This window comes from Sphingomonas sp. R-74633 (genome assembly GCF_013416555.1).
GTDB lineage: Bacteria > Pseudomonadota > Alphaproteobacteria > Sphingomonadales > Sphingomonadaceae > Sphingomonas.
Map to the genome: position 1 here is coordinate 219,234 of NZ_JACCFG010000002.1, position 111,756 is coordinate 330,989.

Sequence of the window (111,756 nt, forward strand, 5' to 3'; positions counted from 1 at the left end):
GCGCGCCGCCCTCTTCGGCCAGCGCCACCTTCATCGCCAGGATGAAGCGCGACAGCTCGCCGCCCGACGCGATCTTGACCAAGGGCGCGAAGGGCGCGCCGGGGTTGGTCGACACTTCGAACTCGACCCGGTCCATGCCGAAGCTCGACCAGTTGGCCTCCGCCTGCGGCTCGACCACCGTGCGGAAGCGCGCCGCGTCTAGCTTGAGCGGCTTGAGTTCCCCCGCCACCGCCGCATCGAGCCGCGCCGCGGCCATGGTGCGATTGGCGGAGAGCGTCTTGGCGGCCTCGGCATAGACGCTGTGCGAAGTCGTGACCGCGGCTTCGAGCTTGGCGATCCCCGCCCCGCCGCTCGCGACCCGCTCGAGCTTGGCCGATAGCTCCTCGAGCAGCCCGGGCAGATCATCCGGCTGCACCCGATGCTTGCGCGCGAGCCCGCGCAGATCGAACAGCCGCGCCTCGTCGGCCTCCAGCGCGGCGGGATCGAAGGCCAGCGCCTCGGCGGCGGCATCGACCCGCTCCTGCGCCTCGGCCGCTTCGTTGATCGCACGGTCGATCGCTTCGAGCGCTTCGGCCAGCGCCGCATGATCCCCGGCGATCCGCTCGAGCACCCGCGCCGCCTGGCGCAGCTGGCTGAGGCCGCCATCGGACCCGTCGAGCAGCTCGGCGATACCCTGCAGGTCGCCCGCAATCTTCTCGCCGCGCTGCATCGAGGCGCGGCGCTCGGCCAGCGTCTCCTCCTCGCCCGCCTCCGGCGCCAGTGCGCGTAGTTCGGCGACGGCATGTTCGAGCCATTCGCGATCGCGCTCGGCGACATCCTGCTCAGCACGCGCCACCGCCAGCGCCGCCTCGGCGTCGCGCCACGCCTTGTGTGCGATCGCCACCGGCCCCGGATCGCAGCGCCCGAAGGCATCGAGCAGCGCCCGGTGCCCGCGCGCATTCAGCATGCCGCGGTCGTCATGCTGGCCATGGATCTCGACGAGATGCGGCGCCAGCTCGCGCAGCAGCCCCGCCGATGCCGGCTGGTCGTTGAGAAACGCCCGGCTGCCGCCATCGGCCTTGACGATGCGCCGCACGATCAGCGGTTCGCCCGGCTCGAGCTCGAGCCCGTTCTGGTGGAAGAGATTGGCGACTTCGCCGTCGCGCGCCGGCGGCTCGAAGCTCGCGGTCACCACGGCTTGCGCCGCGCCATTCCGGACCAGCCCGGTCTCGCCGCGCGCGCCCAGCGCCAGCCCCAGCGCATCGAGCAGGATCGACTTGCCCGCGCCGGTCTCGCCGGTAAGCACGCCGAGCCCCGCGCCGAACTCAAGGTCCAGCGCTTCGATCAGCACGACATCGCGTATGGCCAGCGCAGTCAGCATGCGCCCGTCCTATCGCAGGAACTTAACGGGAACAAAAGCCCCGAGCATCAGCTCGCGGGCTTGGTCGCCGCCTGCGCCGCCTGCACCTTGTCCTGGTTCGACTGCATCAGCTTGTAGGCATGCTCATACCAGTCGGTGCCCGGATAGTTGGCGCCGAGCACCGCCGTCGCCTTCTGCGCTTCCTCGGGCATGCCGAGCGCGAGATAGGCTTCGGTCAGGCGCATCAGCGCTTCGGGCGTGTGCGTGGTCATCTGATACTGATCGACCACGGTGCGGAAGCGCAACGTCGCCGAGAGCCACTGGCCGCGCGTCTCGTAGAAGCGCCCGATCTCCATTTCCTTGCCGGCGAGGTGATCGCGGACAAGGTCCATCTTCAGGCGGGCATCGGCGGCGTATTTGGTGTTCGGATAGCGGCGGGTGAGCTCGCCCAGCGAATCGAGTGCCTGCTGGGTGATCTTCTGGTCGCGCTGCACGTCGCTGATCTGCTCGTAATAGCACAGGCTGATCAGGTAATAGGCATAGGGCGCGTCGCGGTTGCCCGGGTGGACCGCCAGGAAGCGCTGCGCCGACGAGATGGATTCGGTGTAGTCGCGGTTCAGATAATAGCTGAACGCGCCCATCAGCTGCGCGCGGCGCGCCCAGACCGAATAGGGATGCTGGCGCTCGACTTCGTCGAACAGCGCGGCGGCCAGCTTATACTGGTGCGCATCGAGCTTCTGCTTTGCGGTGGAATAGAGCGTGCCGACGTCGCGCGCGACATAGGGCAGGTCCTTGTTGCCGCTCTTCTTGGCGCAACCGGCCATCGAAAGTGCCAGAACCGGGAGAAGGGCGAGCGCCAGGGCGCGGGTCGTGGGAGTACGCATGGATGGGGGTCTTAGACCGGTCCCGTGGCTTCAAACAATCCTTTTCGCGGCCTCTTTGTGTCAGAGCCGCACCGGCCCGCTCCCCCACCCGGCCACCCACAGAGTATCGTGCCGTTGGGTGGCCGGGTGGGGGAGCGGGCCGGTGCCGCCAAACAATGTTACGGCGGGAGCCGAGACAGGTTCCGCGCGTTGCGCTAGCGAACCATTCTCTGGGAGGGAATTGACCCGTGACCGCTACCCTGCTTGCCACCCACCGCGTCGAGAAGCCCTGGGGCCGACATCACCTCTGGCCGGGCTTCTCCGACCCCGCGAAGGATGGCGATCCGGTCGGCGAAATCTGGTTCCAGACGCCGGGCAATTCGACCCCCGATCTGCTGATCAAATATCTCTTCACCAGCGAGAAGCTGTCGGTCCAGGTCCATCCGAACGACGAGCAGGCGCATGCTGCCGGGCTGCCGCGCGGCAAGGACGAGTGCTGGGTGATCCTCGCCGCCGAACCCGATTCGACGATCGCGCTGGGCACGAAGCAGCCCGTCGACCGCGAGACGCTGCGCGCCGCCGCGCTCGACGGCTCGATCGAGGAGTTGCTCGACTGGAAGCCGGTAAAGGCCGGCGACTTCTTCTATTCGGGCTCGGGCACGATCCACGCGATCGGTGCCGGCATCACCCTAGTCGAGGTCCAGCAGAACAGCGAGACCACCTATCGCCTCTATGATTATGGCCGCCCGCGCGAGCTTCATCTCGATGCGGGCGTCGCGGTCGCGGAGCCGGTGCCCTACACGCCCAACCCGATGCCCGGCCCCGTCGCCGACGACCGGGTGATCCTGGTCGAAGGGCCCAAATTCGTGCTCGAGCGCTGGGAAGGCGGCCGCCGCCAAGTCAGCCTGCCTGACGGTGTGACGGGCTGGCTGATTCCGCTGCGCGGCGAAGGCGTGGTCGATGGCGTGGCGTTCCAGGCTGGCGAATGCCTGACGCTCGAGGGCCATGCCGATCTCCACGCCGAAGCCGGCAGCGACCTGCTCTTCGCTTATCCGGGCACGACCCGGATCTGACGCATGGCCTTGATATGAACGGGAGGTAGTTTCCCGTTCACGCAACCCGTCCCGCTCCGGCACGTTCAAAGGGCGGGGAATGACAAAAACGGAGAGAATCCATGCGTATCCTTTTCGCAGCCGCAATTGCCGCTGCCGCCATCGCGACGCCTGCCGCCGCGCAGGGCCATAACGAACGTGCTGCCCGTCAGGATTGCCGCCACGACCTGCGCAATTCGGACAGCCGTGGCGAATATCGCCGCGAGGCCCGCGATTGCCGCAACGACATCGCCAGTGCCCAGCGCCAGGATCGTCGCGAGTGGCAGCGCGATTATCGCCGCTATCGCAACTACGACTATAACCGCCTGCCGCCGGGCGAGCGCTACTACAACCCGGCCGATTATTACCGCGACGGCCGCTATTATCGCGAAACCCGCCTGACGCGGAACGACCGCGTCTATCGCGGTAACGACGGCCGCTATTATTGCCGCCGTTCGGACGGCACGACCGGCCTGATCATCGGCGGCGTCGCCGGCGGCCTGTTCGGCAACGCGCTCTCGAACGGTCGCAACGCCACCATCGGCACGCTGCTCGGCGCGGCTGCAGGTGCGGCGATCGGTTCGTCGGTTGACCGCGGGAACGTGCGCTGCCGCTAACGGCTAGTGCCAGAGCTTGCCACGCAGGCAGAGAGGGGTCCGGTGGAAACGCCGGGCCCTTTTTCTATCGGCTCAGGTGAGAGGCCTCAGATCAGGCCCCAGGTGAGGAACAGGCGCGCGCCGCTGACCAGGCAGACCAGCAGGTTGAGATTGCGCCCCGAATTGCTGCTGGACAGCGCGCCGACTGCGGCGCCGATGATCGCGATCGGCAGCGCGATCCAGTTGATCAGGGGCAGCAGCGGGATCGGCAGGACGCCGATCAGCGCGAGCAGCAATGCGATGATGCCGATGAGGATCGAGAGCAGGTTCAACATGGTTAAACCATAGCCGATCCCAAGTGTGTTAGCAATATACTACAGTTACGCCGCGAGCGGGATCAGCACTTCGGTGCGCCGCAGCGGCGCGGGGGTGAAGGGCGAATTGTAAAAGGCATGCTCGACGGGCCCCGCGGGGCTGAGGCCGTTCGCGCCAATCCAGGCGCGCAGCTCCGCCTCATGCGCGTCGAGCGCGCCTTCGCTGTCCTGTCCGGCAAAGCGCAGTGCCGCGATCCGCCGCGCGGGCAGTGTGCGCAGCCGCACGCCGTCCTCGGTCTCGCCCGGCGCCTCGATCGCCGCATCGGCGGGGAGCAGGAAGCGGGTGCGCCAGCCGCGCCCGTCCTCGTCGCCGTCGGCGAACACCGGCACCGGCAAGCGCTTTCCCCCGCGCCCGCGCCCGAACACATAGTCGGCGAGCCGGGTGAAGCCGACCGAGAGCGCCGCCTGGCGCAGCCCCGGCACCACGACTTCGGCGACTCGCAGCCCCGGATAATCGCGCACGCTGAACGCGCCGTCGCGCGTCACGGTGCTGAACGCGGCTTCGTCATCGGGCTTGGAAAGCAGGATATATCCGACAGTTGCAGCAACAGCGGCGGCCACGCCGGCGCCGATCATCCTCGCGTTGATCTGCATGCATACCCCTTTGGTCGTTCGGCCAAATACGCACACGATCCGTCCGGGGTTCCGCTTATGGTTAACAAAACTGTCATCGAAAATCCAGCGTGCCCAAGCCTTCCTTAACCCTCCCGCGGCATAAGAATGCGCTCAAAGGAGCGTAAAATGGCCCGTAGCCACGGTTATCTGCTGATGCTTGCCCTGCCCCTGGCGCTTGCCGGGTGCGGCAGCCGTGGCAGCCTGGGCGACACTTCGGACACGGAGAGCGGCAACGCCGCCGATCCGGCGCTGGCCAGCGCGCTCCAGGACCAGATCATGGTCGATCCCCAGCTTGGCCGCCAGGCGAATGGCGACGCGGTGCGCCCGCCGGGCCAGCCCTATTCGGGCGGCGTGCCGAATGACAATGTCGCGGCGAACGGCGGCAAGATCGACAATGGCCAGCTTCTGAAGACCCCGGCCCCGACCCAGGCGACCAAGGAGTGCACCCAGTGCGCCGCGGCGCGCGAGTCGGTCACGCTCGGCGGCCTCGCCGCGCGCCAGAAGGACGGCAAGACCAACCAGTGCGCCTCCTCGCTGCAATATGCCGCGGGCTGGGCGCAGCGCCTGCCGCGCGACCTGCCGCTCTATCCGCAGGCGCGGGTGAGCGAGGCCGCGGGCAGCACCGCCGGCCAGTGCCAGCTGCGCGTAGTCAGCTTCTCCTCGCCCCAGCCGATGCAGGTGATGCTCGACTGGTATTACACCAGGGCGATCCGCGGCGGCTATTCGAGCGAGCACCAGATCGACGGCCAGGAGCACATCCTTGGCGGCACCCGCGACAAGGATGGCGGCGCGTACGTGCTGTTCCTGACCAACCGGCCCGACGGCGGGACGGACATCGACATGGTCGCCAATAACGGGATCTGATCCGGGCGCGGAACCAGCCTGGGTTTCCCTCTCCGCCATTCCGCGCTAACGGCTGCGGATGCCAGCCCTATTCCTCGTCATGCTCGGCGGTGCCCTCGGCGCCGCGGCGCGCTTCCTGACAGGCAAGCTCACGCTCGTCTGGTTCGGGCCGGACTACCCCTGGGGTACGCTCGCGGTGAACCTGATCGGCGGCTTCCTGATGGGGCTGCTCGCCGGGACGCTCGCGCGGCTCGGCCAGGGCGGCGAGCAGTGGCGCCTGCTTCTCGGCGTCGGCGTGCTCGGCGGCTTCACCACCTTTTCGGCCTTCACCCTCGACCTGATGAACATGGTCGAGCGCGGCGACTGGGGCATGGGCCTTGCCTATGTCCTCGCCTCGGTGCTCGGCTCGGCGCTCGCGCTGTTCGCGGGCCTCAGCATTACAAGGGTCATCGCATGACCGACGCAGTCCGCCAGTTCACCGTGAAGCCCGATGACGACGGCATCCGCCTCGATCGCTGGTTCAAGCGGCATTTGCCCGACACGAGCTTCAACCTGGTCTCGCGCTGGGCGCGCACCGGCCAGCTGCGCGTCGACGGCGCGCGCGCCAAGCCGGGCGACCATGTGACCGAAGGCCAGGTCATCCGCGTGCCCCCGGCCGAGGCGCCTACGCCCGACAAGCCCGGTCGGCCCAAGCGCGTCCGCGTCGTCAACCTGAGCGAGGAGCAGATCGAGTTCGCCCGCGCGATGGTGATTCACCAGGACGACGCCGCCTTCGTGCTCAACAAGCCGCCAGGCCTCGCCACGCAGGGCGGCACCAAGACCAATGAGCATGTCGACGAGCTACTCGACGCGCTCCAGTACGACATGGAGACCCGCCCCAAGCTGGTCCACCGGCTCGACAAGGACACGTCGGGCGCGCTGCTCGTCGCCCGTACCGCCCGCGCGGCGGCGGCCTTCTCGAAGAGCTTCTCCAGCCGCACCGCCCGGAAAGTCTATTGGGCGCTGGTCGTCGGCGTGCCGAGCATCCAGGACGGCATGATCGAGCTGCCGATCGGCAAGCAGCCGGGCACCGGCGGCGAGAAGATGCAGGTCGACGAGAAGGAAGGCCAGGCCGCCCGCACGCGCTACCGCGTGATCGGCCGCGCCGGCAACCGCGCCGCCTGGGTCGAACTCCAACCCTTTACCGGGCGCACCCACCAGCTGCGCGTCCACATGGCTGCAATCGGCTTCCCGATCGTCGGCGACGGCAAGTACGGCGGACCTGAGGCGTTCCTGACCGGCGGCATCAGCCGGAAGATGCACCTCCACGCCCGCCGCCTCCGCGTCGATCATCCCGATGGCGAGCGGATCGACGTGCGCGCCGCGCTGCCGCACCATTTCGCCGAATCGCTGCACACGCTCGGCTTCGAGGAAGCGGAAGGCGACGCGCTCGTCCTCGACGACGGTCCGCCGCCGATGACCAAGGAGCAGCTCAAGGCCAATGCCCGCGCCCACGCCAAGTCGGTGCGCAAGGAGCGCCGCGGTGAGCGTCGCGGCCGCGGCGAAGGCCCGGTCGGCGACAAGCCGGCGCCCCGCAGCGGCGGCAAGCCCAGCACCCGCAAGCCGCCCGCGCCTGCAAAGCCCGGTGCCAAGCCCGGCGCGCGCAAGCCCGGCGGCGCAGGGCCGAGGCCCGGTGGCGCCGCAGGCCCCAAGCCCGGCCCGCGCAGTGGTCCGCGCACCGGCAGCAGCCCCGGCACCCGGCCCAGCCCGCGCAGCGGCGGCCCCAAGCCGGGCGGCAGCCGGAGCCGCTGATGCACCCGCATCCGGCCTTCCGCTGGGAAGACCGCCCGGCAATTCGCGAACTTGTCCGCGACATCGGCTTCGGCGCGCTGTTTGCGGCGACGCCCGACGGCCCGCGCGTCGCGCATGTGCCGGTGGTGTGGCTCGATGACGAGACGCTCGGCTTCCACCTGGCGCGCGGCAACGGGCTCGTCCGCCACCTCGACGGCGCCACCGGCCTGTTCAACCTCCAGGGACCCGACGCCTATATCAGCCCCGACTGGTACGGCATCGGCCCCGATCAGGTGCCGACCTGGAACTATGTCGCCGTCGAACTCGAAGGCCGCGTCACCCGCACCGACGACGACGGCCTGGTCGCGATCCTCGATGCCATCAGCAACGAGCAGGAGCGCCGCCTAGCCCCCAAGCCCGAATGGACGCGCGGCAAGATGGACCCGGCGCTCTTCTCGAAGATGACCAGCGCGATCATCGGCTACCGGCTGGAGGTCCAGGCCTGGCGCGGCACGCTCAAGCTCGGCCAGAACAAGCCCGACGCCGCCCGCCTAGCCGCCGCCGACGCGCTCGAAGCGCAGGGCCGCCGCGCCGTCGCCGCGCTGATGCGGAGCGCAAAATGACCAACCGCCTCGCCGTGTTCGACTGCGACGGCACGCTCGTCGATTCGCAGGCCAATATCTGCCGCGCGATGGAAGCGACCTTCGAGGCGCACCGGCTTCCCCCGCCCGACCGCGCTGCGATTCGCGGCATCGTCGGGCTCAGTCTCGCCCCCGCCATCGCGCGGCTGCTGCCCGAAGCGGACGACGGCCTGCACCTCGCCATGGCCGAGGAATATAAGCGCGCCTTCCACGCGATGCGCGCCAGTGCCGCGCTCGATCCCGAGCCGCTCTATGACGGCATCATCGAGACTATCGACGCGCTTGATGCCGCCGGCTGGCTGCTCGGCGTCGCCACCGGCAAGTCCGATCGTGGGCTGAAGCTGATCCTCGAGCATCACGGCCTGCAGGACCGCTTCGTCACGCTGCAGACCGCCGATCGCCACCCCTCCAAGCCGCATCCGGCGATGCTCGAGCTTGCCATCGCTGAGGCCGGCGCGACCCCAGAGACCACGGCGATGATTGGCGACACCAGCTATGACATGGCAATGGCGCGTGCCGCTGGCGCGCACGCCGTTGGTGTGCTATGGGGATACCACACGTCCGGGGAGTTGCTCGGCGCCGGCGCGCAGGTGATCGCCGACCACGCCAGCCAGCTTCCCGCGCATCTGGAGAGGCTATGACAGACGCCGAACGCCTGGCGATGAAGCGCTATTATGTGATCGTCGGAGTCAACATTATCGGCACCGCGGGTGCCGTGCTCGGCCTGCTGATCGCCGGCCGCGCGCACGAATATCAGATGACGCTGTTCGGCGGGACGATCATCATGTCCTCGCTCTACATCATGGCGGTGGTGCCCCGGAGCCTGGCCCGCCGCTGGAAGACCCCCGTCGAGGCACCGCCCGAGGCATGAAGCGTTTCTGGAAGGACGTCAGCGTCGAGAACGGCCAGGTGGCGCTCGACGGCAAGCCGGTGCGCACCCCCGGCCGCGCGCCGCTCGCGCTGCCCACCCCCGCGCTCGCCGAGGCGGTGGCCGACGAATGGCGCACTGTCGGCGAGACGATCGATCCGCGCGCGATGCCGCTCACCGGGCTCGCCAATGCCGCGATCGACCGGATCGCGCCCGACCCTGCCCCCTTCGCCGCCGGCCTCGCCGCCTATGGCGAGAGTGACCTCCTCTATTACCGCGCCGAGGATCCCGAGCCGCTGGTCGCGCGGCAAGCGGCGAGCTGGGACCCGCTGCTCGACTGGGCGCGCAGCCGCTACGACGTGCATTTCGAGACAACCTCGGGCGTGATGCACAAGGCCCAGCCCGAGGCGACCGTCACGCGGCTCGCCGAGGCAGTCGGCGCGCTCGACGGCTTTCGCCTCGCCGGCCTCTCCCCGCTGGTCACGGTCAGCGGCTCGCTGGTCGGCGCGCTGGCATTGCTCGAGGGTGCCGTGGATGCCGAGACGCTGTGGCAGGCCGCGCTGATCGACGAGCTATGGCAGGCCGAGCAATGGGGCGAGGACGTGCTCGCCGTCCAGGCCCGCGACGCCCACCGCGCAGACTTCGACGCCGGCGCGCGCTTCCTGTCGCTGCTGGGCTAGTCCAACCGCCCCTACCCGTCTCCCCGGCCTTGTGCCGGGGTCCACCGGGAGGCGAGTCATGGACAAGCGGCTCTGAGCACAACACGAGAGGCTTAGTGGTCCCCGGCACAAGGCCGGGGTGACGAAGAGGGGCCTTTCTTCCCCCGCCTCAAAGCTCCCGGAAACACCCCAGGATCAGCCGCTTCGGATCGAAGGGAATCTCCCCCTCGAAATCGAGACTGCCGTCCGAATGCATCCGCTCCTCGGCGGCATCGAGCGTCGCCTTGTCGGGCCAGACCTGCCAGGAGATGACGATCTTCTCCCCCGGCTTCGCCGCCACCGCCTTGCGGAAATCGGTGACCGAGCCATCGGGCACGAAATCCTCCCAGGCCTCGGTGATCTCCAGGCAGCCATTGGCCTTGAAGATCACCGCGCCCCGCTCGGCCCAGCGCCGATAAAGGTCTTCCTTGTCCGCCGGCACCGGGATCACCAGCGCGCAGATATACATCAGCCGCCCGCCACTATTACCGCCGGCCGCGGCAGCGCCCAGGCAAGCACCGCACCCGCAGCGATCCAGCTCAGCGCGTCGCTGATCCAGAGATAGAGGAAATAGCCGAGCGGTGCGTGGTTGAAGATCGGCTGGCCGAGATCCGAATAGGCAGTGACCGCGACTGCGACGACCGCCACCAGCTTTAGCCGGGTCCGGAAATCAAAGCCCGCCGCCACACGCATCAGCGCAAGCCCGGCGATCAGCACGCACAGGATCGCCAGCACCAGCCCGCCGATCAGCGAGGCGCTGTCGGGCATCGCGAAGCCATTGGTGTTGAACAGCACCATCGCCGTCGGCCCCTGCCCGTAAAGCTGGGTACCCTGCGGCGTGCCCGGCCACGGAATCGGATAGGCACCGCTGCCGAGCGGCCCCAGATGCTGGGCCAGCGTGGCCTGCACTGCGGCGGTCGTCGCTGCGTCGGTCTTGGAAAGTGCGAGCAGGCTGAGGGGTGTCCCCCAGAAGATGAAGCCCACCAGCCACATGGCGAGCCCACCGAGCGCGCCGCCTAGGAACAACCTTGCCATGAGAACCTCCCCCTGTTGGGAGGTTACTTCATCAACCCGCGGATGAATCCGATCAAGCCCGTCTGGCGCGAGCGCTTGAGCCGCTCGGCGTTCAGGATCGTGTGGACCGAGCGATAGCATTGGTCGACATCGTCGTTGACCAGCACATAGTCATAGCCGTCCCAGTGGCTGACTTCAGCGGCGGCGCGCGCCATGCGGGCGTCGATCACTTCGATCGAGTCGGTCGCGCGGTTGACCAGCCGCTGGCGCAGCTCGACGAACGACGGCGGCAGGATGAACACGCGGACCACGTCGCCGCCGGCGAGCTGGAACAGCTGCTGGGCGCCCTGCCAGTCGATGTCGAACAGCACGTCGCGGCCCGAATCGAGGATCTCCTCAACCGTGGTGCGCAGCGTGCCGTAGCGATGGTTGAACACGTGCGCCCATTCCAGGAATTCGTGATTGTTCGCGATCTCGCGGAAGCGCTCGAGGTCGACGAAATTATAGTCGACACCGTCCACTTCGCCCGGGCGCATCGGCCGGGTGGTGTAGGAGACGGACATCTGGAGATGGTCGTCGGCGGCAAGCAGCTTGCGGGCGATCGTGGACTTGCCGGCACCCGAGGGCGAAGACAGCACGAACAGCACGCCTCTGCGCTTGAATCCGTGCGGGTCGGTCTCGGTACTATGAGGCATGGGTGCCTTTGGCGTGGGAGTCGGCTCCGCGTCAAGCCGTGGTGTGCGTCCTATTGGCGGACGTACCGTACCTTGCGCCTGGGAAAGATCAGCCGCCAGACGAAGCGCAGCACCAGGAAAAGCGCCGCCAGCACCCAGCCGATCGTTCCCATTCGCGTCAGCAGCCGCTCGACGCCGAGACCGATCAGCGCACCTTTCACGCCGCCCTTGCCGTCGGTGCGGTCGATCCGGTTGCCGATAAAGGCGCCGAGCAGCTTGCCGAACATCAGACTTCCTGACGGCTTCGGACGAAGTGGTGATACGCATAGGCCGCGCCGCCGACGACCAGCGCCGCAGGCACGATCTTCTTCGCTGCCTTCCAGCTCAGCACCCCGGCGAGCGCGCCAAGCGTGCCGCCCTCACCGTCCCGGCGATCGATGCGGTTGCCGATCCAGCCTGCGATTGCGTCCCCGATCATGGTTGCTCCTGCGTAAGTGGTTACGGGGAGCAAGCGATTGAAACGGCTTCAAGTTCCCCTCCCTGCAAGGGAGGGGCTAGGGGTGGGTGGCGTGCTCGCGAGACGGAAAGGCCTGGCAATACGGCATCCGTATCGCCAGGCCTCTACCCACCCCTCGATCCCCTCCCTTCCAGGGAGGGGAAGCAGAATTACCGCCCGATCATCGTCTCGGGACGCACATACTGGTCGAACGTCGCCTCATCAACGAGGCCCAGCGCCAGCCCGCTCTCCTTGAGCGTCAGGCCCTTCTCATGCGCGTTCTTGGCGATCTTGGCGGAATTGTCGTAGCCGATCGCCGGCGCCAGCGCCGTCACCAGCATCAGCGAGCGGTCGACCAGCGCCTTGATCTGTGCCTCGTTCGCCTCGATCCCGTCGACGCAGCGCTCGGCGAAGCTGGTCATGCCGGTGGAGAGCAAAGCGATCGAGCGCAGCACGTTCGCGCCGATCAGCGGCATGAACACGTTGAGCTCGAAATGGCCCTGCATGCCGCCGACGGTGACTGCCTGGTTGTTGCCGATCACCTGCGCCGCGACCATCGTCAGCGATTCGCACTGGGTCGGGTTGACCTTGCCCGGCATGATCGAACTGCCCGGCTCGTTCGCCGGCAGCGACAGCTCGCCGAGACCCGAGCGCGGGCCCGAGCCGAGGAAGCGGATGTCGTTGGCGATCTTGTTGAGCGCTACCGCCAGCGTGTTGAGCGCGCCCGAGAAGAAGACCAGCCCGTCCTTGGCCGCCAGCTGCTCGAACTTGTTCGGCGCCGGCTCGAACTGGGTGCCGGCGATGTCGGTGATCGCCGCCGACATGTCCTCGGCCCAGCCCTCGGGCGCGTTGAGCCCGGTGCCGACCGCGGTGCCGCCGATAGCGAGCTTGCGCAGATTGCCGTTGAGCGAACCCTCGATCCGCGCCTTGCAGCTGATCAGCTGGGCGGCATAGCCGGAGAATTCCTGGCCGAGCGTGAGCGGCGTCGCGTCCTGGGTGTGGGTGCGGCCGATCTTGATGATGTGATCCCAGGCCTCGGCCTTGGTGGTCAGCGAGGCGGTCAGCTGGTCGAGCGCGGGGATGAGCTTGTCGCGCGTCGCCAGGACGGCGGCAACGTGCAGCGCGGTCGGGAAGCTGTCGTTCGACGACTGGCTCATGTTGACATGATCATTGGGGTGCACCGGCGACTTGCCGCCCTTGGTGCCGGCGAGCACGAAATTGGCGCGGCCCGCGATCACTTCGTTGACGTTCATGTTGGTCTGCGTGCCCGAACCGGTCTGCCAGATCACCAGCGGGAACTGGTCGTCCAGGTCGCCCGCAACGATTTCCTGCGCGGCCGACTCGATCGCGTCGGCGATCTTGGCGTCCATGCCGTGCTTGCGGTTCACTCGCGCCGCGGCCTGCTTCACGATCGCCTGGGCGTGGACGATGCCGAGCGGCATCCGCTCCATCTCGCCGAACGGGAAATTCTCGATCGAACGCTGGGTCTGCGCGCCCCAATAGGCGTCGGCGGGAACTTCGATCGCGCCGATCGAATCGGTTTCGGTACGGGTGGTCACGCTGGCTTTTCCTTCATTCCGCTGGCGGAGTCGGGCGGGCTCTACCCCCTTGGCGGCGGCGATTCCAGCATCGCGCTTATGCGATTGGACAAACACGGAATTTGCGCGTCGTTAACCAGCGCTGTGCTCTTACAGGGCCAGAACCATGATGCACGCCGCTGCCCCTCTGCTTTCTGCCCGCGGAATGAAAGAACGCCCGCCGCGCAAGAACCTGCTGCTCGCCGCCTCGATCGAGGCGGAGGGGCTGAAGGTGCAGGTGCGCATCCGCAACCTCTCCGAAAACGGCGCGATGCTCGACGGCTCGGCGCTGCCCCGCCCGGGCACGACCATGACGCTGCGCCGCACCGAGATCGAGGTCGGCGCCCGCGTCGTCTGGCAATCCGAGGGGCGCTGCGGTGTCGCCTTCGATGCCAGCGCGATCACGGTCGAGGAATGGGTCTCGGGCAAGCGCTCGGCGAACTTCAACGGGTTCAGCGGCCAGGCGCGCGTCGATGCGATCCAGGAAGCCGTGCGCAGCGGCGCGGTCTTCGCGCCCGAACCGCCCGCCCCGAGCGCCGCCCCCGACCTCGCCAATCTCGGCACGCGGCTTGTCGAAGAAATCCATCACGTCCGCGCGCTGCTCGATTCGCTGGGCGAACGGCTGATCGATGATCCGCATGTGATCACCGAGCATATGGCCTCGCTGCAGAATCTCGACCGCGCCAGCCAGATCCTCGATCATCTCGGCACGATCCTCGGCGCCGACGACCCCGCCGCCGCGGCCGACGCCGTGGCGATGCAGGACCTGCGCGCGCGCCTGATGCGCTGACGCTCCGGCGTTATTTCTTCCGCTTGAAATCCACCGAGACGACGTTCGAGCCGTCCTCGACCGGCTTGGTCGCCGGGCCGTCATTCTCCGCTTCCTCGTGCTGCGGCTCGACATCGTCGCCGCCATCGGCCGCCTGGAAGCGCAGCTCGAAGTTTACCGCCGGATCGTGGAAGCCCGTGATCGCCGAGAAGGGGATGAACAGCATCGCCGGCACCTGGTTAAAGCTCAGGCCGACCGAGAATTTCTCGCCGTCCACCTTCAGGTCCCAGAATCGGTGCTGCATGACGATGGTCATCTCGTCCGGGAAGCGTTCGATCAGCCGCTGCGGGATGTCGACTCCCGGCGCGTGCGTCTTGAAGGTGATGTAGAAATGATGGCCACCGGGCAGATTGCCCGTCTCGGCAACCGAGCCGAGCACGCGGCCGACCACGGCGCGCAGGGCTTCCTGCACGATCTCATCATAGGGAATCAAGCTATCGGGCACGGTGCCAGTCATGCCCCTTGGGTAGCGCATGCACCCGCACGGTCAAGATTGCATGCGCGGCAACCATCGTTATGTGGGGCCCATGCGCACCGCCACCGTGAGCCGCAAGACGAGCGAGACCGCCGTCGATGTCACCGTCAACCTGGACGGCACCGGCGCCTATGCCGTGTCGACAGGCATCGGTTTCTTCGACCATATGCTCGAGCAGCTTAGCCGCCATTCGCTGATCGATCTCGACGTGAAGACGGTGGGCGACCTCCATATCGACCAGCACCACACGGTGGAGGATACCGGCCTGGCGATCGGCGAGGCCATCGCCCAGGCGCTCGGCGACAAGAAGGGCATCCGGCGGTACGCGGATGCCTTGTCGCCGATGGACGAGACGCTGACCCGCGTCGCGATCGACATTTCGGGCCGTCCCTTCCTCGTCTGGAAGACCGAATTCTCGCAAAAGCGCCTCGGCGAGATGGACACCGAGATGTTCGAACACTGGTTCCACAGCTTCGCGCAGACCGCGGGCGTAACGCTCCATGTCGAGACGCTCTACGGCAGCAACAACCACCATATCGCCGAAGCCGCGTTCAAGGGACTGGCCCGCGCGCTGCGTGAAGCGGTCGAGATCGACCCGCGCAAGGCGGACGTGATCCCCTCCACCAAGGGCGTGCTGTGAGCGCGATTGCGCTGATCGACTACGGCGCGGGCAATCTCCACTCGGTCCACAACGCGCTGAAGGCGGCGGGCGCGGCGGACATCGCCGTCACTGCCGATCCCGAGGCGGTGCTGAAGGCGGACCGAATCGTCCTCCCCGGCGTCGGCGCTTTCGGGGCCTGCGCGGCGGGCCTGCGCGTCATCCCCGGCATGGTCGAGGCGCTCAACACCCGCGTCCGCCAGCAGGGCGCGCCGTTCCTCGGCGTCTGTGTCGGCATGCAGCTGATGGCCGATGCCGGCGAGGAGATGGGCACCCATCCCGGCCTCGGCTGGATCCCGGGCACCGTCCGCACGCTCCTGCCCGCCCCCGGCGTGCATGTGCCGCATATGGGCTGGAACGACGTCGTCCCCGCCCAGCCGCACCCGCTGATCGAGCCGGGCGAGGCCTATTTCCTCCACAGCTTCGCCTTTACCGGCGAGCATGTGCTGGCCACCACCGATCATGGCGGCCCGGTCACTGCGGCGATCGGCCGCGACAACATGATCGGCGTCCAGTTCCACCCCGAAAAGAGCCAGCGCTACGGCATCGCGCTGGTCGAAAGGTTCCTCCAGTGGCGTCCGTAGACAATGGCCTGATCATCTTCCCCGCGATCGACCTCAAGGCCGGCCAGGTCGTCCGCCTCGCGGAGGGCGATATGGACCGCGCCACCGTCTATGGCGACAACCCCGCCGCTCAGGCCGAACTCTTCGCCCAGGCCGGCGCAGAATGGCTGCACGTGGTCGACCTAGACGGCGCCTTTGCCGGCGAATCGGTCAATGGCGCCGCAGTGTCCGCGATTCTCGAGAGCGGCTTCGGCGGCCATATCCAGCTCGGCGGCGGCATCCGTAACCGCGAATCGATCGAGCGCTGGCTCGACCTCGGCGTGAAGCGCGTCGTGATCGGCACCGCCGCGCTCGAGAACCCCGACCTCGTCCGCGAAGCCGCGCGCGACAATCCCGGCCGCATCGTCGTCGCCGTCGACGCGCGCGACGGCCTCGTCGCCACTCGCGGCTGGGCGGATGTCTCCGACGTGAGCGTCGTCGATCTCGCCCGCCGCTTCGAGGATGCCGGCGTCGCTGCGCTCCTCTTCACCGATGTCGGCCGCGACGGGCTGCTCAAGGGCTGCAATGTCGAGGCGACCGTCGCGCTCGCCCGCGCCGTCTCGATCCCCGTCATCGCCAGCGGCGGCGTCACCGACATCGCCGACATCCATGCGCTGCGCCCGCACGTCGCCGACGGCGTCGAGGGCGTGATCACCGGCCGCGCGCTCTATGACGGCCGGCTCGACCTCAAATGGGCGATCGAGGTCGGCAAGGCATGACCGTCCGCGCCCGCGTCATCCCCTGCCTCGACGTCGCCAATGGCCGCGTCGTCAAGGGCGTCAACTTCGTCGACCTGATCGACGCCGGCGACCCCGTCGAACAGGCCCGCGCCTATGACGCCGCCGGCGCCGACGAGCTCTGCTTCCTCGACATCACCGCCAGCCACGAGGCGCGCGGCACGATCCTCGACGTCGTCCGCCGCACCGCCGAAGTGTGCTTCATGCCCCTCACCGTCGGCGGCGGCGTGCGCAGCGTCGAAGATGCGCGCGCACTCCTGCTCGCCGGCGCGGACAAGGTCGCGGTCAACTCCGCCGCCGTCTCGCGCCCCGAAGTCGTGGCGGAAATCGCCGAGAAGATGGGCAGCCAGTGCGTCGTCGCCTCGGTCGATGCCCGCCGTACCGCCGAGGGCCGCTGGGAGGTCTTCACCCATGGCGGCCGCAAGCCGACCGGTATCGACGCAGTCACCCACGCACTCGCCCTCGCCCATCTCGGCGCCGGCGAACTGCTGATCACGTCGATGGACCGCGACGGCACCCGCGACGGCTATGACCTCGAGCTGATCCGCACGATCGCCGACCAGGTCACCGTGCCCGTGGTCGCAAGCGGCGGTGTAGGCAATCTCCAGCATCTGGTCGACGGCGTCACCAAGGGCCATGCCAGCGCCGTCCTCGCCGCCTCGATCTTCCATTTCGGCGAGGCCAGCATCGCCGACGCACATGCGGCGTTGGCGGCCGCGGGGATTCCGGTGCGCAGCTAATCGTCATCCCGGCGAAAGCCGGGATCTCAGGCGAAGGCGCGGGACAAGAGCCGCATGAGACCCCGGCTTTCGCCGGGGTGACGATTCCGGCTTAACCCTTCCCCAACCCGCACGCGCTAAACCCGCCAAATGCTCCGCATCGCCCTCCCGCTGCTCCTTCTCGCCGCGCCGGCCCTCGCCGCCGATGAGCCGCCGCATACCGGCCGCGCCGGCAGCCGCTCGATGCCCGAGCTGTCGGACCTCGCGCTGGCGGCCTGCGCCGCCGGCGGCATCTGGTTCGTCCGCCGCCAGTTGCGCGCGCGCTTCCGCAAGGCAGCACCCAAGGATTGACACCAGCCCCCGGCTCCTACAGCCGGGGAAGATGGCCGATACGCTCGACACCCTCGAACAGACCATCCGCGCCCGCCGCACCGCGAGCCCGGACAGCTCCTATGTCGCGAAGCTCACCGCCCGCGGCCGCGCCAAGATCGCGCAGAAGCTCGGCGAGGAAGCCACCGAGACGGTGATCGCCGCGATCCAGGACGATCGCGAGGAGCTGACCAAGGAAGCAGCCGACCTGATCTTCCACCTGATCGTCCTGCTCGCCGATGCCGGCCTCAGCCTGGACGACGTCCGCGCCGAACTCGCCCGCCGCGAGGGCGTGTCGGGCATCGAGGAAAAGGCCTCGCGCCCGGCATGAGCCGGCAGCACGCGAGTCCTGTTCTACTCGCGCCGGGCAAACCCGCACGTGCGCTGCGACCACTCCCGCTCGGCGCTGGTCGAGATCAAATCAGTGAAGCCGATCTGCAGATTCTAATCCACGAACATCCTGCTTGCTTGCCGATCGCCGAGATCGATTCGTTGTTTGCAGCGCCGATTCCGATCTGCATGGAACTAAACACCCCTGCCGGCCCGATCGACAATTTCATGGTGACAGCGTCCGGCCTGCCCGTCCTTGTCGAGTGCAAGCTGTGGCGTAATCCGGAAGGCCGCCGCGAGGTCGTCGGACAGATACTCGACTATGCCAAGGAGTTAAGCCGTTGGTCGGCGTCGGACCTGCAACGTGAAGTTTCTCGCCGCGTCGAGCGCGAGGGAAATCCGATCCTCGCTCTGCTGCGCGAGGCCGACTACGACGTGGACGAGATCACCTTCAACGATGCGCTGACCCACAATCTGCGCCGGGGCCGCTTCCTGCTCCTGATCGTGGGCGACGGCATCCGCGAAGGTGTCGAAGCGATCGCAGAATATCTCCAGGCCCATGCCGGCCTCCACTTCTCGTTCGGCCTGATCGAGATGCCGATCTATCTGACGGAGGATGGTGCCCGGCTCGTGCTGCCGCGCGTGCTGGCCCGCACCCAATTGATAACGCGTACCGTAGTGGCGACACCGGACGGTCAGGCGGTACTCGACGATGAAACCGTGGTGGAGGCAGCGCATGAGGAGAATGATCCGCTCAGCCGGATCAATTTCTGGAACGAGTTTGTCGCGACCCTCGAATTGAATGACCCGGAACAGCGCAAGCCGCGCGCCGGCAGGCAGGGTTATGTCTCCCTGTCGCTTCCTGTGCCCGGAGGCAGCACCTGGCTGACGGTCTATCGCAGCGAGGCGCGATGGGAGGTTGGCGTCTATCTCTCCTATACCCGCGACAGCATTGGCGAGCGGATATGCCAGCGCCTCGTGGGAGATTGGCCGACGATCCATCCGGAACTCGGCGGCACCGCCTCGGTATCCCTAGACAAGCTCGGACGCTCACTCATCGAGGATCATCTGCAAACGGGCCCATGGACCAAGCCCGCTGAGAAGGAAGCCGCGCTTAGCTGGCTTCGGGCACGAACCAACGACTTCGTAAATGTGCTTCGCCCCCGCATCAGGGCAGCGCTGGCCGATCTGCAAGGAGAATCCTGATGCCCATCGACGCCACCCAGCCCTATGACGACCAGAACATCTTCGCGAAGATCCTGCGCGGCGAGATCCCGTCGAAGAAGGTGTTCGAGGATACGCACGCGCTCGCCTTTCACGACATCAACCCGCAGGCGCCGCACCACATCCTGGTGATCCCCAGGGGCGCCTATGTGTCGTGGGACGATTTCTCGGCGCGCGGCAGCGAGGCGGAGATCGCCGGCTTCGTCCGTGCCGTCGGCCAGGTGGCGCGCGAGGCGGGGTTCGTCGAGCCCGGCTACCGGCTGCTCGCCAACACCGGCATGGATGCGCACCAGGAAGTGCCGCATCTCCACGTCCATATCTTCGCCGGCAAGCCGCTCGGCCCGATGCTGACGCGCTGATTTTCTTCGCCGGGAGCGCAATTTCCCGCAAGCCCATCCACACGACTCACCGCTTTCGGCCGCCTAAAGCCACGCTTGGGGACACTAAAGCATTGCCTCCCCCGGTTTTGCGGCTAGGCTCCGCCCTTTCATTCTCACGGGGGCGGCGGAGTTCCGCCGCAAAGGGGACCATTCAATGATCTTCGGGCGGGTAAAATCACTCGACGCCATTCTGGCCACAGCGGAAAAGAAATCGCTGCATCGCTCGCTGGGCGCGTTCCAGCTCACCATGCTGGGCATCGGCGCCGTCATCGGCACCGGTATCTTCGTGCTGACCGCGGAAGCGGCGCAGAAGGCCGGCCCGGGCATGATGCTCTCGTTCGTGATCGCCGGCTTCGTCTGCGCGGTCGCGGCGCTCTGCTACGCCGAAATGGCGGCGATGGTCCCGGTCTCGGGCTCGGCCTACACCTATAGCTATGCCGTGATGGGCGAGCTGGTCGCTTGGATGGTCGGCTGGGCGCTGATCCTCGAATATGCGATCGCCGCCGGCGCGGTGTCGGTCGGCTGGTCGGGCTATTTCATCGGCTGGCTCAATTCGAGTTTCCATATCAGCGTGCCCCTTGATCTGGTCCGCGGACCGTTTGACGGCGGCATGATCAACCTGCCGGCGATGGTGATCGCGGCACTGGTCACCGCGCTGCTGATCAAGGGCACCAAGGAGAGCGCGACGGTCAACGCCGTGCTCGTCGGCGTGAAGATCCTCGCGCTCGCGATGTTCGTGATCCTCACCATCCCGGTGATCAAGACCGGCCAGTTCACGCCGTTCGCCCCGCTCGGCTTTGCCGGCATCTCGGGCGCCGCCGCCTCGATCTTCTTCGCCTATGTCGGCTTCGACGCAGTCTCGACCGCGGCCGAGGAGACCAAGAACCCGCAGCGCAACATGCCGATCGGCCTGATCGGCTCGCTCGCCATCTGCACCATCTTCTACCTGCTCGTTGCAGCGGGCGTGATCGGCACCGTCGGCGCGCAGCCGATGTTCGGCGCCGGCGGCGAGCATCTCTCGCCCGGCACCCCGGGTCTCTCGGCCGCCTGCCAGGCGATCCAGGAGAACGCCGTGGTCTGCTCGAAGGAAGCGCTGGCCTGGACGCTCAAGCAGGTCGGTCATCCGTTCATCGGCTGGCTGGTCGGTGCCGCCGCGATCATCGCGCTGCCTTCGGTCATCCTGATGATGATGTTCGGCCAGACCCGCATCTTCTTCGTGATGAGCCGCGACGGCCTGCTGCCCGAGCTGTTCTCGCGCGTGCATCCGAAGTTCCACACGCCGCACGTGATCACCATGCTCACCGGCCTGTTCGTCACGCTGTTCGCCGCCTTCTTCCCGGTCGGCCTGCTTGCCGACGTGTCGAATTCGGGCACGCTTTTCGCCTTCGCGGCAGTGTCGATCGCAGTGCTGGTGCTGCGCCGCACCGATCCGAACCGCGCGCGTCCCTTCCGCACCCCGGCGATCATGATCACGGCACCGATCGCGATCATCGGCTGCATCTACCTGTTCTTCAGCCTGTCGCAGGCGACGATCCTGCTGTTCGTCGGCTGGGCGGTGGTCGGCCTGATCGTCTACTTCGCCTATAGCCGCTCGCGCAGCCATGTCGGCCTCGGCCGCGACGAAGTGCATGAGCCCGAGGCCTATGACGACCTCGAGCCGCCGGTGCCCGGCACGCGCTGAGGCTCCGGCCTTCCAGGCAAAAGAAAAGGGCCGGAGGAGCGATCCTCCGGCCCTTCTTCTTTGTCCCCGAGGGGAAGAGGCTTCCAGCGTTAGCCCAGCTTCTCTTCCGCCAGCGCCTTAAGGTCCTTCTCGGCCCGCGCGCCATAATGCTGGATGATCTCCGCCGCGCAGATCGCGCCCAGCCGCAGCGAATCCTGCACCGAACGGCCCTGGGCCTGGCCGTGGAGGAAGCCCGCAGCGAACATGTCGCCCGCGCCGGTGGTGTCGACCAGCTTGGCGATCGGCTCGGCCGGCACTTCGACGCGGTCGTTGCCGACCAGCGCCATCGCGCCCTGCTCGCTGCGCGTGACGACCAGCACCGGCACCTGGCCGTGGACATGCTGCACCGCCGCCTCGAAATCATCCTTGCCGCACAGCGCGAGCAGCTCGCTCTCATTGGCGAACAGGATGTCGATCAGGCCGTCCGCGATCAGCTTGCGGAAATCGTCGCCGTGGCGCGAGATGCAGAACACGTCGGAGAGCGTGAAGGCGACCTTGCGGCCATTGGCGCGGGCGATGTCGATCGCCTTGCGCATCGCGGCGCGCGGCTCTTCGGGATCCCAGAGATAGCCCTCGAGATACAGGATCGCGCCGTTGGCGATCAGCGTCTCGTCCAGCGCCGAGGCCGGCAGGAACTGCGAGGCGCCGAGGAAGGTGTTCATCGTGCGCTGGCCGTCCGGCGTCACGAAGATCAGGCAGCGCGCCGTGGTCGGCTGGCCGGCGCGGACGTCGGTGTCGAAATGGACGCCGGCGGCGCGCAGGTCGTGCGCGAAGACCGCGCCGAGCTGGTCGTCAGCGACCTGGCCGATAAAGGCTGCCTTGCTGCCGAGCGCGGCGAGGCCGGCGACGGTGTTGCTCGCCGAGCCGCCCGAAACCTCGCGGCCAGGGCCCATCTTGTCGTAGAGCGCGTCCGCCTCTTCGGGCGAGAACATGAGCTGCATCGAGCCCTTGGCCACGCCGATCTCTTCGATGAAGCTGTCCTCGGCCTGGGCGAGGATATCGACGATCGCGTTGCCGATGGCGACGACGTCATAAGTCGGGCTGGTCAAACTGGGTGCTCCAAATAGATTGCGCCGACGCCCTAATGACGGGCAAGGGATAGCGCAATGATTCACGCCTTCTTCCTGTCTCTCGGGCAATTGTTCGATCGACCGATCCTGGCGGTATTCGTCAAGTCGATCCTGGTCACCTTGGTGCTGTTCGCCGCGGTAAGCGTCGGCATGTGGTTCGGGATGCACGCGCTGGCCGACGGGATCGCCGCCTGGCTCGGCGGCTGGAGCGGATCGGACACCTTTGCCGACATCACCACGATCGTGCTGGTGATCTTCGCGCATTGGCTGATGTTCCGCGCGATCGCCGTCGGCGTGGTCGGCGTGTTTGCCGATGAGGTCGTCGCGGCGGTCGAGAAGAAACATTATCCCGGTGCCCATGCCCAGGCGCACGACGTGCCGTTCGGCCGTTCGGTGGCGATGGGCCTCGGCTCGGCGCTGCGGCTGATCGGAATCAATCTGCTCTTCTCGCCGCTCTATCTGATCCTGCTGGTCACCGGCGTCGGCACGGCGGTGGCGTTCTTCCTGGTCAACTCCTGGCTGCTCGGCCGCGATCTCGGCGACATGGTCGCGGCCCGCCACATGCGCAAAGGCGAGCTGCCCAAATGGCGCCAGCGCACCAATATCAGCCGCTTCGCGCTGGGCGCGGTCGGCACCGGCCTGTTCCTCGTCCCGATTTTGAACCTGATCGCCCCGGTTCTCGGAGCCGCGATGGCGACTCACGCATTTCACCGCGGAAGGCGGGCATCTTGAAGAAACTCATCCTGATTGGCGCACTGGCGCTCGGCGCCTGTGGCGACGCAATTCCGGCGCCGCGCGCGGGCTATTTGCCAGTGCCGAGCGCACGCCCGGCGCCCAGCGCACCGCTGCCGGCCAACCTCGCCGCGATCCACGGCGCCACCGCCCCGCGCCTGATCGCGCAGTTCGGCAAGCCCCAGCTCGACACGAGCGAAGGCACCGCGCGCAAGCTCCAGTTCGCCGGGCCGATCTGCGTGCTCGACACCTATCTCTACCCGCAGGGCCGCGGCGAGCCGGTGGTGACGCATGTCGACGCCCGCCAGCGCGACGGCCGCCCGATCGACGAGGCCAGCTGCGTGGCGGCGCTCAGCAGCGCGCGGGCGCGCTGACCTTCTTCTCCCCTTCCGCTTGCGGGAGGGGCCGGGGGAGGGCCTGAAATCGCGCGGGAAGGGACAGCCCCTCCCCTAACCCCTCCCGCAAGCGGAAGGGTAATTGAGTTTACCCAGCGCCCACTCCGCCGCCTCGCGCACCGCCTCGTCCGCATCCCCGAGCAACGCCCGCACCGGCTCGACCAGCGCCGCACTCCCGCTGTTCCCCGCCGCGATCAGGCAATTGCGCACCATCCGGTCGCGCCCGATCCGCTTGATCGGCGAGCCCGAAAAGACCTCGCGAAACCCCGCATCGTCCAGAGCCAGCAAATCCGCCAGCGCCGGCGCGGTCAGCTCGGCGCGCGGTACGAACGCCATATTGGCCTGCGCCGCATGGGCGAACTTGTTCCACGGGCACACCGCCAGGCAGTCGTCGCAGCCATAGATGCGGTTGCCGATGCCTTCGCGAAACTCGTGCGGGATCGGCCCCTTATGCTCGATCGTCAGGTAGGAGATGCAGCGCCGCGCATCGAGGCGATAGGGCGCCGGAAAGGCGTCGGTCGGGCATGCCGTCTGGCACGCGTCGCAGCTTCCGCAGGTCGAACGCACCGGTGCGTCGGGCGCGAGCTCGAGCGTCGTGTAGATCGCGCCGAGGAACAGCCAGCTGCCGTGCGAGCGGCTCACCAGATTGGTGTGCTTGCCCTGCCAGCCCAGCCCTGCCGCCTCGGCGAGGGGCTTCTCCATCACCGGCGCGGTGTCGACGAAGACCTTCACGTCTGCGCCCGGCGCCTCGGCGACCAGCCAGCGCGCCAGCTCCTTCAGCCGCCGCTTGATCACGTCGTGATAGTCCTGGCCCTGCGCATAGACCGAGATCCGGCCGATTTCGCCATGCTCCGCCAGCGCCAGCGGATCGGTGCGCGGCGCATAGCTCATGCCCAGCGAGATCACCGAGCGCACCTCGGGCCATAGTCCGGCGGGCCGCTCGCGATGGTGCGCACGCTCCTCCATCCAGATCATCGAGCCGTGCCTGCCCTCCTCCAGCCACTGCCGCAGCCGCTCGGCGGTCTTCGGCGCGGCGTCGGCACGCGCGATTCCGCAATCGGCGAACCCGATTTCGGCCGCTTTGGCCTTTATTAGCGCTTCCAGTGCCTTGTGCTGCGTCACGCGGACCCGCTACCACGGTTGCGACAAGGGAGGGATTCCATTTTGACGAGCGAATTGGCCGTAAGCGCGCAAGGGCTGGTCAAATATTTCGGCGACCGCCGCGTTGTCGACGGGGTGAGCATCAAGGTCCCCAAGGGCCTGATCTACGGCGTGCTCGGCCCGAACGGCGCCGGCAAGACCACCACGCTGCGGATGCTGCTCGGCATCATCGAGCCCGATGGCGGCGAGCGCTCGATGCTCGGCCACGCCCATCCGCGCGACGCCAGCGACCTGGTCGGCTACCTCCCCGAGGAGCGCGGCCTTTATCCCAACATGAAGTGCCGCGAGGCGATCGCCTTCATGGGCGCGCTGCGCGGCCTGCCCTGGAAGGTCGGGCGCAAGCGCGCCGAGACCCTGCTCGACAATGCCGGCCTCGGCCACGCCAAGGACGAGAAGATCCGCAAGCTCTCCAAGGGCATGGCCCAGCTCGTCCAGCTGCTCGGCTCGGTCGTCCATGAGCCCGATCTGCTCGTCCTCGACGAGCCGTTCTCGGGCCTCGACCCGGTCAACCAGGAAAAGCTCGAGGCACTGATCCTCGCCCAGCGCGACCGCGGCGCGACGATCCTGTTCTCCACCCATGTCATGGCGCATGCCGAGCGGCTCTGCGACCGGCTGTCGATCATCGCCGGCGGCAAGGTCCGCTTCGAAGGCACGGTCAACGACGCCCGCGCGACGCTGCCGATGAAGGCGCACTACACCCCGCACCATAATGTCGAGGGCGCGGCCAGCCTGCTCCCAACCGATGCGCGGCGCGAGGGCGATGGCTGGCGCTTCACCCTGCCCTCGGACGGGATCGAGGCGCTGCTCGTCAAGCTGATCGATGGCGGCTACGGCGTCTCCGGCCTTTCGATCGAACGCCCCGGGCTGCACGACGCGTTCGTGAAGATCGTCGGGCCCGACGCCCTCAAGGACCAGGAGGAAGCGGCATGAGCAGTTTCGCGCGCACGCTGCGCCAGGCGCTCACCGTCGCCCGCCGCGATTTCACTGCGACCGTCTTCACCCCCACTTTCCTGCTCTTCCTGCTCGCGCCGGTGCTGATGATCGGCTTCGGCACGGTCGGCGGGATCGGGGCGCAGTCGATCGTCGGCGACGATGCCGGCATGAAGATGGTGGTGATCGCCCCGCCCGCCCAGGCGCCGGTGCTGCTCGCCACCGACAAGCAGCTGCGCAAGCTCTTCCCGAAGAAAGGCGACCTCACTCCGCCGCCGCTGACCATCGAGACGCCGACCGGCGACCCGGCGGCACAGGCCCGCGCCTATTTCGACAATGAGAAGTTCGACGCCGCGGCCGTGCTGTTCGGCCCGCTCGACAAGCCCGAGGTGCTCTATGCCCGTCGCGGCTGGAGCGAGGCGCAGTTCCTCTCGCAGCTCGCCGAGCAGACGCTGCGCGCGCAGAAGCTCGGCAGCACCACGCCGCTCGCCACCGTCACCCAGACCGTGGTGAAGCGCGGCCAGGCATCGCCCGGCGGGCGCGGCCAGGCCGCCTCGATCGGCGTGTTCGCGATGTTCTTCATCACGCTGTTCCTCTCGGGCCAGGCCGTCGGCACCATGGCCGAGGAGCGCTCGAACAAGGTGATCGAGATCCTTGCCGCCGCCGTCCCGCTCGAAAGCGTGTTCTTCGGCAAGCTGATCGGCATGTTCGGCGCCGCGGTGCTGTTCGTGCTGTTCTGGGCGACGATCATCATCAACGCGACCCAACTGCTGCCGGCGGAAGTCGCCGGCAGCTTCCCCAGCCTGGTCGCGGCGATCGGCGCACCGATCTATGCGCTGCTCTTCATCCTCTACTTCACCATGGCCTATATGCTGCTCGGCGCGATGTTCCTCAGCATCGGCGCGCAGACCTCCACCCAGCGCGAGCTGCAGATGCTGTCGCTGCCGATCACCATCTTCCAGATGATGATGTTCGGCCTGGCGCTCGGCGCGGCGACGCGGCCGGACAGCTGGATCGCCACCGCGGCGCAGGTCTTCCCGTTCTCGTCGCCCTTCGCGATGATCGGCATGGCCGGCAGCTCGCCGGCGATCTGGCCGCATCTGCTCGCGCTGGCCTGGCAGGTCCTCTGGGTGGCGATCATCATCACCCTCGGCGCCCGCTGGTTCCGCCGCGGCGTGCTCAAGTCGGGCAGCCCGAAGCGCAAGTCGAAGATCGAGGCAGCGGCGGCCTGATGTCTCCTCTCTCCGTCATCCCCGCGAAGGCGGGGATGACGGCTATTGTGCAAGGCTCGGGGCGCTCCACTATTGACACACCTGTCAATTAGGTATTCCCTCTCCCCGTAAAGGAGAGGGACCATGGCGACGCTCGCACCCGAAACCGACAGCGCGGTCGATCCGCTCGATGTCAGCCGGCCCGAGCTCTACCGCGACGACACCTGGCACGCCCCCTTCCGCGAGCTGCGCGCGCGCGGCGGCATCCACTATAACGAACACAGCGCCTTCGGCCCCTATTGGTCGATCTCCACCTACAAGCCGATCGTCCAGGTCGAATCGCTGCCCGATCTCTTCTCGTCGCAGGCCGGCGGCATCACCATCGCCGACCTGCAGGAAGGCGACATCAAGATGCCGATGTTCATCGCGATGGACCGGCCCAAGCATACCGGCCAGCGCCGCACCGTCGCCCCCGCCTTCACGCCGAGCGAGATGGTGCGGATGACTGAAAACATCCGCGCGCGCACCACCGAGATCCTCGATTCGCTCCCCGTCAGCCAGGAGTTCGACTGGGTCGACCGCGTATCGATCGAGCTGACCACGCAGATGCTGGCGATCCTGTTCGACTTCCCCTGGGAAGATCGCCGCCTGCTTACCCATTGGTCCGATTGGGCGGGCGACATCGAGATCGCCAAGGATCCCGTGCGCAAGCAGCAGCGCCGCGAGATCCTGTTCGAATGCGCCGCCTATTTCGGCAATCTCTGGCAGAGCAAGGTCGGCAAGGACTCCACGCCCGACCTGATCTCGATGATGATCCATTCGGATGCGATGGCCGAGATGGATCAATATGAGTTCCTCGGGAACCTGATCCTGCTGATCGTCGGCGGCAACGACACCACCCGCAACTCGATGAGCGCCTATGCCTGGGGGCTCGAGCTCTTCCCCGACCAGCGGGCGAAGCTCGAGGCCGATCCCGGCCTGATCGCCAACGCCACGCAGGACATCATCCGCTGGCAGACCCCGCTTGCCCATATGCGCCGCACCGCGACGCAGGATACCGAGCTCGACGGCCACAAGATCCGCGAGGGCGACAAGCTGGCGCTCTGGTATCTCTCGGCGAACCGCGACGAGAGCGTGTTCCCCGATGCCGACAAGATCATCGTCGACCGCGAGAATGCCCGCCGCCACCTCGCCTTCGGTCACGGCATCCACCGCTGCGTCGGCGCGCGGCTGGCCGAGCTGCAGATCGGTATATTGATGGAAGAAATGGCCAAGCGCCGCCTGCGCGTGAACGTGCTGCGCGAGCCCGAGCGCGTCGCGGCATGCTTCGTCCATGGCTATAAGCAGATGGCGGTGGAGCTGAGCCACTATTGAGCGGAAATTTGCGAACGGGTGAAACCTTTCGCCCCGGCCGAACGAACCTATATCGTTGCAATAACGAGAGGTTCGCCATGCATACCAACCGCCGCACCTTCCTCACCGTCGCCGGTCTCGGCGCCTTCACGGCAGCTTGTGGCGGCGCGCCCGCCGAAGCCGCCCAGAAGTTCGAGCTTAATCTCAGCGACGCCGAATGGAAGAAGCGGCTGAGCCCGCAGGCCTATCGGGTGCTCCGCCAGGGCGCGACCGAATATGCTTTCTCCAGCCCGCTCAACAAGGAGCACCGCGCCGGCACCTTCACCTGCGCCGGCTGCGCGCTGCCTTTGTTCGCCTCGTCGACCAAGTTCGACAGCGGCACCGGCTGGCCGAGCTTCTGGCAGGCGCTGCCGAATGCGGTGGTTTCCAGGACCGACAACACGCTCGGCATGAGCCGCACCGAGATCCTCTGCCGCCGCTGCGGCGGGCATCTCGGCCATGTCTTCGACGACGGCCCCCGGCCGACCGGCAAGCGCTATTGCATGAACGGCGTCGCGCTGGCGTTCGTGGCGAAGTAATCCGTCACCCCGGCGAAAGCCTGGACGGCAGATACGAAAAAGCCCGGCACTGCCGGGCTTTTCCATGTCCGTCGCTGTCCGGGCCGATCAGCCCGCGTCGGCGTTTTCCATCACCAGGTCGCTCAGGTCGAGATCGAGCGAGGGCTTGAAGTCGTCGTCATTGCCCAGGTCGCGCGGCGCGCCGCCCGAGTAGATGAAGCCGTTGACCGGATAGACCGAGGTGCCGAGGCCGCCGGTCGGTGCGAACCAGACCTTCACTTCGCTCCAGTCGCCTGCAGCCGACACGTCGACGGCGCGGACGTTGCGCTCGATGCCGCCGGCGCGCGACCAGTTGGCATGGGTGAGGAGGACTTCGCGGTCGCTGACGACCTGGCTGACCATCGCGACATGGCCGAGCGGCATCTTGCTGGTGCGCTGGAACGACATGACCGCACCGATCTTCGGTGCTTCGCCGCGCTGGTAGCGGCCGGCCGCCTGGTTCCACCAGGTCCAGGCATTGCCATGGATGTCGACGCCCGAGACTTCGCGGGCGAACGGCACACACTGCCAGAAGGTACGGCCCTTGGCCGACGCCGCCTGCGGAGCGGCAGTCATCAGGATGCAAGCAGCCATCAGCGCGAAACGCGCTGCGAGAACACGAAAATTCATGGACCCCCCGGTCAGGAAGCAGTCAGGTGTTGAGTGCGAATGACCAAACTATAGGAACGAAGTACACCCCTGCGGCCGGCCGATGGGACGAACCGTTGCGACGAGCCGATGACTTGCTGAAATAGGCTGAAATCAGGGAACTTTCCGTCCCCCGCGTCGTGCGCCCTTGCTGTGCAGCTGCACACAAGGCCCGCCCGGCCTCCGGGTAAACCCGGACCCGGATGCGCCCGAGATGGGCAATATCCGTGCGCAAGTACATCAGTCCCTGAGGTTTTCCACAAGCGGGACTTCAATTCACCGCATCCATGTTGCGCCGCGGAATCAGTTAGGTTCCTATAATGAACAGGGGACGACGACAGGTTCAGCGGCTTGTTAACCATAAGGCCGCAGTATCGGGTCTCGGAGGGTCACGATCTGGGGTGGGAGTATTGAGCGATGGGAGCAAAGTCTAAACCGGCAGAAGGCGCGATGACGCTCGCCGAAATGAAGGAGTTCGCCGGGTTCAGCGCAGCGACGCAGCGCTATATCCGTCGCGCACTCGATATCGGGCTCGAGCGCGAGGACGCGATGATCCGCTGGTCGCGCGACGTGGTCGAAGCCGCCAGCATCCGCGCCCAGTCGCGCATCTATGAGCGCTTCCACGAAGTCCGCGCGCTGATGCCCGAAGACAGCGACCTCGATTCGATCGAGCCGTTCATGGCGCCGCTCGTCGCGATCGCCGCCTTCGATCTTGGCCAGGGCCGGCTCACCACCTTCTCGGCCTTCCGCTTCCTCTACGAGCGGCTGATCGGCGCCGAAGTGCGTCCGTGGCTCCCCTCGGCCTTCTGCGCCGCTGCCGCGCTGCCGCACCTCCACCCGGATCTGCGCCGCAAGCTGCTCCAGTCGATCAGCGAAGCCGCGGCCACCGCCTCGGGCTGGTCGAACCGCCAGCCGAGCTTCTACCCGGCTTGGGTCGAGAAGGTCGACACGGCGTCGCTCTCGCACTGAGACTTAGGCGGGTCGGCCCTAGCGGCAGGCCCGCCACCCCATCTCGCCGCGCTTCGCCTCGTCGAGGTGCAGATGGTCGCGGTGCGCTTCGTTGTAATCGGGCGACAGCACCGTCGAGAACAGCTTGCACGCCCCCGTGCGCACCTCGCGCAGGAAGCCGGCCTTCTCCGCGCCCTCACCCCAATCCTTGACCACACTGATCCGCGTCCCGTCCGCCAGCCTAAAGGCGGCGATGTCGACTGCGTCGGCGGTGGCATGCTCGCTCCAGTCGCCGGCGCTGCGGCCGTACATCCGCCGGCACGAATAGCTGCCGAGATGCTCGACCTGGACAACTTGCTGCCCGAAATGCTTCTGCGCGGCGGGCTGGACCACATCCCACTCCCATAGCGACAGCGCCGCCGCCACCGGACAGGAAGTGCCGAGATTGGCCGGGCTATAGGCGATCCCCCGCGATCCGCCGGCTGCGAAACGCACCCCGTCGGCATAGCCGCATTGCGGATCGCTCCCGGTCACCGCGGGCAGCTGCGTGTAGCGCACGCCCGCCGCGCGCAGCAGCACGCGGCATTCGGCATAATCGTCGGTCAGCCCGGCCAGCTTGCGCCCGGTGAACATTCCGATCGGCTGGCTGAGGTCGAGCCGCGTCCAGGGCAGGTCCTGCGGCCGGCCGCGCAGCACCGCATAGCCGAGCAGCGCCGCGATCAGCAGCACCGCGAAGACCAGCGTGGCGAGGATCGCCCGCCGCACCGTCCTCATGCGCGTATCGCCCTCATGCCCGAACCGCCTCGTCGAGCCGCTGCGAAGTGATCGGATAGCCCAAATCGTCGGGGATGCAGAGGTGCTGCACGTCGTCGCGCGTCTCGACCCAGGGGGTGATCGCCCGCACCGGATGCGCACGGGCATCGGCCACTGCATCATCGAACCTGGCGAACAGCGCCAGCCGCTCGAGATTGCGCCGCGTCGGGAAGATCAGGTGCGCCTCACCGCGCTCGGCCATCGCCAGCACCGCGCGCGCGCTCGCCCAGAACACCCGGACATTCTCATTGCCATCGACCAACGGCTCGGCATTGTCGGGTGCGCGGGCGAGGTAGAAGCGCGTGTCGAAGATCCGGTGCTTCATCCCCGTCGGCAGCCAGCGCGCGAATGGCACCAGCGCATCGAGCGCCAGCGCGGCGCCCGCCTCCTTGAGCAGTTCGCCCATCGGCTCGCCGGCATAGAGCCGCTCGCGCATCGCCAGCATCCTGCCGGTCGGTGCCAGCCCGACCGCGACGCCCGCCTCTTCCAGCGTCTCCCGGATCGCGGCGATGCGGTGGGCATTCTCCTCGGCGTCGCCGCCCTGCTGACCAGCGTGGAGCTCGGCCATCGCCAGGTCGCCCGGATCGACGCGCCCGCCGGGGAACACCAGCGCTCCGCCCGCAAACGCCATCGCCGCGGCGCGTTCGACCATCAGCAGCTCGGGCAGCCCCCCGCGCTCGCGCATCACAATCACGGTCGCGGCGGGAATCGCTTCTTCGTCTGCCATGTGTCCGGTCTAGGGCCGGACGCCGCGAGTCACCAGCCCGAAGCCTTCAAGCGCACCTTCGCCACCATGTCCGACGAGGTGATGAACAGCGTCCTGCCATTCTCGCCGAAGCAGCAATTCGCCGCCGCCTTGCCCGTGGAAATCAGCCCAAGCTTCTTGCCGTCGGGTGCGATCACATAAATCCCGCCCGGCCCGCTGGCGAACAGATGGCCGCTCTTCGCGACCTTCATCCCGTCGGGCAGCCCGGGCAGCTTCTGCGCGACCTCGGCGGAGAAATCGACCAGCGGCACCAGCTCGGTGCTCGCGCTGCCATCGACGGCCAGCTCGCAGGTGAAGATCTTCGGCGCATCGGGATCGGACTGGCTGACATAGAGCCGGTCCATCGCCGGCGACACGCCGATGCCGTTCGGCCGCTTCAGGCTCTTGTCGATCAGGCTGACATCGCTGCCGTCCGCATTGACCCGGTACACGCCGTTGAAATCGAGCTGTTTGAGCGGCGAGGTGTCGCCGTCGGTCAGACCATAGGGCGGATCGGTGAAATAGAGCATCCCGCCCTGCCCGATCGCCAGGTCGTTGCAACTGTTGAACTTCTTGCCCTCAAAGGCGCCGACGATCACCGTCTTCTGCTTCGTCGCCAGATTCACCCGCGCAATCGCCCGCGTGCCCGAATCGGCCATGAGCAGGTCGCCATGCGCATCGACGACCATCCCGTTCGACCCCGCCTCGCGGATGCCGGCAGGAACCGTCCCGGCCAGCCCCGAAGGCTGGAGGAACGGCCTGGCCCCCTCCCCCGCCTTCCAGCGATATGCGACATTCGCGGGCACATCGGAGAAGAGCAGATAGCCGCCCTTCTTCACCCAGGCCGGCCCCTCGGCCCATTTGAATCCGCTGGCGATGACTTCGATCGGGCTCGCCCTGTCGATCAGCGCATCAAGCGCCGGATCGAAGCGCGTGATGCCGCCCACCGTCTCGCCCAGCGCGATACCGGGCAGGAAGGGCAGCGCAGCCATGCCGGCCAGCAGGCTCCGGCGCGTCGTCTCGATCATGATCATCCTCTCTGTCTCGCCCGGTGCATAGCAGCAGTGCCGCCGCGCATCATACGAGCTTGATCGCCCGGCCTTCGCGCGCCGACCGGTAGATCGCCTCGATCAGCCGCATGTCGCGCAATCCCTCCTCGCCCGATGCGCGCAGCGGGATGCCCGTCAGCACGCTTTCCGCCAGGTGATCGAGCTGGGCGACGAACTGGTTCTTCGCCGGCGCCGGCAGCTCGACCGGCTCCGTCTTGCCGCCCTGCCGCGCCCACATCTTGTGCCCTTCATAGGGCGTGGCCGGCTCCATCCCCACCCAGCCCTTGGTCCCGGTCACCCGGTACGCATTGTGGCCCGACGAATAGCTCGACACGCAATTGGCGATCAGCCCCGAGGGGAAGCGCATTTGCCAGTCGATCCGGTCCTCGACATTCTTGAAGCGTGGGTCGCTCCTGTCGGTATATTCCATCGCGCTGATCACGCTCGGCTCCTCGCCGGCCAGATAGCGCGCGGCGTTCAGGCTGTAGATGCCGATGTCCATCAGCGATCCGCCACCCGAATAGGGATGGTCGAGCCGCCACTGGCCGGGCTGCGCATAAAAGCCATGTTCGGCGGTGATCAGCGTCGGCCGACCGACAAAGCCGGTCTTCACCAGCGAGACGGCGTGCAAGTTGTAGGGCTCGAAATGGCAGCGATAGCCGATCATCAGCTTGCGATTGGCCTTCTTCGCCGCCGCGATCATCGCCTCGCATTCGGCCGACGAGACCGCCATCGGCTTCTCGCACATCACATGCTTGCCCGCCTGGCTGGCGCGGATCGAATATTCGGCATGCATGCTGTTCGGCAGCACGACATAGACTAGGTCGATGTCGGGATTGTCGCGGATCCGGTCATAGTCCTGATAGCTGTACTGGTGCGTTTTCGGGATGCCGTATTGCGCGCCGAACTTGTCGAGCTTGGCCGGCGTGCCGCTCACCAGCGCCTTCAGCTCGGCGAACTCGCAATCCTTGATCCGCGGCATGATCTGGTTGGTCGCGTAATTGCCCAGCCCGACGATCGCATAGCCCAGCTTGCGCTTGCCCTGCGCCCAGGCGGGCACGCCCGCAGTCCCGACAATCAACCCGGCGCCAATGCCGCCCAGCACGTCCCGTCGCGTTCCCATGATCGCCATCGGCCCCTCTCCACGAAAGCCCAAACCGCCGCCGGCGCTGTCCGCCGTTCGACTTGCGTTAGCGCTATCATGGAAGCCGTAGGGCGCCTAGGCTTGTACGACTTTAGTCGGTGGCCCCAGAACTCCCTCTCCCCTCCGGGGAGAGGGGCAGTGTGTCTTGAACCGAAAGCGACAAGCCCGAGACTGACGTCCTGCCCCTCTCCCAACCCTCTCCCCGGAGGGGAGAGGGCTAGCTACCCAAACTGCCCCCGAAACCGCGCCTGAAGCCGCGCATGCGTCTCCGCCGCCCGCGCCAGCAGCGCCGGATCGGCCTCCGCATGGCGCAGCTCGGGCGGGCGGAGCGACGCGGAGTCGATCGGCGCCTCGACCATCACCGCCAGCCGCGGCGCATAAACCCGCGGCTCGGCGCACAGCGCGTCATAGTCGAGGAACAACTGCCGCTCCTGCACCCGCGCCGGCGCGGCGAGCAGCGCGCGGTACACCGCGTCCCACAGCTTCAGCCAATAGTCGGGCCGCATCGCATCCTCGTCGCGGTCGGGGGCACCGTCGAACAGGAACGGCCGGCGATCGGCACCGAACTCATGATGGCCAAGCCAGGTCATGTAGCGCCGGCGGAACGGGTCCTCCGCCGCCAGCGCCACTGCCCGGCGGTGCTGCGACAGGAGCGACAAGGCCTGCTGCACCGGTTCGCGGAACGGATGGACCAGAGTCACGTCACGAAACGCTTCGCACAGCCCCTCGAGGCGCAGAATATTGTTATTGTTCTTAGAGAGATAGCGCGTGCCGCCGTGGCGCAGAACAATCAGACGCAAATAGTCGCGAAACGCGGCGAGCGTGTCCGGATCGGGCGCGATCGGAGCCAGTCCGTCGCGGCGCAGATAGCGATTTCCCTCGAAAACGCGCCAGAAAACCTCCTCGATCGCCTCCGGACTGTCGAGATCATGCGTCAAACCGTCGCCATGACCCCGTTCCCGGGCCTCGACATGCCGTTTTCCGCCCAGCCTGGCCCAGCCATTTGGAGCAAGTGGAAACGGAAGGTCGCGGTAGGATGGAGCGGCAAAACCGCCGCCGGCGTGGAGCAGCCGGGTCAGGATCGAGGTGCCCGCCCGCGCCAGTCCGGCGATGAACACCGGGCGCACGATCTGCACCTCCGCCGCCCTTTTGCGGTGGGCGGCGCGCTCGATGTCGAACGTGGCTTCGAGGAGTGCGGGGCTTCCCAGGGCGATGCGGTGGAGGAGCTTGTCAGCGCGCCCGTACACGCCGCACCTGCCAGCGCAGCGCCGCATAGCCGAGAGTGAAGGGCACCAGCGCCAACTTTGCCGTCCATTCCGTACGAACGCCGACAATTTCCGGCCAGTTCGCGGCAAAGAACAGCACTACCAGCAGAGGGGAAGCAGTCGCGAGCAACAGTCCGCCCGCACGCAGCGACCGCGCAAACATCCGCAACGAAAGGATACGAAGCGCTCGCTCCTTGCCCCACTCCGAAACGCCCCTTCTGGCGAGCAGCCGCATGGCATGCTGGCCGGTAGCGGCGAGCGCCTGGAAGGCCGGGATCAGCGGCAGCGCCCGGGCAAGCTCGAGCACCGCGACGATGGCGAGGAAGAAGGCGATCACCGGGCGCGCCCGCGCAGGCGGCGCACCAGCCTTTTGACCGGGTACCAGACCACCGAGATGATCGCGAGCAGGATCGAGCCGACCAGCCCGAGCGCGACGCCGACAGCGCCGAGGCCGAGCCCCGGCCCGGTATAGGCCTGGGCCGCGACCGGCGTGGCGAGGATGCTGGCGATCGCGAGAAAGCGAAGCGATTTCAGGAGCATTTGGCGTTCACCGTAGCTTGAATGGCCGGGCCATCAGTGGTGGGATCGAGATAGCGCGCCCAGCTCAGGGCCATGCGCCGCTCGGCGGAATCGGCGGAGATGTAGCGCCAGCGCACCGCGCCTTCGGGCGACATGCGGACGAGGCGGCCCTGCTCGGTCTCCTCGACCATCGCGTCGCCATTTGGGAGCGGCGTGCCGCGTCCCTGGGCGCGCGTGGCGATGTGGTTGGCAGCAAAGCCCTTGTCCCAGGGCGAGCTGCTCGCGCCGGTGGCGAAGTCATAGACGAGCAGCCGGTTGTGCCCGTTCACCCGCTCGCCCGGATAGCCCATCAGCGTGTTGTTATCGAACACCGAGATGCGGTGATCGTCGATGATGCTGACGTCGTGCTGGAAGCGCCACGGGCCGATCTTCCACCACAGGATCTTGCCCGTTTCCGGCCGGTACAACGCGATCAGCGAAAGGTTGCGCAGGCTGAGGAACAGGTCCCCTTTCTTCCAGATCTGCCCGTCCGCCATTGCCGGCTGGATGTCGTTGAGATGGAAGGGATCCTGCAGATAGGGCCGCCCGCGCCACAGCCGGGCAAGCCCGTTGCGCTCGAGGATATCGGCGACCCGGTCGACCTTGACCAGCTTCCCCGCGGGCGAGACCTGGGCGACGCTGTCGTCCCAGAAATCGGCCTTGACGCCCGGCTCGCGCGGCACGGGGTAGCGGAACGGTACCCACAGGCTGCCGTCGGGGCCCTGCTCGGTCGAGTGGGTGAAGATGCCGTCCACCGACCAGAGCAGCTTGCCGCAGGCGTCGTAGCGGCCGAGCGGCGAGCTGTCGTGAAGCACCATGCTGCCATCGGCGAGCAGCAGCGGGTGCATCAGCCGGTTGCGCGGGGCATCCTTGTCGCGGTGCACGTCGACGAGGGCGGAACTGAAGTGCGAGGCGGCGTTGGCGGCGTCGACATCGGGCACGAGCTCGCGCACCACCGCGCCGTCCGAGAGGCGCATCACCTGCACCACCGATCGCTTGCGCTTCACGTCGAAGGGCGAGATCAGCGCATAGCCGGGGTCGGTGAAGGCGGCATCCCGGGTGAACCCGCCGGGCAGCTTCTCATACTTGCCGCCATAATAGGGTGCCGGGCTCTTGAACATGCCGCTGATCGTATCGGGCACCCGCGCGAGCGCGATCGCCACGCGACCGACCGCACCGGACTTCTCCCAACCGTCGACGATGGCACCCGTGCCGATCGCGGCGACCGGCACGAGCAGCAGCGCGAGGGCGAGGCTCCACAGCGGCACCGGGCGCGACAGCAGTCCTTCGAGCCCGCGCTCTTCCTGCGGCAACGGCACTGCGCCGCCCCCGCCTTCACTGTCCCGTTCGATATCCTGATCGCGCCGCAATAGACCCTCGCTGTTCATGCACAGGGTTCGGCGGAACGGGTGTCAGCGGGATTTCGGTTCGTCGCTGGGAGGTTTCCGCTTTGTAGCGGTAGCCCGCTAGACCGGCAGCGTGACCAGCGCGGAGAGGCCGCCTTCCTCGCGGTTGCGGATCACCACGTCCCCGCCATGCGCGCGGGCCACGGCACGGGCACTGGCCAGGCCCAGGCCGATCCCGCCGGTATCGCGGTTGCGCGACTTCTCCCCCCGGAAGAACGGCTCGAACACGCGGTCGAGATCCTCGGGCGGCACGCCGGGGCCGTCGTCGCACACTTCGATCAGCGCCTGGCCATCGGCCTCCACCAGCGTGACCTCGGCCTTCCCCGCATATTTGAGCGCGTTGATGACGAGGTTGTTGAGCATCGCCTTCAGCGCCGGTGAATTGCCCTCGACGACCACCGGGTCGCCCGGCGCCAGCGATACCGGCTCGCCACGGTCGCTCATGTCGTCGGTCACCGTCTCGGCGAGCGAGCGCAGGTCGAGCGGCTTGCGCGCGCCTTGCTTGCTGGTGTCGCGCAGATAGCTGAGCGTCGCGGAGATCATCGCCTCCATGTCGCGGATATCGCCCTCGCACGCCTGGCGCAGCGCGTCGGGCGCGGCTTCGAGCCGCAACCCTAGGCGCATCAGCGGCGTGCGCAGGTCATGCGCCACTGCGCCGACCACGGTCGCGCGATCGTCGACATAACGATTGAGCCGGGCCTGCATCCGGTTGAAGGCTGCAGCGGCGTCGGCAATCTCGGGCGGACCATTGATCGCGATCGGCGCGGCACGCGGGTCGCGGCCCAGCCGCTCGGCGGCCTCGGCAAAGGTGCCGATCGGCTTGGCGAGGCGATGCGCCAGCGCCCAGGCGAAAGGCGCGACCGCGGCTACCGAGAGGATCAGCCACCACAGCACGAACCAGCGCCACGGCTCGAAGGCGCTGACGGTGGAAACGGTCTTCCACTGTCCGTTGTCACGGCGAAAGGACGCTGTGAAATCGCCGGTGATGATCACGTCGCGCGCCGCCTGCACGGTGGGCGGCGGCACCGGGCGCGGCACGCTTGCCCGGTCATAGATCTTCTCGCGCGTCATGATCGGCGTGGGGAAGCTGATCAGCACGCGCTCGACCGGCACGTTCAGCGCCTTGGCCATCGCGACTTCGGTGCGCTCGCCGCGCGGATTCCAGTGCGGCTCCTCGACATGGTCGGGGCTCGAGACCGAGAAATCATCGTCGGCGGGCTTGCCCTGCAACGCATCGACCGCCTGGCCGACGGTGTAGAGCTTGGCGGTGGGAGTCTGCACTGCGATGAGCAGGGCGAAGTTCATCAGCTGCGTCACCGCGACGCAGACGACCATCAGCGCAAAGACCCGCAGGAACAGCGGCGATCCCGCCGCCCTCCTACGAAGTGTCACGCGCGCACCACCTTGGGCACGAACAGATAGCCTTCGTTGCGCACGGTGCGGATGATCTCGTCCCCGCCCGAGCGCAGCTTGCGGCGCAGGCGGCTGACCTGCACGTCGATCGCGCGGTCATAGGCGTCCGAGTCGGGGCCGCGGGCGGCAGCCAGCAACGCTTCGCGGCTCAGCACGCGGCGCGGACGTTCAATGAACACTCGCAGCACCGCAAACTCGCCGTCGGTGAGGCCGACGAGCACGCCATTGGGATCGAACAGCTCATGGCTGCCCAGATCGATGCGCCAGCCCTCGAAGGTGTAGACGTCGCCGCTCTCGGCGGTGGCGACCGCACCGCGCTTGCGCAGCGCCGCGCGAACCGTTGCGAGGATCTCGCGCGGGCTGCAAGGCTTGGGAAGATAATGGCCGGCGCCGACTTCGAGGCCAAGTATCCGGTCCTGCTCCTCGCCCAGCGCGCTGAGGAAGATGATCTCGGGTCCATCGGTGCGGGCGATCCGGCGGCAGGCCGAAAGCCCGTCCTCGCCCGGCATCATCACGTCGAGGATGACGAGATCGACCGGCGTTCGCGCCAGGATCTGGTCCATGTCGCGCGTGCTGGACGCCGTCTCGACGCGGTAGCCGCGCGAGCCGAGGCTGTTCGCCAGCAGCATACGAATGTCTCGATCATCATCGACGACCAGGAGGGTCGCGGAATCGTCCTGCGGAGTCGCGGTAGCAAGCATGTTGCAGCTTCTACGACAAATTACGTCTGCAGTGTTGCGTTAAGTTGTAACAAAGTTCACCCGAGCCTGGTCGCGATCGGGACGCCCCGTTTCAGGGTGAGCGTGACCGGCGTCTTTTCGGCGATTTCCGCGAGGCGGGCATTCTGCTCGGCATCGGTTCCGGTGATCGTCAGGATGCGCTCGATGTTGAGCGTCTCGCCCTGGCCGTGAAGGAAAAGCGAGACTTCGATCCCCTCGACCACCCAGCCCTTATGCTCGGCATACATGCGCAGCGTGATCGCCGTGCACGAGCCCAGGCTGGCAAGCAGCAGCTCATAGGGCGCCGGCCCGGCATCGCCGCCGCCACGCTCGGCGGGCTCGTCGGAAACGAGCTGGTGCGTACCGAAATCGATCTGGGTGGCGTAGGGCGCGTCGCGCCCGATCCTGGCGATGGCATGGGTCATGGCCGCAATAGCTAACGCTTCTGCCGCGCGCCGCCCAGTGCCCTTCTGGGTAGGTTTTCTTGATCGCCATCCCCGCACAGGCGGGGATCCGGAGTCCCAGGCGCTGTCCTTCCTGGCCCTGGATCGCTGCCTCCGCGGGGATGACGAAAGGGGCGACTAGCTCTTCTGCCAGCCACCCCCAAGTGCCCGGAAGAGATCCACCTGGGTATCGGCAATGAACGCATCCGCCTGGGCGAGATCGGCCTCGGCGTCGGCGAAAGTACGCTCGGCGTCGAGCAGCGCGAGCGAGTCGATATCGCCTTCGCGCTGGCGGGCGCGGGCGATGTTGACGGCCGCTTCCGCTTCGTTGCGCGCTGCCTGGAGCGCGGTGCGGCGATCGAGCGCATGACCATAGGCCGAGAGCGCAGTCTCGGTTTCCTGCAACGCGCCGAGCACGATACCGTCAAAGCTGGCGAGCGCTTCCTTGGTATCGGCCTGCGCGCCCGCGACGCGCGCACGCGCCGGGCCCGGGTTGAGCGCCCAGTTCAGGAGCCCGCCAGCCAGCCAGCGCAGCGGCCCTGCCCCAAACACATCGCCGAAATCGGTGCCGGTCGAGCCGGCCGAGGCGCCCAGCGTGATACGCGGATAGAGGTCCGCGGTCGCCACGCCGATCCGCGCGGTCGAAGCCGCAAGGCGACGCTCGGCGGCGCGGATGTCCGGACGACGGGCGAGCAAAGCGGCACCGTCGCCGACCGGGATCGGCTGGCTGAGCCGCAGCGTGGTGCTGCGCTCGCCCGCCACCGCCGGTAAGTCGGCCGGGGTGCGTCCGGTGAGCGTGGCGAGACGGAACAGCGCCGCGTCGCGCTCGGCCTTAAGCGCCGGCACCTGCGCCTGGCGCTGGTTTCGCAGCGCGCCGATCCGCGCGGTGTCGAGCCGGGTGGCGAGGCCGACGCCGCGGCGGCGCTCGGTCAGTTCGATCGACTGATCGAGCAGCTTGACGATATGCTCAGCCACGCCCAGCCGCTCGGCGGCAGACGACGCATCGGCATAGGCCCGCGCCGTCTCGGCGGCGACGATCACGCGCACCGCGTCCGCATCGGCTTCCGCCGCACCGACATCGCCGCGCGCGGCTTCGGTACCACGGCTAAGGCGGCCGAACAGGTCCGCCTCATAGCTGACGCTGAGGCCGGCATCGACCTGCCAGTCCTCGCGCGGCGCACCCGGTGCCCGCTGGCCCTCGGGCAAGCGGCCGTAATTGGCACCGGCGCCCAGGCTCGCCTGGGGAAGCTGGTCTGCCTTGGCGCCGCGCAGCACCGCGCGGGCCTTCTCGATCCGCGCCACTGCGACGCGGATGTCGGTATTGGCGGCCAGCGCGTCGGAGACGAGCTGGTCGAGCACCGGGTCGTTGTAGAGCCGCCACCAGTCGCCCTGCACAGGCTCGGCGGTGACCGCCGGATTGGCCGCGACGAAATCGCCTGCCGCGGTCTGGGGTGGCGTCGGCGCGACATAGTTCGGACCAGCGGCGCAGGCGGCGAGCGCGAGAGCCGAAGCGGTTGCGAGGAATATACGGTAGGTCATCTCATTTCCTCCTCTCCGCCGTCCCGAGCATGGCCCGGAACGGCGGCAGGGTTTCACTCGGCAGGCTGCAGTGCCGGGGCATGGCCTTCGCCGTGGTTCGCCGGGCGCTTGCGGAGGTTCGCGATGCGATCCCCCAGCGCGCGGCAGACGACGTAGAAGGTCGGCGTGAAGAGCAGACCGAAGGCAGTCACGCCCATCATCCCGAAGAACACCGCGGTGCCCAGCGCCTGGCGGAGCTCCGCACCGGCGCCGCTCGCGATCAGCAGCGGCACTGCGCCGAGGATGAAGGCAAACGAGGTCATCAGGATCGGACGCAGACGGTCCCGCGCGGCACGTACCGCGGCTTCCACCGGCGACAGACCGTCCTGTGCTTCCGCCTGCTGAGCGAACTCGACCACAAGGATCGCGTTCTTCGCAGCCAGTGCAATCAGCACGACCAGGCCGATCTGCGTGAGGACGTTGTTGTCCATCCCGCGCAAATTCACCCCGGCCATGGCCGCGAGCAGGCACATCGGCACGATCAGGATGATCGCCAGCGGCATGGTCAGGCTCTCATATTGCGCCGCCAGCACCAGGAAGACGAACACCACCGCCAGCGCGAAGACCAGGCCTGCCGTGCTGCCGGCCATCTTCTGCTGATAGGCGATGCCGGTCCACTCCGCGCCGTAACCGGCAGGAAGCGAGCTCGCGAGCTTCTCCATCGTGTCGAGCGACGTGCCCGAGCTGTAGCCGGGGGCCGTATCGCCATCGACTTCCACCGCCGGGAACAGATTGTAGCGCGTCACGCGGTACGGGCCGGTCTTGTTCTCGAAGGTCGAGACCGAGCCGATCGGCACCATCGCGCCACTGTTCGAGCGGGTCTTGAGGTTGGCGATGTCCGCCTCGGTCGCGCGGAACGGTGCGTCAGCCTGCGCGGTCACCCGGTAGGTGCGGCCGAGCATGTTGAAGTCGTTCACGAAAGCCGAGCCGAGATAGACGTTGAGCGCCTCGAACACCCGCTCCGGCGGCACCCCGAGCATGTCCGCCTTGCGACGATCGATATCTGCGAAGACGCGCGGCGTGGCGGTGTTGAAGAAGGTGTAGATCTGCTTGAGGCCCGGGGTCTGGTTGGCCTGGCCGATCAGCCCGAAGGCCGTCTTTCCGAGGTCGGCATAGCCATGCTCGCCGCGATCCTCGACCATCATCCGGTAGCCACCGGCCGAGCCGATGCCCTGGATGACGGGCGGGGGCACCACCAGCAGCATCGCCTCATTGATGTCGGCGGTACGCTTGCGCGCCTCGTTCATAATGTCGTTGATGTTGACGCCGAGCTTCTTGCGCTCCTCGAAGGAGAGCAGAGGCACATAGGCGGCGGCCGAATTCGGGGCGAGCGTCTGTGACGGGCCGTCGAAACCGGCGAGCATCACTGAGCCGCGCACGCCGGGAATCGGCAGGATGCGGGCGACGACCTTGCGCATCACTTCGTCCGTCCGCTCGAGCGACGAGCCCGGCGGCAGCTGGATGACGGTGAGGAAGTAGCCCTGGTCCTGCTGCGGGATGAAGCCGACCGGCGTCACCCAGAACATGCCGATCGTCGCGGCGATCAGGCCCACATAGGTGAGCATCATCCGCTTCGGGCGCGTCACCAGCACGCGGGTGAGCTTGGCATAGCCGACGCTCATCCGTTCGAAGCCGGTGTTGAACGCATCGGCGCCGCGGCGCACCAGTCGACCGACCGGCCCCTTGGGCTCGCTCTCGTGATGCCGCAGCAGCAGCGCTGCCATGGCGGGCGAGAGCGTGAGCGAGACGAGCAGTGAGATCGCCGTCGCCGCCGAGATCGTCACGGCGAACTGCTTGTAGAAGGCACCCGACAGGCCGTTGAGGAACAGCGTCGGCAGGAACACCGCGAGCAGCACCAGCACGATCGCAACGAGCGCGCCGGACACTTCGTCCATCGAAGTTCGCGCCGCCTCGAGCGGAGTCATCCCCCGCGCGAGGTTGCGCTCGACATTCTCGACCACGACGATCGCGTCATCGACGACGATGCCGATGGCCAGCACCAGGCCGAACAGCGAGAGGTTGTTGAGCGAGTAACCGAGCGGCAGCAGCACCGCCATCGTGCCGATCAGCGAGACCGGGATGGCGAGCACCGGGATGATCGCCGCGCGCCACTTCTGGAGGAAGACGATGACGACGAGCACGACGAGCAGGATCGCCTCGCCCAGCGTGTGATAGACCGCGTCGATCGACTGGGCGATGAACTCGGTCGGGTTGTAGATGACGCGATATTCCAGGCCCTTGGGGAAGTTCTTGGACATCGCCTTGAGCTGGTCCTGCACCGCATTGGCAGCGGCGAGGGCGTTCGAGCCCGGGCGCTGGAAGACGGCGAGGATCACGGTCGGCTGGTTGGAGAGATAGGTGTTGGACGAATAGTCCGCCGCACCCAGCTCGACGCGCGCCACGTCGCTCACGCGCACCTGGTGCCCATCGGCATCGGTGCGGATCACGACCTGGCCGAATTCGGCGGGATCCTTCAGGCGGCCCTGCGTCTCGATGTTGAGCTGGAAGGCGTTTCCGGTGGGCGTCGAGCCTGGCTGGCCGAGCGTACCGGCGGCGACCTGGACATTCTGCGCACGCAGTGCCTGGACGATGTCGCCCGCGGTCAGGTTGAGCGCGGCCGCGCGGCCCGGATCGATCCATACGCGCATCGCATAGTCGCGCGCACCGAACATACGCACGTCACCCACGCCGTCGACACGGGCAAGGCGGTCCTTCACCTGCGTCAGCGCGTAGTTGGAGATGTATTCGCGATCGACCGAATTGTCGGGCGAGATCAGGTTCACGACCAACAGGAAGTCCGGCGTGGTCTTGCGTGTCACGACGCCCAAGCGCTGCACCGTCTCGGGCAGGCGCGGAATGGCGACCGCAACGCGGTTCTGCACCAGCACCTGCGCCGCATCGAGATTGGTACCCGACTTGAAGGTAACGGTGATGGTGACGTTGCCGTCACCGGTCGACTGCGACGACTGGTAGAGCATGTCGTCGACGCCGTTGATCTCCTGCTCGATCGGCGCGGCGACTGTCTCGGCGACGGTCTCGGCCGAAGCACCGGGATAGGAAGCGGTGACCGTCACCGTCGGCGGGACGATGTCGGGATATTGCGAAATCGGCAGCGCGAGATAGGCGATCGCACCGATGATCGTGATGATCACCGCGATGACGGCCGCGAAGATCGGGCGCGTGATGAAGAACCGTGAGAGGCGCATCGGGCCACTCCTCGTGAAAAAGAGGTCTGAAACAGAAAAATGTCAGCCGCCGGCCCCTGGGGAGAGCCGGCGGCCGACGGTCAACGAGCGAAGGTTGCTTCGCCCGTAACCGGCGCCGTGAGGGCCGGCGCCTGACTGGTTGCGGTGGGCGCGATCTTGCCGGGCTTGGGATCGACCTTGGCGCCCGGCACCGCGAACTGCGTGCCCGAGATAATCACGCGATCCTGCGGCGTAAGCCCTGAACGGACGACGCGCAGACCATCGACCACGGGACCGAGCACCACCGGCTTGGGCGCGACGGTGCCGTCCTTCCCGACGGTGAGCACGAGCTTGCGCGCCTGATCGGTCTGGATCGCGGCATCGGGCACCATCAGTGCCTGGGCAGTGCCACCTGCCGAGAGGCGCATGTTGCCGAACATGCCGGGCGTCAGGAACAGCCCCGGATTGCTCAGCACCGCGCGCCCGCGGATCGTGCCCGACTTGGGATCGAGCCCGTTGTCGGTGAAGTCGAGCTTGCCCTGCCACTTATACTCGGTCTCGTCCTGCAGGCGGATCTCCACCGGCGAGGACTGGGCGCCCGCTTCCCTCGCGCGCTTGGTCTTGAGGAACAGCGCCTCCGAACCGTCGAAGGTGAAGTAGATCGGGTCGAGCGCGTTGATCGTGGTCAGCAGCGAACCGCCCTGCCCTTCGCCCGCGGCCACCAGATTGCCGGCATCGACCTTGCGGTCCGAGATGCGCCCGGCGATCGGTGCACGGACCTGCGTGAACTCCATGTCGAGCGCGCGGCTGCGCACCCTCGCCTGGGCAGCGGAGACCGCGGCCCCGGCGGCGCGGACGCGGGCCTGGAGCCGCTCGACATCGCTCTTCGACACCGCTTCGACCGACACAAGCCGCTCGGCGCGGCCCAGGTCGGACTGGGCAAGCGCGAGATCGCTCTGCGCGCTGGCCAGTCCCGCACGCGCCTCGGCTAGTGCGGCGGCGAAGGGACGCTGGTCGATCGAGAAGAGCAGCTGGCCCTTCTGGACGATTGCGCCGTCAGTGAAGTGGACGCCGGTGATCGCACCCGAGACGCGCGGGCGCACCTCGACGGCACGGCTCGGCTCGAAGCGGCCGACATAATCGTCCCACTCGTTGATGTTGCGAACCAGCGGGCTGGCGACGGTCACCACCGCGGGTGGCGGAGCGGCCATCGCGGCGGGCGCGTCCTTGCTGGCGATGCTCAGGCCGGCGGCGACGAGCACCACCGGCAAGGCGACCAGGCTGCCGCGCTGCCAAAGCGGCATGCGACGGATACGGGCCGAGACGTCACTGGTCTCGGTTTCGATGCGCGAGATCATGTTCATTGGAATCGCTTTCCCAGGTTCAGGGCTGCCCGGCCGCGGCTGATGCTGGCGAGCAGCGTTTCATATTGGTCGGGCGTGAAGCCCGCTTCGTGGAAGGCGCGGATCTCGTGGCGCGGCAGGGCGTAGCCCTTGTGCCAGGCGAGCACGGCGACGCGGCGCAGCGCCTCCAGCTTCTGATCCGCCAGTTTCGGATTGGGGGCCTCGCCCCCGAACACCATACCCAGCGCCATCGAAAGGCGGCTGGGCTTCTCGAGCGAGGCGAGCCGATCATGCTGCGCAATCGCGACGACCTGCCATTCGAGGCCGGAGAAGCCGGTGGCCGGACGAACGTCCGCGGGCGCTGCGATCGGGCTGCCCTGCAGCTCGGAAAAGTTCAGATAAGCCATGATCGTCTCCTCCTGCTTGTCGGCCGGCGGCAGGCAAAAGCCTCCCTGTGCCGCGCGGAACCCCTTCCGACGGCATCTCCGGTCATCCCATCGACCGGCACGAGACGAGGCATTCGCGCAGACGCAATCGTCTGCAGCGCACCGGCTCGGTCCTGTCCAAATTTCAGTGCTGCTGGAGTTTCGGGTCGGGGCCTGAACCCCATTCCCTCGCTTCGGCGGCTTCCCTCATTTCTATACTGACTGGTATAGAAATCGTGCTGCGTTGCGTCAAGGGCTTTTTATACTGGTCGGTATTTTTTGTCGATACAGAGGCGAAAAAACTTTCGCCCCGGGCCTATTTGCTCGGCCAGCATGCCAGGCTGGTGTCGATCAGCGCGCGCAGATCGGTGCACGAAGTGCCCCCGCCCGCCTGCAGCGCGATGCCCTGAAGCAAGGCGGTCAGGTAAGCGGTGAGCCCGATCACATCGGTGTCGGCGGGCAAGTCGCCCTCGACCTTGGCACGCTCGAACCGGTCGATCAGCCCCTGCTTCACCATCGCGCCGCGCTGCAGCACTTCGGCGCGGATCGACTCGGCTTCGGTCCCGCAGGCAACCGAGTTGATGACACCCATGCAGCCCTTCGGATCGCATGAGCTCATCTGCATCTCGAGCGCGCCGGTCAGCAGCCGCTCGGCGACGCCGCGGGCAGTGGGCGCTTCAAGTGCCCGGCCCATATAATCGAGCTTTTCGCGCTGGTAGAGGTCGAGCGTCTTCTTGAAGAGCGCTTCCTTGTTGCCAAATGCCGCATAGAGGCTCGGCCGGGTGATCCCCATCGCCTCGGTCAGGTCGGACAGCGAGGCGCCTTCATAGCCCTTAGTCCAGAACACGCGCAGCGCCGCAGTCAACGCCGAGTCGGTGTCGAATTCGCGGGGGCGGCCCTTGGCGGCGGGACAGGCGGTGATTTCCATAATGACCGGTACATAATGACGATATATGAAAAAGTCCAATGCACTTCGTCGCTTCCGCGTTCCATTCCGTTAACCACTGTAGTTTCACGGGTGTGAAAGTGTCGGTCCGCCGGATTACGCCGCCGCAATGATCTCGGCCTGCGATTCGGCCGCGGGCGTATCATGAAGCGGAGCAGGGTGAATGAGTGACCGGCGTCTCGTACACATCATCGATGATGAAGACAGCGTCCGCAACTCGATCGGATTCATGCTCCAGACCACCGGCTACTCGGTCCGTCCCTGGCAATCGGGCGCACTGTTCCTGCGTGAACTTCGCAATGCCGAGCCGGGCTGCATCCTGCTCGACATCCGCATGCCCGAGATCGACGGGCTGCAGGTACAACAGCAATTGAACGCGCGCGGCGTCACCATGCCGGTGATCGTGCTCACCGGGCATGGCGACGTGACGATCGCCGTGAAGGCAATGCGCGCGGGTGCAGTCGATTTCCTCGAAAAGCCGTTCGAAGCGGAGCAACTGCTCTGCTCGATCGACAAGGCATTCGAGCGGATGGGCGAGACCAGCAGTGCCTCGCGCACCGATGCCGCTCGCACCCAGATCTCCAGCCTCTCGGCGCGCGAGCGCGAAGTGCTGGAGGGGCTCGCCGCCGGCTATCCCAACAAGACCATCGCCTATGATCTCGGCATCAGCCCGCGCACCGTGGAAGTGCACCGCGCCAATTTGATGCAGAAGCTCGGCGCGCGCAGCCTTTCGGAAGCGCTGCGCGTCACCTTCACCGCCGAGATGGGCCAGATCTAGAACCAGCCTGCCGTTTCGCCGAGCATCAGCACGCCGGCGACGATGAACAGCACCGCGGCAATGCCGTGGACCAGCTTGAGCGGCACCCGCTTCAACAACGCATTGCCCAGGAACACCGCCGGCACATTGGCGAGCATCATGCCGAGCGTCGTGCCCGCGGTCACCGCCCAGACATTGTGGAACTTCGCCCCCAGCGCCACCGTGGCAAGCTGGGTCTTGTCGCCCATCTCGACCATGAAAAAGGCAATCGCAGTGGTGACGAAGGCGCCGAAGCGCGCCGGCTTGTCCTGCAGGTCGTCGATCTTGTCGGGAATCAGCGTCCACAGGCCCATCGCAATGAACGAGGCCGCGATCAGGTAGCGGAACCAGGCGCCCGAAAGCAGCGAGGCCGCTTCGGAGCCGACCAGGGCGGCGAGGAAGTGATTGGCCAGGGTTGCGACGAGGATACCGAAGATGATCGGCACCGGCTTCTTGAAGCGGGTGGCAAGCAATATGGCGAGCAGCTGGGTCTTGTCGCCGATCTCGGCGAGGGCGACCAGCGCGGTCGAGCTGAACAGGGATTCGAGCAAGGGGTAACTCCGGGCCGGACGGAGACGAAATCCAACGACATCGCACCTCCCCGCCCGGCAAGAGCGGAGATGCGACGCCATTGGTCTCGCCCGAACGGTGTTCCCGTCCCTCCCGCGCCATGGCCTCTCGACCAAGTATGTTGACGCGGGAGCCCGCACCGAAGCGCGGCTGGCTACTCCCCAAATAGCGAGTTGCTGCCGAAGCAGCACGCCGCGGCCCCTAGCGGAGCCCCCTGCTGAAAGCCAGTCTCTTCTGCGTCAGCTGACCAGGCCGAGCCGGACCGGCTGGGGCATTGGCGCCGGTTCCGGCTCGCCGCGCAGCGAGACCAGCAGGTCGCCGATCGAGCGGACCGGCGTCGAATCGAGAAAGCGGCTACCCCAGTCCCGCGCGAGCGCCGCTGCGTCGGCACCCGTATCGGCCAGGATCGAGGGAAAGGCTATGCGCAGCCGCGGCCCGGCGAAGAGCTGTTCGGGCGATGCCCGCACTGCCGACCCCAGCGGACGGACGAACACCGCGCCTGCCACCTTCTCGACATAGGAAGCCGGCGAGAGCCGCGCCCACCAGGTCACCGCAAAGCAGCCGATGCCGTGCGCCACCAGGATCACCGGCCGCTCGGTGAGGCGCACCGCCTCGTCGAGCCGCGCGGCCCATAGATTGCGCCCGCCACCACCGGCGCCCAGCTCGATAATCTGCCCGGCATGAGCCAGCAGACTGCGTGCAGGACGGTCGGCACGGTCGAAGATCGTAAGAGTCGGAAGCGACGTATCGAAGAGGCCATTCTCGGGCATTCGCCTATCTCCCTGGCAAGAGGGGAATCACGCTCAACGAGTCGCCACGCTATTCCTAGTCACGCGCTATGCAATTGGGGTTGCGCCAAGACGGTTCGCCGGTGCGCCGAAATAATCGGCATGCCTTGTGTGCGTTGCAGCATAGAATATTGCCGAAAGTTCATCTTGGCGACAGTTGGGCGCCACCCGGCGGGGTGCAGCCTTGCCGTTCCCCGATCCGAGGGAAACGGAGAAGTGCCCATGTTCAAGCGTTTGATGATCGCTGGTGTCTCATTTGCGATGCTCGCCGGCGCCGCCCCCTCGATGGCCGCCGGGCCGTGCCGCAACGCGAGCGGCAAGTTCGTCGCCTGCCCTGCCAAAGCAACCCCCGCCAAGCCGACTCGCTGCAAGGACACCAAGGGCAAGTTCGTGAAATGCGGCACGCCGGGTGCCAAGCCGGCCTGACCCATCTCCGGTCTGGCCGTGCGCATGCGGCCAGACCGGTTTTCTCGGGCACGCGCGACGACACCGCGGCAAATCTCGTTTTCGCTAATGCGATTGACTTGCAATAGAACCTTCCCCTATCCGGCGCCCGAAAGTTCGCGTCCGAAGGGGAAACCGCCATGCAGCCGATGTTCCGCAGCGCCTTGCTTGCAAGCGCCATGTTCCTCGTGCCCGGCGCTGCCTGGGCCGCTGGCCCCGACGGCGAGGACGGCCAGGACAAGCCGCGCGACGAGATCGTCGTCACCGGCACGCTCGAGCAGAAGACGCCTTCGGCCACCGGCCTGGCGCTGACGCCGAAGGAAACCCCGCAGTCGATCACCATCGTCGATCGCGCCCGCATCGACGATTTCGCCCTGACCAACGTCAACGACCTGCTCGCCCAGGTCGTCGGCATCAACGTCGAGCGCGTCGAGACCGACCGCACCTATTTCAATTCGCGCGGATTCGACGTCACCAACTTCCAGGTCGACGGCATCGGCATGCCGCTTGTCGCCGGCATCCAGTTCGGCGATCTCGATACTGCGCTGTTCGACAAGGTCGAGGCGGTGCGCGGCGCCAATGCGATCATGACCGGCGTCGGCAATCCGTCCGCCACGATCAACTATATCCGGAAGCGCCCGACCGACACGCTGCAGGCCAATGCCAGCATTCGCTATGGAAGCTGGAATAGCTGGCGCGCCGAGGGCGACGTCTCGGTGCCGCTCAACGATGCGGTCGGCCTGCGACTGGTCTATGCCCATCAGCAGGGCGACAATTATCTCGACTATAACCGCATCAACCGCGACGTGTTCGGCGCGACGCTGCAGGCGAGGATATTCGACGGGCTGACGTTCACCGCCGGCTATACGCGCCAGGACAATGACGCAAGCGGCGTGATGTGGGGCTCTCTGCCGCTGACCTATACCGACGGCACGCGTATCCCCTACAAGCGCTCGGCCTCGACCGCGGCCGACTGGACCTATTGGAACACGCTCGACCAGACCGCCTTTGCCGAGCTCGCCTATGACCTGGGCAGCGGCTGGTCGGCCAGGACAATCGCGACCTATCGCCGGCTGAGCTACGACGCCAAGCTGCTCTATGCCTTTGGCTATCCGGACAAGGCGACCGGCCTTGGCCTGGGCGGCATGGCGGGCATCTACCCCTCGACCTACGACCAGTATCTCGGCGACTTCTACGTCTCGGGCCCAGTCAAGCTGTTCGGCCGCGAGCATGAACTTGCCTTCGGCGTGTCGAGCGGCCGTACCGACGTGCATGAGTGGGAGAATTTCTCGCTCGATACGATCGACTATCCGTCGGTGCTCGACCTGGGACATGTCGGCATCGCCGAGCCAACCTATCCGGGCGAGTATCTCGCCGCCGACTATTCGGACCGGCTGAAGCGCGCCTATGGCGCCGCGCACCTCAATTTCTCGGACCGGCTCAAGGCCGTGGTCGGCGTCAGCGCGATGTGGCTCGAGTCGCTCGGCGAGTCCTACGGCACCGACATGTCGCGCAAGAACAGCGGCGTCAGCCCCTATGTCGGCGCGCTGTTCGATCTGACCCGGAACGTCTCGCTCTATGCGAGCTATACTGACATCTTCAATCCGCAGAGCGAGATCCTGCTCTCCGGCCAGCGGCTCGATCCGGCCAAGGGCAGCAGCCTCGAAGGCGGCATCAAGAGCGAGTGGTTCGGCGGCAAGCTCTACGCCACCGCATCGCTGTTCCGCGCCAAGCAGAAGGGCCTCGCCGCCTTTGCCGGCACCTGTGACGTTGGTGATCCATGCCGCGCCGGCGACAGCTATTATTCGGGCGTCGACACGACCTCGAAGGGCTTCGAGATCGAGATCGCCGGCAAGCTGACTGACAATTGGTCGATCAGCGGCGGCTATACCGGCCTGAAGATCGAGGATGACGCGGGCGCCGCGGCGCGCACTTTCCTGCCGCGGAGGACGCTTAAGCTCGCCACGACCTATAATGTGCCGCAGCTCAACGACCTCAAGCTCGGCGCACAGCTGCGCTGGCAGAGCGACATCACCTATGCGGACAGTGCGGTGCAGGATTACGGCGTGGTCACCGGCGACGTGATCCTGCGCCAGCCGGCCTATACGGTGGTCGACCTGATGGCGAGCGTGCGGCTGGTCGACAAGGTCCGCGCCTCGGTCAATGTGCGCAATGTGGGTAATGCCCGGTATTTGGGTAGCCTGATGTGGGGCCAGGCCTACTATGCCGCCCCGCGCAATGTCAGCGTCGCGCTGAGCTTCAACTATTAAGATCGGGATCGTGGCAGGGGCGGCAGAACAGAGGCAGGGCTGGCGGTATCGCGCCAATGTCGGCGCGCGTGTGGCAGCGGGGACGATCGGGGCCTATGCGGTGGCTGCGCTCTTCGCCGCCGCGCTGGCCTGCGTTCTTCCGATGCCCCGGGCCGAAGCCACTGTCCCCGCGACGCTGCTCGCATTCCTGGTCGGCCCCGCGGTCACCGTCTGGGCGTTTCTTGCCCGCGGCCCGTGGCGCGCCTGGGCGGGGGTGATCGCGCTCGGCGCGGTGTTCGCGATGATCACCTGGCTCGCCGGCGGCGGCGCGAACCTGCTGGGCGGCCTGCTCGGCCTCTGGACCACCGTGTCGACTCTCTTCACCGGACCTCCGGCGGCATGAGCGCGGTCCGCGAGGGCGTCCGCCAGGTCATGGCGTGGCTGCACGGCTGGACCGGGCTGCTGCTTGGCTGGGTGCTGTTCGTCATGTGCCTCGCCGGCACGCTCAGCGTGTTCAAGCCCGAGATCAGCCAGTGGATGCGTCCGGAGACCACCGCCAAGGCGGATCCCGCCGATGCGGTGCAGGCGGCAGCGACCTGGCTGACGAAGAATGCCAAAGATACCAACGCCTGGTATTTCAACGTGCCCAACGCCCGGATGAACACGGTCGAGGCGACCTATGATAGCGGTGGCACCTTCCTGTACCGGGCGCTCGACCCGGTGAGCGGCGCCCCCGCGCCGCGCGAGACGCTGGGCGGCGAGTTCTTCTACCGCCTCCATTTCGAGCTCGAGCTCCCCTATCCCTGGGGCCGTCTGCTCGCCTCGATCGCAGGGATGGTGATGCTCGTCGCGCTGATCACCGGGATCATCGCGCACCGCCGCATCTTCAAGGACTATTTCACCTTCCGCCCGGCCAAGGGCCAGCGTTCCTGGCTCGACGGCCATAACGCGCTGGGCATCCTCGCCACACCGTTCCACCTGATGATCACCTTCACCGGGATCGTGACGCTTGCCTCGCTCAACATGCCCTGGGCAATCACAGCGGCTTATGGCAGCGACTATTTCAATGTCTATCACGACCTAACCCCCGGCGTGTTCGAGCGCGCCAGGGCCAATGTCCCCGTGCCGCTCGCCCCCGTCGCGCCGATGGTACGCGCGGCGCAGCGTCAGCTCGGCGGCACGGTCGGCCGCGTCTATGTGATCAATCCGGGCGACAAGGCCGCGGTGGTGACGGTGTTCCGCTCGGATGCCGATCAGCTCGGCTTCAACCCCGCCGAGATGAGCTTTGACGGCGTCACCGGCCAGCCGCTCACGAAATGGATCGAGAACCGGGGCGCCGTGCAGACCTACAATGTGGTCTATGGTCTCCACATGGCCCGCTTCGCACCGATGGCGACGCGGTGGCTCTATTTCCTCGGCGGGCTGATGCTGACGCTGGCGATCGCCACCGGCCTGGTGCTGTGGATCGTCAAGCGCCGCGAGCGCGCGCCGCTCTCGCGCGCCAACCGCGTGCTTGAGCGGCTCAACGCCGGCGTCATCGGCGGCGTGCCGCTGGGTTGCGCCGCCTATCTGCTCGCCAATCGGCTGCTGCCGCTTGGCCTTGCCGGACGCGCCGAGATGGAGGTGTCGGTGGCGCTGTGGACCGCCGCCGCTGCGTTGCTAGCCGGCGCCGCGCTGCCGCCGCGCTGGTCCTGGCCGATCCTCACCGGCGCCTGCGCGCTCGCCTGCCTGTTTGCCGCGCTGCTGACCTTCTCCGCAAGCCTGGTTTCGGCGGTGCTGGCATTGACTGCGATCGGCTTCGCCCTGCTCGCCCGCAAGCAGCTGCGCGGCCCCGCCAAGCGCCCCGAGCGCAAGCGGCGCACGGCATGACCATGGCAATCACCGGCCTGCTCTATCTCGGCATGTTCGCGCTCGCCGCGGGCATGTCGCGCAGCGGTCCGCCGCTGCTCGGCGCGCAGGCCAGGTTAGCGTGGCTCAAGCATCCGGCGCGCTATGGCTGGGCACTGGTCATAGGCTCGGCGCTGCTCGCGATCTTCGCGCGCGATGGCGGCCAGGCGTTGGTGCTCTGGTTCGGGCTGATCCCGTTCGCCAGCGCGATCATCCTGCTAGGGCTCACCTATCGCCCCGCCGTGCCGCGGGCCTGCGTCGCCGTAGCCGCGCTGATGATTGCCGCGGCTCCGTTCGCATGAATCGAACGAGCCTGGGCATCGCGCCCATGCATTCCAGTTAAGCTGTTGGGAAATAAGGGCGGTGGTGGAGCTGAGGGGAATCGAACCCCTGACCTCTGCAGTGCGATTGCAGCGCTCTCCCATCTGAGCTACAGCCCCGCCGCCTGTCTCCGGGTCGCCCCGGAGAGGCGTCCCATTAGCTGCGCGCGATCCCCAATGCAACCGGCTTGAAACCGGCGCGGCAAAACGCTTCGCCTGCGCGCCGAACGGCGTTGGAAACATGGAATTTTCCTGGAACCAATCGCCCCTCCTGTCCGCTGAATCCGCACTTATCAGCCAACTGGCAGTGGAGAAGGATTTCATGGACGACCGCTACGACGATCCCCGGTATTTCGGCCCCCGGGATCAGTACCAGGCCCCCGGCGCGCGCACCGCAGGGGATCATTATTCCAGTGCCCGCGAATATGCCGCCGCCGGCGAGATCGGCCGTGGCCGCGGCTATCGCAGCAGCTACGGCAGCGGTGGCTATGGCAATGACCGGGACCGCAGCGGCTATCGTCCCGAACGCAGCAGCTGGGACAGCCCGCGCTACGACCGCAGCTATGCCAGCCAGGATCGCGGTTACGATAATCGCGGCTATGACAATCGCGGCCAGGATCCTGAGCGCGGCTTCTTCGACCGTGCCGGCGACGAGGTTCGCTCGTGGTTCGGCGACAGCGAGGCGGAGCGCCGCCGCGAGGCGGATATGCGCTACGATGCGCGCCAGGCGCAGGGCGACGATCATTATAGCGGCTGGCGCCGCGAGCGGATCGCCGAGCTCGACAATGACTATGACGAATATCGCCGCGAGAACCGTCAGCGCTTCGAGAGCGAGTTCAACAACTGGCGCACCGATCGCCAGGGCCAGCGCGATGGCCTGCGCCGGGTCGCCGAGCATATGGAAGTCGTCGGCTCGGATGGCCAGCATGTCGGCACGGTCGACAAGGTCCGCGGCGATCGCATCCTGCTGACCAAGGGCGACAGCGACGCCGGTGGCCACCACCATTCGATCCCGTCGCGCTGGATCCAGTCGGTCGATGACAAGGTGATGCTGCGCAAGAGCGCGGCGGAAGCCCAGGCTGCCTGGAAGGACGAGGAGCGCGGCGCGCTGTTCGGCGGACGCGACGATCAGGACTGGAATCGCGACCGGAACCTGAACCGGAGCTTCTCCGGGACCTATTGATCCCCAGATAACAGATGTGAGCAGAACTGGGCCCGGGAGCAGTTCCCGGGCCCTTCTTTTTGGGCGGTCAGCCCGCGAGGAACGCGGTCAGTGCGGCGCGGAACGCCTGGGGCTGGTCGAGCATGATGAAGTGGCCGCTCTCGGCGACGCCCTTCACGGTCACGTTCGCGGCGCCCTTATATTCGCGTGTATAGAGACTGACGACCGGCGCTTCGCCCCCGCGGATCGCCGTCCACGGCACGAGCACGGTGATCGGCGTCTTCACGCCTTCGAGCTTGGGCCGGAGATCGGTCTGCAGATCCTCGTACATCGCCTGGCCCGCGACCCGCATGTCCGCCTTGGCCATCCAGCCGGCGACGATCGCCTGCGACTCTGGCTTCAACGCATTCTGCCGCGCAATCGCCTGGCCCACTGCTTCGGGCAGCGGCTTGCCGTAGAGCCCCGCCATCTGGTCGCGCATCGCGGCGGCCTGCGGCTGCACCGATTCCACCGTCGAGCCGGGAAAGAAGGCCGATCCGACGAACGGCAGCGCATCGACGATCAGCGCCTTGCCGACATCGGCCGGATGCGCCTGGGCGAGCATCAGCGCGAGCAGTCCGCCCATCGAATGGCCGACGACCGCGGCGCCAGCGATCTTTCGATCGGTGATCAGCTTGTGCAGATCGGCCAGCATGCCGGGGAGCAGGTTCTCGCCCAGATTGGCGCCCGGCGCATCGCCGCCAAAGCCGTTGACCTGGACGAGATAGACGGTGTGCGTCTTCGCCAACTCGGGCGCCACGCCGTCCCATACCGCACGGGGGCTCGAGAGGCCGGGGATCAGGATCACCGGACTGCCCTTGCCGATCACCTGCACCGAGATGTGGTCCATCTGGATCAGTTCGGCGGCAGCAGGCGCGGTAGCCGCATGGGCGTCCGGCGCGTGAAGGATCGTCGGGATGCTGGCGGTGGCGAGCAGAGCGAAGGCAATGCGACGGATCATGGCAGTCAGTCCTTGCGATTGGGGTTGGTGAAGATTTCTTCGATGGTCAGGCCGAACAGGTCGGCGATCTTGAAGGCGAGCGGGAGCGAGGGGTCGTAGCGGCCGGTCTCGATCGCATTGACGCTCTGGCGCGAAACCTCGAGCCGCTCGGCCAGGTCCTGCTGGCTCCAGCTGCGCTCGGCGCGCAGCACGCGAAGGCGATTGTTCACGCGCCGCCTCCGCGCATCGCCGCGAGCTTGTTGAAGCAATTGCCCACGCCCAGCCCGGCGAACCACAGGATCGCCACGTAATATGCATAGACATGAGGCACGAGATCGAAATTCTCGAGGAAGCCCCACGCCGTCGCGATGCTCAGCGCGAAGCCGGTGGCGACCAGCGCCTGGCGCGTGACCTGCATGCGCAGATACTCGTCCTGCTCCTCGACGAGATAGCGGCCCAGCACGAAGAACACGCCGATAACCGGAAAGGCGGGCAGCAGGCCGGCGATATAGCCGAGCGGCCCGTGCAGCGGGTGGTTGCGGGCATAGGCGACCACGCCGAGCAGGATCAGCACATAGCCGGACATCAGCAGCATCACCGAAACCAAGTAGCGTTTCTGCGCCCGGTTCATCTTCATGAGTAGCGTCCTTTGCAGTTTGTAAAGCACGCTTTACGCTGCAGGACGCGACATGTCAATGGTACTTTCCATATCGGAAAGCACACCAGACTAAATGCTAATCCTGCTTTCCTGTGGGGATCGGATTTGAGTCGATGTGCCAGCCGCTCTGATTGCGGATCATTGGCTTGCCGCAGCCATCGCACCAGGATCGAAAGGTCGCGCCGTCATTCCACGCGCGGCCGCGGCTGCGGTGGTGTTTGCCGAACAGGCAATAGACTGGCTGCAGCAGGCGCATATGCCGCCTCCCCGGAATCCGACCGGAATGGTGGCACCTTCACTGCGAATGTCTACGATTTTTCGCAGGTACAAGAAAATATTACCGATTTTTAATGCGCTAGCTGCGCCAGCATCTCCGCTGCGAGCTGGCTGAGCGTGTCGTCACGGGCGCCCATCAACACGATCCGGTCGCCAGGCCGGGCGATCGCGACCAGATGCGCCGCTGCCGCCGCGCGCTCTGGGATGTGCAGCGCGTTGCGGCCGGTCGCAGCGATGTCAGCAACAATGTCCGCGCTTGTCACTTCGCGGCGGGTAGTGCCGCCCTGGTAGACCGGGTCGGGCAGCACGAGCAGGTCGTCCTTGCCCAGCTTGTCGGTCAGCATCGCCACCAGTTCGGCGCGCATCACCTTGAGCGGACCATAGCCATGCGGCTGGAACAGCAGCAGCAGCCGCCCCTCGAACGCGTGGAGCGTGTCGAGCGTCGCGGCGATCTTGTCCGGGTTGTGCCCGAAATCGTCGATCACGGCGATGTCGTTCGCCTCGCCGACCAGTTCGAAGCGGCGCTTGAGGCCCAGGAAGCCCTGGATCGCCTGCGCCGCGTCCTCGATGGGAATTCCGGCAGCCACCGCCGCGCCGATCGCGGCCAGCGCATTGGAGACATTGTGCCGGCCCGGCACCTGCAGAGTCACCGCGATCGGCGCCTCGCCCTCACCTACCAGCTCGAAGGCGATGCCGTAACGCTGCTCGCGCAGGTTGATCGCGGTCAGGTCGGCGGCGCTGCCGATCGCGAAGGTCACCAGCCGGTCGCGCAGCATCGTCGCGGCCAGTAGCGCGCCTTCGCCATTGTCGAGGTTGATCACCGCCCTGCCCGATCGCGCGATGAACTCGCCAAACAGCTGGATCAGCCTCTCCATCGGCATGTGATCGAGGCTGACATTATTGAGCACCGCTACGCCCGGGCGGTACAGCGCGATCGATCCATCGCTCTCGTCGACTTCGCTTACATAGGCGCTGCCCTGACCAACCAGCGCGCTGGCAAAGGGGGCCTGCGGCGTGACGAAGTTCTTCATCACCGCGCCGTTCATCACCGTGGGATCGCGGCCCAGGGCGTGGAGGATCCAGCCGATCATCCCGGTGACGGTCGACTTGCCACTGGTGCCCGCCACACCAATCGAGTCCCGCGATGCATTGAACAGCGCAGCATTCAGCTCCGCGCGCGTCATCCGTTCGTTGCCGAGCTCTGCGGCGCGGCGCGCGTCTGGCACCGTCTCCTCGATCGCGGCCGAGGCGACGACGATCTGCTCGCTGGAGGTGATTCCGCTGCCATCCTGCGGGAACAGGCCGATGCCGCTCGCCTTCAGGAAGTCGAACTTGGCCGGCAGCCGCGCCTGATCGAGGCTGCGATCCGATCCCGCCACGCTGGCGCCCTGCCCTGCAAGGATCATCGCCAGCGGCATCATTCCCGATCCACCGATGCCGACGAAGAAGTAAGGTTTGCGATGCTCCATGGCCTCGCGCTATCGGAAATTCGAAGCAAAGGGGCAAGGCATGCGCATTGGAGTCGTCGCACCGGCACGGACCGTCAGCAGGGAATCCTCGCTGCGGCTCTCTGCGTTCATGGCGCTGACCTATCCCGACCACGAGATCGTGTTCCATCCGCAATGCTATCTGGAATGGGGCCATTTCGCCGGCACCGACGAGCAGCGCGCCGCGGCTTTCCTCGAATATGCCAATGATCCGTCCTTCGACGCGATCTGGTTCGCGCGCGGCGGCTATGGCTCGAATCGCATCCTCGACATGGTCATGCCCAAGCTCGGGCCGGCGGCGCGGCACAAGACCTATATCGGCTTCTCCGACATGGGCTTCATGCTCGGCGCGCTCTATGCCGCGCGAGTCGGGCGGGTCGCACACGGATCAATGTCGTCAGGCCTCGGCCAGAAGGATGAGGGCATCTCCGAGGGCTGGGTGCTCGGCTGGCTGATCGACGGCGACAAGCGCGGGCTCGAGCCGACCCTGGCGGACGGGCGCCCCGCGGCCGCATTCAACCTGTCGATCCTCAACGCGCTGATCGGCACCAAATACCTGCCCGACCTCACCGATCACGTCCTCTACATCGAAGAAGTCGACGAGCCGCTCTACCGGATCGACCGGATGATGTTCCAGATGGCGCACGCCACCCAGCTCAAGGGCATTGCCGGTGTGCGGCTGGGCGCGGTGTCGGCGGTCAAGGACAATGGCGAGGCCGAGGGCAATTACAGTTTCGGCGAAACCATCGACCAGATGATCGTGCGCTGGTGCCGTGACATGGGGGTGCCCTATCTCGGCCGCGCCGAAATCGGGCATGTCCGCCTGAACCGCGTGGTGCCGTTCGGGCTGATCTAACGCGGCGTTAACCATCTCCTGCGATCCCTTGGCAAAATCAGGGGACCTTGGATGACGCTGCACAACATCGCCTTCACGCCCGAATTCGTCGCACATCTCGGTCTTATGGGCGTGCGCGGCGCACCAATCGGCGGGTTTCCGGCACATGCCGAGACGATGTTCGAGGCGCCGGTCGATCTGCGCGGCGCCTATGTGTGGAACACGCCGATCGCGGTTGGCGCCTTCACCTATCTGGGCGAGGAATCGCATCTCGAGCATGTCCGGATCGGCCGCTACAGCTCGATCGGCAAGCGTGCCCAGGTCGGCCTTTCCACCCATCCGACCGGCTGGCTGACCACGTCGGCGCTTGGCTTCATGCCCTTCCCGGCCTTCGAGACCTATTTCATGGACGACGACCCCGCCTGGCAGCGCGCGCTGCCGGTTGGAGATAATCCCCCAGAGACCACGCATATCGGCAACGATGTGTGGATCGGCGCCAATGCGATGGTGAAGCAGGGCGTGACGATCGGCGACGGCGCGGTGATCGGGGCGATGAGCGTCGTGACCCGGGACGTGCCACCCTATGCCGTGGTGGCGGGAACGCCGGCGCGGCTGATCCGCATGCGCTTTCCCGATGCCGTCATCGAACGGATGCTCGCGCTTCGCTGGTGGCAGTATAATCTGCTCGATCTCGCCATCGACCACACTGACCCGATGCAGGCGCTCGATGCGATCGAGGCGGCGATCGAAGCCGGTCTCCAGCCCTATGCGCCGGAACCGATGAACCTGGCCGCCGAAGCACGCAGCTTCCGCAAGGCGCAGCGGCGTCTGCTCAGGGCCGCCTAGCCCAGAGGTGGAACATGCCCGCAAAGAGATGCGGGTGCGCGGCCTCCACCCGATCCCATAGAGCCAGGTCACGCCGGTCGGCATCGCCGTGCATCGCGGCGAAGCGCGCCTGCGCCTCGGGCGGCGCGTCGAGCATCAGCAGCGCCAGCCCGGCCCCCGTCAGCATCTCCCCGATCGCGGGCAGCCGATACCAATGCTCGCGGACATGGAAACACAGGTCGCGGCATCCGCTCAGCGTGTAAAAGTCGTCGCTTTCCCGGAGCCGCGCGAGCGGCGTGCCTGCCGGGAGCGCCAGGACATGCGCGCGAAAGGCGCGGATGCCCTTGGGGCTGGCGTCCCAGCCATGCGCGGCGATCGCGTCATGGGCCTCGCTCACCCAGGCTCGCGCCCGCTCGCTGTAGAGCGCGATCCGCAGCACGCCGCCCGGCTTCAGCACGCCGGCCAGCGCAGAGAGCCCGTTCTCGGGCCGCTCCATATGGTGAAGCACGCCCGTACTGCTCACCATGCCGAAGCGCCCGCCCAGCTTGTCTGAATCGAGAATATCGCCCTGCACAAAGCGGAGATTCTCGACCCCCCGTTCGCGCGCCATGCGCTGGCCATAGGCAAGGCTCGCGGCGCTCAGGTCGAGCGCAGTGATGCGCAGCGACGGGTCCATCCGCGCCATGTCGATCGGCTCAAACCCGGTGCCGCAGCCGGCGACGAGCAGCTCCAGCGGCTCGCTCTGCGGCGCGCCCAGTGCCGCGAGATGCGCCGCTACCGATACGCGCTGCGGCACCGGCGGCGCCCGCCAGCGTGGATAGGGGCTGGCCTCATACTGGTCGCGGACTGCCCGGGAGATCTGGTCGCCGGAATCGCCGAGCGACGGCATCGCCGCGGCCAGCGTGCGCTCCTCGGCGATCTCGGCCGCAACGGCAGGCGGAATGCTCAGGCCTTCGCCACCCCAGACATATTCTGACGCGAAGGCCTGCACCGCCAGCGCCGTTCGCAGCGCTCGCGGCAGTTCCTGCCCGGCGAGCCAGACCAGCCGCCGCTCCATCGCCGGATCGACATTGATGCAGCGCGTAAGAAACGCCTCCCACAGCGCATCGTCCGCCACCACCGGCTCGGGATATTTCACCAGCAGCATGCGCGCCGCGCCCCGCGCCAGCGCCTGCGGATCCACCGAGGCGGTGTGGAGGCAGGTTACCAGATCGTCCTCGAGCTGGGGCGGCCATCCGGAGAGCGACAGCCGGGCAAGCAGCTCGGCATAGGCCGGCGCCGCGCCTTCCGGGTCAAATGCCAGCGCGCGGCTCAGCATCGGCAACGCCTGGCCGAGCTGGCCCTGGCGCACCGCTTCCTCCGCCATGCCGAGCAATTGCGCGGTTTCAGCCTGCAACGCGGCCGATCCTGACCAGCGTGCCATCGGGATCGCTAACCGCGAACTCATAGCAGCCCCAGGGCTTCAGGCTCGGGCCATCCTTCTCGATGATCAGCTCGCGCACCCGCTCCGCGACGCCGTCGACATCGTCGGTGTAGAGATAGATGCCGAACGGATTGTGTCCGGGTACCAGCCAGCCGAGCACGGCCTTGTTGAGATGCAGATGCCAGCCCTTGCCGTCCGCCAGGATCTTGTAGTCGCCATGGTCGCTGGTCAGCTGGAAGCCGAGCCGCTCGTAAAAGGCGAGGCTGGCTTCGAGGTCGTTGCAGGGCAGGATTGTGGTGGCCCGATGTGCATCAGTCATTCGGCTTGCCTATATTGGTTGCGCGAAGGCATAAGCCGCGCTCCTTAAACACTCCAGAGAAAGTCCATCCCCGTGTCCGAGATGTTCCGCATAACGCTGCCCGACGGTTCCGTCCGCGAGGTAGCCCCGGGGACTACCCCGGCGGACATCGCCGCCGCGATCGGTCCGGGCCTGGCCAAGGCCGCCCTTGCCGCCCGCGTCGATGGCGAGCTGCGCGACATCGGCCGCCCATTCGAGGGCGACGCCCAGCTGGCGCTCGTCACGTCGAAGGACGAGAAGGACGCGCTCGAGCTCGCCCGCCACGATTTCGCGCACATCCTTGCCGAAGCGGTGCAGAACCTCTTCCCGGGCACGCAGATCACCTTCGGTCCGTCGACCGATGACGGCTTCTATTACGACTTCGCCCCCAAGGACCGCCCCTTCACCGAGGAGGATCTGCCGGCGATCGAGGCCGAGATGCGCAAGATCATCGCCGCGGATGAGCCCCTTATCCGCGAAGTCTGGTCGCGCGCCGACCTGATCAAGCGCTGGACCGCGCAGGGCGAGAGCTTCAAAGCCGAATGGGCGCAGGAGCTGCCCGAGGGCGAGGAACTGACGGTGTACCGCGCTGGCAAGGGCGAGGACGCATGGCTCGACATGTGCCGCGGCCCGCATCTCGCCTCCACCGGCAAGGTCGATCCCAACGCCTTCAAGCTGACGCGCGTCTCGGGCGCTTATTGGCGCGGCGACCAGAAGAACGCGATGCTCTCGCGCATCTACGGCACCGGCTGGCTCAACAAGAAGCAGCTCGACGAGCACATGATGCGCCTTGAGGAGGCCGCCAAGCGCGACCACCGCAAGCTCGGCCAGGAGATGGACCTGTTCCACCTCCAGGCCGAGGCGCATGGCAGCGTGTTCTGGCACCCGAACGGCTATGTCATCTACCGCGCGCTCGAGGATTATATGCGCCGCGCGGTGAACGGCGCAGGCAGCAAGGAAGTGAAGACGCCGCAGGTGATGGACGCGCGCCAGTGGGAGCAGTCCGGCCATTGGGGCAAGTACCGCCAGAACATGTTCGTCATCCCCGACGAGACGCCGAACATCGACGACGAAGGCCCGATGGTGTCGGACGACGTGCAGTGGATGGCGCTCAAGCCGATGAACTGCCCGGCGCACATCCTGATCTTCAAGCAGGGGATCAAGTCGTACCGCGACCTGCCGCTGCGCCTGGTCGAGAATGGCTGCTGCCACCGCAACGAGCCGCACGGCGCGCTGCACGGGCTGATGCGCGTCCGCCAGTTCACCCAGGACGACGGCCATATCTTCTGCCGCGAAGACCAGATCGTCGACGAAGTGCAGGATTTCTGCCGCCTCGCCGACCGGGTCTACAAGGATTTCGGCTTCAAATACGCGATCAAGCTAGCGCTGCGTCCCGACAATCGCTTCGGCACCGAGGAGATGTGGGACCAGGCCGAGGCCGAGCTGCGCGACGCCGTGGTCCGCGCCGGCATGGCGACCGAGGAATTCGGCTGGGAAGAGCTGCCCGGCGAAGGCGCCTTCTATGCGCCCAAGCTCGAATGGCATCTGACCGATGCGATCGGCCGCACATGGCAGGTTGGCACGATCCAGTCGGACCGCGTGCTGCCCGAGCGGCTCGACGCGTCGTACGTCGGCGAGGACGGCGAGCGCCACCGCCCGGTGATGCTCCACCGCGCGATCTTCGGCTCGTATGAGCGCTTCATCGGCATCCTGATCGAGCATTTCGCGGGCAAGCTGCCGACCTGGCTGGCGCCGGTCCAGGCCGTCGTCGCGACGATCGTCTCGGACGCCGACGACTATGCGGTCCAGGTCGCCAAGCGTCTTCAGGCCGCCGGCATCCGCGTCGACACCGATCTGCGCAACGAGAAGATCAACTACAAGGTGCGCGAGCATTCGGTGGCGAAGGTCCCCAATCTGCTCGTCGTCGGCAAGCGCGAGGCCGAGGACGGCACTGTGGCGTTGCGCGTGCTGGGCTCTCAGGGCCAGCAGATGCTGAGCCTCGACGATGTGGTGGCCAAGCTCGTCGAAGAGGCGACGGCGCCCGATCTCAAGTAAGAATTCGGGCGGCGGCGCACCCGCCGTCGCCCGCATTCCCTTGCTTATTCGGGGCAGAACCCCGATATTGCCGTTACGTCCGAGCCACAGTGCGCGGAATTTCGGCGGAAATGCAGGTGTCGGGCTACCGAAGTGCCGCTTCCTGCGTTATTGAGCCGCCCAAACCCCGAGTCTGAAACAACAGGAGCAAGTCGTATACGTCCGCCCATGAATCGCCGCTCGATGGTGGCACCGCCGATGAACGGTCCGCGGTTTAACGAATTCATTCAGTCGCCCAAGGTTCGAGTGATCGATCATGAGGGCGAAAATCTTGGCGTGATGTACACGCGCGAGGCGATGGAACAGGCGCAGGAGCATGGGCTCGACCTGGTCGAAGTGTCCCCCAATGCGGACCCGCCCGTTGCCAAGTTCCTCGACGTAGGCAAGTTCAAGTACGAGGCGCAGAAGAAGGCGAACCTCGCCCGCAAGAGCCAGAAGACGCAGGAGATCAAGGAGATCAAGATGCGTCCGAACATCGACGATCATGATTATGATACGAAGATGAAGGCCGTCCACAAGTTCATCGGCGAAGGCGACAAGGTGAAGATCACCCTGCGCTTCCGTGGCCGCGAGCTGTCGCATGGCCAGCTCGGCATGAACCTGCTGAAGCGCGTCCAGGAGGATTGCGCCGAGGATGCCAAGGTCGAGTCCTATCCGCGCATGGAAGGCCGACAGATGCTGATGGTGCTGTCGCCCAAGTGATGCACAAGGCGCGAGGGCTGCTGATCGCGGCCCTCGCCGCCCTTCCCCTGCCCGTCGCGGCGCAGGATAATACCGCCGCTTCCTCCACCACGTCCGAAACCAGCGAACCTATAGCAGTGCCCGCCGGCTACAGGCAGGTCTGGGCCGACGAGTTCGACCGCCCCGGTGCTCCGGACCCGACGAAGTGGCGCTACGATACCAGCCGCAACAAGCTTGGCTGGTACAACAACGAGCTCCAATATTACGCCGCCGACCGCCGCGAGAATGTGCGCGTCGAGAATGGCCACCTCGTCATCGAGGCGCGCAAGGAACGGCTCGCCGACCGGCCCGATTTCGGCGGGCAGGACTATAGCTCGGGCAAGCTCGTCACCGCCGGCATCGCCGACTGGACCCATGGCTTCATCGAAGTGCGTGCCAGGCTCGCCTGCGGGCGCGGCATCTGGCCGGCGATCTGGATGCTCGGCAGCGATGCCAGCACGGGCTGGCCGGCGCTCGGCGAGATCGACATCATGGAGCATGTCGGCTGGGACCAGGGCCGCGTCCACGGCACGATCCACACCAAGGCCTATAACCACGTCATCCACACGCAGCGCGGCGCCAACACCCTGCTTCCCGATGCCTGCACCGCCTTCCACAGCTACCAGCTCGACTGGAACGCCGACCGCATGCTGATCGGCGTCGACGGCCGCGCCTTCATGCGCTTCGACAACGACCATAAGGGCGACCCCGCCACCTGGCCGTTCGACAAGCCGCAATATCTGATCCTCAACGTCGCGGTCGGCGGCTGGGGCGGACAGAAGGGCATCGACGACGCTGCATTCCCGGCGCGGATGGACGTCGACTATGTCCGGGTCTGGCAGAAACAGCCCTAGGCGAAGCCGAAGTCCACCGGGGCGGGCTTCATCTGCCCGTCAAAGGCATAGTCGGCATAGGGGCCGTTACGATCCACCCAGTGCAGGAACAGGTGCGCGGACCAGCCGTTGGGATTGGGCGTCACCCGGCCATGGCGATGATCGACGCCGCGATAGAGTACCGCGTCGCCCACGCCCATCGGGATCGAGGCATAGCGATCGCTGTCGAACCCCTCCTCCACCCGCCCGCTCGGCTTCTGCGCGTCCTTGTCCACCTCGAGCGGCCAGGGCACGCCGTCGCTATAGTCGAGCGTGAGCGACATGCTGTGTTCGCAGGAATAGCGGTCGCAGTGGACGCGGCAGACATCCCCCTCGCGGTAGATCCGCAGATAGGAATAGGTCGGCAGCAGCTCCTTGCCGGCCATCGCGCTCATCTGCGGGGTCAGCCCCCAAAGGAAGTGCAGGATCGGCCGGTAATGATGGCCGTAAAGCTCGAACGCGGCGCGGCGGAGCAGATTGGGATGGTCGCGCACCCCGCTCAGCGGGATGTCACCCGGCCCGATCGCCTCGCGCAGCGCCTGGAGCATAGCCTGGGCGATCTGCGGCGCGATCAGCCCCTTCACATGCGCGTAGCCGTCGCGCGGATAGTCCCCGACAATCTCCATGCCCGACAGCTATCGCCCCGCGCGACGACGCGCAACGCGAGACGCATCAGTCCTGCGCCGGCGCTTCCCACAGTTCGATCGGGTTGCCTTCGGGATCATGGATCCGCGCGAAGCGGCCGGTCTCGGGCGTGTCCCATTCGTCCTTGGTGGTGATCTCAATTCCGCGGGCATTGATCTGCTCGAGCAGGCTGTCGAGATCGCGGACGCGCAGGTTGAGCATATAGCTCTTGTCGGGCGCGAAATAGTCGGTGGTCGCCTTGAAGGGCTGGAACACGATTCCGCCGGGCTCGGGATGCCAGAACCAGGGGCTGGACTGGCCGCTCTCATCGGTGCCGAAACCGCCGCCCACGCCAAGCACTTCGGCGTACCAGGCCTTGAGCCCCTCGGGGTCCTGCGCCCGGAAGAAGAAGCCACCCAATCCGACTACCGGCATCGTCGATCCCCTTTTGACTCAGGCGGCCTCCGCCACCGTTCCATCGCCCGTTGCAGCTTCGAGCAAGCGGCGCTCGATCGTCTTCAGCCGCGCGCCATTCTCGATCTTATCGCCGATCAGATCGGTGAGGTAGAAGGTATCGACCGCGCGCTCGCCATAGGTCGCGACATGCGCCGAATGGATCGTCACCTTCGACTGGAACAGCGCATAAGCGAGGTGGCAGAGCAAGGCCGGCCGGTCGCGCGCGTTGATCTCGATCACGGTGAAGCGGTTCGAGGCATTATTGTCGATCAGCACATTGGCCTCGATCGCGAACGCCTCGGCCCGCGCGCGCACCAGCGGCTTGGCCTTCAGCCGGTCCTGCAGCTTCGCGCGGTTGGCCAGCGCATCGGCGATCGTCGTCTTGATCCGGTTAAGCCGTGCTTCCTCGTCGAACGGACGCCCCAGCGGGTCCTGGATCAGGAAATTGTCGAGCGCCAGGCCGTCGCGCGTGGTGTGGATGCGCGCATCGATAATGTTGCCGCCGGCGACGTGGATCGCGCCGGCGATGCGATAGAACAGACCGGGATGGTCGGCGGCATAGACCGTCACCAGCGTCGCGCCGCGCTCGGGATAGACCTGCGCCTCCACCGAGAGCTGGGCATCGCCCGCCGCGTCGATCTGGCGGGCGTTGCGCTCGAGCACATCGGAGGGCTCGGCGATCCAGTAGCTCTCGGTCATCCGCTTCTTGAACGCGGCCATGCGCGCTTCGTCCCAGCCGAGCATCTGGGCGAGCTCTTCCTGCTTGGCGGCGATCCGCTCGTTGCGGCCCTTCTGCTTGTGGCCGAGGCGGAGCACTTCCTCCGAGGCATCGAACAGATCGGCAAGCAGTTGGCGCTTCCAGCCATTCCACACGCCCGGACCCACCGCACGGATGTCGACGATGGTGAGCAGCAGCAACATGCGCAGGCGCTCGGCGCTCTGCACCTGGCCGGCGAAATCGAGGATCGTCTTGAAGTCTGAGAGGTCGCGCTTGAACGCGGTGGCCGACATGATCAAGTGCCAGCGCACCAGCCATGCGACCGTCTCGGTCTCTGCCGGGCTCATTCCCAGCCGCGGGCAGAGCCGCTCGGCCACTTCGGCACCCAGCACCGAGTGATCGCCGCCGCGCCCCTTGGCGATGTCGTGCAGCAGCACCGACACATAGAGCGCGCGGCGCTGGGCGATCTGCTTGAAGATGCTGGTGCCGAGCGGATGATCGTCGCGCAGCTCGCCCTTCTCGATCTGGCTCAACAGCCCGATCGCCCGGATCGAATGTTCGTCCACGGTGTAGTGGTGGTACATGTCGAACTGCATCTGCGCGACGACGCGGCCGAAATCCGGCACGAAGCGGCCGAACACGCCCGCCTCGTTCATCCACCGGAGCACCGTTTCCGGATCGCGCGGCGAGGTCAGCACCTCAAGGAACAGCGCGTTGGCGCGCGGATCCTCGCGCACGTCATCGACCAGCTTGGCATCGCGCGCAGCGGCACGCATCGCCAGCGGATGGATCTCGAGATGGTGCAGATCGGCAAGCTGGAACAGCTCGATGAGGCGCACCGGATCCTCGCGGAAGAAGTCGTCGCGCGGCAACGCCAGCCGACCGCGTTCGAGCGTGAAGCCCTTGAGCTTCCTCGGGCGCCGCCAGAGCGTCGGGAAGCCGAAGCGCGAGCCGCGCGCCGCGAACTGCTCGTCGAGATGCGCGAGGAACACGCCGGTCAGGTCGCCGACGCCCTTCGCCTGGAGGAAGTAGAAGCGCATGAAGCGCTCGACCTTCGACATGCCCGGACGGTCGGCATAGCGCATCCGCTCGGCGATCTCGCGCTGGACGTCGAAGGTCAGCCGATCTTCGGCGCGGCCGGTGATCAGGTGGAGATGGCAGCGCACCGCCCAGAGGAAATTCTCGGCGCGGCGGAACTGACGATATTCGAGCTTGGTGAGCAGCCCCTTCTCGACCAGCTCGGCGGTCTCGCGGACGTTATAGGCGTATTTGCCGATCCAGAAGAGCGTGTGCAGGTCACGCAGGCCGCCCTTGCCCTCCTTGACGTTGGGCTCGACGACATAGCGGCTGTCGCCCATGCGCTTGTGCCGCGCCTCGCGCTCGGCGAGCTTCTCGGCGATGAAAACGCGCGCGGTATCGGCCTGGACCTCTACCTTGAAGCGCTGCGCCGCCTCGTCATAGAGCGCGGTGTCGCCCCACACATAGCGGGCCTCGAGCAGTGCGGTACGCACCGTCACATCGGCCTTGGACTGGCGCACCATCTCGTCGAGCGAGCGCGACGAGTGGCCGACCTTCAGCTGCATGTCCCACAGCGAATAGAGCATCGATTCGATGACCTGTTCAGACCAGCCGGTGACTTTCCAGGGGGTGAGGAAGCCGATGTCGATGTCCGAATGCGGCGCCATCTCGCCGCGCCCGTAGCCGCCCACTGCGATCAGCACCATGCGCTCGGCGGCGCTGGGATTGGGATTGGGGTGGAGCCGCTCGGTAGTGAAATCCCAGAGCAGGCGGAGCAACTGGTCGATCAGGAAGGCGCCCGCCGCGGCGATCTCGTGCCCGCGCGAGGGATGCTCGGCGAGGCGGTTCGCAATCTCGGCGCGGCCGGCATCGAGCGCCGCCTTGAGTTCCTTCGTGCCGGCGGCGCGCAGCTTGGCGCTGTCCTTGGCCTGGAGCGCATGAAGCCGTTCGGCAACGCCACGCCGGTCGATCAGCGCACGGCGGTTCGGGACGGAATCGAAGCGATTGGCCATGAGAGGGAGATAGGGCCGAAGCGCCGCGTCGTCACCCTCTCACGGGATCAGCCGACGAAGGCACGCTCCAGCACGAAGCTGCCGGGGTTCGCGTTCGAGCCTTCGGTGAAGCCATGGCCTTCGAGCATGAGCGCGAAATCCTTGATCATCGCGTTCGAGCCGCAGAGCATGATCCGGTCGGTCTCAGGGTTGAGCTCGGGATGGCCCTGCACCGGCGCCTTGAACAGCCAGCCATTCTCGATCAGCTGGCCGATCCGGCCCGAGGTGCGGAACGGCTCGCGGGTCACCGTCGGGATATAGTGGAACTGGAGCAGCGCCTGATCGGCGACCAGCGGATCATTGGCCAGCTGCGCGGTCAACTCGTCATGATAGGCAAGGTCGCTCACCCGGCGAGTCGAGTGGACGATCACCACTTGGTCGAACCGGTCATAGGTGTCGGGATCGCGGGCGATGCTGAGGAACGGCGCCAGGCCGGTGCCGGTCGACAGCATGAAGAGGCGCTTGCCGGGCAGCAGCGCGTCGGCGACGAGCGTGCCGGTGGGCTTCTTGCCGAGATAGACCTGGTCGCCCGGCTGGATCAGCTGCAGGCGCGAAGTGAGCGGGCCGTCCTCGACCTTGATCGACAGGAACTCGATCTCGTCCGACCAGGTCGGGCTGGCGATCGAATAGGCGCGCATCAGCGGCTTGCCCTCGCCTTCGAGCCCGATCATCACGAACTCGCCGGCGCGGAAGCGGAAGCTGGCGGGACGCTCAATCGCGAAGCTGAACAGATGCTCGTTCCAATGCTTCACCCAACGGACTGCGCACGTCTGGAACGCGGCGTGTTCGGGAAGGACGATCGGGGGGCGGGCATGCATATTCACGAGGTCGGCTCTTTCCAATTCCACGGTGCGCTGCAACGTAATTTTACTTCAACGCACAAAAGCGACGGCAATACGCGCCACCGCCACGGAGAGCGGAAGGCGCGCTTCGGGTTTCACGATCTGCTCGATGACCGCATTGACGCACGGCTGCGCGCCGGCGCGTGCTAGCGCATGCAGCGAAAGGAGCAAGGCCTCGTCGTCGCCAATATCCGCCGCATAGGGCGGTTTGAAGCGAAGTTGGGACAATCCTTCGCGCTCGAGCAGCAGCATCGCCATGTTGAAATCGGGGAGCATCTCCGCAAGCCCCTGTCCCTGGAGCACCGGCCCAAGCACCGAGCAGGGGCACCTCCCGGCGCGCATGCTCGCCACCCATTGCCGCATCGACGACAGCAAAAGCTGGTCGGTGGGGACGAGTTCGGCAGCGGTGCGGTCGAGATACTGGTACAAAGGCGATCCCCATCCCGGCGGAGACTCCCGGGGCGCGGATCGCCTTAGCGTTTACTGCGAATGATTAGCAATAGCGTAGTTTTCATGCGGCCTTGGAAAGCCGCACGATCTCGGCGGTGAGCAGGTCGATCTTCGCGTGCAGGCTCTCGATCTGCGATTCGGCGCGCAGATTGGTTTCATAGTCGAGCCGCGCCTCGAAGCGGTCCTTCGCCGCCTGGCGGTTCTGGCTCATCATGATGATCGGGGCCTGCAGCGCGGCGAGCATCGACAGCATCAGGTTGAGGAAGATGAAGGGGAAAGGATCGAAGGCATGCGCGCCGAGCAGGACGGTGTTGAGCACCGCCCAGAAGCCCAGGAACACCCCGAAGCTGATGATGAAGCCCCAGGAGCCGCCGACTGCGGCGACCCGATCGGCGAGCTTCTCGCCAAAGGTCTGCCGCGCCTCGAACAGCGCATGGGGATCGCGACCCACGCCAAAGCGGCGGAGATCCGAGAGGAAACGGATTGCTGCGTTCATTGTACACCTCACTGCGACCGGCCGCCCGGGCCAGCGCGCGAGGTGAGCGGGTCAGCTCAGCGCGGCGGCCTCGGACGGCACGGTCGATCGACTATGATCGTTGCTGGACATGACCCCATTCTCGGAGTTGTGGCGGTTGTGGCCGCACGGCTGTGCGTCCGCGGGCGACATGGCCACCCGCGGCGCAAGTTTCAAATGAAAACGCCGTCATGTTGGACGGCGGCGGGATGGGCGATCAGAAGCGCTCGCCCACCATCTCCTCGCTCTTCGCCCAGAGCGCCCTGGCGTTCTCGGGATCGAGCGCATAGCCGCGCACGCCTTCGCTCACCGGGTTGATCACGCCGTCGGTGACCTGCGAGACGTGGCAATTCTCGCAATAGCGCCCGCCCACTTCGTCCGCCGGGGCGACGAAGCCGGCCCAGACCGAGGTGGCGGCACCCTGCGGGATCGTCTTCCACTGGAAGGGCGGCTGGCCCTGCGCGGCGAGCTCGGCATTGATCGTCTTGAGCAGCTCGTCGATCCGGGCAGTGTCGGTGTGGCGGCCAAGCTCGGTCTGGATGCCGCCGGGGTGCAATGCGGTGGCACGCACGCCGCGGTCACGGTGCCGGCGGTCGAACTCGACGGCGAACAGGATGTTGGCCGTCTTCGAGCGGCCATAGGCGACCATCGGCTCATAGGGCGTATGCTCGAAATTCGGGTCGTCGAGGTTCACGTCCGAATAGCGATGACCCGAGGAGGCGAGGTTCACCAGCCGGCCGCCGTCCTTGATCAGCAACGCGATGCGGTTGACGAAGACAAAGTGGCCGAGATGGTTGGTGCCGAACTGGGTCTCGAAACCGTCGACCGTGTGGCCGAGCGGGGTCGCCATCACGCCGGCATTGGCGATCACGACGTCGAACTGGCGGCCATCGGCGACGAGCTTGTCCGCCGCGGCGCGCACGCTCGCCAGCGAGGCGAGGTCGAGCTCGATCAACTCGAGGCTGCCGCCATGCGCCGCCTGGTCGCGGACGATCTGCGTGGCGCGCTCGGCCTTGGCGAGGTCGCGCGCCGCGCCGACCACTTCCGCGCCATGCGCCGCGAGTACGCGCGCGGTCTCGACACCGAGCCCGGCCGAGACGCCGGTGACCAGCACCCGCTTGCCGCTCAGATCTACGCCGGCGAGCACTTCGTCGGTGGTGGAAGTCGCATTGAAAGTCATTGCCAGTCTCCAGCGCGGACGCGAGGCTCCACCGGCCGCGAGCCCCTTGCCCGGCGGTCTTGGAAGGATTAAGTGGAGGGCGTCTCCGGAAATAAATACGGAGGCATCCTCCGCTTTTCAAGAGGCATGCCCGCAATCGTGGCCGAAACCGGCGATTCCCCCTCCCGCAAGCCGCGCGCCGATGCGGAGCGCAACCGGCTGCGCCTGCTCGATGCCGCGAAGTCGGTGTTCGGCGAGCATGGCCCGGGCGCGAGCCTGGAGGAGATCGCGCGCGTCGCCGGGGTCGGCATCGGCACGCTCTACCGCCACTTCCCCACCCGCGACGCACTGATCGAGGCGGTCTATCGCAACGAGACCGGGCAGCTGATGGATGCCGCCACGCGACTGAGCGAAACGCGCCCGCCGGTCGAGGCGCTGCGCGAGTGGATGCTGTTGTTCGTCGACTATCTTGGCACGAAATACGGCATGTCGGCGGTGTTCAGCTCGATCGCCGGGGGCACTACGGCGCTCTATGCAGGCTCGGGTACTGGCGTGCGCGAGGCGATCACCACCCTGACCGAACGCGCGGTCGCCAGCGGCGAGATCCGGCTCGAGATGGAACCACTAGACCTGCTGCGTGCGGTCGCCGGGGTCGCGAGCGCGGGGGCTGGCTGGCAGGATACCGCGCGCCGGCTGGTCGACATCCTGATCGCGGGCATGCGCACATAGAAAAAGGCCGGAGCAAATGCCCCGGCCCTCTTCATCTCAAATGGGGTAGCCGTTCAGTCCGGCTTCTTCGCCACGCCGACCAGCGCAGGGCGCAGCAGCCGGTCGCGGATCATATAGCCCGACTGGATCTCCTGCACGATCGTGCCCGGCTCGGCATCGGCGCTCGGCATTTCCATCATCGCCTGGTGGCGGTTCGGATCGAGTGCTTCGCCCATAGCGACGATCTTCGAGATGCCATGGCGGGCGAAAACCGAATCGAGCTCGCGGCCGGTGGCCTCGAGGCCGGTGACCAGCCCCTTGAACTTCTCGTCGTCCTTCAGCTCGGCCGGGATCGCGGCGAGCGCGCGGCTGAGATTGTCGGCCACCGACAGCACGTCGCGAGCAAAGCTCGTCGCGGCATAGGTCTTGGCGTCCTGCGCTTCCTTCTCGAAGCGGCGGCGCACATTCTGCGTCTCGGCCTGCGCATAAAGCACCGCGGCCTTCGCCTCGGCGAGCTGCGTCTCGAGCTCGGCCACATGGTCATGCTCAGCCACTTCGGGCGCGCCCTCCGCGGTTTCCGCGCGCAGCGTCGTATCGTCCTGGGTGTCCGTCACCTTATTCTCTTCCGTCATATTTCCCTGTTCAGGCCAGCAATCGGGCCAAAGTGGCCGCCGTGAAATCTACCATGGGCACGACGCGCGCATAGTTCAACCGCGTGGGGCCGATCACCCCGACCACGCCGACCACGCGCCCGTCCATCGCGCGCACCGGCTTGGCGATCACCGACGAGCCTGACAACGCGAATAGCTTGTTTTCCGATCCAATGAAGATGCGCGTCGCTTCGCCCTCGCGCGCCGAATCGAGCAGGCTGGCGATTTCCTCCTGCCCTTCGAGCTGGTCGAGCAGCTGGCTGACCTTGTCGAGATCCTCGGCAGCGGCTGTGTCGATCAGCCGGGCCTGGCCGCGCACGATCAGCACCGGACGGCGCCCGCCATCCTCGCTCCACACCGCCAGCCCGCGTTCGACCAGCGCCGCCGCCGCGCTATCGAGCGCCGCGCGCTGCAGACCAAGCTCGCGCTCGACCCGCGCCAGCGCCTGGCTGAGCGTCAGTCCGCCAAAGGTGACGGAGAGATAGTTGGCGGCACGCTGGAGCGCCGCCGGATCCATGCCGCCGGGCAGCTCGACGACGCGGTTCTCAACCGATCCATCCACGCTGACCAGCACGGCGAGCGCGCGGTCATGGCTGAGCGGCACGAAACCGAATTGGCGCAGCACCGGCTCGGCCTTGGGCACCAGCACCAGGCCGGCGCAGGCGGAAAGCCCGGAAAGCGCGGCGGTGGTGTTGGCCAATGCCTCCTCGACCGGCCCACGCTCGGCGGCGTTGCGCTCGATCGCGGCACGCTCCTCGGCGCTGGGCGCGCTTGCCTGCATCATGCCGTCGACAAACAAACGCAGTCCGGTCTGGGTCGGCATCCGCCCGGCGCTGGTGTGCGGCGAGGCCAGCAAGCCCAGCTCCTCGAGATCCTGCATCACGTTGCGGATCGAAGCGGGCGAGAGGTTGAGTCCGGAGATCTGCGCGATCGTCCGCGAACCGACCGGCACGCCGGTCTCCAGATAGGAATCGACCACGAGGCGGAACACGTCGCGCGCGCGGTCGGTCAGCTCATGGATAGGCGGGGTGGTCATGCTCCCGATCTAGGGTGCCAGGTCGATGCACTCAATGACGCGGTGCTTCGGTCAAGGGCAATGTATCAAATGCCCGCCCGATGGCCTCCCCCATCGCCGCGTGCGCTTCCGCATCGCAGCCCGTGTAGAAATGCAGCTGTCGTCGCTGCCCATCCTGGCGCCATTCGACGTCATAATAGGTGCCATCGGTCCACGTTCGCTTACATGCCGGTCCATCGAGCGAGACGCGCGCTTCGCCCGGCATGAACGGCGCCAGCCGAACGCGGAGCGCCTCGAACTGTGCCGGTGCGATGGCAAAATCGCGCTCGTCGATTCGGCTGTCCTGCCGCCATTTCACGCGCACATGCCCCTTGCCGGCGGCCGACACGGTGAAGCTGGTCTCGGAACAACGCAGGCAATCGCCGTCCGAGGTGCACAGGCAGAGGGTCGGCGTGCGCGTGAAAATGATCGCTTCGCCTTTGGTCTCGGAAACCTCCTGGGCCCCCGCCGCCAACAGCAGCGCCGCGAGCAACGGACTCAAGGCCGCTCGCCAATCAGGTCCTGGATCGGCAGGCCGTCAGCGGCCTCGCCCAGCGCCTGCTTGATCGCCTGGTTCCGCATCACGCAGCCATAATAGACATAGAGGTGCTGGCTGTCGCCGATCGCCCGGGTCCAGGTGACATCGACGCTCGGCATGTCGGTCGCGACACTCGGGCAGGTCTTCTCGCCGGGGGCGTAGCGGACCTCGCCGGTCGCCGGCCGATAGGGCGCGAGCTTGGCGGCGAATGCGTCATATTCGGCAGGCGTGAGCTTGAAGGCCCTCTCTCCAGCCACCGCGGTGAAACGCTTGCCTTCGAACACGCCGGTGCCATCGGGCCGCACGGTGACGCTATAGACCGGGCAGCTGCCGAAACAGGCGCCCGTCTCGTAGCGGATCGAATCGCCTTCGATCGGTACCGGTTTGACCGGACCGGGCCCGCCACTCGGCTTGACGCAGCCCGCCAGCGCCAGCGCCAGCGTGCCCAGAAGGATGATCGCCGTGTTACGCATCACGCATTCCCCATGTATCGAGCCGTTACGATTGCGCATCGAAGCTTTCGTGCGCCTGACTGACCGGCGTATATGGATCATGCAGCGAGACTGGCGCGTTCGTTTCCCGCCGTCTAGGTGCAATGCCGACTAGTATCAGGAGACCTCAATGCGCCCTTCCGGCCGCGCCCCCGACGAAATGCGTGCGATCACGATCGAGCCCCACTTCACCCGCCATGCCGAAGGCTCGGTGCTGATCAGCTTCGGTGACACACGCGTGCTCGTCACCGCCAGCGTCGAAGAGCGGCTGCCGCCCTGGCTCAAGGGCAAGGGCGAAGGCTGGGTGACCGCCGAATATGGCATGCTGCCGCGCGCGACGCACACGCGCGGCCAGCGTGAGGCGGCCAAGGGCAAGCAGTCGGGCCGCACCCAGGAGATCCAGCGCCTGATCGGCCGCTCGCTCCGCGCCGTCACCGATCTGAAGAAGCTCGGCGAGCGCCAGATCACGCTCGATTGCGACGTGATCCAGGCCGATGGCGGCACGCGCACGGCGGCGATCTCGGGCGCCTTCGTCGCGCTGCGCATCGCCGTGAACAAGCTGATGGCCGCCGGGCTGATCAAGGAAGACCCGATCACTGCGCAGGTCGCCGCGGTCTCGTGCGGTATCCACCAGGGCACGCCGGTGCTCGACCTTGATTATATCGAGGACAGCGGCGCCGACGCCGATGCCAATTTCGTCCTGCTCTCCAATGGCAACATCGCCGAGGCGCAGGCGACCGCCGAGGGCGCGACCTATGACGAGGAAGGGCTGCTCCGCCTGCTCCGCCTCGCGCGCATCGGCTGCAACCAGATCTTCGAAGCGCAGTTGAAGGCAATCGGATGACCGGAGAAGGCGACACCCCGCAGGCAATCCGCAAGCTGAAGCCCGGCAGGCTGGTGATCGCCAGCCATAATGCCGGCAAGGTGCGCGAGATCCGTGAGTTGCTCGGTCCCTATGGGATCGAGCCGGTCTCCGCGGCCGAGCTCGATCTGCCCGAGCCCGAGGAGACGGGGACGACCTTTGTCGCCAATGCCGAACTGAAGGCGCTGCAGGCGGCGGACCTGTCCGGCCTGCCCGCCCTTGCCGATGATTCCGGCCTTTGCGTGGAAGCGCTGAACAACGATCCCGGCATCTTCTCGGCGCGCTGGGCCGGTGAGAGCAAGGATTTCGGCGCCGCGATGCAGCTGGTCGAGGACAAACTCGCCGCGCTGCCCCCCGAAACCAGCCGCGACGCGCATTTCGTCTGCGCGCTCGCGCTCGCCTGGCCCGATGGCCATGTCGAATGGTTTGAGGGGCGCGTGGACGGCACCCTGGTGTGGCCGCCGCGCGGGAATCAGGGCTTCGGCTATGACCCCGCCTTCCTTCCCGACGGCCATCAGCAGACCTTCGGCGAGATGGAGCCTTCGGCCAAGCACGCGATGAGCCACCGCGCCGATGCCTTCCGCCAGCTGGTTGGCGCGGTACTCGACGGACAAAGGTGATTCGCGCCGCGTTAACGATTAAAACCGTGCCACATTTGCGACTCCCCTAGGGTAGAACCCGGGGACAACGAGAAGATAATGAGGTCGCGAATGGGTTCGATGCGTCAACTGGCGTCGATGATACGACACGTGCACGAGGCGCATGGCCTGGGCATGGCCGAGGATTCCTCAGGGGAAACGCTCGTGCTCGCGCCGGGCGAGGCCGACATTGCCTATGTCGCCGCACAGGACGATCCCGCCACGGAAACCGGCAGCCGCGCCTTCCAGCAGAACTGACCCTACCCCTGCGGCACGCACGCTGTGCCGCATTTGCAACGGTCCAATTCTTAACGTTCACTCTTGTGAGAATTAATGTTGCAGGCTCTCGGGCTTTGCGGCAGTCTCGCTCCATCGTGCCGAAGAGCGCGTGCTGGAGATGGATGTTGGGAGGGACCCGAATGAATTACCGTCCGTTGCTGCTCGGCGCCTCGGCGCTGGCCCTGGTCTGGAGCGGCGCCGCCGCAGCGCAGACCGCCACCCCGGCGCAGGATGCGTCCGCGACTTCCGATCAGGAAAAGACGGAAGACGGCGAGATCGTCGTCACCGCGCAGCGCCGTAACGAAAACCTGATGACCACCGCGGTCTCGGCTTCGGTGCTGTCGGGTACGCAGCTCGACAACAAGGGCGTCACCAATGTCGACGCGCTGCAGTTCGCGATGCCCAGCGTCGTCGTGAACAATTTCGGCCAGGGCAACGACTTCAACGTCCGCGGCATCGGCAAGGCCGAGCACAACACGCAGACCACGACCGGCGTGATCACCTATCGCGATGGCGTTCCGACCTTCCCGGGTTACGTGCAGGGCGAGCCCTATTACGACATCGGCAACATCCAGGTGCTGCGCGGCCCGCAGGGTACGATCGTCGGCCAGAACGCCACCGGCGGCGCGGTGTTCGTCAACACCAATGACCCGATCATCGGCGGCGGCATCCACGGCTATTTCAACCTGAACTACGGCAACTACAACGAAGCCGGCTTCCAGGGTGCGGTGAACCTGCCGCTCAGCGACACCTTTGCCGCACGCGTCGCGCTCTACGCCTCGCGCCGCGACACCTTCTACAACATCACCGGCGCCGGCGGCGCGGCCTATCCCTTCGACAAGGGTAACCAGGGCATCATGGCCGGTCGCATCAGCTTCCTGTGGAAGCCGACCGATCGCCTGTCGATCCTGTGGAAGACCGATGCCGGCCATCTCGACATGGGCGCCTATCCGGCCACGCCGGTCGCCAATTATTTCGAGACGCTCCCCGGCACCTCGACGCCGAACCCGAACCACCGCGATCTGTTCGACGTGCAGTTCAACACGCCCCAGGCGGCGCGCGACGAGTTCGTCCGCTCGACGCTCAAGGCCGAATATGAGCTGGCCGGCGGCGTGAAGCTGCGCTCGGTCTCGAGCTATCAATGGGCCAACACGATGTACCGCGCGGACCTTGACGGCACCGCGACCGGCGTCAGCACCTTCTACGACAGCGTCGACGAGCAGCAGGTCACCACCGAACTCAACCTGATCTCGCCCGATCACAACCGCGTCACCTGGCTGCTCGGCGCATTCGGACTGTGGAACGACTATTATTTCCGCAAGCCGTACCAGTTCGTCATCGACCTGGCTTATCCGTTCAACCTGCCGGCGGCGCAGTACAAGCTGCAGGGCACCAACCCGACCCGCTCGCTGGCGGCATTCGGCCAGATCGGTTTCGCGATCACCCCGAACCTGAAGCTCGACGCGGGCATCCGTTACACGGCAAGCCAGTCGACCAACCATGTCGATGTGCTCCAGTACGGCACCTATATCCGCGCCGACCAGACGGTGAAGTCCGACAATGTCTCGTACAAGGTCTCGCTCGGTTGGAAGGTCAGCAAGGACCACTATCTCTACGGCTTCGTCGCCACCGGCTTCCGACCGGGCGGCCTCAACGTACCGGTCGGCCTGGGCCTGCCCGCGCCGTTCGAGCCCGAGGAAGTGACGTCGTTCGAAGGCGGCTGGAAGGCGAACTGGGCGGGCGGCAAGGTCCGCACGACGATCACTGGCTTCTATAACGACTATAAGAACTTCCAGGTCATCATCGGCTACCCGACCTTCCCGACCTTCGGGATCGAGCTGAACGTGCCCGACAAGACCAAGATCTATGGCTTCGAGGCGGAGACCGAGTTCCACTTCGGCGGGCTGCAGCTCGATGCGGGCATCAACGTGCTCCACACCGAGCTCGGCACCTTCTACGCCACCGACCCGCGCGCCGCGAGCGTGCTGCCGTGCAGCCCGACCGCGGGCCCGGTCAGCGTCTCGTGCATCAACCTGGCGGGCCGCCGCCAGACCTATGCGCCGAACCTGACCTTCAACCTGGGGGCACAGTACGAGGCCGAGCTCGGCAATGGCGACAAGATCATCCCGCGGGTGAACTTCGGCCATGTCGGCGACCAGTGGGCGACGCTATTCGAGAACACCGCGCGCGGCGATCATCTCGAGGCACGCAACGTGCTCAACGCGCAGCTCGCCTTCCAGCACAAGAGCTGGACGATCACGGCGTACGGCACCAACCTGACCGACCAGCATTATCCGGCGGCGATGAACAGCGGCCTCTACTTCGCGGGTCCGCCGCGCCAGTACGGCGTCAAGCTGCTCAAGGTCTTCTGATTTCCCACCTGGCCGCCGGCAGACTCCCTCTCCGGCGGCCTTTCCTTTCCCCCTGCCCGCGCAAGGTCCCATGCAGCCCTACGGCCTGACTATAGACAAGTTTCTCGATCACGCCGCCAAGTGGTTCCAGGACTGCGAAGTGGTCGAGGCGGACGCCGGGCAGATCGTCAAGCGGACGACCTACGCGGCACTGCGCGCGCGCAGCAACCAGCTTTCCGGTGCGCTCGCCGCGCTGGGCCTGGTCGAGGGCGACCGGGTCGGCACGCTGGCCTGGAACACGATCCACCATTTCGAGATCTATTACGCCGCGATGGGCATGGGGCTGGTCTGCCACACGCTCAACCCGCGGCTGACCGCGGCGCACCTCGCAGCGATGGTCAACGAGGCCGAGAACCGCGTGCTCGCGGTCGCGGTCGACCTGCTGCCGCTCGCCCGCGAGGTGATCGCGCAGTGCCCAACGATCGAGCATGTCGTCGTGCTCGATTCGGACAGTTTCGATACGGAGCCTCTCGGGTCGCACCGGGCACGTATCTGGGGCCATGATGCGCTGCTCGAAGCGCACGGCGCCCCAGCCCTGTGGGGAGCGTTCGACGAGAACCTCCCCGCAGGCCTTTGCTACACCTCGGGCACGACCGGCAGCCCAAAGGGCGTGGTCTATACCCACCGCTCCAACTACATCCACACGCTGCGCGCGCTGCAGGCCGATGCCGTGGCGATCACTGCGCGCGACACCCTGCTGCTCGGCGTGCCGATGTTCCACGCCAATGGCTGGGGCATGCCCTTCGCCGCGCCCGCGGCCGGCACCAAGCTGGTGCTGCCGGGGCGGACGCTTGACGGGCCGAGCCTGGCCGGACTGATCCGCGAGGAAGGCGTGACCGTTGCGGTCGGCGTTCAGACCGTGTGGTTGACGCTCGCCGACCAGGCCGAGGCCAGCGGCGAGACCTTCCCGACGCTCGAGCGCGTGCTGATCGGCGGATCGAGCTGCCCCGACGCGCTGCTCCGGCGGCTCGAGGAGAAGCTCGGCGCCAAGGTGCAGACGAGCTGGGGCATGACCGAGCTCTCGCCGATCGGCACCGTCGCGCCGCGCGACCTGCCTGCGGACGCGACACCCGCTTCGGGCCGGCCGATCATGGGCCTCGACCTCAAGCTCACCGATGCCGAGGGCAACACTCTGGTGCCGCAGCGCGGCGTGCTCGGCCATCTGAAGGTCAAGGGGCATAGCGTGATCGAGCGCTATTTCCGCGCATCTGAGACCGCGCTGGACGCCGAGGGCTATTTCGACACCGGCGACCTGGCGATGATCGACACCGCCGGTAACCTGACGATCTGCGGGCGCGCCAAGGACCTGATCAAGTCGGGCGGCGAGTGGATCAACCCGAACGAGATCGAGGCGATCGTCGGTACGCATCCTGCCGTCCGCCATGTCGCGGTGATCGCGCGAGCCGATACCAAATGGGGCGAGCGGCCGGTGCTGATCGTCGAGAGCCAGGGGCAGGACCCACGCACGCTGCTCGAGATGCTGCGCGGCAAGGTCGCCGATTGGTGGATCCCGAACGAAGTCGCCGAAGTGCGGGCGATGCCGCTCGCTGCCTCGGGCAAGATCGACAAGAAGCGCCTGCGCGACGATTACGCCGAAGGGCGGATCGCGGCGAGCAAGGTGGCCAAATAACCGTCATCCCGGCTTTCGCCGGGATGACGGATTAGAGGCTTAGTTACACCCAGCCGCCTTGGCCGGCAGCTTCGGCGAATTCAGCCCGACATTCCAGTTCCACGCGACGCCGGCGGCGCGGCGGCGGCAGACCACTGCTTCATACTGATCGTACATCCCCGGCATCAGCCCGGCCTCGGCCTTCGGCATGTCGGTGATGTGAAGATAGCTGCGGGTCTTGCCAAAGGCGGGCCAGGCGGCGCCGGGGTTTCCACTCTTCACGAAGCTGGTCCAATAGCCGACCAGCGCGTCGGAGAGCGGCTGATCGGTCTCCGGCATCTTCGGCCAGAGCGGCGGCAGCGGCATGAGGTTGCCGAACACATAGGGCAGCTCGCTGGCGTGGAAGGCGTGGAGATCGCGCTCGTTCATCGCCGGATAGCCGTGATCCCAGAGATAGACATAGGCCGACTGGCCGATCGCGGCCTGCTTGCGGGCGAGCCGTTCGGTGGTCCAGCCATAGAGCGCGTCGCGGCTCGTCGCGAGGATGCTCTCCTTATAGTCAGCAGCCGGATAGAGCTTCAGGAACGCGTCGGCGAACTCGCCATATTTCTCGCGGATGCCCTTCTCATAGTCCTCAGCCGTGGCCGGAGCCTTGGGCGCCAGCACGCGCAACGAGCGGATCTCGCCCTTGTTGAAGCCGGTGAGCAGCGGCACCGGGGCCTGCTTGCGCTGGTCGAAGGCGTCGACCATCTGCGTCGGCAGCACGAGGCCATCGACCACCCCGAACGGGAAGAAGCCGAGCTTGGCGGCACTGTCGGTGAGCCTCTGCGCGTCCATGCCGCGCAAGGCACCGAGGTCGGGCGCCTGGACGCCGGCGGCGAGCATCGTGCCCATCGCCTCGGCCGAGGGCTGGCCGTACTTGCCCTTTTTCAGCTCGGGCATGGTGACCATGTACGCGCTCTGCGCGATCGCCTTGGAGAAGGTGCCGCGCGCCAGCGGCGATTCCATCAGGAACATCACGCTGAGCCCGCCGGCGGATTCGCCCGCGATCGTCACCTTGGCGGGATCGCCGCCGAACGCCGCGATATTGTGCTTCACCCAGGCGAGCGCCGCCATCTGATCGAGCAGCCCGTAATTGCCCGAGACCTTCTGCGGCGATTCGGCCGACAGCGCCGGGTGCGCCAGCCAGCCGAGTACGCCGAGCCGGTAATTGATCGAGACGACGATCACGCCCTGCTCGGCCATCTTCTTGCCGTCGTACATCGGCTCGCGGCTCGACCCGCCCGAGAGCGCGCCGCCGTGAATCCAGAAGAACACCGGTGCCTTTTTGGCATTTGCCGGCGCCCAGATGTTGAGCGTCAGGCAATCCTCGCTCACCGGCATCGGTGCGGCGGGCGAGTAGACCGAGGTCGGCGCCTTCGCCTGGGGCTGCACGCAGGCGGGGCCGAAATCCTTGGCGGCGCGCACGCCGGTCCAGGGCTGCATCGGCGCGGGCGGACGCCAGCGCATGCCGCCGACCGGGGGCACCGCATAGGGGATGCCCTTGAACTCGCGGATCGCGCCGTCGAGCGTGCCGCTGACGCCGCCGGAGGGCGCGTTGACGACCGGTTCCTGCGCCAGCGCCGTGCCCGACAGGAGCAGGCCGGTGGCAAGGGCAGCGTGGCGAAGCAGCTTCATGCGGGCACCTTTGCGAGTTGCTCGGCGCGCAGGATGCGGGCGAGCCAGAGGAAGAGCGCGATGGCGATCAGGTAGAAGGGCGAGAGCGCGTAGAGCGCGATCTGCAGCGAATGCGCGACGCCGCTTTCGGTCAGGTGGGTGCTCAGCCAGCCGACAAAGGTCGGGCCGAGGCCGAGGCCGATGAAGTTCATCACCAGCAGCAGCAGCGCGCCCGACAGCACACGCTGATTGGGTTGCACTTCCTCCTGCACCAGCGCGACCGAGGCGGAGAGGTAGAAATAGTTGAAGCAGTTGACGATCGTGAGCAGCACCAGCGCCAGCTGCCAGCCGGGCGACCAGACAAAGCCGACATAGAAGGGCATGGCGATGGCGAGCGAGACGGCCGGGCCGAGCGCGTAGACCAGGCGGCTGCGGCGACTGAGGCGGTCGATCACTCGGCCCGAGATGAGCATCGCGGCGCTCATGCCGACACCGACGACAATGGCATACCAGAGCGCGATCTCGGTGAGCGTCATGCCCTTTTCGCGCATCAGGAACAGCACCGCGAAATTGCCCAGGCCATAGGTGACGAACTGCGTCGCGCCGCTGCCCAGCGCGGCGAGCATCAGCACCGGATGCGTGAAGAACATGCCGACCGTACCCCAGAAGGGCGCCTTGGCCGCGGGGGCCGGTGCGGCCGTGGCCAGGTCGGTCGCGCCGCGCTTCGGCTCGCGAATGATCAGCCGCACGGCGATTGCCGCGAAGATGCCGACCACGCCGATCGCGACAAAGGCGTCGCGCCAGTCGAACATCGACGCGATCGTCGCGCCGAAGGCGATGCCCAGCGCCGCGCCGATCGGCGGGCCCAGGTTGAAGATGCCGAACGCAGTGCCGCGCTCGCCCGGGCGGAAGGTGTCGGTGATGATCGCATAGCTGGGTGGCACGCCGCCGGCCTCGCCGAAGCCCACCGTCATGCGCGCGACGACGAGCTGGGTGTAGCTGGTCGCGAGGCCGCAGGCGATCGTCGCGCCGCTCCAGATCGCGCAGGCGAGCGACAGGATCGTGACGCGGTTGGTGCGGTCGGCCAGCCAGCCGACGGGGATCGCGATGAAGCAGTAGAACATCGCGAAATAGAGCCCGCCGATCAGGCCGAGCTGCTTGTCGGTGATGTGGAGCGAATCCTGGATCGGCTTGGCAAGGATCCCGAGGAGCTGCCGATCGAGGAAGTTTAGGACATAGACGAAGGTGAGCGTGACCAGCACGATCCAGCGACGGATGCCGCCTGCCTGAGTTTCCACGCGCGTCCTCTCCCTGGCGGTTTTTTCCGCCTTTCTCGCATCATGCGGGCAAGCCCGCGAGCTTGTCAACGCACACTATCACGCGTGTGAATATCTGCGCGAAGGCTTGACGCTGGGGCTATAGACGGGAAGGACGGAACGGTGACCGAGACCGCCAAGCCCGTTCGCCGCTCCCGTAAGGCGGAGCAGCGCGCCGAGACGATGGAACTGATCTACGACGCTGCCGAGGAGTTGTTCTCGCAGCACGGGCTCTATGGCGTCACCTTGAAGGACGTCGCCAAGCAGGTGGGCGTCCACCACACGCTGCTCAACTATTATTTCACCGACAAGAAGGCGCTGTTCGATGCCGTCTTCGCCCGGCGCGCGGTGGTGACCGCGGGGCGGCGGATGGATGCGCTCGATGCCTATGACAAGGCCTCGAACGGCAAGCCCACGGTGGAAGGCGCGCTCAGAGCGTTCCTCGACACCGACCTCGACACCTATATCCAGGGCGGCGAGAGCTGGAAGAACTATGCCAAGCTCGCGGCCCAGGTCGCCAATACCCCCGCCTGGGGCGCGGACTTGATGGATGCGCATTTCGACCCCGTCGTGCTGCGCCTGATCGGGCTGCTCAAACAGGCCCTGCCCGGCTGCGCCGACGAGGATATTTTCTGGGGATATCACTTCGTTACCGGTGCCCTCACCCTGACGCTGGCGCGCACCGGGCGGATCGACAAGCTGTCGGGCGGGATCTGCCATTCGGATGACTTCGAGGCCGTGAAGCAGCGGATGGCGAGCTTCCTCGCGGCCGGTTTCCACGACATCTGCAACCGAACGAAGTGAACGCCGAAGTGGGCCAAGGTTGCACCCTTTCGGTACTGCGGACACATCTTCACTGACTTGCTAGTGAATAATCACGGGCGTATGCCTCCGTCGGGATCAAGTACGGAGAGTTGAATGTCGTCGCTGTCGGGTCGAGTAGCCATTGTCACGGGTGCGGGCGGAGGCCTGGGGCGCTGCCACGCGCTCTACCTCGCCAGCCACGGCGCCAAAGTCGTGGTCAACGACCTGTCGCAGCCGGCAGCAGACGCCGTGGCCGCGGAAATTCGCGCTGCCGGCGGCGAAGCCATGGCGATGGCGCTCTCGGTTACCGACGAGCCCGCCGTTGCCGCGATGGTCGCCGAGACGTTGCACCTTTGGGGCCGCATCGACATCCTGGTGAACAATGCCGGCATCCTGCGCGACAAGAGCTTCGCCAAGATGGGCATGGAGGAGTTCCGCCTGATCGTCGAAGTCCATCTGATCGGCGCGGCGATCTGCTCCAAGGCAGTGTGGGAGACGATGCGCGCGCAGAACTATGGCCGCATCGTCATGACCACTTCGTCCTCCGGCCTTTACGGCAATTTCGGCCAGGCTAATTATGGCGCCGCCAAAATGGCGCTGGTGGGCCTGATGCAGACGCTTGCGATCGAAGGCGAAAAATACGGGATCAAGGTCAACAGCCTGGCGCCAACTGCGGCGACCGGAATGACCGAAGGTGTCTTGTCCGAAGACAGCATGCGGCTGCTCGACCCGTCGCTGGTGAGCCCCGGCCTGCTGCCGCTGGTCAGCGAAGATGCGCCGACCCGCGCGATCCTGTGCGCCGGCGCCGGCCATTTCGCCGCCGCGCACATCACCCTGACCGAAGGCGTCCAGATCGGCCGGAGCGATACCGCCGGCGAGCAGCTCGCCGCGCAGTGGAGCGATGTCGTCGACCGCAGCGGCGAGATCGTCCCCGCTTATGGCTTCACCCAGGCCGAGCGCGAAGTGGCTGCCGCCACCGGCAGCGCCCCGGTTTCCGCAGCGGTGCGGTGAACGACGACCTCCGACTGGGGCGGCGCGAGCTGATCGCTGCCGCCGCGCTCGGCGCCGCCGGGGGCATCCCCCCGGCGGACGCGGCCATTCTCCGCCGCAAACCGGCGCCTCCGGACTTTTTGTGGGGCACGGCGATCTCCGCCTATCAAAGCGAAGGCAACAACACGAACGCCGACGCCTGGCTGATGGAGAACATGCAGCCGAGCATGTTCAAGGAGCGATCGGGCGACGCCTGCGACTCCTATCATCGCTATGCCGAGGACTTCGCGCTGGCCGCGAAGCTGGGGTTCAACAGCTATAGGCTGGGCGTCGAATGGGCGCGGATCGAGCCGAGCGAGGGGCATTTCTCGAACGCCGAGCTCGATCATTACGCCAGGATGCTCGAGAGTTGCCGTGAGCACGGCCTGCGTCCGATCGTGACGCTCAACCATTTCACTACGCCGCTCTGGTTCGCGAAACGTGGCGGCTTCGAAGTGGCCGACGCGCCGCAGCTGTTCGCGCGCTATTGCCGCAAGGTCGCCGAGCGGCTGGGCGGGCTGATGCACATGGCGACGACCTTCAACGAGGCGAATATCCGCCTGCTGGTCGACATGATGCCGGGGATCAGCGCCTTCGTGCCGGTGGTGAAGGCCGCGATCGCCGCAGCGGCCAAGGCGACCGACTCGCCCAAATTCTCGCGGCTCGCTTATGCCGATGCCGCGGTGGTCTCACCGATCATGCAACAGGCGCACCGTTTGGCGTATGCAGCGATCAAGGAAGTGCGCCCCGCCCTGCCCGTCGGCATCACGCTGACTACGCAGGACGTGCAGGCCGACACGCCCGAGCGCGCGGCCTATTGGCGCGACAAGCTGTATGGCGGCTGGGTGCAGGTGGCGCGCGAGGCGGCCGACTTCTTCGGCGTGCAGACCTATACGCGCTTCGTGTTCGACGCAAACGGCATGGTCGCTCCGGCCAAGGACGCCGAGATGACGATGGCGGGGTATGAGTTCTACCCGCAGGCGCTGGCCAACACGATCCGCTGGGCGCACCGCGAGATCGGCAAGCCGATCTATGTGACCGAGAGCGGCATCGCCGCCAAGGACGACGCGCGGCGCATCGCATTCATCGACCAGGCGCTGGACGGCGTGCGGCAATGCCTGGACGAGGGCATCCCGGTGCATTCCTATCTCTACTGGTCGCTGCTCGACAATTTCGAGTGGACGTCGGGCTATGGCGTGCCGTTCGGGCTGGTCGCCGTCGACCGCGAGACGTTCAAGCGCACGCCTCGGCCGAGTGCGTGGCACCTGGGCGGGATCGCGCGGGCGAACCGGATTTGAACCGATTCAGGCAGGAGCCTGCCGAACCAAGGCCCCGGTTCCCGCTTGATCCGCCGATACGCGTCGGTACGGCTGGAGGCCGCACCGACGCGCAGTATTCAGCAGTGCAAGCTCAGAAATTGAAGCTCGCGCCGGCGCTGAAATTGCGGCCGACGAGCCCGGCGTAGTGCCAGCTGCTGAGGTAGTTCGGGTTGCTGGTATAGGCGCCCGATGCAAGCGGCGAGCGTGCGTTGGTCAGGTTCTGGATGTTGAGGAAGAAGCGGAACTGGTCGTTCACCCGCACCCCGGCATTCAGGTCGACATAGATGAACGGGCGGATATAGCACCCCTTGCTGGTGTCGCCGCCCGCCGGCACGGGGGCCAGCGTGTGACTGCACGACAGGTCGATCTCGCCGTTGACGGGCGTGATCTCGTCCGCCGCGACCTGCTTGATCCGGCCGACATAATAGGCCGTCGTGGTGAGCGAGAAGTTGCCGACTTCCAGTGAGTTCTGCCAGTTGCCGCGCAGGTTCGGCGTGCCGCCACCCGACGACAGCTCGTACGGTCCGAGCGTACCCGCGTACTTCTGCACCACGCCGGCAGGCGTGACCAGGTCGAGGCGGAGCACCCGAGTGACGTCGAGGCGGCTGATCAGGCGCACGCCGTCAGCCAGCGGAATGTTCGCGCTCGCCTGCATGTCGATGCCCGAGCTCACCTGATAGTTGGCGTTGACGTAGGGCACGTTGAACACCAGCAGGCGCGGCAGCGCATTCGGGTTCGAGGGATCGGGCCCGTCGATGACGTTGCACTTGTAGCCTGCGCCCACCGCGGCGAGCGCGGCGCAGCCGGCAGTCGCGTTGGTCTGGCCGTAATAGGCCGCGATCGCCTGTGCGCGCAGCGGCCCGCTGACGATGAGGTTCGACTTCTTGATGTTGTAATAGTCGGCGGTCAGGCTGAACCAGCGCGTCGGCTTGATGATCGTGCCGATCGTGACGCTACGCGACACTTCCGGCAGGATGTCGGCGTTGCCCGTGGCACCGCTGCCGATATTGTAGCTGCTCGTATAGGCCGGGTTGCCCGGGTGCGCCGCGACGAAGCTCGCCGGCGGCGTGAAGGACGAGAAGCCCGAATAGCTGCTGGCCGGGTTGTTCTCCGCAAAGGTCGGCGCGCGGAAGCCCTGCGAGTAGGTGGCGCGGAACGCGACCGCCTCGATCGGCGTGAACTTCAGCCCTACCTTCGGCGAGAAATGGCCATAACCCTGCGAATAATGATCGTAACGACCCGAAATATTGAGGTCGACTGCCTTCGTGAACGGGGCATCGATCTCGAAGAAGCCGGCGGTCACGGTCTGATTGCCCTGCGCCGATGACGTGTTCAGCGCGTAGAAGTCCAGTGCCGCGTTCTGGTTTCGGTTCATCAGCGTCTCGCGACGAAGCTGGAAGCCGGCACCCACGTTGAGGTCACCGCCGCCCAGCGTCATCACCGACTTGATGATCGAGCCGCCGATCGTCGCAACCGTCGAATAGGACGGCGTGGTGACATCCGGCGAGATCTGATTGCGCACTGCGGCGGTGTTCTTCTCCGGATTGACGAAGTTGTAGCTGCCCGTGTTGATCGCGTTCAACAGGCCGTTGATATTGATGAAGCCGCGCTGCGTGACGCTGAAATTGTCACGGGCATAGACGCCGTTCAGGCGGAACTTGAAGCCGCTGCCCAGATCGCCCGAAATGCCCGCCGTGGCGCGGAACACGTCGACATAGCGGTCGCTGCCGGCGGGAATATCGCCGAACAGATAATAGATGCGCGCGGCGCCCTGGCTGGGATTGGCGGCATAGGCCTGTGCATAGGGGTTGTTCGGATTCAGCCGTCGATCAGCTGCGGTCGCGCAGTTCACGCCCGCCGCGCAGACGTAGACCGGCAGGACGATGCCGGGGCTGCTCGAAGCGATCGCCGCGGAACCGCCGAACGGCTGGGTCTGGCGGATCGCCGAAGGCGCGCCGGTGATGCTGACGTCGGAATGCGAGTAGCTGGCGCTGGCGAATGCCTCCAGATTGTCGCCCAGGCGCACCGAGAGGCGGCTGGTCGTCGAGTAGCGCTGCTGGCGCGGCTGGATGATCGAATATTCGTCCGGGATATTATGCGCGCAGCCGGTGCCCTGTGCCGCGCCGCTGGTCACCGTGAAGGTGCCATAGGGGCAGGCATTGGGGTTGAGCAGCTGATACTGGTTGGTGAGCGGCGTACCGACCTGGCCGGCCAGCGGGTTGTTGAGGTCGCTCTGCGTCACGCGGGTGACGACCGCCTGCGGGTTCGCCGTGGTCAGCGAGTCATCATTGCGGTTGCGGTCGGTCAGGCCGCTCGGCGTCAGGTCGAGCGTGTTGAACGGGTAGCCGCGCGAGTGGTTGGTGATGTAGCCGTCGAAGGTGTATTCGCCGTTCAGGTAGAAGTTGAAGCCCTTCTCCTGATAGTCGCCATAGCCCGCGGTCAGCGTCGCACGATAGTGCGAGCCGTCGCCGTGCTCGGTCGTGCCGCCCTGGACCGATCCTTCGATGCCTTGGAAATTCTTCTTGCTGATCAGGTTGACCACGCCGCCGATCGCGTCCGCGCCGTAAGTCGAGGACGCGCCGTCCTTCAGCACCTCGATGCGGTCGACGATGCTGAACGGGATCGAGTTCAGGTCGACATAGGCGTTGTGACCGTCGTCATTGAGCGGGAAGTTCGCCGAGCGAAGCCCGTCGATCAGCACCACGGTCGACGACACGCCGAGGCCGCGCAGCGATACCGCGGCACCGCCGGCCGAGAAGCCGTTGCGGAAACCAGTCGAGATCGAGCCGGCGCTGTCGGCCGACACCGAGCGGATCGCGTCCTGCGCGGTGGTGATATTAGCGCGCTGGAGCGTCTCAGAGCTCAGCGTGGTCACCGGCGAGATCGATGTCGTGTTCGAGTTGCGGAAGAGCGTGCCGGTGACGACGATCTGCGCGGGCTGGGCCGGGTCGGACTGCGCATCGGGCTGCGCGTCGGGCTGCGCGGTCTCGCCGCCCTGCACTTCGGAGCCCTGCGGCATCGCGGTCTGGTTGGCGATCGCTTCCGCTCCCTGCGCCGGAGCAGCTTCCTGCGCATAGGCCGGAGTGGCAATCGCCGTCACAAAGGCCGCAGCCGAAATCCCGTACCGAAGCGTATTAAATACCAGATTCATAAACTTACTGAGGCCTTTTCCCATTTATCGCAGCAGTCACGCCGGGCATCTCGCTCCCGCGTCCTTGCCCAAGATTTATAGGCGGTCCGACCTGCCGGCGGCGCGAAGCTGCGACGTTTTGTTCCCCTTTTTCCGAAGGACGGCAGCGACAGCGCGAACGTGCGGGCGTCGGTCTTGGCATCCAGACCGGAGGCTGTCTGCCAGCCCCCGGGCGGCCCGTCGTCCCGCGACTCAGGCTTCCCGCCTTTGCGAGGTGACGATTAGGAAATGGGAACGCTGAGCGTTGAGGCCCAGATACGACAAAGCCAGCTAAGCGCTGGGCTCAACTGGCTTGGAAGGTGGTGGACAGGGTAGGGTTCGAACCTACGTAGGAGAAACTCCGGCAGATTTACAGTCTGCTGCCTTTAACCACTCGGCCACCTGTCCATGGCGCCGTTCGGCGAGAGGGGGGCCAATGCCGAAGCCGGGAGGCCCTGTCAACGCCTTGCGCGCGGGCTTCTGCACGAATAGCGTCCGCCGCTTCCAAATAGATACGCCACGGGGGGCCTTATGCGCCGACTTTCCATCACCATCGCCACGCTGCTCGCTGCCACCGCGATCGCTCCGCTCGCCATCGCCAAGGGTCCGGACGGCCCGAGCGCGCCGGTCGACAAGCTGGTCGACGAAGGCACCAACCATAGCGAGGTGATGCGAATCGCCCAGTATCTGACCGACGTGATCGGCGGCCGGCTGACCAACTCGCCCTCGATGCGCCAGGCCGAGGACTGGACGCAGGCCAAGTTCCGCGAATGGGGCCTGACCAATGTCCACAAGGAAGGCTTCGAGTTCGGCCGCGGCTGGTCCGCCAGGAATGCCAGCGTGAAGATGGTCGCGCCGCGCCCGCTGAGCCTGGTCGCCGCGCCGCTCGCCTGGACGCCGGGCACGGGCGGGCCGATCACCGGCCAGGTCGTGCTCGCGCCGATGGCCGACGAGGCCGCGCTCGCCCAGTATAAGGGCAAGCTGGCCGGCAAGATCGTGCTGCTGAGCGACCCCATCGACATCACCGACCCGACCGACCCGGACTTCAAGCGCTATGCCGACGCCGATCTGGACAAGGCCGACACCTTCCAGATGGCCAATGGCCCGGCGACCGCGAGCCGCCGCCCGTCGAGCGCCAGCCGCTTCGCCTTCACTGCCAAGCGCGACGCCTTCCTGAAGGCCGAGGGCGCGATCGCCTATGCCACGATGTCGGCGCGCAACGGCAAGCTGGTGCACGGCCAGAACAGCCAGTTCCAGGTCGGCGCGACACCGCCGCTGCCGGGCTTCGAGATCGCCGCCGAGGATTATCGCCGCCTCGCGCGGCTCGCCAAGATGGGCCTGGCGCCGAGCCTCGAACTCAACAGCGACGTCACCTATGACGACAGCGACACCAAGGCGTACAACATCGTGGCCGACATCCCCGGCACCGACGCCAAGGCGGGCTATGTGATGGCCGGCGCGCATATGGACAGCTGGGCGATGGGCGACGGCGCTGCCGACAATGGCGCGGGCGTCTCGATGGTCATGGAAGCCGCGCGCATCATCAAGGCATCGGGGATCAAGACCAAGCGCAGTATCCGCTTCGCTTTGTGGGCGGGCGAGGAGCAGGGCCTGCTCGGCTCGATGGCCTATGTCGAGAACCATGTCGCCAGCCGCCCGGTCGATCCCGCGCTGAGCGGCGTCGCGCGCTATATGGGCTGGAGCAAGGCGTTCCCGATCCAGCCGGGCGCCGACCACGCCAAGCTCGCGGCCTATTTCAACCTCGACAATGGCTCGGGCAAGATCCGCGGCATCTATACGCAGGGCAACACCGCCGTGGTGCCGATCTTCAAGGACTGGCTGGCGCCGTTCAACTCGATGGGCGCGACCAAGGTGGCGACGGGCCGCACCGGCAGCACCGACCATGTGTTCTTCGACGCAGTGGGCATCCCCGCCTTCCAGTTCATCCAGGATCCGCTCGACTATGGCTCGATGGTCCACCACACCGATGTCGACACGTTCGATCATTTGAAGTCCGAGGATATGCGCCAGGGCGCGATCATCCTCGCCGCCTTCCTGGTCAATGCGGCGAATGCACCGGAGCCGCTGCCGCGCGTTCCCATGGCAACCGAGCCCAAGGCGTCGGACGACTTCTACGCGGCACCAGGAGCACATTGATGGCAAAACGCGGACACCGGCCGAGCCAGGCATCGTCGAACCGGCCCCGTTTCTACGGCCGGCACGCGGTGCTGGCGGCGCTCGACAATCCCGAGCGCGTGGTGCGCAAGATCTGGGGGACGCACGAGGCGCTGGCCGGGATGGACATCCCGGCGACGATCCCGATCACCTACGCCAATGCCGCCGATCTCGGCCGGCTGGTGCCGAACGACGCGCCGCACCAGGGGCTGGTGATCGAAGTCGACCCGCTCGAGGAGATCTGGCTGGGCGACCTGCTGGCGCAGGGGGCGGGCGACAATCGCCCGCTCCTCGTGCTCGACCAGGTGACCGATCCGCACAATGTCGGCGCGATCCTGCGCTCGGCGGCGGCGTTCGATGCGCTGGGCATCGTCACGCAGGACCGGCACGCGCCGACCGAGACGGGCACGCTCGCCCGCTCGGCGGCGGGCACGCTGGAGGCGGTGCCATGGGTGCGGGTGGTCAATCTGGCCCGCGCGCTCGAGGAGATCGCCGAGGCGGGCTTCTGGCGGATCGGGCTGACCGGCCATGCCAAGGGCACGCTCGCCGAAGTCATGGCCAACCAGCAGAAGATCGCGCTGGTGCTCGGCGCCGAGGGCGAAGGCATGCGCCAGAATACCGAGGCGCATTGCGACGAGCTGGCCAAGCTGCCGATCTCGGACAAGGTCGAGAGCCTGAACGTGTCGAACGCCGCGGCGATTTCGCTCTATGCGGTGACGGCGCGGTAGTCATTTCTCCCTCTTCCCGGTGGGGAGAGGGAGCTCTAGTCCTCTTCGGCGATCTTCACGCGCAGGCCGTCGAGTTCGTCGGTGAAGGGGATCTGGCAGGACAGGCGCGAGGTCGCGTCGCGGTCGCCGGCGCTGTCGAGCAGGTCGTCCTCGTCCATGCTCATCTTGGGCAGTTTGGCCGCAAATTCCGGGTCGACATGGACGTGGCAGGTCGCGCACGAGCAGCAGCCGCCGCATAAGGCGAGCAGCTCGTCAAAGCCGCTCTCGCGGATCACTTCCATCACGCTCAGGCCCGCTTCCCCCATGACCGCACGCTCTTCTCCATCCCTGGTCACGACGATAAGCTTGGGCATGAGATTCTCCTGTTCGCTCGCCGTCCATGCCGCCGAAAGCGGCACTTCGCAAGGCGATGGCCAATGGGCCTGACCGCGGAACAGCTCAAGGCATCACTCGATGCACTGGCGGCGCGCGAGCCGCTGATCGCCGCGGCGATCGGCCGGGTGGGCTATCCCCCGCCCCGCATCCGCGACCGCGGCTATGCGACTTTGCTGCGCACGATCATCGGCCAGCAGGTCAGCGTCGCCGCCGCGCAATCGATCTGGAACAAGATGGCGGCGCAGCTCGGCGACATCACCGATCCCGGCATCATCGCCCGCGTCAGCGACGAGGAGCTGCGCGCCGCGGGCCTGTCACGCCAGAAGGCGGCGTATGCGCGCAGCCTCGCCGAGGAAGTGACCAGCGGCCGGCTCGACTTCGCGCATTTGCCCGAGGACGACGAGGAAGCGATCGCGGCGCTCACCCGGATCAAGGGGATCGGCCGCTGGTCCGCCGAAGTCTATCTGCTGTTCGCCGAGGGACGCGCGGACATCTGGCCGGCGGGCGATCTGGCGGTGCAGATCGAAGTCGGGCGGATCCTGGGGCATCCCGAGCGGCCGAGCGAGAAGCTGACCCGCGAAGTCGCCGAGGCCTGGCGCCCACACCGCGGCGCGGCGGCGGTGTTCGCGTGGCATCACTACAACTCCGAGATGGATGTGATTTGAGGGCGGATTAGCTCCTCCCCTGCAGGGGAGAGGCTTTGATTAGGCCCCCAGCCCCACCGCGATCGCCCCCAGCGGGCCGGCCATCGTGCCGAGCCCCGGCGCACCCAGCCGCGTGTCGATGGCTTCCGCCCATTCCGCCAGCGCGCCATAGCCGCCCAGGCTCTCGACCAGCCGGGCGCGCAGCCGGGGGAAGAGATGCTCCCGCGCGGCCATCACGCCCCCTCCAATGGCAATGCGCTCGGGCGCGGCGGTGACGACGAGGTTGTGGAGCACCGCGGCGAGGTCGTGGACGAACAGCTCCCATTCGGGCCCGTCATCGGGCAGCTGGCTGCCCGGCATGCCGAAGCGCGCGGCGAGCGCCGGGCCGGAGATCAGCCCCTCAAGGCAATCGCCGTGGAAGCGGCACCAGCCGGGATAGGTGTCGCCCGGCGCGCGCGGCAGGCGCATATGGCCGGCCTCGCCATGCGCCCAGCCCATCACCGGCCGGCCGCCGGTGACCAGCCCGACGCCGACGCCGGTGCCGATCGTGATATAGGTATGCGCGGCCATGCCTTGCGCGGCGCCCCAGCGCCCCTCGGCCAGCGCGGCGCCGTTCACATCGGTCTGGAAGCCGATCGGTTTGGCGTAGCGCGCCTCGAGGCGACGGATCAGGTCGGTGCCGCTCCAGCCGGGCTTGGTCGTCGCAGTGATCGAGCCATAATCGGCGCGGGCGGGATCGAGGCCGACGGGGCCGAAACTCGCCACGCCGATCGCATCGAAGCTCCAGCGATCGAGCACTGCCTCAAGCGCCGCGAGCGTCGCCACCGGATTGGTGGTGGGCACGGTCACGCGGTCGCGCACATCGTCCGGGCCGGTGGCGAGCAGCGCCACGCATTTGGTGCCGCCCAGTTCGATGCCGGCGATCATCTTTTCCTGCGTCATCCGCGCAGCGCTTACTCTCGTTCGCGGCTGCACAAAAGAGGGGCCGCCCGAAGGCGGCCCGATGGGGGGTGGAATTTTACGTTACGGCAGCGGCGGCCGGTTTGCGCCCCGGCCGCCACTCCCCCTTTGCCTTGGGGCGCCCGCCTAGAAGCGGCCCCGCAGCCCGACCATGACCTGGCGGCCAGGATCGTAAAGCGTGAAGGCAGCATTCTCGAACTGGAAGTAGCTGCGCTGCTGCGCCTTGGTGAGGTTGATCACGTCCAAGGTGAGCTGCGGCGCCCATTTCAGGCCGAACACCTCGGCGAAGTCGACCGAGGCCGACAGATCATATTGCTGATAGTCGTCCGAATAGAGCCGGGCGAGCGCGATGCCGTTCTGGTTGGCATCCGACGAGACCGAGCCGCGCTGGAAGGTGGTCGACAGGCGGACGTTGATCCCGCCATGCTCGTAATAGCCGGTGATATTGTAGGTCACCGGCGACACGCCGACCGCAACCGCAGGTGCCGCGCCCGAACCCGTCTGATCGATCAGCGTCAGGTTCGCGTTGAAGCCGAAGCCGTTGATCCCGAGCTTGCCGAGCAGGAAGTCGAGCGGCTGCACCCAGTTCACTTCGAGGCCGTTGACCTTGAGCGTGCCGGTTGCGTTGACCTGCTGCGAGAGCACCACGGTGGCGCTGTTCGCACCGCCGCGCGAGTTGATCGCCGCCTGCTGGGTGGGCGTCAGCGTATCGAAGGTCACGCCGTACGCGCCCAGTGCCGAGAAAGGCACCGTGGTCGTGCCGGTGGTGGTGAAGCCGGTCACTGCCTTGCGGAAGGCGGTGAAGCCGACATAGCCCTCGCGGCCGGTATAATATTCGAAGCCCAGGTCGATATTGGTCGACAGATAAGGCGTCAGCGCGGGATTGCCGACCGAACCGACATCGGCCGAGGGGCTCGAGAAGTTGAGGCCCGGCAGCATCGTGTTCGGGTTGGGCCGGGTCATCGTCCGCGAGACCGCGGCGCGGACCACGGCGGCATCGCCGATATGGAAGGCACCGCTGACCGACGGCAGCCAATTGTCGTACTTGGCGTCGGTGTAAACGAAGTTGGTGAGGTTCGGATAGCAGCTGCCATCGCGGACATTGCCGGTGCCAGGGCATGCCGCAGGCAGCGGCCCGGCGCCGTCCGGATCGATCGAGTTGCGCGGATCGGAGATCGATACGCGCCCGCCGATCGTCTGGTCGGTGCGGACATAGCGGATGCCGGCATTGTAGTTGAGGTGGTTGTTGTCGCCGATCTGAAGATCGCCGTTCACTTCGCCATAGGCACCGAGCACCTTCTCGCGGACATAGCCGCCGCTGGCGCCGGTGTTGGACGAGCCCGCCTCGGGCGCGGCATTGTGGAAGGCGTCATAGTTGGACGCCGCCTTGAACGCGTCCCAGTTCACCGTCACGAAGCCTGCAGAGGTCGGGCTCAGCAACCCGGGGAGCTGCGCGTTCGAGATCAGCGAGCCGGCATAGGTGACCGGGCCGGTCGAGCCGGCGGAATAGCCGGTGCCATAGGCCGGATAGGTCGGGTAGCCCGCCGGCGCCGCGCCGCTCTGGACCAGGCCGTTGCACGGCGGCTGCGTGTTGGGCGACGGCACGAACACGCTCGGACGATCGCCGCACACCGCATTCTGCCAGGCCTGGCTGTTGTCGTATGCGTTGATCGTGCGCGAGGTATCGTCATAGGCGGCGCCGACCTTCAGGTTGAGGTTGGTATCGCCCCAGGTCAGGTTGCCGCGGATCCCCTTGGTCTCGGTCTTGCGCTTCTCGTCCTGGATGTTCACGCGGCCGCCCGGCCAGGCGAAGTTGGCGGGGTTGTTCAGATCGATGTTCGTGGTGATCGACGGCATCTCGCCGGCGGTGTTGTCATAGTTCACGACCACGCCCGAGTTGGGCGCAGTGAGGACCACGACGCTGGGCGATTCACGGTGGAAGCTCGACCAGGTGTAGTTCGCGGCGACATCGAGCTTGAGCTTGTCGGCGACCTGCCATTCGGCGCCGGGATTGATGCCCCAGAACTTGGTCTTCTCGATGAACGGGCGATATTCGAGGAACCACTGCGCATTGGCATAGGTGCCCTTGGTCACCGTGCAGCCCGCGGTGCAGTCGCTCTTGTCATAGGTGGTGGCAAGCGGGATGGCGGCGCCGTTGCGGCCCACCCAGTTCATGTCGACGCGCTCGAGCTGATTGTCCTTCCAGCCGAACATGCCGTCGACATAGGCGTGGAAGCTGTCGCCCTTGTACTCGAGGCTGGCGATCGCGTTGATGCGGTCCTTGGTGCCTTCCTCGAACATCTTGCGGCCGAGGCGCGGGATGATGCCGTTGTCGATCTGCCCGATATTGGCGCCGGGATTGCGCGCGAGCAGGAACGCCTGGTCGATCGGCGTACCGGTGATCAGGCCGGCACCCGAATTGGCGGGGACGGTGGCCGGGATCGTCCAGTTGCCGCCGCCGGTGGGGTTGCACCCGGTCGCCGCACCGCACTGGGCGGCGGACAGGTTCGGGTTGGTCCAGCCGATCGTCTCGAAGCCGGTGGTGCGCACCTTGTTGTGCACGCCGGCGACGCCGAGCAGGATGCCGAAATCGCCCATCGTGGTGCTGCCGAGCAGCGAGCCGCGATAGCCCCAGTCCTTGCTGTTCGTGTTCTTGGTGACCTGCGCGCCATAGGTGACGTGCGTGCCGCTCTTATCGAAGGGCCGCGCGCTGCGCATGTTGACCGTGCCGGCGGCGCCGCCCTCGACCTGATCGGCGATGCCGCTCTTGTTCACCGTCAGCGACGTGAACAACTCGGTCGGGAACATGTCGAGATCGACTTCGCGGTTGGTGTTCTGCGAGTCCGTGCGGCCGGTCGAGGCGACTGCCACCGGTGCGCCGTTCAGCAGCACGCGAGTGAAGTTGGTGCCGAGGCCGCGGATCGTGACGTTGAGGCCTTCGCCGGTCACTTCGCGCGCGATCGTCACGCCGGGGATGCGGTTGAAGCTCTCGGCGATGTTGGTGTCGGGGAACTTGCCGATGTCCTCGGCGAAGATCGAATCGGTGAAGCCGACCGAGTTCTTCTTGGCGTTGGTCGAGCTTTGCAGCGAGGCACGATAGCCGGTGACGACGATCTGCTGCTCATCCTCGGGGACGCTCTGCGCCGCGGGTGCGGGCGTATCGCTGGGTGTGCTCGTGGTCTGGGCGAGCGCGGGCCAGGCGGTGCCGGCGAGCAGCACGCCCGCAACCATTGCCAGACGACGCGCAGTGAAACGTGACGCAACTGGAGCGTGCATAAATCCCCTCCTGTGAAAGCCTCTTCTTGGGCCATTCGGCTTCATCGCATTGCGCGATGTTAGCGGTCACATTTGGCTATGCCTCGGCGCGGGCGCTGTCAACTCATACATTTGAACCATATTAGTTCCGCACAAACTCAAGCGCTTACCGCAACACAGCAAGTTTCCTGCCGCGCCGCACCAACTTGTATGAGTTAAATGACACCGTTGCCATATACTCGACTCAGGCGGAATTCTCGCGGTTGGCCCTCCCGCGGGCATGCGGCTTGCGACCACGTCCGGCGGGTCGCCTGCGACGCATTGGTTCTGCCTATAAGAAAAGCAAAAATAACTATTCTATTGACGAACGGCGCTTCGACCCGCCAGATTTCGCCCGGTAGAGGCTGGCGCGAGACGGCTGCCCGTCAGGCTGGGAGATGGAATCGAATGATCGGCAAGCACATCGCCTTCGTGCCCGCAGCGGCGCTGCTTCTCGGCTCTGCGACCTATTCCTCCGCGCCCGCCACGGCGCAGACGGCCAAGCCGGCGCAAAAGGCCGGCAAGGCCAGCAAGAAGCCCGCCAATTTGTCCCGCCTGATCTGGGTGCGGATGGTCCCCTTCTGGGGGAAGGGCTGGCAGCTGAAGGACATGAATGGCGAAGACCTGCTGGGCATGATCCGCAAGGTGAAGCCCGATGTGCTCGAGCGCTTCGTCCAGTTCCGGCCCGACACCGACATGATGGTCCCGATGGGCGACGGCGCCGCGCCGATGCAGTTCATCCCCTTCCTCAACGCCGCGATGAAGGCCGGTGCGCCCGGCGCCTTCATCACGCCCAAGGTGCACCAGAACGACATCCTTTCGGACCAGGAGCGGATCGCGCAGGCACAGGCCTGGCATGACCTGCCGGTCACTCCGCGCATGAAGCTGCTGAGCCTCGACGTCCGCCCCGGCCATGGCACGGCGGACGATCACAAGAAGATGCTCCAGACGTTCAAGGCGCAGGGCTGGGATCTCGGCTTCAACTTCGCGGGTGGCGGCCAGGAGGTCTTCGGGCTGGGCACCTATGCGCAGGCCGCGGTCAGCAAGAAGACCTGGGAAGTGAGCAAGAAGGAGCTTGCCGACATGGACGCGCAGGGCATCAAGACCCGCCTGGCGCATATCGACTATCCGCCCGGCATCACCGAATTCGGCAAGCAGACGCCCGACCGCCAGGCCGAGATCATCCTGAAGCTCAGTGCCGAGCAGCACAAATATGGCTACACCTTCGTCTATCCCGTCTTCTACGGCAGGCAGGGCTATGACTCGTCGAAACAGATGACCTCGCCGGACGGCCCGTACAAGGGCGTCACCGTGCTCGACGTCATTGCGGAAGCAGCCCGCTGCGACCGCCAATATCCCTCCCCCTGCACGCCGCGCTTTCCGGCGCGCCCGCAGGCAGGCGCGAGCAAGCAGCGATAGGGGATTCGGGCCAGCTGGAGGGTTTGCCCCGGCGCAAGTCAGCGAATTCCCGCTTGAGTTGCCGGGGGATGAAGGTCAATTGATACCAATATCCCCCCGGCCAGGAGTTGGATCTCACCTATGACGAGCGCTGAGAATCGTGATCGCGCGCGCCTTTCAGGCACCAATCTAGAACGTGCGGCCGATCATAATCAGCGCGTCACCTTGCACGCGATCCGTGTCCGCGGCTCGCTGACGCGCGTCGAACTGGCCGAGATCACTGGCCTGACCCCGCCGGCGATCGCGAACATCACCAAGCGTCTTATGCAGGACGGGCTGATCGAGGAGGCCGGCCGCCGCCTGGGTGGCCGCGGCCAGCCGCCGACGAAGCTGGTGATCCGCCGCGACGCCTGCCACGCGATCGGCGTCAATATCGATCGCGACCATATCACCATCGTGCTCGTGAACTTCGCCGGCGAGACTCTGGCCCGCGTGTCGCGCGAGATCGACTATGCGCTGCCCGAGGATGTGCGCGCGCTCTATCGCGAGTCGATCAAGGGCATGCTTCGCCAGGCCCGCGTCTCGATCGATACCGTCGTCGGCCTCGGCATCGCGATGCCGGACGATCTCGGCTCGATCGAATTGCCCGGCCGGCCCGAAGCCTATGCGCGCTGGGAGAATACCGATCTCGCCAGCCTGTTCGCCAAGCCCTTCGAACTGCCGATCTTCACCGAGAATGACGCGGCGGCAGCGGCGATGGGGGAAATGCAGCTCGGCATGGGCCAGCAATTCGGCAATTTCTTCTACATCCTGATCTCGGCCGGCCTCGGCGGCGGGCTGGTCGTCGACGGCGCCTATGTCCGCGGCGCCACCGGCCGCAGCGGCGAGATCGGCCTGATGCGCACCGGCGGCGGCAAGGCGTGCGAGCCCGTGCAGAATATCGTCTCGCTGTCGGCGCTGGCCGATCGAGTGGTGGCGCAAGGCTTTGCGATCGACGCGGTAACCAAGGACGAGCATTGGCCCGCCCCGCTCGCGGCCTGTATCGACCAGTGGATCAACGACGCCGCCGATCGGCTCGTCGGGCCGCTCGAAGCGGTCAATTGCCTGGTCAATCCCGCCACCATCCTGCTCGGCGGACGGCTGCCGGTGCAGCTGGTCGACCAGCTCGCGGAACGGATCAATGTCCGCATGCGCGAAGTGGCGTCCTTCCTGCCCGCCGTGGCGCCGGTCGCCCGCGCCGCGCTGTCGGAAGACGCCCCCGCGGTGGGCGCGGCGATCCTGCCGCTCAGCCACTTCCTGCTTCCCACCTCGGGCGCGCTCTGGAAGACGACCGACAGCGCGAACGTCTCGCTGGTCGCCTGAGCAGAGGGGCGGCTGGCCGCCCCGATTGCGACCTGCCGAAAAAATTCGGGCACGGCCACGGCAAATACCGTGACCGTGCCCGCAAAGCCGGGGATCCAGAACCGGTGGATCCCCGTCGGAGGCGTCAGAAGCTGACGTTGAAGCCGAACTGGATGACCTTGCCCTGGTTGCGGATGCCCATCAGCATCGACTGGTTCCTGGTATAGCCGTCGGCCGGGACCCGGTTGTCTTCAACGAAGCGATAGTCGCCATTGTAGAAGAGCACGTTGGTGGCCGACGCCAGGATCCGCAGGTTGCGGAACACCTTGTAGCTGGCGGTCAGGTTCATCGTGCCGTCGGGAACGCCCAGATTGTACAGCGGCGTCGAGTAGCGATAGTTCGCGCGCAGCTGCAGCTTGTCGTCGCCGTAGAAGATCTGGGCGTTGACGATATCCTTCGAGAAGCCGCCCGGCAGGCCGATCACGGCCGGGATCGCCGGCAGCGTCACGTCGGCAGCCTGGGTCAGGCCAGCGCGGGTCGCAGTGGCGTTGGTAAAGCTGTGCTGCCAGTTGGCCTGCACGCCGATGTTCTTGAGGAAGCCCGGCAGGAAGCTGAACTGCTGGCGCACCGTGAACTCGGTACCGCCGAAGCGCACCACATTCGGATTGTTGAACGGCTGGGTGATGATCGCCGGCAGCACGACGTCACCGACCTGCACCGTTCCGACCGTCTGCACGTCCTGGGTGAAGCCGCTGACGAAACGGACAAAGCCGTTGAGCGTCATCGAGGTGCTGCGGCTCGGGAACCACTCGACCGCGAGGTCGATGCCCTTCGAAGTATAGGGCTTCAGGTTCGGATTGCCGCTGTTGATCGTCGCGCGGCCCTGCGACAGCGCGGTCACCGGGTTGAAGTTGCTGCCCACCGTCGTGTCGGTGAAGAGCGGACGCGTCAGCGTCTTGGTCAGGCCGAGGCGGACGTCGAAGGTGCGCGTGAGCTGCAGCTTGGCGTTCAGCTGCGGCAGCCAATAGCCATAGCTGCTGCCATAGGTGACGAGCGAGCTGGACGTGACATTGCCCTGCAGGCCCTGGATCTTGGCGTCGGTCAGGACATAGCGCGTACCGACGCTGCCACTCAGGATGCCCTTCTCGAACAGCGCCGAGGCATAGAGCGCGAAGGTATTCTCGGTATCGTCGATATAGCCGGTGATCTGGGCCGGTGCCTGAACGATGTTGGTGTTCGGGCTGGTGATCAGCGCGGCGATCTTGTCGATATTATACCAGGGGAAGCTGCCGGTGTTGGTGCCGCTGACATAGGGGTTGCGCCCCGCCAGCGGATTGGTCGGCAGCTCGAGGAAGCTGGAGTCGAGGTCGGGACGCAGATTGGGGTTCGCGGCGGCGCGCGTACCGTTCGGCAGCAAGGCCTGGCCAAAGGTGTAGTTCAGCGTGTTCTGCCGGGCGGTCTTGTGCCGCTCGTCGACGCGGACGCCGAACACGATCGCCCGGAGCAGGCTGTCGTCGGATACGCGGTATTTGAAATCGCCGCGCAGCGCCTTGATCGTGTCGTCGATCCGCGGCGTGCCGATCGAGCCGCTGGACAGAGCGAAATCGTCCGCAGTGAACGCCTGGAAATTATACACCGAATGATAGGGATTGGAGATGTCGTAGGAGAACGGCACCTTCGGGATCGTCGCGACGGTGGTCGCGGTCGAATCCAGGTCGAAGACGAAGTTGCGGACGCTGCCGCGGCGGAACGACTTGTAATAGGACGCGTCCGCCTTGAACGAGATCCGGCCGCCATCGTTGAACGCGATGTTCAGACCGCCGCCGAAGGTCGTGTCCTTCTGATCCTGGAAGTCGAGGTTGCCGCGATAGGTGGTCACCGGCGCGTTCATCGCCACCACGGTATCGAACTCGTTGACCGTGCCGCTGACCGGCGCACCGTTGGTGCCGACGTTGATCCCGGTGGCGGTGAAGGTGCGGTCCGAATTCTTCAGATGATCGACATTGTAGATGCCGTCGAGGCTGAGGCGCAGCGAGGGCGTGACGTCCCACTGGATCATGCCGAGCGCGGCGTTGCGATAATCGCTGTCGGCGCCGACCTGCTCGCCGAGCGCGATCGGCAGCGAATCGCGGCGGCCGTCCTTGTTCACATCGTTGCGCAGGCGAGTCGCGGCGGTCGTTGCCGTGTCGAAGCTCCAGCCGGCACCCTGGTTCCAGATGTTGGTCTTGTACTCGCTCACGCGCTCATAGGTGAGCGCGATACCGAGATTATCGCCCAGCTTGCCGACCCAGGTCGCCGAAATGCGCGGCGCGACATTGGCATAGTCGTTCGCCTTGCTGAGCATCGCGGAATTGGTGTTGGTATAGCCGCGGACGAGCACCTGCAGGCCGCGCTGCTTGGTTTCCAGCGGGTGGATGGTCTGGATCAGCACGGTGCCGCCCGATCCGCCTTCGATCGTGCTGCTGTCCGGCGTCTTCTGCAGGAAGAGACCGCTAAGGCCCTGGCTCGGGAACGAGCCGGTCTGGACGGCGCGCAGGCCCGGCTGCGGGCTGGGCACGATGCGGCCGTTGATTTCCTGGTTGACGAAATCGCGGCCCAGGCCGCGCGCCGACAGGGCGCCGTTGCCGTTCACGTCGATGCCGGGAACCGTCAGGATCGCTTCGGTCATCGACGCATCGGGCAGCTGGCCCATCTCGTCGGCGCTGATGCCGTCCACCATCACCGCGGAGTCGCGCTTGACGCGTTCCGCGCGCTCCAGCGAGGCGCGCACGCCGTTGACGGTGATGTTGTTGCCCTTCGAGTCGGTATAGTTGCCAACCTGCTCGGCGGGAGTTTCCTCCGCGGTATCGGTGGTCGGCTGGGCATCTTGCGCCGGTGCGCTGTCCTGAGCCGGCTTGGCATCCTGGGCTTGCGCGGCAGTGGCGGCCATGGCGCCAGCCGAAACCGCGAAAAGCAACGCGGCGCGCAGTACACGAACGTGCATTATATCCTCCCCTTTGTTCGGCATGCTTTCCGCGCGGCTTCTGCCGTTCTCGGACGCACGTCCTTGTCTGTTATATGGTCACTCCATTTTGGTGGCGTCAATACAATAAATTGTTTTGCTTTTGTTTATTGACGGGACTGCGGGAGTGCCTGCATAGTTGCGAGGGGCTGCCAATGGCGGCGAGAGGCCGTCAAAGAATGGCACGCAGGGCGAGAGGATAAGCGAGGATGGCGAACGTCGGGCGACGCGATTTCGTAAAGGGAGCGATCGGCGGAGCGTCGGCAATTGCGGCGGCGGGCACCGCGATCGGCAAGCCCGCCAAGCGCGCGCCGAACATCGTGTTCATCCTGGCCGATGATCTTGGCTGGGGCGATATCGGCGCGAACAACCCGAATTCGGGGATCCCCACGCCGAACATCGACCGGCTGGCCAAGCAGGGCATGCGCTTCACCGACATGCACTCCTCCTCCGCGGTGTGCACGCCCAGCCGCTATTCGATCCTCACGGGCCAATATCCCTGGCGCAATACCGACAAGCCGGGCGCACTGACGGGCTATGCCGCTTCGCTGATCAAGCCGGGCCGGCTGACCGTGGCGGGCATGCTGAAGCAGGCCGGCTATTACACCGCAGGCGTGGGCAAATGGCATCTCGGCCTCGGCGACAAGCAGCCGACCGACTATTCCAAGCCCTTCCATCCCGCGCCGACCGATCACGGCTTCGACTATTTCTACGGGCTGCCGGCATCGCTCGACATGGCGCCCTATGTCTATTTCGAGAACGACCATTGCATCGCCCCGCCGACGGCGAGCACCGAGGACCAGGCCAATGAAAAGGGCCCGTTCGGCAAGTTCTGGCGCCACGGCGCGATGATGCCGGGCTTCGACTTCGACCAGGTGACGCCGACCTTCACCAGCAAGGCAGTCGAGATCGTCAACCGCCAGGCGAAGAAGGCCGAGCCGTTCTTCCTCTATTTCGCGCTCCCCTCCCCTCACACGCCCTGGCTGCCGCTGCCCGAATATCGCGGCAAGTCGCGCGCCGGCGACTATGGCGACTTCGTCTGCCAGGTCGATGCGATGGTGGGTAAGGTGCTGGCGGCGATCGAGGACAACGGCATTGCCGGCGAGACGCTGATCTACTTCACCAGCGACAATGGCGCGATGTGGGACGAGGACCATATCGAGCGCTTCGGCCACCGCGCCAATGCCGACTGGCGCGGCCGCAAGGCGGACGTGTGGGAAGCGGGGCACCGCATCCCCTGCTTCGTCAAATGGCCGGGCCATGTCGCGCCGGGCAGCGTCTCGAACGAGATGCTCTCGCTCACCGATTTCATGGCGACGGTCGCGGCGGTTACCGGGCAGGCGCTGCCCGCCGATGCCGCCGAGGACAGCTTCAACACCTTGCCGGTGCTCGAAGGGCGCAACAGGAAGCCGATCCGCGAGACCATGATCTCCGAATCGGGCAAGGGCATGCGCAGTATCCGCGAAGGCTTTTGGAAGCTCGAAATGGGACTTGGCTCGGGCGGGTTCAGCGATCCGATCAGCGTCGATCCGGTGCCGGGCGGGCCGCAGGTGCAGCTCTATGACCTCAGGACCGATCCCGCCGAGCGCAACAATCTGTGGGACAAGCATCCCGAGATCGTCGAGCGCCTCACCCAGAAATTGAAGCAGGCCGAGGCCGCGGGGCGAACCCGGCCGGCCTGAGAATATCAGGACAATCCAGCGATGCCCCTGTGCCGGCCATGCCTCGGAACGGCAACGCCCGGCGCAATCGGGCCGCAACCACGCATCCAGTTGATGCGCGGCCAGTTGTGAAAGACGTGATGAACATCGACACCCCTTTGAGCCCCGCTCGTCGGACCTTGGAAACGCCATTGCTCGCCGGCGTCGAGCTGGGCGGCACCAAGATCATCTGCACGCTCGGGACCGGGCCGGACGCGATCGTCGATAGCCGGCGGATCGCGACCGGCGAGGCCGAGCCGACTTTGGCTGCGATCGAAGCCGTGCTCGATGACTGGGTGCGCTCCTATCCCTCGATCGCCGCGCTTGGCCTGGCGAGCTTCGGGCCGCTCGAGCTCGATCCGGCGGCTGCGGACTATGGAGCAATAACCCGGACGACCAAGCCCGGCTGGTCGGGCACCGATCTCGCGGGCCGGATCCGCCGCCGCTATGACCTGCCTTTGGCTTTCGACACCGACGTCAACGGCGCCGCGCTCGCGGAAGGCCGCTGGGGCGCGGCACGCGGGCTGCGCTCCTGGGTCTATATCACCATCGGCACCGGCGTCGGCGCCGGCATCATCGTCAACAACCGGACCGTGCAGGGCTTGGGGCATAGCGAGGCGGGGCACATGGTCGTCCGGCGCTCGCGCAACGACAGCTTCGCCGGCATCTGCCCGTTCCATGGCGACTGCGTCGAAGGGCTGGTATCCGGCCCGGCAATCGCCGCGCATACCGGCCTCAAGGGAGAGCATATCCCGGACGACCATACGGTGTGGGATTCGGTGAGCGAGACGATCGCGGAGATGATCCACAATCTCGCGATGAGCACTGCGCCCGAGCGCATCATCCTGGGCGGCGGCGTGATCGAGCGTCGTCCGTCGCTGTTCACACCGATCCGCCGGGCCGTGGTGGAGAGCCTCGCCGCCTATGCCCATACGCCGGCGATCGCCGGGGACATCGACCGCTTCATCGTGCCGCCCGCGCTCGGCGCGATGGCGGGGCCGCTCGGCGCGCTGGCGCTCGCCTCGACAGCGCTTCCGGTCGTGCTCGCCGGCGTCGGCGAATAGCGTCAAGCAACGGCGATCGATGCGATTTTTCTGCCGGGCGGCACACTCTTGCGACAGGTCCAGTGCAGATACGCAGGGCAATTTGAGAGGAAGTCACAAATGAAGAAGATCATGATTGCGGTCGCGGTTGCTGCGACTTTCACTTCGGGCGCGGCGATGGCCCAGGCGGGCATGGGCTTCAAGGCAGGCGCGACGCGTGATGCCGTTGTCGCCAATGCCGCGAAGGGGTTCGCGCGCATGGATCAGAATGGCGACGGCGCGTTCGACGCGACCGAGGTCACTGCGGTGCTCCAGGCGCGCGCGACCAAGAACGGCAAGGAGTTCAAGCCTGCCGCCGCTGCCAAGGCGATCAGCAACAATGACGGCGATGGCGACGGCAAGGTCACGCTCGCGGAATTCCAGGCCGCCGCCGGCAAGCGCTTCGACGCGGCGGACACCAACAAGAACGGCACGATCGACGCCGATGAGGCCAAGGGTGGCGAAGGCGGCGAATAAGCGCTTCCCAGCCGTCTGAAATAGCGGGCCGGTCTGACGAAGACCGGCCCGTTTTCGTTTCAGTCGGCCTCGCCCATCAATTCGCGAAGGCATATCTCCTCGAACGTCGCCTGGTCCGCGACATCGCGCGCCGTCGAGCCGAAGGCACGCGCGATCAGGTCCGCCGTCGAAATGTCGAAATCCTGCCCGCCCGCTTCGGCCGCCTTGGCCATCGCCTTGCCGAGCTCGACGCCGAACTGGTCGAACGGATTGATCCCGAGCAGCACTGCATTCACGAAGGTGCGCTGCTCGTAAAAGGCGATCAGCGCGCCCAGCGTGCGTGGATCGAGGCGATCGAGCAACAGCGTCGAGGATGGCCGGTCGCCCGGATAGCTGCGGGCGGGGTCATCGCTATGCTTGCCCGCCATGAGCGCAGCGCCCTGTGCGAACATGTTGAGCAGCAGCTGGCGGTGATGATCCTCGGCCAGGCCGTCGCCGCGCTCGACCACGCCGACAAACTCGACCGGCACGAGGCGCGTGCCCTGGTGGAGCAACTGGAAGACCGCATGCTGCGCATCGGTGCCGACGCCGCCCCAGGTGATTGGCGCGGTCGGATAGCTGACCGGCTCCCCCTCAGCGGTGACGCGCTTGCCGTTCGATTCCATCTCGAGCTGCTGGAGATAGCTCGGCAACAGCGCGAGCCGCTGATCATAGGCAAAGGTGGCGCGCGTCTCGCAGCCGCGGACCTGCGTGTAATAGAGGTCGGCGAAGGCGGCGAGGACCGGAGCATTGCGCGCCAGGGGCGCGGCGCGGAAATGCCGGTCCATCTCGGCCGCGCCTTCGAGCAGCTCCGCAAAGGCGTCCCAGCCAAGCGCGAGCGCGACCGGAAAGCCGATCGACGACCACAGCGAATAGCGCCCGCCGACGCTTTCGGAAAAAGGCAGGATCCGCGCAGGGTCGACACCCCATTCACGCGCGCTGTCCGGCGCCGCGGTGAGTGCGATCACGCGGGACTTGGGATCCTCTACCCCGCCCCAGGCAAGCCATTGCAGCGCGCTGCGGGCGTTGAGCAGCGTCTCGGTGGTGGTGAAGGTCTTGGACGCGATCGCGACCAGCGTCGCCTGCGGATCGAACCGGTCGATCACGGTCTGCAGCGCCATGCCGTCGACGTTCGAGACCACGGCGATGTCGTAGCGGCCCACCTCGTCGGCAAGCGCGTCGATCAGCAGGTCGGGCCCCAGCGCCGAGCCGCCAATGCCGATATGCAGGATGTGGCGGATCGGACCGAAAGTCCCCGCGTCGATCTCCTCGACCAGCGCGCGCATCCGGGCATGTTCGGCACGCGCGCGGGCAACGCTCGCGGGGGCGCCCTCGCCGCGCTCCGCGCTATGCTCGGCGGCACGCCCCTCGGTATTGTTGATCGCCTTCCCGCCGAACAGCGCATCGCGCTTGGCGGCGAAGTCCATCTCGCCCGCAAGCGCGGCGAACTGCGCGATGGCGGTGGGGGTGAGGTGCGTCTTCGACCAGTCGAAATGGATTCCCGCCACGTCCGCGGTCAGCGCCGCGAGCCGCTCCGGGTTCCCGGCGAACAACGCCTCCAGGCGCTGATCCGGAAGGCCCCGCACCTGCGACCAATCGGACATCCATTCCTCCCTTGATAATGCGGCTTGGGGCCTTGCCGGCCCTGTTCACCCTGTTAGGCGAAAGGCCGAACATTAACAAAAGAAAATTACTTTAAAAAGAAGGCCGGCGCGGCATGAACCGCCGCGCCGGCCAGGGATGGAGCCTATTTGAAGATGCTCAGGTCGATGCTGTCGGCCATCGCCTTGGTACCGGCATCGTTCGGATGCAGATGGTCCTTGTCGTTATAGGCCTTCAGGTAGCTCTCCGGATCGGCGGGATCGTGCACGGCCTTGTCGAAATCGACATAGCCGTCGAACTTGCCGCCGGTGCGGATGAAGGCGTTGATCTTCTGGCGTGCTTCCAGGCCATCCGGGCGCGCATAATTAGCGCCCTTGTACGGCGTCATCGTCGCGCCGATCACCTTGATGCCCTTGGCGTGCGCCTGGTCGATCATCCGGGTCATCGCCTTGATCAGGTCGTCAGCAGTGACCGGCTCCTCCGGCGACTTGGCCTGGCGCGGCCCGCCCTTGCCTTCGCGCAGGATCGACGAACGGCCAAGGTCGTTCACGCCCTCGAGCAGGATGATGTACTTCACCCCCGAACGCTCGAGCGCATCATAGGACCAGCGCTCGATCCCGGCCGCATGCTGGCCGCCGCGCGCATCGGGCTGACCGCCGTCGTGCAGGATGCGGTTGCCACCGATGCCGGCATTGACCACGGCGAGGTGGCGGTATTTGGGATTGGCCTGGAGCCGCTCGGCAAGGTGGTTCATCCAGCGGTGATTGGCATTGTTGGTGGTGCCGGCGCCGTCAGTGATGCTGTCGCCGAAGGTGACGATCGCGGCGGACTTGGCCGGAGCCATCACGTCGAGCCCGACGAGCACGCGCCAGTCCTTCTGCCGGGTCGCACCCGGCATGGCGGCGGTGGCGGTCAAATTGCCCGCCGCGCTATAGTTGGTGACATGCGCCAGCGCGTGGCCGGTATAGAGCGTCACGGTCTGCGCCGGCAGGAACACGCTGACGGTCACGTCGCCGAGCGTCGGCACGTCGAACGCGACCGGATCGCTGTAGATCGTCGCACCCGGCGCGATCACCGTGTCCGCCTTGCCCGAAAAGGTCACGCCGCGATAATTGGTGACCGCCCCGTCCGCCGCGCTACGCGCGATGCTGACGGCGCCGATGGTGAGCGGCTTGTCGCCAAAGCGGTTCGACAGCACCAGCCGCGCGCTTTTGCCGCCCAGCGACATGTGCACGATGTTGCGATAGGTGATGCCCTCCGCCGGAATGGCTTCCCCGGCGAGCTTCGCCTGCCCGG

Annotated in this window: 114 protein-coding genes, 2 tRNA genes and 1 riboswitch (2 of these 117 running past the window's edge); of the genes, 55 read left to right on the forward strand and 61 right to left on the reverse strand. The window is 66.5% G+C overall.

The window, feature by feature from the left end:
- Together recN and HZY97_RS07270 are read right to left on the reverse strand one after the other, a co-directional pair.
- Nucleotides 1-1,360 carry the 5' portion of a DNA repair protein RecN gene (gene recN / locus HZY97_RS07265; RefSeq protein ID WP_180142106.1) on the reverse strand. It extends 302 nt beyond the left edge of the window, so the window shows 1,360 of its 1,662 coding nt (coding positions 1-1,360); it begins with the start codon at nt 1,358-1,360; the stop codon falls past the left edge of the window.
- Nucleotides 1,361-1,407: 47 nt separating this feature from the next.
- Nucleotides 1,408-2,223, reverse strand: coding sequence for an outer membrane protein assembly factor BamD (locus tag HZY97_RS07270; protein WP_180142108.1), 816 nt, complete (start codon nt 2,221-2,223; stop codon nt 1,408-1,410).
- Nucleotides 2,224-2,450: 227 nt separating this feature from the next.
- Here HZY97_RS07270 and HZY97_RS07275 point away from each other — a divergent pair, with 227 nt between their 5' ends.
- Nucleotides 2,451-3,275 (forward strand): class I mannose-6-phosphate isomerase, encoded by an 825-nt coding sequence (locus tag HZY97_RS07275; protein ID WP_180142110.1) that lies wholly within the window; start codon nt 2,451-2,453, stop codon nt 3,273-3,275.
- Between the two features lie 101 nt (nt 3,276-3,376).
- On the forward strand, nt 3,377-3,910 hold the full coding sequence (locus HZY97_RS07280) for a glycine zipper 2TM domain-containing protein (protein WP_180142112.1): 534 nt from the start codon (nt 3,377-3,379) through the stop codon (nt 3,908-3,910).
- Between the two features lie 86 nt (nt 3,911-3,996).
- Here the strand turns inward: HZY97_RS07280 and HZY97_RS07285 are convergent, their stop codons facing one another.
- Entirely contained in the window at nt 3,997-4,224 is a 228-nt protein-coding gene (locus HZY97_RS07285) for a hypothetical protein (RefSeq protein WP_180142114.1), read from the reverse strand.
- A gap of 45 nt (nt 4,225-4,269) precedes the next feature.
- A complete protein-coding gene (locus HZY97_RS07290; RefSeq protein ID WP_180142116.1) occupies nt 4,270-4,857 on the reverse strand; it encodes a heme-binding protein in 588 nt (195 codons plus the stop codon).
- A 147-nt stretch (nt 4,858-5,004) separates the two neighbouring features.
- Here HZY97_RS07290 and HZY97_RS07295 point away from each other — a divergent pair, with 147 nt between their 5' ends.
- The 7 genes from HZY97_RS07295 to HZY97_RS07325 are packed head-to-tail and all read left to right on the forward strand — an operon-like array spanning nt 5,005 to nt 9,680.
- Nucleotides 5,005-5,742: a hypothetical protein gene (locus HZY97_RS07295; RefSeq protein ID WP_180142119.1), complete on the forward strand. Its 738-nt coding sequence runs from the start codon at nt 5,005-5,007 to the stop codon at nt 5,740-5,742.
- 58 nt (nt 5,743-5,800) lie between these two features.
- Nucleotides 5,801-6,178, forward strand: coding sequence for a fluoride efflux transporter CrcB (gene crcB, locus HZY97_RS07300; RefSeq protein WP_180142121.1), 378 nt, complete (start codon nt 5,801-5,803; stop codon nt 6,176-6,178).
- Nucleotides 6,175-7,512: an RluA family pseudouridine synthase gene (locus HZY97_RS07305; protein ID WP_180142124.1), complete on the forward strand. Its 1,338-nt coding sequence runs from the start codon at nt 6,175-6,177 to the stop codon at nt 7,510-7,512. The genes crcB and HZY97_RS07305 overlap by 4 nt, the downstream gene beginning before the upstream one ends.
- A complete protein-coding gene (locus HZY97_RS07310) occupies nt 7,512-8,114 on the forward strand; it encodes an FMN-binding negative transcriptional regulator (protein ID WP_180142126.1) in 603 nt (200 codons plus the stop codon). Before HZY97_RS07305 ends, HZY97_RS07310 begins: the two co-directional genes overlap by 1 nt.
- Nucleotides 8,111-8,773 carry an HAD-IA family hydrolase gene (locus HZY97_RS07315; RefSeq protein ID WP_180142128.1) on the forward strand — a complete coding sequence of 221 codons (663 nt, stop codon included), beginning with the start codon at nt 8,111-8,113 and terminating at the stop codon, nt 8,771-8,773. Before HZY97_RS07310 ends, HZY97_RS07315 begins: the two co-directional genes overlap by 4 nt.
- Nucleotides 8,770-9,003, forward strand: a complete 234-nt coding sequence (locus HZY97_RS07320) for a hypothetical protein (RefSeq protein ID WP_180142130.1) — start codon at nt 8,770-8,772, stop codon at nt 9,001-9,003. Before HZY97_RS07315 ends, HZY97_RS07320 begins: the two co-directional genes overlap by 4 nt.
- Nucleotides 9,000-9,680 (forward strand): ATP12 family chaperone protein, encoded by a 681-nt coding sequence (locus tag HZY97_RS07325; protein ID WP_180142132.1) that lies wholly within the window; start codon nt 9,000-9,002, stop codon nt 9,678-9,680. Before HZY97_RS07320 ends, HZY97_RS07325 begins: the two co-directional genes overlap by 4 nt.
- A gap of 148 nt (nt 9,681-9,828) precedes the next feature.
- On the opposite strand, the gene HZY97_RS07330 is transcribed toward HZY97_RS07325, so the two are convergent.
- The 6 genes from HZY97_RS07330 to fumC all read right to left on the reverse strand — a co-directional run bounded on the left by HZY97_RS07330 (nt 9,829) and on the right by fumC (nt 13,441).
- Nucleotides 9,829-10,167 carry a DUF1428 domain-containing protein gene (locus HZY97_RS07330; RefSeq protein ID WP_180142134.1) on the reverse strand — a complete coding sequence of 113 codons (339 nt, stop codon included), beginning with the start codon at nt 10,165-10,167 and terminating at the stop codon, nt 9,829-9,831.
- Nucleotides 10,167-10,733 carry a hypothetical protein gene (locus HZY97_RS07335; protein ID WP_180142136.1) on the reverse strand — a complete coding sequence of 189 codons (567 nt, stop codon included), beginning with the start codon at nt 10,731-10,733 and terminating at the stop codon, nt 10,167-10,169. The genes HZY97_RS07330 and HZY97_RS07335 overlap by 1 nt, the downstream gene beginning before the upstream one ends.
- Nucleotides 10,734-10,756: 23 nt before the next feature.
- Nucleotides 10,757-11,407 (reverse strand): guanylate kinase, encoded by a 651-nt coding sequence (gene gmk / locus HZY97_RS07340; RefSeq protein ID WP_180142137.1) that lies wholly within the window; start codon nt 11,405-11,407, stop codon nt 10,757-10,759.
- 50 nt (nt 11,408-11,457) lie between these two features.
- Entirely contained in the window at nt 11,458-11,673 is a 216-nt protein-coding gene (locus HZY97_RS07345) for a hypothetical protein (RefSeq protein WP_180142139.1), read from the reverse strand.
- On the reverse strand, nt 11,673-11,864 hold the full coding sequence (locus HZY97_RS07350) for a hypothetical protein (protein WP_180142142.1): 192 nt from the start codon (nt 11,862-11,864) through the stop codon (nt 11,673-11,675). The genes HZY97_RS07345 and HZY97_RS07350 overlap by 1 nt, the downstream gene beginning before the upstream one ends.
- A 188-nt stretch (nt 11,865-12,052) precedes the next feature.
- Nucleotides 12,053-13,441, reverse strand: a complete 1,389-nt coding sequence (gene fumC, locus HZY97_RS07355) for a class II fumarate hydratase (RefSeq protein WP_180142143.1) — start codon at nt 13,439-13,441, stop codon at nt 12,053-12,055.
- A gap of 184 nt (nt 13,442-13,625) precedes the next feature.
- On the opposite strand from fumC, the gene HZY97_RS07360 reads away from it, so the two are divergent.
- A complete protein-coding gene (locus HZY97_RS07360) occupies nt 13,626-14,249 on the forward strand; it encodes a PilZ domain-containing protein (protein WP_180142144.1) in 624 nt (207 codons plus the stop codon).
- Between the two features lie 10 nt (nt 14,250-14,259).
- Here HZY97_RS07360 and HZY97_RS07365 read toward each other — a convergent pair whose 3' ends face one another.
- On the reverse strand, nt 14,260-14,745 hold the full coding sequence (locus HZY97_RS07365) for an SspB family protein (RefSeq protein WP_180142145.1): 486 nt from the start codon (nt 14,743-14,745) through the stop codon (nt 14,260-14,262).
- Between the two features lie 70 nt (nt 14,746-14,815).
- Here HZY97_RS07365 and hisB point away from each other — a divergent pair, with 70 nt between their 5' ends.
- The 9 genes from hisB (at nt 14,816) to HZY97_RS07410 (ending at nt 21,463) form a co-directional block, all read left to right on the forward strand.
- Nucleotides 14,816-15,403 carry an imidazoleglycerol-phosphate dehydratase HisB gene (gene hisB / locus HZY97_RS07370; RefSeq protein ID WP_180142146.1) on the forward strand — a complete coding sequence of 196 codons (588 nt, stop codon included), beginning with the start codon at nt 14,816-14,818 and terminating at the stop codon, nt 15,401-15,403.
- Entirely contained in the window at nt 15,400-16,005 is a 606-nt protein-coding gene (gene hisH / locus HZY97_RS07375; RefSeq protein WP_180142147.1) for an imidazole glycerol phosphate synthase subunit HisH, read from the forward strand. Before hisB ends, hisH begins: the two co-directional genes overlap by 4 nt.
- Before the next feature lie 8 nt (nt 16,006-16,013).
- The gene (gene hisA / locus HZY97_RS07380; protein ID WP_180143134.1) at nt 16,014-16,742 is read left to right on the forward strand and encodes a 1-(5-phosphoribosyl)-5-[(5-phosphoribosylamino)methylideneamino]imidazole-4-carboxamide isomerase; all 729 of its coding nucleotides are present in this window, start codon (nt 16,014-16,016) and stop codon (nt 16,740-16,742) included.
- Nucleotides 16,739-17,500, forward strand: coding sequence for an imidazole glycerol phosphate synthase subunit HisF (gene hisF, locus HZY97_RS07385; RefSeq protein WP_180142148.1), 762 nt, complete (start codon nt 16,739-16,741; stop codon nt 17,498-17,500). Before hisA ends, hisF begins: the two co-directional genes overlap by 4 nt.
- Nucleotides 17,501-17,629: 129 nt before the next feature.
- A complete protein-coding gene (locus tag HZY97_RS07390; RefSeq protein WP_180142149.1) occupies nt 17,630-17,830 on the forward strand; it encodes a hypothetical protein in 201 nt (66 codons plus the stop codon).
- Between the two features lie 31 nt (nt 17,831-17,861).
- Nucleotides 17,862-18,179, forward strand: coding sequence for a phosphoribosyl-ATP diphosphatase (locus tag HZY97_RS07395; RefSeq protein ID WP_180142150.1), 318 nt, complete (start codon nt 17,862-17,864; stop codon nt 18,177-18,179).
- Nucleotides 18,176-19,384 (forward strand): hypothetical protein, encoded by a 1,209-nt coding sequence (locus HZY97_RS07400; protein WP_180142151.1) that lies wholly within the window; start codon nt 18,176-18,178, stop codon nt 19,382-19,384. The genes HZY97_RS07395 and HZY97_RS07400 overlap by 4 nt, the downstream gene beginning before the upstream one ends.
- Complete coding sequence (locus tag HZY97_RS07405) at nt 19,384-19,761, forward strand: histidine triad nucleotide-binding protein (RefSeq protein WP_180142152.1); 378 nt, start codon at nt 19,384-19,386, stop codon at nt 19,759-19,761. The genes HZY97_RS07400 and HZY97_RS07405 overlap by 1 nt, the downstream gene beginning before the upstream one ends.
- Before the next feature lie 175 nt (nt 19,762-19,936).
- Nucleotides 19,937-21,463 (forward strand): amino acid permease, encoded by a 1,527-nt coding sequence (locus tag HZY97_RS07410; RefSeq protein ID WP_180142153.1) that lies wholly within the window; start codon nt 19,937-19,939, stop codon nt 21,461-21,463.
- A gap of 89 nt (nt 21,464-21,552) precedes the next feature.
- On the opposite strand, the gene HZY97_RS07415 is transcribed toward HZY97_RS07410, so the two are convergent.
- Nucleotides 21,553-22,551: an adenosine kinase gene (locus HZY97_RS07415; RefSeq protein ID WP_180142154.1), complete on the reverse strand. Its 999-nt coding sequence runs from the start codon at nt 22,549-22,551 to the stop codon at nt 21,553-21,555.
- A 57-nt stretch (nt 22,552-22,608) separates the two neighbouring features.
- On the opposite strand from HZY97_RS07415, the gene HZY97_RS07420 reads away from it, so the two are divergent.
- Nucleotides 22,609-23,304 carry an EI24 domain-containing protein gene (locus HZY97_RS07420; protein ID WP_180142155.1) on the forward strand — a complete coding sequence of 232 codons (696 nt, stop codon included), beginning with the start codon at nt 22,609-22,611 and terminating at the stop codon, nt 23,302-23,304.
- Nucleotides 23,301-23,678: a hypothetical protein gene (locus HZY97_RS07425; protein WP_218942957.1), complete on the forward strand. Its 378-nt coding sequence runs from the start codon at nt 23,301-23,303 to the stop codon at nt 23,676-23,678. The genes HZY97_RS07420 and HZY97_RS07425 overlap by 4 nt, the downstream gene beginning before the upstream one ends.
- A gap of 75 nt (nt 23,679-23,753) precedes the next feature.
- Here the strand turns inward: HZY97_RS07425 and queG are convergent, their stop codons facing one another.
- The gene (queG, locus tag HZY97_RS07430; protein ID WP_180142156.1) at nt 23,754-24,821 is read right to left on the reverse strand and encodes a tRNA epoxyqueuosine(34) reductase QueG; all 1,068 of its coding nucleotides are present in this window, start codon (nt 24,819-24,821) and stop codon (nt 23,754-23,756) included.
- Between the two features lie 42 nt (nt 24,822-24,863).
- On the opposite strand from queG, the gene HZY97_RS07435 reads away from it, so the two are divergent.
- From HZY97_RS07435 to msrB, 4 genes are all read left to right on the forward strand, one after another.
- Complete coding sequence (locus tag HZY97_RS07435; RefSeq protein WP_180142157.1) at nt 24,864-25,790, forward strand: ABC transporter ATP-binding protein; 927 nt, start codon at nt 24,864-24,866, stop codon at nt 25,788-25,790.
- Nucleotides 25,787-27,022 carry an ABC transporter permease gene (locus HZY97_RS07440; RefSeq protein WP_180142158.1) on the forward strand — a complete coding sequence of 412 codons (1,236 nt, stop codon included), beginning with the start codon at nt 25,787-25,789 and terminating at the stop codon, nt 27,020-27,022. Before HZY97_RS07435 ends, HZY97_RS07440 begins: the two co-directional genes overlap by 4 nt.
- A gap of 123 nt (nt 27,023-27,145) precedes the next feature.
- On the forward strand, nt 27,146-28,375 hold the full coding sequence (locus HZY97_RS07445; protein WP_180142159.1) for a cytochrome P450: 1,230 nt from the start codon (nt 27,146-27,148) through the stop codon (nt 28,373-28,375).
- A 77-nt stretch (nt 28,376-28,452) separates the two neighbouring features.
- Nucleotides 28,453-28,932 carry a peptide-methionine (R)-S-oxide reductase MsrB gene (gene msrB / locus HZY97_RS07450; protein WP_180142160.1) on the forward strand — a complete coding sequence of 160 codons (480 nt, stop codon included), beginning with the start codon at nt 28,453-28,455 and terminating at the stop codon, nt 28,930-28,932.
- A gap of 87 nt (nt 28,933-29,019) precedes the next feature.
- Here msrB and HZY97_RS07455 read toward each other — a convergent pair whose 3' ends face one another.
- On the reverse strand, nt 29,020-29,580 hold the full coding sequence (locus HZY97_RS07455) for a CHAP domain-containing protein (protein ID WP_180142161.1): 561 nt from the start codon (nt 29,578-29,580) through the stop codon (nt 29,020-29,022).
- Nucleotides 29,581-30,015: 435 nt separating this feature from the next.
- On the opposite strand from HZY97_RS07455, the gene HZY97_RS07460 reads away from it, so the two are divergent.
- On the forward strand, nt 30,016-30,567 hold the full coding sequence (locus HZY97_RS07460) for a hypothetical protein (RefSeq protein WP_180142162.1): 552 nt from the start codon (nt 30,016-30,018) through the stop codon (nt 30,565-30,567).
- An 18-nt stretch (nt 30,568-30,585) separates the two neighbouring features.
- Here HZY97_RS07460 and HZY97_RS07465 read toward each other — a convergent pair whose 3' ends face one another.
- The 16 genes from HZY97_RS07465 to HZY97_RS07540 form a co-directional block, all read right to left on the reverse strand.
- Nucleotides 30,586-31,320 (reverse strand): extensin family protein, encoded by a 735-nt coding sequence (locus HZY97_RS07465; protein ID WP_180142163.1) that lies wholly within the window; start codon nt 31,318-31,320, stop codon nt 30,586-30,588.
- 13 nt (nt 31,321-31,333) lie between these two features.
- Complete coding sequence (locus HZY97_RS07470; protein ID WP_180142164.1) at nt 31,334-32,086, reverse strand: NUDIX hydrolase; 753 nt, start codon at nt 32,084-32,086, stop codon at nt 31,334-31,336.
- Nucleotides 32,087-32,115: 29 nt separating this feature from the next.
- Nucleotides 32,116-33,132 carry an SMP-30/gluconolactonase/LRE family protein gene (locus HZY97_RS07475; RefSeq protein WP_180142165.1) on the reverse strand — a complete coding sequence of 339 codons (1,017 nt, stop codon included), beginning with the start codon at nt 33,130-33,132 and terminating at the stop codon, nt 32,116-32,118.
- 49 nt (nt 33,133-33,181) lie between these two features.
- Nucleotides 33,182-34,276: a Gfo/Idh/MocA family protein gene (locus tag HZY97_RS07480; RefSeq protein WP_180143138.1), complete on the reverse strand. Its 1,095-nt coding sequence runs from the start codon at nt 34,274-34,276 to the stop codon at nt 33,182-33,184.
- Between the two features lie 242 nt (nt 34,277-34,518).
- Nucleotides 34,519-35,544 (reverse strand): sulfotransferase, encoded by a 1,026-nt coding sequence (locus HZY97_RS07485; RefSeq protein ID WP_180142166.1) that lies wholly within the window; start codon nt 35,542-35,544, stop codon nt 34,519-34,521.
- Complete coding sequence (locus tag HZY97_RS07490) at nt 35,528-35,899, reverse strand: hypothetical protein (RefSeq protein WP_180142167.1); 372 nt, start codon at nt 35,897-35,899, stop codon at nt 35,528-35,530. The genes HZY97_RS07485 and HZY97_RS07490 overlap by 17 nt, the downstream gene beginning before the upstream one ends.
- Nucleotides 35,896-36,102, reverse strand: a complete 207-nt coding sequence (locus HZY97_RS07495) for a hypothetical protein (protein ID WP_180142168.1) — start codon at nt 36,100-36,102, stop codon at nt 35,896-35,898. The genes HZY97_RS07490 and HZY97_RS07495 overlap by 4 nt, the downstream gene beginning before the upstream one ends.
- The gene (locus tag HZY97_RS07500; protein ID WP_180142169.1) at nt 36,093-37,508 is read right to left on the reverse strand and encodes an arylsulfotransferase family protein; all 1,416 of its coding nucleotides are present in this window, start codon (nt 37,506-37,508) and stop codon (nt 36,093-36,095) included. The genes HZY97_RS07495 and HZY97_RS07500 overlap by 10 nt, the downstream gene beginning before the upstream one ends.
- Nucleotides 37,509-37,586: 78 nt before the next feature.
- Nucleotides 37,587-38,918, reverse strand: a complete 1,332-nt coding sequence (locus tag HZY97_RS07505) for a sensor histidine kinase (RefSeq protein WP_373684314.1) — start codon at nt 38,916-38,918, stop codon at nt 37,587-37,589.
- Complete coding sequence (locus HZY97_RS07510; RefSeq protein ID WP_180142170.1) at nt 38,915-39,640, reverse strand: response regulator; 726 nt, start codon at nt 39,638-39,640, stop codon at nt 38,915-38,917. Before HZY97_RS07510 ends, HZY97_RS07505 begins: the two co-directional genes overlap by 4 nt.
- 56 nt (nt 39,641-39,696) lie before the next feature.
- The gene (locus HZY97_RS07515) at nt 39,697-40,083 is read right to left on the reverse strand and encodes an OsmC family protein (RefSeq protein WP_180142171.1); all 387 of its coding nucleotides are present in this window, start codon (nt 40,081-40,083) and stop codon (nt 39,697-39,699) included.
- A 156-nt stretch (nt 40,084-40,239) separates the two neighbouring features.
- Nucleotides 40,240-41,640: an efflux transporter outer membrane subunit gene (locus HZY97_RS07520; protein WP_180142172.1), complete on the reverse strand. Its 1,401-nt coding sequence runs from the start codon at nt 41,638-41,640 to the stop codon at nt 40,240-40,242.
- 53 nt (nt 41,641-41,693) lie between these two features.
- Nucleotides 41,694-44,885 (reverse strand): efflux RND transporter permease subunit, encoded by a 3,192-nt coding sequence (locus tag HZY97_RS07525; protein WP_180142173.1) that lies wholly within the window; start codon nt 44,883-44,885, stop codon nt 41,694-41,696.
- 80 nt (nt 44,886-44,965) lie between these two features.
- Entirely contained in the window at nt 44,966-46,228 is a 1,263-nt protein-coding gene (locus HZY97_RS07530) for an efflux RND transporter periplasmic adaptor subunit (RefSeq protein WP_180142174.1), read from the reverse strand.
- A complete protein-coding gene (locus HZY97_RS07535) occupies nt 46,225-46,614 on the reverse strand; it encodes a hypothetical protein (RefSeq protein ID WP_180142175.1) in 390 nt (129 codons plus the stop codon). Before HZY97_RS07535 ends, HZY97_RS07530 begins: the two co-directional genes overlap by 4 nt.
- Before the next feature lie 334 nt (nt 46,615-46,948).
- On the reverse strand, nt 46,949-47,560 hold the full coding sequence (locus tag HZY97_RS07540) for a TetR/AcrR family transcriptional regulator (RefSeq protein WP_180142176.1): 612 nt from the start codon (nt 47,558-47,560) through the stop codon (nt 46,949-46,951).
- 181 nt (nt 47,561-47,741) lie between these two features.
- Between HZY97_RS07540 and HZY97_RS07545 the strand changes: the two genes are divergently transcribed.
- The gene (locus HZY97_RS07545; RefSeq protein ID WP_180142177.1) at nt 47,742-48,356 is read left to right on the forward strand and encodes a response regulator transcription factor; all 615 of its coding nucleotides are present in this window, start codon (nt 47,742-47,744) and stop codon (nt 48,354-48,356) included.
- Here the strand turns inward: HZY97_RS07545 and HZY97_RS07550 are convergent.
- Nucleotides 48,353-48,925, reverse strand: coding sequence for a TMEM165/GDT1 family protein (locus HZY97_RS07550; protein WP_257214951.1), 573 nt, complete (start codon nt 48,923-48,925; stop codon nt 48,353-48,355). The two genes, HZY97_RS07545 and HZY97_RS07550, sit on opposite strands and share 4 nt — an antisense overlap.
- Before the next feature lie 11 nt (nt 48,926-48,936).
- Nucleotides 48,937-49,120: riboswitch (yybP-ykoY riboswitch) on the reverse strand.
- A 63-nt stretch (nt 49,121-49,183) separates the two neighbouring features.
- Nucleotides 49,184-49,714, reverse strand: coding sequence for an alpha/beta hydrolase (locus HZY97_RS07555; protein ID WP_180142179.1), 531 nt, complete (start codon nt 49,712-49,714; stop codon nt 49,184-49,186).
- Between the two features lie 240 nt (nt 49,715-49,954).
- Between HZY97_RS07555 and HZY97_RS07560 the strand changes: the two genes are divergently transcribed.
- The 5 genes from HZY97_RS07560 (at nt 49,955) to HZY97_RS07580 (ending at nt 54,614) form a co-directional block, all read left to right on the forward strand.
- Complete coding sequence (locus HZY97_RS07560) at nt 49,955-50,158, forward strand: hypothetical protein (protein WP_180142180.1); 204 nt, start codon at nt 49,955-49,957, stop codon at nt 50,156-50,158.
- Nucleotides 50,159-50,316: 158 nt separating this feature from the next.
- On the forward strand, nt 50,317-52,446 hold the full coding sequence (locus tag HZY97_RS07565; RefSeq protein WP_180142181.1) for a TonB-dependent siderophore receptor: 2,130 nt from the start codon (nt 50,317-50,319) through the stop codon (nt 52,444-52,446).
- A 10-nt stretch (nt 52,447-52,456) separates the two neighbouring features.
- Nucleotides 52,457-52,828, forward strand: a complete 372-nt coding sequence (locus HZY97_RS21115) for a DUF3649 domain-containing protein (RefSeq protein ID WP_373684315.1) — start codon at nt 52,457-52,459, stop codon at nt 52,826-52,828.
- Nucleotides 52,825-54,294: a PepSY domain-containing protein gene (locus tag HZY97_RS07575; protein ID WP_180142182.1), complete on the forward strand. Its 1,470-nt coding sequence runs from the start codon at nt 52,825-52,827 to the stop codon at nt 54,292-54,294. The genes HZY97_RS21115 and HZY97_RS07575 overlap by 4 nt, the downstream gene beginning before the upstream one ends.
- On the forward strand, nt 54,291-54,614 hold the full coding sequence (locus HZY97_RS07580; RefSeq protein ID WP_180142183.1) for a DUF3325 family protein: 324 nt from the start codon (nt 54,291-54,293) through the stop codon (nt 54,612-54,614). The genes HZY97_RS07575 and HZY97_RS07580 overlap by 4 nt, the downstream gene beginning before the upstream one ends.
- A gap of 62 nt (nt 54,615-54,676) precedes the next feature.
- On the opposite strand, the gene HZY97_RS07585 is transcribed toward HZY97_RS07580, so the two are convergent.
- Nucleotides 54,677-54,752 (reverse strand) — tRNA-Ala (locus HZY97_RS07585).
- 202 nt (nt 54,753-54,954) lie between these two features.
- On the opposite strand from HZY97_RS07585, the gene HZY97_RS07590 reads away from it, so the two are divergent.
- Complete coding sequence (locus tag HZY97_RS07590; protein ID WP_180142184.1) at nt 54,955-55,815, forward strand: DUF2171 domain-containing protein; 861 nt, start codon at nt 54,955-54,957, stop codon at nt 55,813-55,815.
- Nucleotides 55,816-55,882: 67 nt separating this feature from the next.
- On the opposite strand, the gene HZY97_RS07595 is transcribed toward HZY97_RS07590, so the two are convergent.
- The 5 genes from HZY97_RS07595 to HZY97_RS07615 all read right to left on the reverse strand — a co-directional run bounded on the left by HZY97_RS07595 (nt 55,883) and on the right by HZY97_RS07615 (nt 59,176).
- Nucleotides 55,883-56,794, reverse strand: coding sequence for an alpha/beta fold hydrolase (locus HZY97_RS07595; RefSeq protein WP_180142185.1), 912 nt, complete (start codon nt 56,792-56,794; stop codon nt 55,883-55,885).
- Nucleotides 56,795-56,799: 5 nt separating this feature from the next.
- The gene (locus tag HZY97_RS07600; RefSeq protein WP_180142186.1) at nt 56,800-57,003 is read right to left on the reverse strand and encodes a helix-turn-helix transcriptional regulator; all 204 of its coding nucleotides are present in this window, start codon (nt 57,001-57,003) and stop codon (nt 56,800-56,802) included.
- Nucleotides 57,000-57,410, reverse strand: coding sequence for a hypothetical protein (locus tag HZY97_RS07605; RefSeq protein WP_180142188.1), 411 nt, complete (start codon nt 57,408-57,410; stop codon nt 57,000-57,002). The genes HZY97_RS07600 and HZY97_RS07605 overlap by 4 nt, the downstream gene beginning before the upstream one ends.
- Nucleotides 57,411-57,507: 97 nt before the next feature.
- Entirely contained in the window at nt 57,508-57,687 is a 180-nt protein-coding gene (locus tag HZY97_RS07610; RefSeq protein WP_180142190.1) for a hypothetical protein, read from the reverse strand.
- A 91-nt stretch (nt 57,688-57,778) separates the two neighbouring features.
- Entirely contained in the window at nt 57,779-59,176 is a 1,398-nt protein-coding gene (locus HZY97_RS07615; RefSeq protein WP_180142192.1) for a glutamate ligase domain-containing protein, read from the reverse strand.
- Nucleotides 59,177-59,216: 40 nt separating this feature from the next.
- Here HZY97_RS07615 and HZY97_RS07620 point away from each other — a divergent pair, with 40 nt between their 5' ends.
- Both HZY97_RS07620 and HZY97_RS21065 read left to right on the forward strand, forming a co-directional pair.
- A complete protein-coding gene (locus HZY97_RS07620) occupies nt 59,217-60,050 on the forward strand; it encodes an LD-carboxypeptidase (RefSeq protein WP_180142194.1) in 834 nt (277 codons plus the stop codon).
- A 51-nt stretch (nt 60,051-60,101) separates the two neighbouring features.
- Nucleotides 60,102-60,875 (forward strand): CatB-related O-acetyltransferase, encoded by a 774-nt coding sequence (locus HZY97_RS21065; protein ID WP_180142196.1) that lies wholly within the window; start codon nt 60,102-60,104, stop codon nt 60,873-60,875.
- Here the strand turns inward: HZY97_RS21065 and HZY97_RS07630 are convergent.
- Nucleotides 60,862-62,250, reverse strand: coding sequence for a class I SAM-dependent methyltransferase (locus tag HZY97_RS07630; protein WP_180142198.1), 1,389 nt, complete (start codon nt 62,248-62,250; stop codon nt 60,862-60,864). The genes HZY97_RS21065 and HZY97_RS07630 overlap by 14 nt on opposite strands.
- Nucleotides 62,240-62,596, reverse strand: coding sequence for a VOC family protein (locus HZY97_RS07635; RefSeq protein ID WP_180142200.1), 357 nt, complete (start codon nt 62,594-62,596; stop codon nt 62,240-62,242). The genes HZY97_RS07630 and HZY97_RS07635 overlap by 11 nt, the downstream gene beginning before the upstream one ends.
- Nucleotides 62,597-62,677: 81 nt before the next feature.
- Here HZY97_RS07635 and thrS point away from each other — a divergent pair, with 81 nt between their 5' ends.
- The 3 genes from thrS to HZY97_RS07650 all read left to right on the forward strand — a co-directional run bounded on the left by thrS (nt 62,678) and on the right by HZY97_RS07650 (nt 66,282).
- Nucleotides 62,678-64,669 carry a threonine--tRNA ligase gene (gene thrS / locus HZY97_RS07640; RefSeq protein WP_218942959.1) on the forward strand — a complete coding sequence of 664 codons (1,992 nt, stop codon included), beginning with the start codon at nt 62,678-62,680 and terminating at the stop codon, nt 64,667-64,669.
- A 207-nt stretch (nt 64,670-64,876) separates the two neighbouring features.
- On the forward strand, nt 64,877-65,410 hold the full coding sequence (infC, locus tag HZY97_RS07645) for a translation initiation factor IF-3 (RefSeq protein WP_180142204.1): 534 nt from the start codon (nt 64,877-64,879) through the stop codon (nt 65,408-65,410).
- Complete coding sequence (locus tag HZY97_RS07650; protein WP_180142206.1) at nt 65,410-66,282, forward strand: family 16 glycosylhydrolase; 873 nt, start codon at nt 65,410-65,412, stop codon at nt 66,280-66,282. Before infC ends, HZY97_RS07650 begins: the two co-directional genes overlap by 1 nt.
- On the opposite strand, the gene HZY97_RS07655 is transcribed toward HZY97_RS07650, so the two are convergent.
- The 7 genes from HZY97_RS07655 to HZY97_RS07685 all read right to left on the reverse strand — a co-directional run bounded on the left by HZY97_RS07655 (nt 66,279) and on the right by HZY97_RS07685 (nt 73,153).
- The gene (locus HZY97_RS07655) at nt 66,279-66,926 is read right to left on the reverse strand and encodes a hypothetical protein (RefSeq protein WP_180142208.1); all 648 of its coding nucleotides are present in this window, start codon (nt 66,924-66,926) and stop codon (nt 66,279-66,281) included. The two genes, HZY97_RS07650 and HZY97_RS07655, sit on opposite strands and share 4 nt — an antisense overlap.
- A 46-nt stretch (nt 66,927-66,972) precedes the next feature.
- Nucleotides 66,973-67,359 carry a VOC family protein gene (locus HZY97_RS07660; protein ID WP_180142210.1) on the reverse strand — a complete coding sequence of 129 codons (387 nt, stop codon included), beginning with the start codon at nt 67,357-67,359 and terminating at the stop codon, nt 66,973-66,975.
- An 18-nt stretch (nt 67,360-67,377) separates the two neighbouring features.
- A complete protein-coding gene (locus HZY97_RS07665) occupies nt 67,378-70,128 on the reverse strand; it encodes a [protein-PII] uridylyltransferase (protein WP_180142212.1) in 2,751 nt (916 codons plus the stop codon).
- A gap of 47 nt (nt 70,129-70,175) precedes the next feature.
- Nucleotides 70,176-70,985 (reverse strand): ferredoxin--NADP reductase, encoded by an 810-nt coding sequence (locus tag HZY97_RS07670; protein WP_180142214.1) that lies wholly within the window; start codon nt 70,983-70,985, stop codon nt 70,176-70,178.
- A 54-nt stretch (nt 70,986-71,039) separates the two neighbouring features.
- A complete protein-coding gene (locus HZY97_RS07675; protein WP_180142216.1) occupies nt 71,040-71,438 on the reverse strand; it encodes a hypothetical protein in 399 nt (132 codons plus the stop codon).
- A gap of 82 nt (nt 71,439-71,520) precedes the next feature.
- The gene (locus HZY97_RS07680) at nt 71,521-71,955 is read right to left on the reverse strand and encodes a DUF1003 domain-containing protein (protein ID WP_180142218.1); all 435 of its coding nucleotides are present in this window, start codon (nt 71,953-71,955) and stop codon (nt 71,521-71,523) included.
- 235 nt (nt 71,956-72,190) lie between these two features.
- Nucleotides 72,191-73,153, reverse strand: a complete 963-nt coding sequence (locus HZY97_RS07685; RefSeq protein ID WP_218942960.1) for an SDR family NAD(P)-dependent oxidoreductase — start codon at nt 73,151-73,153, stop codon at nt 72,191-72,193.
- A gap of 126 nt (nt 73,154-73,279) precedes the next feature.
- On the opposite strand from HZY97_RS07685, the gene HZY97_RS07690 reads away from it, so the two are divergent.
- Nucleotides 73,280-73,861, forward strand: a complete 582-nt coding sequence (locus tag HZY97_RS07690; protein ID WP_180142220.1) for a TetR/AcrR family transcriptional regulator — start codon at nt 73,280-73,282, stop codon at nt 73,859-73,861.
- A gap of 53 nt (nt 73,862-73,914) precedes the next feature.
- Here the strand turns inward: HZY97_RS07690 and grpE are convergent, their stop codons facing one another.
- From grpE to HZY97_RS07710, 4 genes are read right to left on the reverse strand one after another with little or no spacing between them, the layout of a single operon-like run.
- Nucleotides 73,915-74,472: a nucleotide exchange factor GrpE gene (gene grpE / locus HZY97_RS07695; protein WP_180142222.1), complete on the reverse strand. Its 558-nt coding sequence runs from the start codon at nt 74,470-74,472 to the stop codon at nt 73,915-73,917.
- 10 nt (nt 74,473-74,482) lie between these two features.
- Entirely contained in the window at nt 74,483-75,526 is a 1,044-nt protein-coding gene (hrcA, locus tag HZY97_RS07700) for a heat-inducible transcriptional repressor HrcA (RefSeq protein WP_180142224.1), read from the reverse strand.
- 31 nt (nt 75,527-75,557) lie between these two features.
- The gene (locus HZY97_RS07705; RefSeq protein ID WP_180142226.1) at nt 75,558-76,046 is read right to left on the reverse strand and encodes a hypothetical protein; all 489 of its coding nucleotides are present in this window, start codon (nt 76,044-76,046) and stop codon (nt 75,558-75,560) included.
- Nucleotides 76,043-76,555: a DUF6438 domain-containing protein gene (locus HZY97_RS07710; protein WP_180142228.1), complete on the reverse strand. Its 513-nt coding sequence runs from the start codon at nt 76,553-76,555 to the stop codon at nt 76,043-76,045. Before HZY97_RS07710 ends, HZY97_RS07705 begins: the two co-directional genes overlap by 4 nt.
- Nucleotides 76,556-76,703: 148 nt before the next feature.
- Between HZY97_RS07710 and rph the strand changes: the two genes are divergently transcribed.
- The 5 genes from rph to HZY97_RS07735 all read left to right on the forward strand — a co-directional run bounded on the left by rph (nt 76,704) and on the right by HZY97_RS07735 (nt 82,393).
- A complete protein-coding gene (gene rph, locus HZY97_RS07715; RefSeq protein WP_180142230.1) occupies nt 76,704-77,417 on the forward strand; it encodes a ribonuclease PH in 714 nt (237 codons plus the stop codon).
- A complete protein-coding gene (gene rdgB / locus HZY97_RS07720; RefSeq protein ID WP_180142232.1) occupies nt 77,414-78,055 on the forward strand; it encodes an RdgB/HAM1 family non-canonical purine NTP pyrophosphatase in 642 nt (213 codons plus the stop codon). Before rph ends, rdgB begins: the two co-directional genes overlap by 4 nt.
- 117 nt (nt 78,056-78,172) lie before the next feature.
- Nucleotides 78,173-78,331, forward strand: a complete 159-nt coding sequence (locus tag HZY97_RS07725; RefSeq protein ID WP_180142234.1) for a hypothetical protein — start codon at nt 78,173-78,175, stop codon at nt 78,329-78,331.
- A 161-nt stretch (nt 78,332-78,492) separates the two neighbouring features.
- Nucleotides 78,493-80,724 (forward strand): TonB-dependent receptor, encoded by a 2,232-nt coding sequence (locus tag HZY97_RS07730; RefSeq protein ID WP_180142237.1) that lies wholly within the window; start codon nt 78,493-78,495, stop codon nt 80,722-80,724.
- Nucleotides 80,725-80,794: 70 nt separating this feature from the next.
- Nucleotides 80,795-82,393, forward strand: a complete 1,599-nt coding sequence (locus tag HZY97_RS07735; protein WP_180142239.1) for an AMP-binding protein — start codon at nt 80,795-80,797, stop codon at nt 82,391-82,393.
- Between the two features lie 39 nt (nt 82,394-82,432).
- Here HZY97_RS07735 and HZY97_RS07740 read toward each other — a convergent pair whose 3' ends face one another.
- A complete protein-coding gene (locus HZY97_RS07740) occupies nt 82,433-84,049 on the reverse strand; it encodes a carboxylesterase/lipase family protein (RefSeq protein WP_180142241.1) in 1,617 nt (538 codons plus the stop codon).
- Complete coding sequence (locus HZY97_RS07745) at nt 84,046-85,326, reverse strand: spinster family MFS transporter (protein WP_373684316.1); 1,281 nt, start codon at nt 85,324-85,326, stop codon at nt 84,046-84,048. Before HZY97_RS07745 ends, HZY97_RS07740 begins: the two co-directional genes overlap by 4 nt.
- A 141-nt stretch (nt 85,327-85,467) precedes the next feature.
- On the opposite strand from HZY97_RS07745, the gene HZY97_RS07750 reads away from it, so the two are divergent.
- From HZY97_RS07750 to HZY97_RS07760, 3 genes are all read left to right on the forward strand, one after another.
- Entirely contained in the window at nt 85,468-86,148 is a 681-nt protein-coding gene (locus tag HZY97_RS07750) for a TetR/AcrR family transcriptional regulator (protein ID WP_373684317.1), read from the forward strand.
- Between the two features lie 114 nt (nt 86,149-86,262).
- On the forward strand, nt 86,263-87,159 hold the full coding sequence (locus HZY97_RS07755) for an SDR family NAD(P)-dependent oxidoreductase (protein ID WP_180142243.1): 897 nt from the start codon (nt 86,263-86,265) through the stop codon (nt 87,157-87,159).
- Nucleotides 87,156-88,475 carry a family 1 glycosylhydrolase gene (locus tag HZY97_RS07760; RefSeq protein WP_180142245.1) on the forward strand — a complete coding sequence of 440 codons (1,320 nt, stop codon included), beginning with the start codon at nt 87,156-87,158 and terminating at the stop codon, nt 88,473-88,475. The genes HZY97_RS07755 and HZY97_RS07760 overlap by 4 nt, the downstream gene beginning before the upstream one ends.
- 112 nt (nt 88,476-88,587) lie before the next feature.
- Here the strand turns inward: HZY97_RS07760 and HZY97_RS07765 are convergent, their stop codons facing one another.
- Nucleotides 88,588-91,647, reverse strand: a complete 3,060-nt coding sequence (locus HZY97_RS07765; protein WP_180142247.1) for a TonB-dependent receptor domain-containing protein — start codon at nt 91,645-91,647, stop codon at nt 88,588-88,590.
- A 339-nt stretch (nt 91,648-91,986) separates the two neighbouring features.
- Nucleotides 91,987-92,073 (reverse strand) — tRNA-Tyr (locus HZY97_RS07770).
- A 123-nt stretch (nt 92,074-92,196) separates the two neighbouring features.
- Here HZY97_RS07770 and HZY97_RS07775 point away from each other — a divergent pair.
- Together HZY97_RS07775 and rlmB are read left to right on the forward strand one after the other, a co-directional pair.
- A complete protein-coding gene (locus HZY97_RS07775; protein WP_180142249.1) occupies nt 92,197-93,822 on the forward strand; it encodes a M20/M25/M40 family metallo-hydrolase in 1,626 nt (541 codons plus the stop codon).
- On the forward strand, nt 93,822-94,568 hold the full coding sequence (rlmB, locus tag HZY97_RS07780) for a 23S rRNA (guanosine(2251)-2'-O)-methyltransferase RlmB (protein ID WP_180142252.1): 747 nt from the start codon (nt 93,822-93,824) through the stop codon (nt 94,566-94,568). The genes HZY97_RS07775 and rlmB overlap by 1 nt, the downstream gene beginning before the upstream one ends.
- Before the next feature lie 35 nt (nt 94,569-94,603).
- On the opposite strand, the gene HZY97_RS07785 is transcribed toward rlmB, so the two are convergent.
- Nucleotides 94,604-94,921: a 2Fe-2S iron-sulfur cluster-binding protein gene (locus HZY97_RS07785; protein ID WP_180142253.1), complete on the reverse strand. Its 318-nt coding sequence runs from the start codon at nt 94,919-94,921 to the stop codon at nt 94,604-94,606.
- A gap of 63 nt (nt 94,922-94,984) precedes the next feature.
- Between HZY97_RS07785 and HZY97_RS07790 the strand changes: the two genes are divergently transcribed.
- Nucleotides 94,985-95,608 (forward strand): DNA-3-methyladenine glycosylase, encoded by a 624-nt coding sequence (locus HZY97_RS07790; RefSeq protein ID WP_180142255.1) that lies wholly within the window; start codon nt 94,985-94,987, stop codon nt 95,606-95,608.
- Nucleotides 95,609-95,647: 39 nt separating this feature from the next.
- Here the strand turns inward: HZY97_RS07790 and HZY97_RS07795 are convergent, their stop codons facing one another.
- Nucleotides 95,648-96,529: an ROK family protein gene (locus tag HZY97_RS07795; RefSeq protein ID WP_257214952.1), complete on the reverse strand. Its 882-nt coding sequence runs from the start codon at nt 96,527-96,529 to the stop codon at nt 95,648-95,650.
- Nucleotides 96,530-96,673: 144 nt separating this feature from the next.
- Nucleotides 96,674-99,823 (reverse strand): TonB-dependent receptor, encoded by a 3,150-nt coding sequence (locus tag HZY97_RS07800; RefSeq protein ID WP_180142257.1) that lies wholly within the window; start codon nt 99,821-99,823, stop codon nt 96,674-96,676.
- Nucleotides 99,824-100,249: 426 nt separating this feature from the next.
- Here HZY97_RS07800 and HZY97_RS07805 point away from each other — a divergent pair, with 426 nt between their 5' ends.
- Together HZY97_RS07805 and HZY97_RS07810 are read left to right on the forward strand one after the other, a co-directional pair.
- Nucleotides 100,250-101,260, forward strand: a complete 1,011-nt coding sequence (locus HZY97_RS07805; RefSeq protein WP_180142259.1) for a hypothetical protein — start codon at nt 100,250-100,252, stop codon at nt 101,258-101,260.
- Nucleotides 101,261-101,380: 120 nt separating this feature from the next.
- Nucleotides 101,381-102,601, forward strand: a complete 1,221-nt coding sequence (locus tag HZY97_RS07810; protein ID WP_180142261.1) for an ROK family transcriptional regulator — start codon at nt 101,381-101,383, stop codon at nt 102,599-102,601.
- Between the two features lie 124 nt (nt 102,602-102,725).
- Here the strand turns inward: HZY97_RS07810 and HZY97_RS07815 are convergent, their stop codons facing one another.
- Entirely contained in the window at nt 102,726-105,563 is a 2,838-nt protein-coding gene (locus tag HZY97_RS07815; protein ID WP_180142263.1) for a TonB-dependent receptor, read from the reverse strand.
- Between the two features lie 227 nt (nt 105,564-105,790).
- Here HZY97_RS07815 and HZY97_RS07820 point away from each other — a divergent pair, with 227 nt between their 5' ends.
- The 3 genes from HZY97_RS07820 (at nt 105,791) to HZY97_RS07830 (ending at nt 108,840) form a co-directional block, all read left to right on the forward strand.
- On the forward strand, nt 105,791-107,263 hold the full coding sequence (locus tag HZY97_RS07820; RefSeq protein ID WP_180142265.1) for a sulfatase-like hydrolase/transferase: 1,473 nt from the start codon (nt 105,791-105,793) through the stop codon (nt 107,261-107,263).
- Nucleotides 107,264-107,421: 158 nt separating this feature from the next.
- Nucleotides 107,422-108,345 carry an ROK family protein gene (locus tag HZY97_RS07825; protein ID WP_257214953.1) on the forward strand — a complete coding sequence of 308 codons (924 nt, stop codon included), beginning with the start codon at nt 107,422-107,424 and terminating at the stop codon, nt 108,343-108,345.
- Nucleotides 108,346-108,444: 99 nt separating this feature from the next.
- The gene (locus HZY97_RS07830) at nt 108,445-108,840 is read left to right on the forward strand and encodes an EF-hand domain-containing protein (RefSeq protein WP_218942962.1); all 396 of its coding nucleotides are present in this window, start codon (nt 108,445-108,447) and stop codon (nt 108,838-108,840) included.
- Nucleotides 108,841-108,899: 59 nt separating this feature from the next.
- On the opposite strand, the gene pgi is transcribed toward HZY97_RS07830, so the two are convergent.
- Nucleotides 108,900-110,462, reverse strand: coding sequence for a glucose-6-phosphate isomerase (gene pgi / locus HZY97_RS07835; RefSeq protein ID WP_180142269.1), 1,563 nt, complete (start codon nt 110,460-110,462; stop codon nt 108,900-108,902).
- Nucleotides 110,463-110,605: 143 nt separating this feature from the next.
- Nucleotides 110,606-111,756, reverse strand: partial view of an SGNH/GDSL hydrolase family protein gene (locus HZY97_RS07840; protein WP_180142271.1) — the 3' portion only. 94 nt of this gene lie beyond the right edge of the window; the window shows 1,151 of its 1,245 coding nt (coding positions 95-1,245); its start codon lies beyond the right edge, outside the window; the stop codon is at nt 110,606-110,608.

Coding starts and splice junctions, on each gene's coding strand:
- HZY97_RS07270 (WP_180142108.1), bottom strand. CDS start 2,223: ATGCGTACTCCCACGACCCGCGCCCTGGCGCTCGCCCTTCTCCCGGTT.
- HZY97_RS07280 (WP_180142112.1), top strand. CDS start 3,377: ATGCGTATCCTTTTCGCAGCCGCAATTGCCGCTGCCGCCATCGCGACG.
- HZY97_RS07285 (WP_180142114.1), bottom strand. CDS start 4,224: ATGTTGAACCTGCTCTCGATCCTCATCGGCATCATCGCATTGCTGCTC.
- HZY97_RS07290 (WP_180142116.1), bottom strand. CDS start 4,857: ATGCAGATCAACGCGAGGATGATCGGCGCCGGCGTGGCCGCCGCTGTT.
- HZY97_RS07295 (WP_180142119.1), top strand. CDS start 5,005: ATGGCCCGTAGCCACGGTTATCTGCTGATGCTTGCCCTGCCCCTGGCG.
- crcB (WP_180142121.1), top strand. CDS start 5,801: ATGCCAGCCCTATTCCTCGTCATGCTCGGCGGTGCCCTCGGCGCCGCG.
- HZY97_RS07305 (WP_180142124.1), top strand. CDS start 6,175: ATGACCGACGCAGTCCGCCAGTTCACCGTGAAGCCCGATGACGACGGC.
- HZY97_RS07310 (WP_180142126.1), top strand. CDS start 7,512: ATGCACCCGCATCCGGCCTTCCGCTGGGAAGACCGCCCGGCAATTCGC.
- HZY97_RS07315 (WP_180142128.1), top strand. CDS start 8,111: ATGACCAACCGCCTCGCCGTGTTCGACTGCGACGGCACGCTCGTCGAT.
- HZY97_RS07320 (WP_180142130.1), top strand. CDS start 8,770: ATGACAGACGCCGAACGCCTGGCGATGAAGCGCTATTATGTGATCGTC.
- HZY97_RS07325 (WP_180142132.1), top strand. CDS start 9,000: ATGAAGCGTTTCTGGAAGGACGTCAGCGTCGAGAACGGCCAGGTGGCG.
- HZY97_RS07330 (WP_180142134.1), bottom strand. CDS start 10,167: ATGTATATCTGCGCGCTGGTGATCCCGGTGCCGGCGGACAAGGAAGAC.
- HZY97_RS07335 (WP_180142136.1), bottom strand. CDS start 10,733: ATGGCAAGGTTGTTCCTAGGCGGCGCGCTCGGTGGGCTCGCCATGTGG.
- gmk (WP_180142137.1), bottom strand. CDS start 11,407: ATGCCTCATAGTACCGAGACCGACCCGCACGGATTCAAGCGCAGAGGC.
- HZY97_RS07345 (WP_180142139.1), bottom strand. CDS start 11,673: ATGTTCGGCAAGCTGCTCGGCGCCTTTATCGGCAACCGGATCGACCGC.
- HZY97_RS07350 (WP_180142142.1), bottom strand. CDS start 11,864: ATGATCGGGGACGCAATCGCAGGCTGGATCGGCAACCGCATCGATCGC.
- HZY97_RS07360 (WP_180142144.1), top strand. CDS start 13,626: ATGAAAGAACGCCCGCCGCGCAAGAACCTGCTGCTCGCCGCCTCGATC.
- HZY97_RS07365 (WP_180142145.1), bottom strand. CDS start 14,745: ATGACTGGCACCGTGCCCGATAGCTTGATTCCCTATGATGAGATCGTG.
- hisB (WP_180142146.1), top strand. CDS start 14,816: ATGCGCACCGCCACCGTGAGCCGCAAGACGAGCGAGACCGCCGTCGAT.
- hisF (WP_180142148.1), top strand. CDS start 16,739: ATGACCGTCCGCGCCCGCGTCATCCCCTGCCTCGACGTCGCCAATGGC.
- HZY97_RS07390 (WP_180142149.1), top strand. CDS start 17,630: ATGCTCCGCATCGCCCTCCCGCTGCTCCTTCTCGCCGCGCCGGCCCTC.
- HZY97_RS07395 (WP_180142150.1), top strand. CDS start 17,862: ATGGCCGATACGCTCGACACCCTCGAACAGACCATCCGCGCCCGCCGC.
- HZY97_RS07400 (WP_180142151.1), top strand. CDS start 18,176: ATGAGCCGGCAGCACGCGAGTCCTGTTCTACTCGCGCCGGGCAAACCC.
- HZY97_RS07405 (WP_180142152.1), top strand. CDS start 19,384: ATGCCCATCGACGCCACCCAGCCCTATGACGACCAGAACATCTTCGCG.
- HZY97_RS07410 (WP_180142153.1), top strand. CDS start 19,937: ATGATCTTCGGGCGGGTAAAATCACTCGACGCCATTCTGGCCACAGCG.
- HZY97_RS07420 (WP_180142155.1), top strand. CDS start 22,609: ATGATTCACGCCTTCTTCCTGTCTCTCGGGCAATTGTTCGATCGACCG.
- HZY97_RS07440 (WP_180142158.1), top strand. CDS start 25,787: ATGAGCAGTTTCGCGCGCACGCTGCGCCAGGCGCTCACCGTCGCCCGC.
- HZY97_RS07445 (WP_180142159.1), top strand. CDS start 27,146: ATGGCGACGCTCGCACCCGAAACCGACAGCGCGGTCGATCCGCTCGAT.
- msrB (WP_180142160.1), top strand. CDS start 28,453: ATGCATACCAACCGCCGCACCTTCCTCACCGTCGCCGGTCTCGGCGCC.
- HZY97_RS07455 (WP_180142161.1), bottom strand. CDS start 29,580: ATGAATTTTCGTGTTCTCGCAGCGCGTTTCGCGCTGATGGCTGCTTGC.
- HZY97_RS07460 (WP_180142162.1), top strand. CDS start 30,016: ATGGGAGCAAAGTCTAAACCGGCAGAAGGCGCGATGACGCTCGCCGAA.
- HZY97_RS07465 (WP_180142163.1), bottom strand. CDS start 31,320: ATGAGGACGGTGCGGCGGGCGATCCTCGCCACGCTGGTCTTCGCGGTG.
- HZY97_RS07470 (WP_180142164.1), bottom strand. CDS start 32,086: ATGGCAGACGAAGAAGCGATTCCCGCCGCGACCGTGATTGTGATGCGC.
- HZY97_RS07475 (WP_180142165.1), bottom strand. CDS start 33,132: ATGATCGAGACGACGCGCCGGAGCCTGCTGGCCGGCATGGCTGCGCTG.
- HZY97_RS07480 (WP_180143138.1), bottom strand. CDS start 34,276: ATGGGAACGCGACGGGACGTGCTGGGCGGCATTGGCGCCGGGTTGATT.
- HZY97_RS07495 (WP_180142168.1), bottom strand. CDS start 36,102: ATGCTCCTGAAATCGCTTCGCTTTCTCGCGATCGCCAGCATCCTCGCC.
- HZY97_RS07500 (WP_180142169.1), bottom strand. CDS start 37,508: ATGAACAGCGAGGGTCTATTGCGGCGCGATCAGGATATCGAACGGGAC.
- HZY97_RS07510 (WP_180142170.1), bottom strand. CDS start 39,640: ATGCTTGCTACCGCGACTCCGCAGGACGATTCCGCGACCCTCCTGGTC.
- HZY97_RS07515 (WP_180142171.1), bottom strand. CDS start 40,083: ATGACCCATGCCATCGCCAGGATCGGGCGCGACGCGCCCTACGCCACC.
- HZY97_RS07520 (WP_180142172.1), bottom strand. CDS start 41,640: ATGACCTACCGTATATTCCTCGCAACCGCTTCGGCTCTCGCGCTCGCC.
- HZY97_RS07525 (WP_180142173.1), bottom strand. CDS start 44,885: ATGCGCCTCTCACGGTTCTTCATCACGCGCCCGATCTTCGCGGCCGTC.
- HZY97_RS07530 (WP_180142174.1), bottom strand. CDS start 46,228: ATGAACATGATCTCGCGCATCGAAACCGAGACCAGTGACGTCTCGGCC.
- HZY97_RS07535 (WP_180142175.1), bottom strand. CDS start 46,614: ATGGCTTATCTGAACTTTTCCGAGCTGCAGGGCAGCCCGATCGCAGCG.
- HZY97_RS07540 (WP_180142176.1), bottom strand. CDS start 47,560: ATGGAAATCACCGCCTGTCCCGCCGCCAAGGGCCGCCCCCGCGAATTC.
- HZY97_RS07545 (WP_180142177.1), top strand. CDS start 47,742: ATGAGTGACCGGCGTCTCGTACACATCATCGATGATGAAGACAGCGTC.
- HZY97_RS07555 (WP_180142179.1), bottom strand. CDS start 49,714: ATGCCCGAGAATGGCCTCTTCGATACGTCGCTTCCGACTCTTACGATC.
- HZY97_RS07560 (WP_180142180.1), top strand. CDS start 49,955: ATGTTCAAGCGTTTGATGATCGCTGGTGTCTCATTTGCGATGCTCGCC.
- HZY97_RS07565 (WP_180142181.1), top strand. CDS start 50,317: ATGCAGCCGATGTTCCGCAGCGCCTTGCTTGCAAGCGCCATGTTCCTC.
- HZY97_RS07575 (WP_180142182.1), top strand. CDS start 52,825: ATGAGCGCGGTCCGCGAGGGCGTCCGCCAGGTCATGGCGTGGCTGCAC.
- HZY97_RS07580 (WP_180142183.1), top strand. CDS start 54,291: ATGACCATGGCAATCACCGGCCTGCTCTATCTCGGCATGTTCGCGCTC.
- HZY97_RS07590 (WP_180142184.1), top strand. CDS start 54,955: ATGGACGACCGCTACGACGATCCCCGGTATTTCGGCCCCCGGGATCAG.
- HZY97_RS07595 (WP_180142185.1), bottom strand. CDS start 56,794: ATGATCCGTCGCATTGCCTTCGCTCTGCTCGCCACCGCCAGCATCCCG.
- HZY97_RS07605 (WP_180142188.1), bottom strand. CDS start 57,410: ATGAAGATGAACCGGGCGCAGAAACGCTACTTGGTTTCGGTGATGCTG.
- HZY97_RS07610 (WP_180142190.1), bottom strand. CDS start 57,687: ATGCGCCTGCTGCAGCCAGTCTATTGCCTGTTCGGCAAACACCACCGC.
- HZY97_RS07615 (WP_180142192.1), bottom strand. CDS start 59,176: ATGGAGCATCGCAAACCTTACTTCTTCGTCGGCATCGGTGGATCGGGA.
- HZY97_RS07620 (WP_180142194.1), top strand. CDS start 59,217: ATGCGCATTGGAGTCGTCGCACCGGCACGGACCGTCAGCAGGGAATCC.
- HZY97_RS21065 (WP_180142196.1), top strand. CDS start 60,102: ATGACGCTGCACAACATCGCCTTCACGCCCGAATTCGTCGCACATCTC.
- HZY97_RS07635 (WP_180142200.1), bottom strand. CDS start 62,596: ATGACTGATGCACATCGGGCCACCACAATCCTGCCCTGCAACGACCTC.
- thrS (WP_218942959.1), top strand. CDS start 62,678: ATGTTCCGCATAACGCTGCCCGACGGTTCCGTCCGCGAGGTAGCCCCG.
- infC (WP_180142204.1), top strand. CDS start 64,877: ATGAATCGCCGCTCGATGGTGGCACCGCCGATGAACGGTCCGCGGTTT.
- HZY97_RS07650 (WP_180142206.1), top strand. CDS start 65,410: ATGCACAAGGCGCGAGGGCTGCTGATCGCGGCCCTCGCCGCCCTTCCC.
- HZY97_RS07655 (WP_180142208.1), bottom strand. CDS start 66,926: ATGGAGATTGTCGGGGACTATCCGCGCGACGGCTACGCGCATGTGAAG.
- HZY97_RS07660 (WP_180142210.1), bottom strand. CDS start 67,359: ATGCCGGTAGTCGGATTGGGTGGCTTCTTCTTCCGGGCGCAGGACCCC.
- HZY97_RS07665 (WP_180142212.1), bottom strand. CDS start 70,128: ATGGCCAATCGCTTCGATTCCGTCCCGAACCGCCGTGCGCTGATCGAC.
- HZY97_RS07670 (WP_180142214.1), bottom strand. CDS start 70,985: ATGCATGCCCGCCCCCCGATCGTCCTTCCCGAACACGCCGCGTTCCAG.
- HZY97_RS07680 (WP_180142218.1), bottom strand. CDS start 71,955: ATGAACGCAGCAATCCGTTTCCTCTCGGATCTCCGCCGCTTTGGCGTG.
- HZY97_RS07685 (WP_218942960.1), bottom strand. CDS start 73,153: ATGACTTTCAATGCGACTTCCACCACCGACGAAGTGCTCGCCGGCGTA.
- HZY97_RS07690 (WP_180142220.1), top strand. CDS start 73,280: ATGCCCGCAATCGTGGCCGAAACCGGCGATTCCCCCTCCCGCAAGCCG.
- grpE (WP_180142222.1), bottom strand. CDS start 74,472: ATGACGGAAGAGAATAAGGTGACGGACACCCAGGACGATACGACGCTG.
- hrcA (WP_180142224.1), bottom strand. CDS start 75,526: ATGACCACCCCGCCTATCCATGAGCTGACCGACCGCGCGCGCGACGTG.
- HZY97_RS07710 (WP_180142228.1), bottom strand. CDS start 76,555: ATGCGTAACACGGCGATCATCCTTCTGGGCACGCTGGCGCTGGCGCTG.
- rph (WP_180142230.1), top strand. CDS start 76,704: ATGCGCCCTTCCGGCCGCGCCCCCGACGAAATGCGTGCGATCACGATC.
- rdgB (WP_180142232.1), top strand. CDS start 77,414: ATGACCGGAGAAGGCGACACCCCGCAGGCAATCCGCAAGCTGAAGCCC.
- HZY97_RS07725 (WP_180142234.1), top strand. CDS start 78,173: ATGATACGACACGTGCACGAGGCGCATGGCCTGGGCATGGCCGAGGAT.
- HZY97_RS07730 (WP_180142237.1), top strand. CDS start 78,493: ATGAATTACCGTCCGTTGCTGCTCGGCGCCTCGGCGCTGGCCCTGGTC.
- HZY97_RS07735 (WP_180142239.1), top strand. CDS start 80,795: ATGCAGCCCTACGGCCTGACTATAGACAAGTTTCTCGATCACGCCGCC.
- HZY97_RS07740 (WP_180142241.1), bottom strand. CDS start 84,049: ATGAAGCTGCTTCGCCACGCTGCCCTTGCCACCGGCCTGCTCCTGTCG.
- HZY97_RS07755 (WP_180142243.1), top strand. CDS start 86,263: ATGTCGTCGCTGTCGGGTCGAGTAGCCATTGTCACGGGTGCGGGCGGA.
- HZY97_RS07765 (WP_180142247.1), bottom strand. CDS start 91,647: ATGAATCTGGTATTTAATACGCTTCGGTACGGGATTTCGGCTGCGGCC.
- HZY97_RS07775 (WP_180142249.1), top strand. CDS start 92,197: ATGCGCCGACTTTCCATCACCATCGCCACGCTGCTCGCTGCCACCGCG.
- rlmB (WP_180142252.1), top strand. CDS start 93,822: ATGGCAAAACGCGGACACCGGCCGAGCCAGGCATCGTCGAACCGGCCC.
- HZY97_RS07785 (WP_180142253.1), bottom strand. CDS start 94,921: ATGCCCAAGCTTATCGTCGTGACCAGGGATGGAGAAGAGCGTGCGGTC.
- HZY97_RS07790 (WP_180142255.1), top strand. CDS start 94,985: ATGGGCCTGACCGCGGAACAGCTCAAGGCATCACTCGATGCACTGGCG.
- HZY97_RS07795 (WP_257214952.1), bottom strand. CDS start 96,529: ATGACGCAGGAAAAGATGATCGCCGGCATCGAACTGGGCGGCACCAAA.
- HZY97_RS07800 (WP_180142257.1), bottom strand. CDS start 99,823: ATGCACGCTCCAGTTGCGTCACGTTTCACTGCGCGTCGTCTGGCAATG.
- HZY97_RS07805 (WP_180142259.1), top strand. CDS start 100,250: ATGATCGGCAAGCACATCGCCTTCGTGCCCGCAGCGGCGCTGCTTCTC.
- HZY97_RS07810 (WP_180142261.1), top strand. CDS start 101,381: ATGACGAGCGCTGAGAATCGTGATCGCGCGCGCCTTTCAGGCACCAAT.
- HZY97_RS07815 (WP_180142263.1), bottom strand. CDS start 105,563: ATGCACGTTCGTGTACTGCGCGCCGCGTTGCTTTTCGCGGTTTCGGCT.
- HZY97_RS07820 (WP_180142265.1), top strand. CDS start 105,791: ATGGCGAACGTCGGGCGACGCGATTTCGTAAAGGGAGCGATCGGCGGA.
- HZY97_RS07830 (WP_218942962.1), top strand. CDS start 108,445: ATGAAGAAGATCATGATTGCGGTCGCGGTTGCTGCGACTTTCACTTCG.
- pgi (WP_180142269.1), bottom strand. CDS start 110,462: ATGTCCGATTGGTCGCAGGTGCGGGGCCTTCCGGATCAGCGCCTGGAG.